Genomic DNA, 111,271 nt, shown 5'->3' with positions numbered 1-111,271 from the left:
GACGTTCCGGGTGCCCACTACGTTGGTCAGTTCCTGCGCCTCCTCGGGCGCCTCCATGTCGTAGACCGCCGCGAGATGGACGACGTGATCGATCCGCTCGGGAAGATCGCCCGGCGCGATCGCGAGGCCCGGCCGGGTGACGTCGCCCGCGACGGGCACCACCTGCGGCGCGAGATCGTGGCCGAGGTCGGCGATCAGCCGCTCGAACCGGGGGAGGGAGGAGTCACGCACCAGCAGGTAGATCGTGCCGTCCCGATCCGCCGCGGCGAGCCGCGCCACGAGGGCACGGCCGATGAAGCCCGTCCCGCCGGTGACGAAGTAGCTGGCCATACCACGAACCTACTTTCCGCTGCGTCCGCCACCAAACCCGGGCGGAGCGCTCCATCACCTTGAGTATCACGGCGCGGCGGACGGCGCCACTGTGCGCTTCATCGCAGTGCCGCCGGAACGGTCAGCCCGGGGCCGCCAGCGGGGCCACCGTCGCCGACGTCGCGGCCACCAGGTCCGACGGTGCCACCTCCACCTCCAGGCCCCGTCGGCCCGCGGAACAGAACACGGTCTCGAAGCCGAGCGCCGACTCGTCGATCGCGGTCGGCAGGCGCTTGCGCTGCCCCAGCGGGGAGACGCCGCCGAGCACGTAGCCGGTGACGCGCCGCACGTCGGCGGGGTCGGCCATCGCCGGCCGGTGCAGGCCCAGCGCCGCGCCCGCCGCCTTGAGGCTGAGCTTGCCCGAGGTCGGCACGATCGCCACGGCCAGCTGCTTCCCGTCGCTGATGACCAGCGTCTTGAAGACCCGCGCCGGATCGTGGCCCAGCGCCTGCGCGGCCTCGCCGCCGAAGGACTCGGCCCGCGGATCGTGCTCGTACTCGTGCACCGCGAACTCGATGCCCGCGCTTTGCAGCGCCGCGATCGCCGGCGTCGCCGCGGCGTTCTTCTTGCCCATGCCGTCCAGTCAACCACCGCACGGCGCAGCGTCCGCACCCGCGACCGACGTCCCCCTCCATCCGTTCCCTCCCCACCGGAACGCCGGTCGTATCGAGGGGGAGAGAACGTATCGAGGGGGAGGGATGGCGGAACGGTGGGGGTGGAACGGAACGAGGGGGAGGCCGACGGTGCGCTGCCGCCGCGAGACCGTCAGCCCTCGTCCGAATGACGGGAGCACCGGTCGTCGAGGTTCGACGGGAGTAGTACGGCGCCGCATTCAGTGCACACGCGCCAGTGCTCCGTCCAGGCCCCACTGCGGGTGCGGAACAGGTACTGAGCGGCGTACCACGCGGAGCGATCGGCCTGATCGGCTGCCTCGTCGGACGGTCCGGACTCGATGGGGGCGGCGGGCACGACACCGGCGAGCAGGCCCGCGACGAAGTAGCGCGACGCCTCCGACATCTCGGCCAGGTCGCGGAAGCTCACGTTGTACGAGCGGTACTCCGGAGCGGCGTGCGGGCACCAGGCGGAGATCCGGCCGGTGTATGTACCGGCCCGCCCCATGAGGTAGTCGCGACACCCTCGCGAACTGACGAACCAGAGCATGTCGTCGAACGGCGCGGGGCCGGTTTCGCCCTCCTCCCACCTCGGCGGGATCGCCAGCGGAGCGAGTTCGCAGTAGGCCGTGCCGTCGTCGCTGTCGAACTGCTGCACCAGGTGCGACCCGCGCTCCGCGGCGACCCGGCGTGCTTCGTCGAGGGACATCCGCTCAGCGTCGTCGCCGAGTCCGCACTGCACGACGGTCGCGGTGATGGCGTCGTCGTACTTCAGATCGCGCAAAGGATGCATGACGCCGTTCTACCCGGTGCCCGGTCGCGCCGCGACGGACTTCCCCCCGATCCGTTCTCTCCCCACCGGAACGCCGGTCGTATCGAGGGGGAGAGAACGTATCGAGGGGGAGGGATGGCGGAACGGTGGGGGTGGAACGGATCGAGGGGGAGGGGACGCATCGAGGTGGAGGCCGACGGTGCGCTGCCGCCGTGCGGGGCACAACAGCGGGAACAAGCCGTCGCGCCGCGCTGTTGCAGAGGTCGTGAGTGCAGGTAGCGGCGTAGCGGTCCTCGAGCGACCGGTAGCCTTCGACGGTATGACGGACGAGGACATCACGCCCGGAGCGGTTGCGGACTCGGCCCTCGATGAGGTGACCGAGACGCCGGAGCAGCTCACGGCCCGTTTCGAGGCCGAGGCACTGCCGCTGCTCGATCAGCTCTACGGTGCCGCGCTGCGGATGACCCGCAACCCGGCCGATGCGGAGGACCTGGTCCAGGAGACCTACGTGAAGGCCTACAGCGCCTTCCGCAGCTTCAAGAAGGGCACCAACCTCAAGGCCTGGCTGTACCGCATCCTCACCAACACCTACATCAACGGCTACCGCAAGAAGCAGCGGCAGCCGGCGCAGTACCCCACCGACGAGATCACCGATTACCAGCTCGCGGCGACGGCGGAGCACAGCTCCACCGGCCTGCGGTCCGCGGAGATCGAGGCGTTGGACGCACTGCCGGACGATGAGATCAAGGAAGCGCTCGCGAAGCTCCCGGAGGACTTCCGCATGGCGGTGTACTACGCCGACGTGGAGGGATTCCCCTACAAGGAGATCGCCGAGATCATGGGTACCCCCATCGGCACTGTCATGTCGCGGCTGCACCGCGGCCGCCGGCAGCTCCGCACCGAGCTGGAGGGCGTCGCGCGGGAGCGCGGCTTCCTGCGGGGGAAGGATTCCGACGGTGCCGAGGGCGCCGCCGATCAGGAGGTCGAACAATGACGTACTCGTCGGACGGCAACCCGGACCTGGAGCTGGACTGCTCCGCCGTGATGGCGGACATCTGGCTGCTCCTGGACGGTGAGTGCGATGACGCCGCGAAGGAGCGGCTCAAGGCGCACATCGACGGTTGCTCGCAGTGCCTGTCGCACTACGGCATCGAGCAGCAGATCAAGGCGCTGGTGGGCCGCAAGTGCGGCGGCGAGCGCGCGCCCGAGGGGCTGCGCGAGCGCCTGACCATCAGCATCCGGCACACCGAGGTGCGCTACCGCGCCGAGTAGACCGCCGTCCGCGTACCGGACACAACGAGGGCCCGTCGACGATGTCGACGGGCCCTCGTTCGCAAGATCTGTTGTCCTGATGGCTCAGGAGTTCGGACGCTTGCCGTGGTTGGCGGCGTTCTTCTTCCGCGAGCGCTTCTTACGTCCACGCTTTCCCATGGCGGTCTCCTTCCTGTCCTCAAGGCTCTTCGCAGTACCGGCTATTGTTTCACGACGGCACCGATGACGACAAAAAGGCGGTCCCATGGCCTCCCTCGCCGATCTTCTGGCGATCCACACCGACCTCCCCGGCCGCGCCGCCCGGCACCTGCAGCGGATCGCCGGCGAGTGGCAGCTGCTGTCCGATCTCTCGTTCGCCGACCTGCGGCTCTGGGTGCGCGACGACCCCGAGGGGGACACCACCGATCCCGCCTACATCTGCATCGCGCAGTGCCGCCCCAACACCACCTCCACCGTCTACGACACCGACGGCGTGGGCGTGGTCGTACCGCCGTGGGAGGCGCCCACGCTGCACGCGGCGTTCGAGGGCGGCGTCGTGGTCAAGGGGGTGACGCCGGCGTGGACGGGCCCGGCCCGCGTGCGACGCGAGGCGGTGCCGGTGCCGTCGAACGGCGAGGTGATCGCCGTGCTCACCCGCGACTTCAACGTCACCCACCCGCGCACCCCCAGCCCGCTGGAGGTCGCGTACACCGAGTGCGCCGACGACCTGTGCACCATGGTCGCGGAGGGCACCTTCCCCGAATCCGAGGAGCTCCCCACCGGTGAGGCGGCGCCCCGTGCGGGCGACGGATTCATCCGCCTCGACGGCAACGGGCGCGTGGTCTTCGCCAGCCCCAACGCGCAGTCCGCCTACCGCCGGATGGGCGCGCCCACCGATCTCGAGAGCAGCGAACTGGCCGAGGCCACGGCCGAACTCGTCGGCGACAGCTTCGAGTCCGAGGATCTGGCGGCCGCCCTCGACGGCGCGCTGCACCGCGGCGAGGGCTCGCGGATCGAGCTGACCAAAGGCGGCGTCACCGTCGTGATGCGGGTCCTGGGCCTGCATCCGCGCGGCCGGCACGACGGTGCCGTGGTGCTGCTGCGCGACGTCACCGAGCTCAAGCGCCGCGACCGCGCGCTGATCTCCAAGGACGCGACGATCCGCGAGATCCACCACCGGGTGAAGAACAACCTGCAGTCGGTCTCGGCGCTGCTGCGGCTGCAGGCCCGCCGCACCCGCAACGACGAGGCCAAGCGCGCGCTGCTCGAGTCCGTGCGCCGGGTGGCGTCGATCGCGCTGGTGCACGAGACCCTCTCGATGAGCGTCGACGAGCACGTCGACATCGACGAGGTCATCGACCGGCTCATCCCGATCATGGGCGACGTCACGCCGGCCGGCGGCTCGGCGGCGGTCACCGTCGTGCGACGGGGCGACGTGGGCCTGCTCGACGCGGACCGGGCCATGCCGCTGGTGATGGTGGTGACCGAGCTCATCCAGAACGCGATGGAGCACGCCTACGAGCCGGGGGAGACGGGGACGATCGAGCTGCTCGCGCACCGCTCCACCCGGATGCTCGAGGTGACGGTCCGCGACGACGGTGCCGGCCTGCCGCCCGGATTCAGCCTCGAGGGCTCGGACCGGTTGGGGCTGCAGATCGTGCAGACGCTGGTGAAGTCCGAGCTGGGCGGCGAGCTGACGTTGACCAGCCGCGAGGGCGGCACCGACGCGGTGCTGCACGTGCCGCTGCAGCCCGCCTGATCCGCGGCGAACGCCCCGGACACGACGAAGGCCCGGTGGAATCCACCGGGCCTTCGTCGAATGCGGCGCTGTTACACAGCGGTGCGGGTGCGCGTGCGCGCGTTGCGGCGCTTGAGCGCGCGGCGCTCGTCCTCGCTCATGCCGCCCCACACGCCGGCGTCCTGGCCCGACTCGAGGGCCCAGGACAGGCACTCGGCGGTCACGGGGCAACGGTTGCAGACCAGCTTGGCGTCCGCGATCTGCGCGATGGCCGGACCGCTGTTGCCCACGGGGAAGAACAGCTCGGGATCCTCGTCGCGACAGATGGCCTTATGGCGCCAATCCATGTCAGTACACTCCATTCAGGCGCATGAGCGCGCCACTGTTAGCAGGTGCCGATCCGACACCGAATTTCCAGGCTGTTAACGCGAAGAGAACCGTGCTGTTTCCGCGTTGTTACGTCATGAATGCTTCCACGTTCCCGGCGAGAGTCAAGAGATTCCGATTCAGAGGTGGGGGATCTCACAGCGGGGGCGGTGAGGACCCCCTTCTGAGGGGTGTACTACACTCCGGCCGGTTCGGCGGCGTGCCCGCAAGAATATCCGTACACGCTGCGGGTTTGCAACAGTTTTCTCGTGTGACGTGATGTATTGCTCAATCCGGTCATCGGATCGCTTCACGCCGAGTCGCTGGGGGACGGGCCGCACGGGCGGCCCCGCGGGTCAGCGCACGCGGGGCAGCGGCGGCAGGTCGGCCACCACGCGGATGCGCTCGGGCGAGTACCAGAACCGAACGTCGGTGCGGTCGCCGAGGTGGTCGCCGTCGACCTGCGCGGGAACGGGAACCGCGCTGCTCACGCGCAGTTCGGGCAGGTCGTCGTGCCGAACCAGGTGGCGCACCGTCGGCCCCTTGGTGCGGCGCGCGGAGAGCATCTGCCGGACCAGTACGAGGTTCGGGATCGTGCGCATCGAGCGGGAGGCGAAGACGCCCAGCCCGGTGCCGTAATCGGTCCCCGGGTTGGTGAACACCGGACGGTCGTTGAGGAAGGTCCACGGGCTCGCGTTCGAGACGAAGGCGAAGTGTGCGCCGTCGATGTCCTGCCAGGTGCCGGGCTCCTCGCCCGGCAGGTGGACGGTCAGCTGCGGCTCGCGGCGCGCGGCGGAGAAGAACGTGCGGATCGAGGTGCGCACGTACCGCGACGACGTGGCCGCCTTGCCCTTCGCGCGCAGCGCCTCCATGTTCGCGATCACCTCCGCGTCGACGCCCATGCCCGCGTTGAACAGGAAGTACCGCTCGTCGGCGCAGCCCAGGCCGATGGTGCGGAAGCTGCGGCGCGCGAGCAGGTCGGTGAGGTGGACGGTGGCCTCGTCGGGCTTGCGCGGGACGGCCAGCGATCGGGCGAAGACGTTCGCGCTGCCGCCGGGGATGACCGCGACGGCGGGCAGTTCGCTCGCCGGGACGGGGGCCGGGCCGCCGGGCAGGCCCTCGCGCCCGAGGATCCCGCACACCACCTCGTTGACCGTGCCGTCGCCGCCGTGCACGATCACCAGATCGGTGCCGTCCGCGCGGGCCGCGGCGGCGAGCTCGGACGCGTGACCGCGGTGTTCGGTCTGCGCCAGGGTGACGTCCAGCGCGGACGCCAGGGCCATGGCGACGAGGTCCCGGCCCGCTGCGGTGATGGACGTGGCGTTCGGGTTGGAGATCAACAGGGCGCGCACACCGAGCAGCCTACCCACCCGTGCCCGATACCCTGGGGTCGTGACTTCGACCAACGGACGCGGCGGCGATTCGCGCCCGGCCGCCACCCGCTCCCGCTCCGCGCGCTCCGGCGCCACCCGCACCGCGGCACCCGGCACCGTCAAGGCGGCCGGCGCCGTCGTCGCGCTCGAGGGGTTCGTGGCGCTGGCCGTCGGCGTCGTCGAACTGATCCGCGGCATCGCCGGCACCGCCGACACCACCACCGGCGCCTACGGCATCGCGTTCTGGATGATCCCGATGGGCGCCGCGGTCCTCGCGGGCGGCATCGCCCTGCTGCGCGGCAAGCGCTGGGGGCGCACGCTCGGCGTGCTTACCAACGTGCTGCTCGGCTGCGCCGGCCTCAGCGGCGCCTTCGCGCAGGGCCGGCCCGAGATCGGCCTGCCCCTGGTCGCGGTCGCCGTGCTCGTGCTCGGCCTGCTGTTCAGCCCGCCGACGGTGGCGTGGCTCGAGGGCGAGTACCGCCGGGACTGACGCCTACCGCCCCGCGTACTGCGCGGCCGCGTAGCCGACGAGCCCGAACCGGCTGATCTGCGGCACGCCGTCGCGGTCGTCGCCGAACACCGCCGCCGAGGCGGGCAGGAGCGCCGTGTGCTGCCCGAAGGCGGCGGGCTGCCCGAGGTAGCGGGCCGTGAGCACCCGGCCCAGGTGGCCGTGCGCGACGAGCACGACGTCACCGTCGGCCATGGCGGCGCGCGCCCGCGCGAGCACCCGGTCCGCGCGCGCGGCGACCTGCTCGCCGGTCTCGCCGCCGGGCGCGCCCGCGGTCCAGATCGTCCAGCCGGGGTCGTCGGCGCGGATCTCCTCGCTGGTGCGGCCCTCGTAGTCGCCGTAGTCCCACTCCGCGAGGTCCGGGTCGACGGCGGTCACCGTCAGGCCCGCGAGCTCCGCCGTCTCCGCGGCGCGGGTGCGCGGGCTGACCAGCACGGTCGGACGCGCCAGCTCGAGCTCGGCGAGGACGGGGCCCAGGGCCCGCGCCTGCGCGATCCCGGTCTCGGTGAGGGGCACGTCGGTGGCGCCGGTGTGGCGACCGATGCGCGACCATGCGGTCTCACCGTGGCGGATGTAGACGAGGCGATGTGTATGGCTCACCCGGTCATCGTCGCGCATCAATGGGTAGGGTCGCACCATGACCGGTGCCTCCCCGTTCGTCCTGGCCGTCGCCAACCAGAAGGGCGGCGTCGCCAAGACCACCACCGTCGCGAGTCTCGGTGCCGCGCTCGTCGAGCTCGGCGCCCGCGTCCTCGTCGTCGACCTCGACCCCCAGGGCTGCCTGACCTTCTCGCTCGGGCACAACCCCGACCGCCTCGAGCACAGCGTGCACGAGGTGCTGTTGGGGGACAAGGGGATCGACGAGGTGCTGCTCGAGACCGAGGACGGCGTCACGGTGCTGCCCGCGACGCTCGATCTGGCCGGCGCGGAGGCACTGCTGCTCATGCGCGCGGGCCGCGAGTACGCGCTCAAGCGGGCGCTGGCGGACGTCGCCGACCGGTTCGACGTGGTGATCATCGACTGCCCGCCGAGCCTCGGTGTGCTCACGCTCAACGGGCTGACCGCCGCGGACGCCGTCGCCATCCCGCTGCAGTGCGAGACGCTCGCGCACCGGGGCGTGGGGCAGCTGCTCAAGACGGTCCGCGACGTGCAGGCGATCACCAACCCGGAGCTGAGCATGCTCGGCGCCATCGCGACGCTCTACGACGCGCGCACCACGCACAGCCGCGACATCCTCTCGGACGTCGCCGACCGCTACGACCTCGCGGTGCTCTCCCCGCCGATCCCGCGCACCGTGCGCTTCGCCGAGGCGAACGCCGCCGGGCGCACCGTGCTCGCCGGGCGGAAGAACAAGGGCGCCAGCGCCTATCGCGAACTCGCGCAGAGCATCAAGGGGCACGTCTCCGACGGTGCGCCGCTGGTCACCTGGGCGTCGGAGTAGCGGTCGGGCTAGGCCGCGCGGTAGGCCTGGACCGTCGACCCCCACTGCGCGAGCAGGGTCTCGTCGACCTCCGCGAGCAGCACCGGCCCGCCCGTGTAGCCGGGCTTGGCGATCGGCGTGGAGCGGGCCAGCGCCCGCGTGCGCAGGTCGTAGGCGGTCAGTGAGGTGGGGCCGGGCACCACGAGCTGGCCGCCGACTACGGCGCCGGGCCCGAGGGTTCCGGGGATCACCATCTGCGCGGTGAGCGAGGCGGCGTCCACCACCACGGTCGCGGTCCCGGTGAAGAACGAGGCGAGGCCGGCCTCCGTCACCACGGGCACCTCGCGCGGGGCGCCGGCGGGCGGGGCGGGCACGTCCACCGAGCGCAGCGTGCGGCCCTGCGGGTCGACGGTGGTCACCCGGGCGGGGCGGCCGTCCTGGGCCGGGACGTAGACCACCGCGCCGCCGGAGGTGGCGGTGATCAGTCGCGCGCGGTCCGTGCCCTCGGGGGCGGCGGCGCCCAGGTCGGGCGAGACCACCGACGAGGTCTCCTGCGGCTCGGTCGCCTCCTTCGGCGACGCGCCGATCAGCGTCAGTCGGGGGGAGGGCTCGGTGGGGCACGCCTCGAGCACGGCGATCGACGCGCCCGCGGGGAGCGCCGAGCCGATGGTGCACCCGGAGCGGGGCTGGACGCCGGGGTTCACCGGCACGTCGGGCTTGCCGTACTCGACGGTGCGCACCAGGTCGGAGCGGAAGACGTCGACGCGGGTCGGGCCCTGCACGACGGCGTAATTGCCGTCGCCGGTGACGGTGATGTCGCGGTCCTCCCGGCTGGTGCGGCTCGCGCGGCGCTGGCCCGTCGTGGGATCGAGCGCCATGACCTCGCCGCAGCCGCGGACGTCGCGGTAGAACGCGAGGACCAGTCCCGCGTTGTCGCTGAGGCCGCAGAGATCGCTCTCGCGCTGGTAGCGCCACGTGCGACGGCCGGTGGCGGGATCGTGGCCGGTGACCTCGCCGCCGCGGCTGAGCACCAGCGCGCCGGTGCTCGGCAGGGTCAGGACGGGCTGGTCCGCGCGCTCGGTCCAGGCCTCCCGCAGCGCCGCCGGGAGCTCGACGAGGTTCCCGGGCACCGTCGACGGTGCGGGAACCGTCTCGCTGACGGCCTTGCTCGCCGAGCCCGTCTGCCAGGCCACGACGCCCGCGACGACCACCGCGACCAGGATCGCGGCCGCGACCGCCAGATCGACGCGGGTCCTGCGTTCGGGTTTCACCACGCGCCCGAGCCTAGCGGCGCGCCGGGCCGCGCCGCCGCCGCACGTCGCCGGGGCATGTCGTCGTGGGTCGTCCGCAGTGCGTCACCCGCGTTCGTAATGCAACTTCCAGTTGCGATAATGTGAGGGTGACCGTCGGGCCGTCCCGGGCGCATCCCTGTCCGGTGACCGAGTGCGCCGGCGTCATTCACAACCAGGAGTGCAGATATGTCGATGCCGAGCGACCATCGCCCGCCCGGGCAGGAACGGTTCCCGTACGGCGGCACCACGCCGCAGGGATACGGCCCGCCGATGCCCGCCGGTGAGCGCGTCAACGATCCGGACAACACGCTCGCGATCACCGGGGTGGTGCTGTCGTTCTTCTGCGCCCTGCCGGGGCTGATCGTCTCGATCGTGGCGCTGAACAAGTCGAAGCGCCGGGGGTACAAGAACACCGTCGCGGTCGTCGGCGTCGTCCTCGGCGGCGTGCTCACGGCCTTCGCCGTGCTCTACCTGATCTTCGCAGTGATCGTCGGCGTCAGCGCGGCCGCGAGCGATCCGTACTCCGCCGTCGCGCTGCTGCGCTGACGGCCCCGGCACCGTCCGCGGCGCCCCGAATCATTCGACCTCGACGAAAGGTATGACATGGGACTGTTCGGTTCGAAGAAGTCCGGCGATCCGACCGAGCGCGCGATGCGCCAGGCGGAGGACATCGCCGCGGGTAAGGGCCTCGGCGGTCGCCTGATGAAGGGATTCATGGGCGCAGACAACGCCGCCCGTCTCGGCGCGGCGATGGACGCGACCCGCCAGGCCCAGGCGGGTGCGGCGGCCGGAGGCGCGGGCGGCGCGGAGCTCGTCCGCGCCGCGGTGATCGGCGTCGCCGATACGGGCCAGCTGGTGAACTTCGATCCGGTCGTGCAGATCACCGTGGACCTGCCCGGCGGGCAGCGGGCGGCGATCCGCACCCTCGTCTCGAAGGTGCAGATCCCGCGCCAGGGCGACGTCGTCCTCGTCGCGCCGGATCCGCAGCGTCCGGGCGAGTACCTGTACGCGGGCCCGGCCGGCCTCTGAGCCGGCCCGCACCCCGTGGACATCAGCGGGTAGAACCGGAAGATCAGCGAGTAGAACCGGAAGGTCGGACATGAACAACGCAACGCATCGCGTCCTGGTCCTCGGGGCGACGGGCTACGTCGGTCGGCACCTCGTCGACGCCCTGCACCGGGAGGGGTACACCGTGCGCGCCGTCGTGCGCGATCGGGCCCGTGCGGAGGCCCCCGGCGCGTACGACGCCCCGGGCCTCGGCCCGCTCGTGGACGAGTGGGTGGTGAGCGCCGACGCTGCGCGGGAGCACGGAGCGGACCTGATGGACGGGGTCGATCACGTCGTCTCCGCCCTGGGCGTCACGCGTCAGCCCGCCGACCCGTGGGACGTCGATTTCCTGATGAACCTGCGCTACCTGCGGCTGGCCGAGGACGCGGCGGTGTCGTCGTTCCTGTACGTCGGGGTGATGAACGCGGCGACCGGCACGTCCGGCGTGGCCCGCGCGAAGTACGCGTTCATGGAGGCGCTGGTCCGCTCGCGGGTGACCCCGCAGATCGTCAATCCGTCGGGCTACTTCTCGGATCTCACCGAGATCTTCGACCTCGCTCGGCGGGGATGGGCGTTCGGCCTGGGGGAGGGCGGCGTGCGCCTGGCGCCGATCCACGGCGCCGACCTCGCGCAGGTCTGCCTCGATCGCCTCGCCGACGGTGCCGCGGGCACCTGGGACGTCGGCGGTCCCGACGTGCTCACCTACCGCGACGTCGTCGACCTGGCCTTCGCGGCGGCGGGCCGGCGCCCGCGCTACGTGCGCCTCCCGGCGGGGCTGGCGCCGCGGGTGGTCTGGGCGGCGGACCGGCTCGGCCCGCGCGCGGGCTCGCTGACCCGCTTCTTCCTCGAGGGCATGCAGGTCGACTCGGTGGGGACGCCGCACGGATCGCGCACGCTGCGCGACTACTTCGCGGCGCGGGCGAACGCGGCGGGTGCGCCGGGGGCCGAGCGCGACTGAACCGGCACCGGGCCCAGCGCGGCCGCCCCGGACGGTGTCCGGGGCGGCCGCGGTGAGGCGATCGCGGGGATCAGCTGGCGTTGAAACCGACCGAGCGGCTCTCGGCCGTCCCGATCTCGACGTAGGAGACGCGGGCGGTGGGCACCAGGTACTGCTTGCCCTTCTCGTCCGTGAGCTCCAGCAGCTCGGTGCGGCCGGCGAGCGCGTCGCTCACGGCCTTCTTCACGTCGTCCGCCTGATCCTTGCTCTGCACCACGAGTTCGCGGTTCGAGTCCGCGATACCGATCTTGATCTCCATGCCACGAGGTTATCGGTCCCGGGCTGCGGGGTGTGCCGTCGGAGCGCAGATTTCCGCTCAGGGCAGCGCGCGTCGCCGCCGCCGATTCCCGCCGGCGCTGCCGAAACCCGTCAACGCTGCCGAGAACCGGCAGCGTTCGCCGGTATCGGCAGCGTTCACCGCAGGCGGTGGCTCAGCCCAGGCCCAGCGTCGCCATCCGCTCGGCGTGGCGGGTCTGCAGCGACTCGAAGAACTGCGTCACGCCGGGCAGGTCCCCGGAGTGCTCGAACAGCAGCGCCGAGAGTTCGTCGCGGGTGGCCAGCACCTCCTGCGCCTGGGTGATCGCCTCCGAGAGCAGGCGCCGCCCCCACAGCGTGAGCGGGGAGCGCAGCGCCGGGTTGGCGGTGACCGCCTCCCGCACCCGCTCGACCGCGAAGTCCGACTCGCGGGTGTCGGAGAGGACCGCCGCGACGATCGTCGCGGGCTCGCCCGGCAGCGCGCGCGCCACCTCCGAGTAGAAGTCCGCCGCCAGCCCGTCGCCGATGTACGCCTTGACCAGCGCCTCGTTCCAGTTCCGCGGGGTCGTGCGCTCGTGGTAGCGGGTGATCACGGGCTCGAACGGGGCGGTCGCGGTGGCGACGTCCTGCCCGCGACGGTCCAGTTCGGTCTCGAGCAGCTCGAAGTTGCGCATCTGCGCCGCCGCCATCGACGACACGGCGATCCGGCCGCGCAGGTCCGGCGCCATCTGCGCCTCCTTGGCCAGCCGCTCGAACGCGGCCAGCTCACCGTGCGCCAGCACCGCGAACAGGGCGGCCACGCCCGGGTGTTCCGACGGGATTCCCCGATGCCGCGCCTGTTCGCTCATGACGCACATGCTAATGCGGGCGGCCCGGCCGGGTACCATGGTCCGTAGCGATCCATTTCGATCGCCGGTAGTTGTGCGCGCACTCCGCCCTCGTCACCACGACGAAGGCGTCGAGGCGACGATGACGGCCCGTTGCGGGCCGAGGATTCATTGGCCGGAAGCAGTGCGCGCGTGAGACATGAACGCGACGCATTCGCCGCCGATGAAAGGCAGAACCATTACTTCCGAGACCACCACCGCAATCACTGACATCCACACCGAGCCCGCCACCGAAGAGGGCATGCCCGACGTCCACGTGATCGGCGACGATCACGTCTCGCCCAGCTTCGCCGAGCTCGGCGTCGACCAGGGCATCGTCGACTCGCTGGCCAAGCGCGGCATCGAGCGCACCTTCGCCATCCAGGAGCTGACGCTGCCGCTCGCGCTGGCCGGCAACGACCTCATCGGTCAGGCCCGTACGGGCATGGGCAAGACCTACGGCTTCGGCGTCCCGCTGCTCAACCGCCTCGTCACCCAGGCCCGCGCCGAGGTGGGCGAGGACGGCCTGCGCGCCCTCGACGGCACGCCCCGCGCCCTCATCATCGTCCCGACGCGCGAGCTGTGCGTGCAGGTCACCGAGGATCTCGAGCGCGCCTCCGACGGCGTCCGCGTGCAGACCACCAAGGGCGAGCGCGACCTGACGATCACCTCGATCTACGGCGGCCGTCCGTACGAGGCGCAGATCGAGGCGCTGCAGAAGGGCGTCGACGTGGTCGTCGGCACGCCCGGCCGCCTCCTCGACCTGGCCAAGCAGGGCCACCTCGTGCTCGGCAAGATCCAGATCCTCGTGCTCGACGAGGCCGACGAGATGCTCGACCTGGGCTTCCTGCCCGACATCGAGCGCATCCTGACGATGGTGCCCACCGACCGGCAGACCATGCTGTTCTCGGCCACCATGCCGGGCCCGATCATCACCCTGGCCCGCACCTTCCTGCGCCAGCCCACGCACGTGCGCGCCGAGCACCACGACGACTCCGCGGTGCACGAGCGAACCACCCAGTACGTCTACCGTGCTCACGCCCTCGACAAGGTCGAGCTGGTGGCGAAGGTGCTGCAGGCCGAGGGCCGCGGCGCCACCATGATCTTCACCCGCACGAAGCGCACCGCGCAGAAGGTCGCCGACGACCTCGCCGAGCGCGGCTTCAAGGTCGGCGCGGTGCACGGCGACCTCGGCCAGGTCGCCCGCGAGAAGGCGCTCGGCAAGTTCCGCGACGGCTCGATCGACGTGCTCGTCGCGACCGACGTCGCGGCCCGCGGCATCGACATCGACGACGTCACCCACGTCATCAACTTCCAGTGCCCCGAGGACGACAAGACCTACGTCCACCGCATCGGCCGCACCGGCCGCGCCGGCAAGACCGGCACCGCGGTCACCCTCGTCGACTGGGACGAGCTGCACCGCTGGGAGCTCATCGACAAGGCCCTCGGCCTCGGCAAGCCCGAGCCGGTGGAGACCTACAGCTCCAGCGAGCACCTGTTCACCGATCTGGGCATCGATCCCAAGGTCAAGGGCAGCCTGCCCGGCGTGCGCAAGCGCGCCGAGGGCGAGGTCGTCGAGCGCAAGCCGCGTGAGAAGCGCGAGAGCACCCGCACCCGGTCGCGCACCCGCACCCGCGGCGGCCAGAAGGTCGACGGTGCGCCCGCCGAGGCCAAGCCCGCCACGGACGCCCCGGCGAAGGCCGAGGGCGGACCGTCGGGCGAGAGCGCCGAGGGCGACGCCCCCGCCCGCAAGCGCCGCCGTCGTCGCCGCTCGGGCGCCAAGAAGACCGAGGGCGCGACCGTCGAGGCCGCGTCGGAGTAGGTCCCCCGAACGACGGACCCCGCGTTCACCGATCGGTGGTCGCGGGGTCCTCGCGTTCCGGGGGAGGGTGGTCGGCATGACCTCGACTCCCGCCCCGGCCGGCACCGCCAGTACCCCGGCGCCCACGACGCGCCGCATCGCCTCGCTCGACGTGGCGCGCGGCCTCGCGATCCTCGGCACCTTCGGCACCAACGTGTGGATCTTCACCGAGCCTCGCGGCATGGTCGGCTACCTGGACACCGTCGGCGCGGAATCGCTGCCGATCCGGGTGCTGCAGACCCTCGCGCAGGGCAAGTTCCTCGGGCTGCTCAGCCTCATGTTCGGGGTGGGGCTGGCGATCCAGCAGGCCTCGGCGGCGCGGCACGAGCGCCCCTGGCCGGGCCGGTACTGGCGCCGCGCGCTGGTCCTGTTCCTCGACGGGCTCGTGCACTTCCTGCTCGTCGCCGAGTTCGACGTGCTCATGGGCTACGCCCTGGTGTCCTTCGTGGTCTCGGCGATGCTGATCCTGCGGCCGCGCGTGCGGCTGCGCTGGGCGGTCGCCTGCGCCGCACTGCACCTGTCCGTGGTGGCGCTGGTGTCCGTCGGGATGACGCTCGAGCGCTCCGGCGTCGGCGCGGGTCCGGAGCCCGCCCGCGCGAACCCGTACGCCGACGGCTCGTTCTGGGACCTGGTGCTCTTCCGTGCCGATCACGCGCTGCTCTTCCGCGCCGAGACGATGTTCATGATCCCGCTGACGATCGCGATGTTCCTCACCGGCGCGGCCCTGTTCCAGGGCGGGCTCTTCGCCCCGGAGGGCGCCGCCCTGCGCCGCCGGATGATGTGGATCGGCGGGGTCGCGGCGCCGGTCGACCTCGCGATCGGGATCGCCGGTGCGCCGCTGGGGCTCGCGGGGCCGGCCGTCTTCGTCGGACGGTACGCCGTCGCCCCGCTCGTGGCGCTGGGGCTGCTCGCGCTGATCGCGGAGTTCTACCAGCGGCGGGCGGTGGGGCGCGTGGGCGGAGCGCTGAGCAACGTGGGAAAGACCGCGCTGAGCTGCTACGTGCTGCAGAACCTGATCGCCTCGGCGCTCTGCTACGGGTGGGGGCTCGGTCTCGCCGCCCGGTTCGGGGCGGAACACCGGCTCGTCTTCACCGTCGCGGTCTACGTCGGCGTGATGGCCTGCCTGCTCGCGGTCTCGGCGCTGTGGACGCGCCGCTTCGCCCGCGGGCCGATCGAGATGCTGATGCACCGCGCGGCCTGAGCCGCGGGACCGACCGACCTACTGGGCGCGGCGCTGGGCCTGCAGCGGCACGCGGCTCAGGCCGCCCCACAGCAGCTCGACGGTGGTGGCCACCGCCTCCTCCTTGGGGATGGGGCGATCGGCGTAGAGCCAGTACCGGGCGCTGACCTGGCTGGCGCCGACGAGCCCGACGGCGAGCATGCGGGCGCGGTAGGGGTCGAGGCCCGAGTCCTCGGAGACGAGGTCGTAGACGGCGTCGATGCACGCGTCCACCGCGCCCTCGACGCGCTCCTGCACGACGGGCTCGAGGACGTCGGACTCGAAGATGAGCTTGTAGCCCATGCTGTCGCGGTCGACGAAGTCGAAGAACGAGCGGACCGCACCGATCACGCGCTCGTGGTTGTCGGTGGAGCTGCTCAGCGCCTCGCGCACGCCGGTGACCAGAGCCTCGCTGTGCGAATTGAGCACCGCGATGTACAGCTCGAGCTTGCCGGGGAAGTGCTGGTAGAGCACGGGCTTGCTGACGCCGGCGCGCACCGCGATCTCGTCCATGCCGGCCGAGTGGTAGCCCAGATCGACGAACACGCTGCTCGCGGCCTCGAGCAGCTGGATGCGACGTGCGCTGCGCGGGAGCCGGGCGGTGCGGCGCGGCGCAGGATTCGTCCCGCCGCGGGGATCGCCCGCCGCGGTCGTCGCGCCCAGGTCCGCCATGTAGTCCACCTCATCGTTTCCGGGCCGCGCCGTGCGGCCCTGACCCGTGAACAATACTCCCGCCGGGTTCGCCGCCGGCGGCTTGCTCTGGCAAGCTGCCCGGTGTGTCGGTTCTCGCACAGGTGAATCGGACCAGCGACGTCTGGCCCGGGGAGTTCCTGACCCTGCGCGGGCGACGGGTGTTCGCCCGCCACGTCGACGCGGCCGCGGCGATCACCGCGCCCCGCGATCCGCGCCCGACGGTGGTGATGGTCCACGGCCTGGGCGGCTCGTCGATCAACTGGACCGACCTGGGGCAGGTGCTCGCGCCGGTCGCGGCCTCGTACGCGCTCGACCTGCCGGGATTCGGGCTCTCCGATCCGCCCGCCGACGGCGACTACTCCATCGAGGAGTTCGCGCAGACGGTGATCGCGTACCTCGAGACGCTGGTCGCGGTCCGGGGCGACGGGATCCACCTGCTGGGCAACTCGCTCGGCGGGGCGATCGCGGTGCGCGTCGCGATGCTCCGGCCCGACCTGCTGCGCTCGCTGACGCTGATCTCGCCGGCCTTCCCGGACCTGCGCCCGCGGATCCGGCGCCTGCAGTTCCTGCCGCTGTCGCTGGTGCGGATCCCCGGCGTCGGGCCGGCGGGATTCCGCCTCATCGCCAGCGCGTACCCGGAGCGGCAGGTCGAGCAGACCTTCCGCGAGATCCTCGTCGACCCGGCCGTCATGGGGCCGGTGCGTCGGCAGCAGGCCGTCGACCAGGCGGCGGCACGCGCGTCGATGACGTGGGCCCCCGACGCGCTCGCCGCGAGCTTCAACGCGCTGGTGCGCAGCTGGCTGGTCGACCTGGGCGCGGCGCACTGGGCGGCGGCCCGGTCGGTCTCGGTGCCCACCGCGGTGGTGTGGGGCGCGCGCGACCTACTGGTCAGTGTCGGGGTGGCGCCGAAGGTCGTGCGGCACATCCGGGGGAGCACGCTGACGGTGTTCGAGGACGTGGGGCACGTCGCGCAGATGGAGCGGCCGGCGGAGACGGCGCGGATCGTCGCCGACCTCATCGCCGCCGCGCAGGCGCAGGAGCGAGCGCGGGCGTGACGGCGGCCGGGCGCGTGTCGGTTCCACTCCCGCGGCGGTGTTCGTGGAATTGTTGACGACGTGAGTAGTCCTTCGAACCCGAGGCGTCCGCGGCCGGACGGGCGTGCGCCGCTTCGGGCCGAGTGGGACCCCATCAACTCCACCGCCGCCACGTCGGGCGAGAACCGCTACCGGCAGCCGCGCGAGCGGGTCTACGCCAAGCAGGGCCGGCTCGGTCGCCTGCTGCGGACCTACGGCTGGCGCGCCTACGCGGTGCCGGTGCTGGCGATCCTCACGGTGGTCGCGCTGGTGATGACCTTCACCGACACCTTCCGGACGCAGGAGTCGACCGAATCGTCGACCGAGAGCCACCTGTCCCGCAATCCGACGCCGGAGAAGACGATCATCGGTGCGCCGACGAAGACGGTGCCGGGCCCGGTGCCGCCCGCCGGCATGCTGCCGGAGGGCGGCGCGTTCACCGAGAAGGGCCAGGGGATCTGGCACGTGGTCCCCGGTGCCACGCCCCGTGTGGGCAAGAAGGACGAGGGCAACCAGCAGGTCTTCACCTACCGGATCGCCGTCGAGGACGGCGTCGACATGAGCGCCCTCGGCGGCGATCAGGCGTTCGCGGCGATGGTCGACAAGACCCTCGCCGATCCGCGCAGCTGGATCCACGACCCCGCCGTCGCCTTCCAGCGCATCGACAAGGGCACCCCGTCGTTCACCATCTCACTGACCTCGCCCATGACGGTGCGGCAGGCCTGCGGGTACACGATCCAGCTGGAGTCGTCGTGCTACAACGGCGAGATCGGGCGCGTCGTGATCAACCTTGCCCGCTGGGTGCGCGGCGCGACCGCCTTCGAGGGCGATCTGACCGGCTACCGGCAGTACGCCATCAACCACGAGGTCGGCCACGCCATCGGCTACCCGCAGCACGTCACGTGCCCCGCGCAGGGCGCCCTCGCGCCGATCATGATGCAGCAGTCCTTCGGCGTGAAGAACCGCGACATCTTCGACCTGGACAAGTCCGACGGCTTCGACAACGACCTCACCTGCCGGCCGAACGCCTGGGTCGCGCCCGTCCTCAAGTGACCCGCGCCCCGGCCCGACGGTGCCGTGCCCGGGAATGGTGCGACGCGCACCGTCGTTGAGCAGAACGTGAGCACCCTGCCCCCGCTTGTCGAACCGGCCGCCGAACTGACCCGCGACGAGGTCGCGCGCTACTCGCGGCACCTGATCATCCCCGAGATGGGGGTCACCGGCCAGAAGCGCCTCAAGAATGCGAAGGTGCTGGTCATCGGTGCCGGCGGTCTGGGCAGCCCCGCGCTGCTCTACCTCGCCGCCGCCGGCGTCGGCACCATCGGCATCGTCGAGTTCGACGAGGTCGACGAGTCCAACCTGCAGCGCCAGGTGATCCACGGCGTCTCGGACCTGGGGCGGCCCAAGGGGGAGAGCGCGCGCGATTCCATCGCCGAGATCAACCCGCTCGTCACGGTCAACCTGCACCCGATCCGGCTCGAGCCCGAGAACGCGGTGGAGCTGTTCGAGCAGTACGACCTCATCCTCGACGGCACCGACAACTTCGCCACCCGCTACCTCGTCAACGACGCCGCGGTGCTGGCGCACAAGCCCTACGTGTGGGGGTCCATCTTCCGGTTCGAGGGCCAGGTCTCGGTGTTCTGGGAGGACGCGCCCGACGGCCCGAACGGCGAGAAGCAGGGCCTGAACTACCGCGACCTGTACCCCGTCGCGCCGCCGCCCGGCATGGTGCCCTCGTGCGCCGAGGGCGGCGTGCTCGGCATCCTCTGCGCCTCGATCGGCTCGATCATGGGCACCGAGGCGGTCAAGCTGATCACCGGCATCGGCGAGTCCCTGCTCGGCCGGCTCATGGTCTACGACGCCCTGGAGATGAGCTACCGCACCCTGTCGATCCGCAAGGACCCGGACGCCCCGCGCATCACCGGGCTCATCGACTACGACGAGTTCTGCGGCGTGGTCTCCGACGAGGCCGAGCGCGCCGCCGCCGGCAGCACCATCACGCCGAAGGAGCTCGTCGAGATGGGTTCCGCCGGCGTCGATTACGAGCTGGTGGACGTGCGCGAGCCCGTCGAGTGGGAGATCGTGCACCTCGACGGCGCGAAGCTGGTGCCCAAGGGCGCCTTCGAGACCGGCGAGGGACTCGCGCAGGTCTCCGCGGACAAGAAGCTCGTCCTGTACTGCAAGACCGGCATCCGCTCCGCCGAGGTGCTCGCCGCCGTGCAGGGCGCGGGCTACCGCGACGCCGTGCACCTGCAGGGCGGCATCACCGCGTACGCCAAGCAGGTGGACCCGTCGCTGCCCGTCTACTGATCAGACCTCGATCAGGCGTTTGACCAGCTTCCCCGTCGGCGTGCGCGGCAGCGAATCGACGAAGCGCACGGCGCGGGGAAGCTTGTAGCGGGCCAGATCCCGTCCCGCGTACTCGATCAGCTCCTGCGCCAGCTCGTCCGACGGTGCCGCCCCCGGCGCCAATTGCACGCAGGCGAGGGCGGTCTCGCCGAGCTCGTCGTGCGGTACCCCGATCACCGCCACATCGGTGACCGCCGGATGCATGATGAGGGCGTTCTCGGACTCCTGCGGGTAGATGTTCACCCCGCCCGTGATGATCATGAAGTCCTTGCGGTCGGTGAGGTAGAGGTAGCCGTCCTCGTCGAGGTAGCCGACATCGCCGGTGGTGGCCCAGTTCTCGTGATCGGGATGCTGCGCCGAGCGGGTCTTCTCGGGCGCGTTGTGGTACTCGAACGGCATCGCGTCACGCTCGAAGTAGATGGTGCCGACCTCGCCGGCGGGGAGGACGGCACCGTCGTCTCCGCAGATCCGGGCGATGCCGAGGCCCGCGCGCCCCACGGACCCGGGGCGCTCGAGGGCTTCCTGCGGGCTGATGAACGTGGCGCCGGCGGCCTCGGTGGAGGCGTAGTACTCGTGGATCACCGGACCCCACCAGGCGAGCATCGACTGCTTGACCTCGGCCGGGCAGGGGGCGGCGGCGTGGATCGCTACCTTGAGGCTGCTGGTGTCGTAGTGGTCCCGGGTCTCCTGCGGAAGCTTGAGCATTCGCACGAACATGGTGGGCACCCACTGGCTGTGCGTCACGCGGTACTTCGCGATGAGGGCGAGGGCCTCCTCCGGATCGAACCGGTGCATCATGATCACGGTGCCGCCGACCGACATGGTGACGCCGCAGAAACGCAGCGGCGCAGCGTGGTACAGCGGCGCGGGCGAGAGGTAGACGGTGTCGGCGTCCATGCCGTACATCGGGGCGAAGATCGCGGTGTAGGCGTCGGGGGTCTGGTCGACGGTGCCCTCGGGGAGCGGGATCCGGATGCCCTTGGGGCGACCGGTGGTGCCGGAGGAGTACAGCATGTCGGTGCCCCGCGGCTGCTCGGTCAGCGGAGTGGAATCGGCTTCCGCGAGAACCGTGTCGAAATCGGCGAACCCCGTGATCGGTCCTCCCCAGGCGATCGCGCGGCCCGGCTCGGCGAGGTTCGGCAGCCGCAGTGCCTCCGAGACCGCCTCCGCCACATCGGCTCCTGCGAACAGCGCTTTCGCATCGCAGTCGGCGAGGATGTAGTTGACCTCGGCCGGAGTGAGGTGGAAGTTGACGGCGGTGACGTACAGGCCGCTGCGGATCGCCGCGGCGTACGCGGAGAAGACGCGCAGATCGTTGCCGGCCACGATCGCGACGGTGTCGCCGCGGCGCAGCCCCAGCGCGCGCAGGTGGTGCGCGAGCCGGGTGGACTCCTCGTTCAGGCGGGCGTGGCTCAGGATCTCGCCGGTGGCGGAGTCGATCGCTGCGGGCTTGCCGGGGGAGAGCTCTGCGAAGGCTCCTGGGAACATGAGAACCGCCTTTAACTTCGAGGTGGTCCCACGGTAGCCGGGCGTCGACATCGGCTCGCCCGTTTTGGTGCGATTATGCGATCGTGATCCGGCGTGTCGGCGGCGCCGCGCACCGCGGACCACGGCCGGCGGTCACGACGGATGATGCGCCGAGAGCCAGGCCGCGTAATCGTCGAGCAGGGCGACGAGCGGCAGGGCGTCGACGGTGGCCACCGGCTCGCCGCGCAGCGCGGCGCGGATACCCGGCATGCGGGCCGCGATCCGGGAGCGCTCGGACAGTTCGTGGTGGCTCAGGCCCTGCTGCTCGCCGAGGACGATCCGCCGCGAGTGCGTCTGCCGCAGCAGCAGCGCGAGCGCGGTGAACTCATCCGGTTCCAGGGCCGGTAGGTGGACCGAGAAGCTCATCACCGGGCCGGGATCCGCGTCGTCGGTCTCCTCCGACTCCTCGAGCCAGTCGGCGTACTCCTGGCTCAGGTCGTCGAGGGCCTCCTCGTCGTCGAAGGAGAGCCGGCGTCCCTCCGTCGCGGCGCGCAGCGCCGAGACCAGGGCGCGCACCGTCTCCGGGTCCGATGACGCGGTGTACCAGCGGTGCGCGTGATGGCCGATCACGATGCGGCCGGGACGGCCCGTCGTGAGCCGGGCCCGCACCTCGTCGAACTCGGAGGTCGAGAGGTCGGGGAACTGGACGGAGACGGTGACCACGGGGCGGGAGGACTGCACCACCCCATTGTCCCGCTCGGCGCTCTAGGCTGGGGGCATGGCCCTCGAAGGTGATTACGCACAGGAGAAGACGAGCTGGGTCTCCGACCAGCTGGCGAAGATCGACGAGACGGGTACCACCGCCGCGGTGGACGTCGCGGGCAGCAAGGTGGTGCTGTTCACCTACCGCGGCCCCAAGTCGGGCAAGCTGCACCGCCGCCCCCTCATGCGGGTGGAGCACGACGGCGCGTACGCCGCCGTCGCCTCGCTCGCCGGCGCGCCGCAGAACCCGGTGTGGTTCACGGCGATGCTCCGCAACGACGAGGTCCAGGTGCAGGACGGCACGTCCGTCGTCACCGGCCCCGTGCGCGAGATCCACGGTGCGGAGCGCGATCAGTGGTGGGAGCGGGCCGTCGCCGCGTACCCGGCGTACGCCGAGTACCAGGAGAAGACGGACCGCCTGATCCCGATCGTCCTGGTGGAACCGGGCCGCGCCTAGCGGCGTCCCCGCTCCCGCGCGGGTAGATTTTCCAGTGTGAGCCCTGTCGAACCTCCCGCGCACGTCCTGTCCACCTTCGGCTTGGACGAGACCGAGCCGATCGCCCTCGGTGCCGAATGGGACGGCGGCTGGCGGTGCGGCGAGGTCGTGCTCTCGCTCATCGCCGATCACGCGCGCGCGGCGTGGTCGGCGAACGTGCGGGAGGACCTGTACGTCGAGGGGATGCGGCTGGCCCGCCCGTTCCGCGCCACCGACGGCCGCTACGTCGTCTCTGGCTGGCGGGCGGACACCTTCATCGCGGGCTCGGCCGAGCCGCGCTTCGACGAGATCATCTCGATGGCCAACCGCCTGCACGAGGTGACCGCCAAGCTGGAGCGCCCGCGGTTCTTGGCCTCGCCGGTGGTCGCGCCGTTCACCGACGTCGACTACTTCGGCTTCGCCGACCGCGCCGCCTGGGAGGACAAGCCGCTGGCGATGGCGCGCAAGCTCGGCGCCCTCGACGAGACGGAGCCGCACCGGCAGCGCGCCGTCGAGCTGGTCAACGAGCTCGCCGCGCTGCGCACCCCCGTCGAGGCGGCGCCGCAGCTGGTGCACGGCGATCTCGCCAGCTCCGTGCTGTTCGCGGGCGCCGCCGCGCCGGGTATCACCGACTTCACCCCGTACTGGCGTCCGCCCGCCTGGGCGGCCGCGGTGGTCGCGGTCGACGGGCTCTCCTGGGGCGGCGCCGACGACGGCCTGCTCATGCGCTGGAACGACCTGCCCGAATGGCCGCAGATGGTGCTGCGCGCCCTCATCTTCCGGCTCGCCGTGCACGCGGTGCACCCGCGCTCCGAGGCCGAGGCGCTGCCCGGCCTCGAGCACATCGTCGAGATCGGCCGGTGGCTGCTCTGAGCGGTGCTCCGGCGCCGCGGCGGATCCTCGTCGCGCACGGCACCCGCTCGGCCCCCGGCATCGCGACGGTCCGCGCGATCACCGGCGCCGTCGCCCGGCGCACCGGCCCCGTCGAGGTGGCCTTCGTCGACGTGCGCGGGCCGTCACCGTCGCAGCTGCTGCGCGAGGACGGCCGCCCGACGGTGCTCGTGCCGGCCTTCCTCGCCGCCGGTTACCACGTGCGCACCGACGTGCCCCGGCACATCGCGGAGAGCGGGCACCCGGCGGTCACGGTCGCCGCGTCGCTCGGGCCGGACCGAGCGCTGGTCGGCGCACTGCTGCGGCGGCTCGACGAGGCGGGCCGGCGGCCCGGCGACGCGATCGTGCTGGGCGCGACCGGATCGTCCGACCCGGACGCCCGGGCCGACGTGCGAACGATGGCGGCGTATCTCGCGGAGGCCGTGGGCGGGCCGGTCCCGGTGGGCTTCCTCGCCGCCGGAGCCCCGACGGTGAGCGAGGCCGTCGCGGCCGCGCGCGCCCCCGGCACACGGGTGTTCGTCGCCGCGTACCAGCTGGCGGAGGGCCTGTTCCACACCCGGCTCGCCGAGGCGGGCGCCGACGCGGTGGCGGCCCCGCTCGGGACCGCGCCCGAGGTGATCGACCTCCTCGTCGCCCGCTTCGCTCAGAGCCGGTAGTCGCGCAGCGGGATGCGGTCGCCGTCGGCGAGCACGCCCTCGGCGCGCAGGTGTTCGAGCTGTTCGCGCGCGATGTGCGCCGCAGGACGCCCGGTGGCGGGAACGACCCGGTACCAGGGCAGATCCGAGGCGTCGGTGCGCATCACCCAGCCGACGATGCGCGGCGAGCTCAGCCCCACCTCGTCCGCGATGTCGCCGTACGTCCGCACCCGGCCCGGCGGGATCGCCGCGATCAGTGCCCGGACGGCCTCGACCTGCTCCTCGGTGACCCTCGCCATCGGCCTATCCGATCAGGCGGCGCGCGTGCGTGCCGACCGTCTCCGGAATCTCCTGCGCCACCATGTGGTCCGACGGCACCGCGATCACCTCGACGCCGTCCGGCATCGCCGCGAGCTGTGCCTCGGTGACGAAGTGGGCGCGCTCGGCGCGCAGCAGCACCGTCGGGATGGACGACGGTGCGCCGACCGCCGGGCGCGCCAACTCGCCCCAGAGCGCCGCGACGGCGGCGCAACTGATGTCCCACTCCCAGCGGCCGGAGTCCCGGCGCACCAGGTGCTCGGCGATCTCGTCGTCGATGACGGGCTCGGGGACCTGCGCCCAGGCCCCGGAGCGCTTGTCTGACTTCGCCTCCTCGGGGGAGGTGAAGTCGAAGAACTCGATGGTCTGTGCGGCGATCGTGCCGCACAGCTCGGGGGCCAGCTCCTGCGCAGGATCGAGCAGCAGCAGTGCCCGCACGAGATCCGGCCGGGCCGCCGCCAGCCGGCAGGCCAGCGCGCCGCCGAGCGAGTGCCCGATCACCGTGACGGGGCCGCCGCCGTGCCGCTCGACGACGCTCACCAGATCGGCGACGTGCTGCTCCAGGTGCCACGGCGGCGCCCACGTGGACCGCGCGTGGCCGCGCAGGTCCGGCGCCAGCACGCGCACGCCCGCGAGCTCGTCGTCGGCGAAGCGCCGCCAGCGGGCGCCGTGGCCGGTCACGCCGTGGATCGCGAGCACGGTGGGGGTGCCGGGTGTCGTCGGCCCGTAGACGTGGGTGTTGAGCATGCCTCGATTGTGCCCCCTGCGGTGCCGTCGCGAACCTGTCGGTGGGCTGTGATGTGATCGACGGGACGTGGTCGTGAAGGGGGTGCGGGTGAACGCGGGAACGGGCGCTCGGGGATCGGACGGTGCGGGGCGGCACCGTCGTCCGCGGCTGCGCCTGCAGTACACACCGCCGGAGCCCCCGCCGGTGCGCGAGTGGGTCGGCCCCATCGCGGCGCTCGCGGCCCCCGCCACGGGCGAGCTGCCGCTGGACGTGGGCGGCTGGGCACCGTACCGCATCCGCGGCGGTCCCGGCACCGGCAAGACCTCGGCGCTGGTCGACATCGCCGTGGCGAAGCTGACGGACCCGTTCGTCGAGCCCGAGTCCGTGCTGATCCTCACCGGCAACAAGCGTGCGGCGGCCGCGCTGCGGCGCGAGCTCTCCGCCCGGGTGCTCGCCGGCCGCGAGGGCGTGCACGCCTCGGGGGAGCCGCTGGTGCGCACCGTGCACTCGCTGGCGTTCGCCGTGCTGCGGCTGCAGGCCGCGAGCACCGGCAGCCCGCCGCCGCGCCTGATCACGGGCTCCGAGCAGGACGCGGTGGTCCGGGAGCTGCTGCGCGGCAACCTCGAGGACGGCGGTGCGCACTGGCCGGAGCGGTTGCGGCCGGCCCTGGTGACCCACGGCTTCGCGGGCGCCCTGCGCGATCTGTTCGCGCAGGCGGCGCAGCGCGGTGCCGGGCCGGACGAGATCGAGGAACTGGCCCGGCGGTACAACCGCGGTCAGTGGCTCGCGGCGGCCGATGCGCTGCGCGAGTACCAGGAGACCACCCTGCTGCGCGGCTCCGTCGGCCTGGCCGGGCCGCAGGCGGTGGCACCCGCGGTGGACGCGGCGGAGCTGATCGACGCCGCCGTCACCGCCCTGGCCTCGGACGATGCCCTGCTCGCGCAGCAGCGCGAGCGCATCCGCTTCCTCCTGGTCGACGACGCGCAGAATCTCGATCCGTTGGCCTCGGCGCTCATCCGGCTGCTCGGCACGGGCACCGAGCTCACGGTGATCGCGGGGGATCCGGATCAGGCGGTCAACTCCTTCCGCGGTGCCAGCACCCGCTTCCTGCAGAACCTCGATGTGACGCCGGAGCGGGACGTCCTGCTCGAGCGCAGCTTCCGGTTCGGCGAGGAGGTGGCGGGCGCCGTGAACCGCATCTCCGCGCGGCTGCCGCACCGGTTCGGGGCGGTCGCCCCGGAGCGACCCCGGCCCGGTTCCGCTGCGGTCCGGCTCTTCTCCACCCCGGCCAAGGAGGCCGATGCGATCGCGGCGATGCTGCGGCGCGAGCACGTCCTGGGCGGCGTGCCCTGGGAGGAGATGGCCGTCGTCGTGCGGTCTGTCTCCGCGTCGATCGCGCCACTGCGGCGCGCGCTGGCGTACGCGGGCGTGCCGGTCACCGTCCCCGCGGACGACGTGCCGCTCGCCCGGCAGCGCGCCGTGCACGCGCTGCTGCTCGTGCTGCGCACCGCCGTCGCACCGGACGGGCTCGATCCGGCGGAGGCGGTCACCCTGCTCTCGGGCCCCGTCGGCGGCGGAGATCCGCTCACCCTGCGGCGGGTGCGGCGCGCGGTGCGTCGCGCCGATCCGGCGGAGGAGCGCGGTTCCGCGGAGATCCTCACCGCGGTACTCACCGGCGCGGCCGAATTCGCGCCCTACAAGGCGGTGCTCACCGAACTCGAGGCCGAGCCGGTGGAGCGGGTGCTCGCCGCCGTCGGGGCGGCTCGCGCCGCGGCGGAGCACGGCACGGTGGAGGAGGTCCTGTGGGCGGCCTGGGCGGCCACGGGCCTCGCCGCCCGCTGGGGCGCCCTCGCGCTGCGCGGCGGAACGCTGGGGGAGCAGGCCGACCGCGATCTCGACGCGGTGATGGGACTGTTCGACTCGGCCGCCGACTTCACCGACGCGCTGCCCACGGCCTCCGTCGGCGCCTTCGTCGAGTACCTCGAACAGCTGCAGATCCCGCGCTCGGACCGGGCGCGGGGCCGCAGCGGGCAGGCCACCGTCGCCGGTGTCACGCTGCTCTCGGCGCACAGCACCGTCGGTCGCGAGTGGGAGGTGGTCGCCGTCGCCGGCGTGCAGGAGGGGCGCTGGCCGAACCTGCGACGCCGCGGCGGCCTGCTCGGCACGGACGAATTGGTGGACGCCCTCGACGGGATGGATCCGTCGGTGCTGCCCACGGTCTCGCGGTCGCTGCCGCTGCTCGCGGAGGAGCGCCGGCTAGTGCTGGTCGCCTGCTCGCGGGCGCGCCGCACGCTGCTGATCTCGGCGGTGGACACCGCCGACGGCGACGGAGATCTGGTGCCGTCCCGGTTCCTGCAGGGGATCGCACCGTCGGGGGACGAGGACCCGGAGACCTACACACCGGCGGTGGAGAGCGCACCGTCGGCCTCGCTGGACCTGCGCACTCTGGTGGCCGTGCTGCGCACGGCCGTGTGCGATCCCGCACGCGATCCCGAGGACCGTGCCCACGCCGCACGGCAGCTGGCGCGCCTCGCCGCCGATCGGGTGCCCGGCGCCCACCCGGACAGCTGGTACGGCATGGCCGGCGCGAGTACCGACGATCCGCTCTGGACCCCCGAGGACGGTCCCGTGGCGCTCTCGCCGTCGAACGTGGAGTCGCTCTCGGCGTGCGCGCTGCGCTGGATGCTCGAGCGGTTCGGCGGCAGCGACGGCGATTCCGCCAAGCAGGCCACCGGCAACCTGGTGCACACCCTCGTGCAGGCGGTCGCGGGCCGCATCCCGAAGGACGAGGTGACCCGTTCGCTGGAGAAGGTCTGGGACCGCGTGGATCTCGAGGCCGACTGGTTCGCCCAACGGGAGCTGGCGCGCACCGAGGAGATGCTCGAATCCTTCCGCGCCTGGCTCGCCGGCAGCCGCGGCGAGCTCACCGAGGCGGGTGTCGAGATCGCCGTCGACGCGGTGATCCCAGGAGATCCCACGGCCGGTGGCGACGATCCCGATGTGCGGATCCGCGGACGGATCGACCGGCTCGAGCGGGATCCGCTGGGCCGGGCCGTCGTGGTGGACGTGAAGACGGGCCGCACCCTGCCCACCCAGGCGGAGGGGCAGGCCCAGGCGCAGCTGCGCACCTACCAGGTGGCGCTGGCGCACGGCGGGATCGACGGTGTCACCGAGACCCCGGGCGGCGGCAAGCTGGTGTACGTCGCCAAGGCGCACAACAAGACCGGTGCCACGGTGCGCGAGCAGGACGCGCTCAGCCCCGCCGACGTGGACGAATGGCTCGGCGTGGTGCGCGAGGCCGCGCGCCGCACCCGGGGGCCGGAGTTCACCGCCACGCTCAACGCCTCGTGCCAGTACTGCGCTGTGGCGTCCTGCTGCCCGGTCGTCGACAAGGGGAGGGCCGTGACCGATGACTGAGGGATTCCCGCACGCCCCGCTGATCTCGGCGGTCGATCTCGCCCACGAACTGGGCCAGGCCTTCGCGCCCACGGAGGAGCAGCGCGCGGTCATCGAGGCGCCGCTCGGCCCGTGCCTCGTCGTGGCCGGCGCGGGCGCGGGGAAGACGGAGACGATGGCCGGCCGCGTGGTGTGGCTGATCGCCAACCGCTACGTCACCCCGGATCAGGTCCTGGGGCTGACCTTCACGCGCAAGGCCGCGCAGCAGTTGATGATCCGCGTGCGCAAGCGGCTCGCCCGGCTGGCCGGTGCTCCCGTCGTGGACCGGATCGACCCGGCGGGGGAGCTGCGGGCGTCGCTGCGCACCGTCGAGCCCGAGATCAGCACGTACCACGCCTACGCGGGCCGGCTGCTGGGCGATTACGGCATGCTGCTGCCGGTCGAGCCGTCGGTGCGGCTGGTCTCCGAGACCGAGCGCTGGCAGATCGCCTACGACGTGGTCACGGGGTGGGACGAGGCACTGGAGCTCGATCGCAACCCGGCGAACCTCACCGAGTGGGTGCTCGGCCTCTCCGGGGCGCTGGCGGATCACCTCGTCACGCCGGATCAGCTCGAGGCCGACGACGACGAGCTCGAACGGCTCATCGGCCTGCTGCCGCCCGGGCCGCGGCAGCGCGCCGCGCCCAACGCCGCGCTCCTCAAGGCCGCCGAGGTGCAGGAGCAGCGGCGCCGGCTGATCCCGCTGGTGCGGGCCGTGGCCGCGGAGATGCGCGCCCGCGAGGTGCTCGACTTCGGCAGCCAGATGGGGCTCGCCGCGCAGCTCGCCCTCGCCAATCCCGATGTGGCGGGGCTGGAACGGGCCCGGTTCGGCGCGGTGCTGCTCGACGAGTACCAGGACACCGGGCACGCGCAGCGGATGCTGCTCGCCTCGTTGTTCGGCGGGCCGTCGGGCGCGGCCGCGGTCACGGCGGTGGGCGATCCGATCCAGTCGATCTACGGCTGGCGCGGCGCCTCCGCGGCGAACCTGCCCCGCTTCGCCACGGACTTCCCCCAGGCCGACGGGAGCCCCGCACCGCGCCGCGAGCTGCTCACCAGCTGGCGCAACCCGACCAGCGCACTGAGCCTCGCCAACGCCGTCTCGGAGGACCTGCGCAGCCGCGGCGTCCCCGTCTCCGAGCTCAAGGCCCGGCCGGATGCGCCGGAGGGCGATCTGCGGATCGCGCTGCACTCCACGGTGATCGACGAGCGCGACTGGGTCGCCGACGCCATCGCCGAGCAGTGGCGCGGGCGCATCGACGCGGGGGAGGAGCCGCCGACGGTCGCGGTGCTGGTGCGCCGCAACGCGGACTCCGCGGGCATCGCCGCGGCCCTGGGCGAGCGCGGCGTGCCCGTCGAGGTGGTCGGCCTCGGTGGCCTGCTGCACACGCCCGAGGTGCAGGACGTGGTGGCGCTGCTGCGGCTCGCGGTCGAGCCGCTCGCCGGTACCGCCGCGATGCGCCTGCTCACCGGCCCGCGCTGGCAGCTCGGCGCCGCCGACCTGCGGGCGCTGTGGAACCGCGCGCGCCGGATCGCACACACCACCGGGCGTGCGGCCACCGGTGCCGTCGCCACGTCCGAACAACTCGACGCCGCGCTGGATGCGACGCTGCCCTCGGAGAGCCTCGACGCCGCGGGGCTCGGCGATGCGATCGCCGATCCCGGGCCCGACGGGGACTACTCGGCGGCGGGCCTGGCGAAGATCCGTTCCCTCGACCGCGAGGTGCGCCACGTGCGCGAGCGCCTCGGGCACCCGCTGCCCGAGGTGGTGGCCGAGGCCGAGCGCGTGCTGGGCGTGAGCATCGAGACCCGGATCCGCGCGTCCCGTCAGCTCGGCGGTCGTGCGACGGGCCGCGAGCACCTCGACGCCTTCGCCGACGTGGTGGTCTCCTACGCCGAGCGGCCCACCGCCACGCTGCCCGGGCTGCTGGGCTTCCTCGCCGCTGCGGAGAAGGTGGAGGGCGGACTCACGCCCGGCGACGTGGAGGTCGCCACGGACCGGGTGCAGGTGCTCACCGTGCACTCCGCGAAGGGGCTCGAGTGGGACGTGGTGGCGGTGCCGCACCTCTCGGAGGGCATCTTCCCGTCGAACCGCGCGCTGCCCACGTGGCTCTCCACGCCCGCCGAGTTGCAACCGAATCTGCGCGGCGATCTGGCCGAGCCCGGTGAGACCGACGGCGTGCCCCGCCTGGACCTCGAGGGATGCAACAACCGCAAGGACCTCGAGGACGCGCTCGACGCGCACCGCAAGGCCCTCAAGGGCATGAACATGCACGAGGACGAGCGGCTGTTCTACGTCGCCGTCACCCGCACGCAGTCGGTGCTCCTGCTCTCGGGGCACTACTGGAGCGAGGACGTGAAGACGCCGAAGGCGCCGTCCCGGTTCCTGGTGGCGGCGCGCGATCACGCACCGGACGCCGTCGGCGAGTGGGCCGGTGAACCGCTGGAGGACGCCCCCAATCCGCTCGAGACCGAGCCGGTCCGGCTGCCGTGGCCGCGCGACTTCCTCGGCGCCCACCGCGCCGACGTGGACGCCGGCGCCGAGCTGGTGCTCGCCGAGCTCGGCCGCGGCACCGTCGACCCCGGGCCGGAGGACCCCGACCCGTACGGCTGGGCCGCGGAGGTCACCGCGCTGCTCGCCGAGCGCGCCCGGCAGGCGCAGGCGGAGCTCGAGGTGGCGGTGCCGCGCGAGGTCTCGGTGAGTCAGCTCGTCGAGCTGCGGCGCAGCCCCGCCACGTTCGCCGGCCGGCTGCGGCGGCCCGTCCCGTTCAAGCCGAACCCGTACGCGCGGCGCGGCACCGCGTTCCACGCCTGGCTCGAACGCCGGTACGGCGCGTCCCGGCTGCTCGACGTCGACGAGCTTCCCGGTGCGGCCGACGGTGACGCCGGAGCGGACGAGAACCTCGCGCTGCTGCAGCGCCGGTTCGAGGAGAGCGAGTGGGCAGGGCGGACCCCCGTCGACATCGAGATCCCGTTCGAGATCGCCGCGGCCGGCACCGTGGTGCGAGGCCGGATGGACGCGGTCTTCCGAGACCCGGGCGGCGGCTTCACCGTCGTCGATTGGAAGACGGGGATGCGGCCGAGCGAGCCCGCGGACGAGCGGGCCGCCGCCGTGCAGCTGACGGCGTACCGGCTGGCCTGGGCGCGGCTGCGTGACGTACCCGTCGATGACGTGCGCGCCGCGTTCTTCTACGTGCGCTCAGGGGAGACGGTGGCACCGTCGGACCTGCTCGACCATGCGGGGCTCGCGAACCTGATCACGAGCGCGGGCGAGGGCTAGTCGCGCTCGCCCCGGTCGCGGGCGATCTTCACGGCCGAGACCAGCATCGGGACCTGCAGGGGAAGGCGGGCGTAGGCGCCCAGCTTGAGCGGCAGGGGCTTGTCCGACCACTGCTGCGCCATGTGCACGTTGGCCGGGAAGACGGCGGCGAACAGGGCCGTCGCGGCCACGCCTCCCAGGCGGCGGGTCCGCGGCGCGGCCAGCAGCGCAGCGGTGGTGAGTTCCGCCACGCCGGAGAGGTGGGTCGCGCGTCGCGGCGCCAACCCCAGGGGCAGGTTCGGCGGCACGATCGAATCGAAGGGCTTCGGTGCGATGAAGTGGAGGACACCCATCCCGGCGAGGGATAGGGCCATGCCGCCGGCGAGCTTGTCGGTTCGGCGGGCGGGGCGGTCTGTGGACACCATTGGCAGATTGTGGCAGATTGCACGACGGCTCCGCCGGACGTGCTAGACCGGACGGGTAAGGACCAGCACTCTCGCTCCGAATCGCCCAGGTAGGTATGTCCGCACGCACCACGTTCCGCAGACGGAGCAAGTCCGAACTGACGGATCTCCCCGACCACGCGCTGGTCAGTGTCCTGCGCATTCCCGCCGGGGACTCCAATCCCTGGCGCGCGATCGGCGCACGCGTCCTCGTCGCGCTCGGCGCCCTGTTCCTCGCCGTGTTCATCGTCTACATCGAGCGGGACGGCTACCGGGACTCCGCCATCGAGGCGGGACTCGACGGCAAGCAGACGCTGACCTTCCTCGACTGCCTCTACTACGCGACCGTCTCCCTCTCGACCACGGGATACGGCGACATCACGCCCGTCACCCAATCCGCGCGCCTGATCAACGTCCTGTTGATCACCCCGCTGCGCATCCTGTTCCTCATCGTCTTGGTCGGTACCACGCTCCAGGTGCTCACGGAGCGGTCCCGCCAGGCGTTCAAGATCCAACGTTGGAGGTCTGCTGTGCACAACCACACGATCGTCGTGGGCTACGGCACCAAGGGCCGGACCGCGGTGAGCGCGATGATCAACGACGGCATGGAGCCGAGCAAGATCGTCGTCGTCGACACCGATCAGGCCGCACTCGAGGTCGCCGAGATCGACGGGCTCGTCACCGTCCGCGGCGACGCCACGAAGGCCGATGTCCTGCGGCTGGCCGGGGCGCCCCGCGCTGCGTCGATCATCATCGGCGCCAACCGCGACGACGCCGCGGTGATGGTGACGCTGACGGCGCGCGAGCTCGCGCCGCGGGCCAAGATCGTCGCCTCGATCCGTGAGTCCGAGAACACCCACCTCCTGCGCCAGTCCGGCGCCGACTCGGTGGTCGTCTCCTCCGAGACCGCGGGCCGCCTGCTCGGCATGGCGACCACCACCCCGTCGGTGGTGGAGATGATCGAGGACCTGCTCTCGCCCGGTGACGGCTTCAACATCGCCGAGCGCGAGGTGACCCGCGTCGAGGTCGGCCGCTCGCCGCGCCACCTGCCGAACATCGTGTTGGGCGTGGTCCGCAAGGGCAATCTCTACCGCGTCGACTCGCCCGCCGTCGCGGTGGTCGAGGCCGGCGACCGGCTGCTGTTCGTCCGCAATGCGGACGTGAAGGTCTCCAACTGACGAAGCGCGTCCCGAAATTCGGGTTCTGCGCGGCTCCGCGGCGATATCCGACCGCGGTGGTGCGCTGAACCCGAATTTCGGGAGCCGTTACTGCCCGGTCGCGGCGGGACGATCGGTGGCGGCGTACTGCGACCAGCTGCCCGGGTAGAGGCGGCCGCCGGGGAAACCCGCGTGCTCGGAGGTGAGCAGGTCGTGGCAGGCGGTGACGCCGGAGCCGCAGTAGGCGATGAAGTCCTCGCCGGGCCGCAGTCCCGCCTCCTCGAACCGGGCGCGGAGTTCCTCGCGGGGGAGCAGCGCGCCGTCGACGAGGTTCTCCCGGCACGGCACGCTGACGGCGCCCGGGATGTGGCCGGCCCGCGGATCGACGGTCTCGTTCTCGCCGCGGAACCGATCCGCGGGGCGGGCGTCGATCACCGGTACGTCCCCGGCGCTCGCCTCGTCGATCGAGGCCAGGCGATCCGCGGGCCAGGGGCGCGGCGTGAAGGTCGCGGCGGCGGGCGTGACGGCCGCGGTGTCGTCGAGCGCTCCGAGTGGACCGTCGAGCAGCGCGGCCGATTCGCCGAGCGCGCGCAGCAGCCACACCAGGCGGGCGGCCATGACACCGCCGGCGTCGTCGTAGGCGACCACCGTCGCCCCGTCGCCGATACCGGCGGCCGAGAGCCCGGCGGCGAAGGCCTCCGGCGTCGGCAGCGGATGCCGGCCCTCGGCGGGTGAGGCGGGCGCGGCGAGGAAGCCGTCGAGGTCGATGTAGACGGCATTGGGCAGGTGGCCGGCGTCGTAGGCCTCGCGGGTGGAGCGCCCGTCGAGGTAGCAACGGGTGTCGGCCAGGATCACGCCGGGGTTGGCCCGCACCCACGCGGCGTCCACGAACGGTTCGATCATGCGGTCAGCCTACGATGATGAGCGTGGCGAAGCTCAGTCTGACCGTGCCCCCGCTCCTGTCCCGCTATCACGTCGACCGCGCCGACGAACTGCGCGCCGATGAGACCGCACTCGATGCCGCCTGGGCGACCGCGAAGGTGCTGCGCATCGACCCGCGCGGCCGCTTCGACCTCGACGGCACCGACCTCGCCTTCGCCCGCGGGCACGAGGTCGCGCCCGCGCGCCCGGCGGACGCGGTGCTGCTGGGCCGGGTCGACGGGGCGATCGTCTTCGCGCTGCGCGTGGAGAAGTTCGACGGCGCCGATCTGCGCATGCGCGGCCACCTGCTCTCGCCGGTCGACTCCGCGCTGCTCGGCCAGGCCCTCGGCATCCTGAACTGGCACGCCACCGCGGGGTTCTCGCCCGTCGACGGTGCGCCGACCGTCCCCGGGAAGGCGGGGTGGGTGCGCGCCACCGCCGACGGGCGTGAGGAGTTCCCCCGCACCGACGGCGCGATGATCACGCTGGTCCACGACGGCGGCGACCACATCCTGCTCGGGCGTCAGCACCAGTGGCCGGAGCGGCTGTTCTCGCTGTTCGCCGGGTTCGTGGAGCCGGGGGAGTCGCTCGAGCAGTGCGTCGCGCGGGAGTTGCACGAGGAGGCGGGGATCGAGGTCGACGAGATCACCTACGTCGCGAGCCAGCCCTGGCCCTTCCCGCGTTCGCTGATGCTCGGCTTCACCGCCCGCGCCTCCCGCGACGCGGCGCTGGACTTCCGCGACGGCGAGATCGCCGAGGCGCAGTGGTTCAGCCGCCTGCAGGTCCGCGACGCCCTCGCCGCGGGCGACTGGAGCACCGACGCCCCCGACGCACCCCTGCTGCTGCCCAACTCCATCTCCATCGCCCGCGCGATCGTCGAGGCCTGGGCGGCCGGGCCCTCGTGAAATCGGCCGATTTCGGCGTGGCGATCCGTAGAGGGGATCGCCGGCCGGAAATCGGCTGATTCCCCGACGCGAGTGCCGTCTCCACCCGGATCTCCACCCGCGGGCCGAGGTCATCGCGACGTTGCGCTCCTAGCGTGTTCCCCATGAGCTACGTACGCGGATTCCTTCCCTGGATCGTCCTGGCGATCGCCTCGTCGGTCTTCGGCTGGCAGTGGGGCGCGGTGGCCGCGTTCGCGGCCGGCGTCGTGCTGCTGAACCAGGACCGCCGCGCCGGACGGCAGCCGGGCGAGCTCGAACTCGGCGGCCTCGCCTACTTCCTCGCGCTCGCTCTGCTCGCGTTCGTCGCGCCGCACTCGCCGCTCGAGGCCTACGCCGGCGCGCTCTCCTCGGCGTGGCTCGCGGTGATCGCGGGCGTCGGGCTCGCGATGGGGCGCCCGTTCACGCTGGCGATCGCTCGGCGCTCGGTCGACGAGCGGACCGCGCGGCACCCGATGTTCCTGCACATCAACACCGTCATCACCGCGGTCTGGGCGGCGTCCTTCGCGACGACAGCACTGCTCGGCGCCACCTGTGTCGTGCTGGGCGAGCCGGAGCCGATGCGGATCGCGGTGCAGGCGCTCGGCTTCGCGGTGCCGGCGATGTTCACCCGGGCGTACGTGGCGCGCATCGAAGGCCGACGGGGCGCGCTCGCGGCGGCCTGACGCCCGAACGCAGAAGTCCGGTCATCCGTTCCCACGATCGTGGAGACGGATGACCGGACTTCGGTCGATCGAAAGGTCAGACGCCGAGCTTGCGCTTGACGTCGGCGAGCGACGGGTTGGTCGCGGTGGAACCGTCGGCGTACTTGACGGTGGGCACCGTCTGGTTGCCGCCGTTCACGCCCTGCACGAACTCGGCGGCCGAGGGATCCTCCTCGATGTTGATCTCGGTCCAGGAGATCCCGTTGGCCTTCAGGCCCGTCTTGAGGCGGTTGCAGTAACCGCACCACGTGGTGGTGTACATCGTCAGCTGGCTCATACAGCTACTCAACCACGCACGGCTCGTGGTTGTTCCTGCAGGTCGCCGCGTGCGCGAGTACCGATCTCGCAGATTTGGCACACTGAAGAGCATGTGGGGAACCGCGAAGAGGTGGGTCGGCGCGATCGGGGCGTTTCTGCTTCTCTGCGTGATCGGGCCCGTGGTCCTGATGTGGATCGGGATCGCGAAGGTCGCCGGCTGGTTCGGGCTGGACGGATACTCGTTCCTCCTGTTGTTCGTCGGGACGATGGCGTCGTCGGATCTCATCGCGACGGTCTCGGCCGACGGGCTGCGCGCCGCGAGCATCGACGAGTGGATCCTCGGAGTGATCGGGACGGTCATCGCCGTGCCGCTCCTCGCGTGTGTCGTCGCGCATGGGTGGGGCGCGCTGTTCCGGCGACGGGACGCGGTGGAGGCATGACCCGCCCGCCCCGGACCTGTCGGACCCGGCTGGAATACTCGACGGTGTGATCGAAGCACTGGACCCGGAGCAGCAGGAGGCGGTTCTCGCGCCGCGCGGACCGGTGTGCGTGCTGGCGGGTGCGGGCACGGGCAAGACCCGCACCATCACGCACCGCATCGCCCACCAGGTGTCCACAGGGCACGTCGCCGCAGGTCAGGTCCTCGCCGTCACGTTCACCTCGCGCGCGGCGGGGGAGATGCGGGCGCGGCTGCGCAGCCTGGGCATCGGCGGGGGCGACGGGCAGCCGGGCGTGCAGGCCGTCACCTTCCACGCGGCCGCGATGCGGCAGCTGCGCTACTTCTGGCCCCGCGCCATCGGCGACACCCGCTGGGAGCTGCTCGACAACAAGTTCCCCATCATCGGCCGCGCCGCCCGCGACTGCGACCTGCGGCCCGAGACCGACACCATCCGCGATCTGCTCAGCGAGATCGACTGGGCGAAGGCGTCCCTGGTCACGCCGGAGACCTACGCGAAGGCGGTCGAGGACGCGGGTCGCACCGCCCCGATGGCGCCCGGCACCGTCGCCGACGTCTACGCGGCCTACGAGCGGCGCAAGACCGACCAGGACGGCAACCGCCTCCTGGACTTCGACGATCTGATCCTGGTCACGGCCGCGATCCTCGAGGACAACCACGTCGTGGCGGAGGAGTTCCGCGACCGCTACCGCAGCTTCGTCGTGGACGAGTACCAGGACGTCACGCCCCTGCAGCAGCAGCTCCTCAACGCCTGGCTGGGCGAGCGCGACGACCTCACAGTGGTGGGCGATGCGAACCAGACCATCTACTCCTTCACCGGCGCCACCCCGAACTACCTGCTCGACTTCACCCGTCGGTTCGAGGACGCCACCATCGTGCGGCTGCAGCGCGACTACCGCTCCACCCCGCAGGTGGTCTCGCTCGCCAACAAGGTGATCGGCGCGGCGCAGGGCCGCGTGGCCGGTACCCGCCTCGAGCTCATCGGCCAACGCCCCGAGGGGCCCGCGCCGATCTATGCCGAGGTCGACGACGAGCCGGCCGAGGCGAAGCTCGTCGCCAAGCGGATCCGCGAACTGCTCGCCAAGGGCGTCCCCGCGAGCGAGATCGCCATCCTCTACCGGATCAACGCCCAATCGGCCGTGCACGAAGCCGCGCTCACCGAGGCGGGGATCCCGTACCAGGTGCGCGGCGGCAGTGCCTTCTTCGAGCGGCCCGAGATCGGTCAGGCCGTGCGCGCGCTCATGGACCGCGCGGGCCAGTTCGGCGGCGTCTCCGGCACCGAACTCCTGACGCTCGTCCGCGGCGCACTCGAGCCGCTGGGGCTCACGGAGGCGCAGCCCGACGGTGCCCGTGCCCTGGAGCGGTGGCAGGCGCTCGGCGCCCTCGTCGACCTCACGGAGAACCTCGGGACGGAGCGGCCGGGGCTGAACCTCGCCGAGCTGATCGGCGAGCTTCGCGCCCGGGCCGAGGCCAAGCATCCGCCCACGATGCAGGGCGTCACGCTCTCGTCGCTGCACGCGGCGAAGGGTCTGGAGTGGGACGCGGTGTTCCTGGTCGGCCTCACCGAGGGCTCGGTGCCGATCTCGCAGGCCATCGCCAAGGGCGATCCCGAGCCGATCGAGGAGGAGCGGCGGCTGCTCTACGTGGGTGTCACCCGCGCCCGCGAGCACCTGCACCTGTCGTGGGCGCTCGCCCGCAACGAGGGCGGGCGTAAGACGCGCAAGCGCACCCGCTTCCTCGACGTGGTCGCCGGCCAGGCGGATGCGGGCAGGCCCCGGCTCGATTCGGGGCCGAGCAAGGGCAAGCGCCGCTCCTCGGACGTCTGCCGGGTGTGCGGCGGCATCCTCGACACCCGCGAGGAGAAGCTCCGCTCGCGGTGCGAGGACTGCCCTTCGGACCTCAACGACGCGCTGGTGGAGGCGCTGAAGATCTGGCGCACCGGTCAGGCCCGCGACCAGCAGGTCCCGCCGTACACGATCTTCTCCAACGCCACGCTGTTCGCGATCGCCGAGCACCTGCCGCGCACCCGAGCGCAGCTGGTGCGGATCAACGGCATCGGCTCGACGAAGATCGACAAGTACGGCGACGAGGTGCTCGCCCTCGTCGCCGAGCACGCCTGAGGCCGGTGCCGCCGGCGGGTCCGGCTCAGATGTCGAGGTCGTCGACCTCGCCGAAGGACTCGCCGCGCTCCATCAGCACGCTGAAGTGCGCGAGGCGCCGCTGGTCCACCGCCGTCGAATCGGTGGCGGCCTGCCAGTAGCCGTACGGCCGCACCTCGCCGCGGGGCAGTCCGCGCTCGCGCCGGAACAGGTCGCGGACCGCGCGCATCTCGGTGCGTTCGCCGGCCGCCCACAGCGTCATGCCCGACGGTGCCCGGCGGGCGGCGTCGAGCAGCGGACCGTCGACGCGGATCACCTCCACCCCCGTGGGTGCGTCGAGCTCGTCGATCACCTCCTGCTGCGCGGTGCGCACGTATGCGAGGCCGCGCGCACCGTCGGGCCACTGCCGGAAGACGGAGTAGAGGGCCGCGACCGCGGAGTCGTCGGCGAGCAGAAGGGCGGGACGCCCGGAGGCGTGGTCGGGCACGAAATGCGGGCGCGGCCCGACGAGGGGCACGACGTCCCCTGGCCGGACCGCCGCGATCCAGCGCATCATGGGGGAGTCGTGACCGTGCCGCAGCACGTCGAGCTCGATCGTCTCGGTCGTGGGATCGAAGGCGCGCACGGTGTAGATGCGCGAGGCGGGCTCGCCGCCGTCGAGCGCGGGGACCGCGAGCCGCACGGCGAGGTTGGGCAGCGTCCAGTCGGCGTGGACGACGGTGCCGCGCAGCGCGCCCCGGATCCGGACGAACGGGCCGGCGACCGCGGTGGCGGACAGGACGGTCAGCGTCAGTGCCTGGATCTCTCGGGTGGCATGGCCCGCGCTGGCGAGGACGGCGCGGGCGCGCTCCTCGGTCGGTGCCTCGGAGTCCGTGGGGCGGTCCGTCATCGGGGTTCCTCTCGTCGCGATCGATCGGTTGCGAGGAAGGCTACCCTAAGATATTAAGTTATGGCGCACACTATGGCGTCGGGAATCGAAAAACCGCAGGTCAAAAATAACTTGTGCGAATACTTTCGTACGCATACTGTGGAACACGACCGCACGGGATGACGCGCGAGGTACGCCCTCGCCCGCCGGAACGTGATTGACCAGCGCGCGAAAGGAGGCAAACGAAATGAACAACGCAATCATCAACGCAAGCAAGCAGTTCACCGCAGCAGAGGGTGGAGTGTTCGCAGCCGTAGCGGTTCGTATCGAGGCCTCCCACGCCCTGCCCGGCCTGTCGTCACGCCTGTGGCGCCTGCGCCAGGAGCAGGCGACGTACGCCGTCGATCACGAACCGCTCACGCGCCCCGTGTGTTCCATGCGACGAGGTTAGGTCTCACGACCCACCTCTTCTCATTCACCACGGGACCCGCCGCCGCGCGGAACCCGTGGATTCGCGGTCTCTCATCATCCCGTCAGGGGTCGAGGGCCGCCACACGGTTCGCGCACTCACCACAGAACATCCCGTGCGCCTGACCGGGCGCCGCTACCGAGGCCACCTGAACCGCAGGTGGAAAGGTGACAAGAAGTGCCGACCATCATGGAGGACCGTCCCGTGGAACGGACCGTCCGCACCATCGATTCCATCAGTATCACCCGACCGACCAGTGTCGAGAACCGTGTGCCCTGCCGTGCCGGTGATCCCGACCTCTGGTTCGCCGAGGCCCCGTCGGACCTCGAGCGGGCCAAGACCCTCTGCGAGACCTGCCCCCTCCAGCGCGCCTGCCTGGCCGCCGCCCTTGAGCGCGGCGAGCCCTGGGGCGTATGGGGCGGCCAGATCTTCGAGCAGGGCGTCGTGATCGCGCGCAAGCGCCCGCGCGGCCGGCCGCGGAAGAATGCGGCCTGAGCGCAGTGAGCCCCGATCCTCCCGAGGATCGGGGCTCACTCGTTTCCGGGACCGGTAGCGCCGCGCTGTGCCTCGTCACTCGAATACCGCGCCCCGGTTGTTCGCGATTCCATTGCCGCCCGACGTGACGCGGCGCACAGTTGATGCACCCGGAATCAGCTGACAGTGAGGACGCCCCATGACCGATCAGACCACCGAGGCGCTGGCGGAGGGCATCGCCCGCTCCCGCGACACCGACTACCTCGACATGGAGGCCCTCCTCACCGACGAGGAGAAGGAACTGCTGGTCAAAGTCCGCAAGTTCGGCGACAAGGAGTTGCTGCCGATCGTGAACGACTACTGGGAGCGCGGCGAATTCCCCTTCGAGATCCTGCCGAGGCTGCGCGACCTGCAGATCGTCGGCGACACCATGACCGGCTACGGCATCACGCCGATGAGCGCCGTCGGGCAGGGGTTGGTCTCCTACGAGCTGGGCCGCATCGACGGCAGCATCGCCACCTTCATGGGTGTCCACGTCGGCCTCGCCATGCAGTCGATCTACATCCTCGGCTCCGAGGAGCAGCGGCAGCGCTGGCTGCCGGCGATGGCGAACCTCGACAAGATCGGCGCGTTCGCGCTCACCGAACCCGACCACGGCTCCGACTCGGTCGCGCTGGAGGCGACGGCCACGCGCGACGGCGACGACTGGGTCCTCAACGGCCTCAAGCGCTGGCCCGGCAACGCGACGTGGTGCGACGTCATCGTGGTCTTCGCGCGCGACACCGGCGACGGCAAGGTCAAGGCCTTCGTCGTCGAGAAGGGCGACCCCGGCTACAGCGCCACCAAGATCGGCGGCAAGGTCTCGCTGCGCATGGTGCAGAACGCCGACATCGTGCTCGATCACGTGCGCGTCCCCGACGACCGCCGCCTTGTGCACTGCAACGGCTTCCCCGACGTCTCCAAGGTGCTCATGGGTACCCGCAACGCGGTCGCCTGGTCATCGACCGGCCACGCCGTGGCCGCCTACGAGATCGCGCTCACCTACGCGCAGCGACGCACCCAGTTCGGCAAGCCGATCGCCGCCACGCAGAGCGTGCAGAGCAAGCTCGTCGAGATGCTCGGCGACGTGACCGCGATGCAGCTCTACTGCATCCGCCTCGGCCGCCTGCTCGATCAGGGCGCCGTCACCGACACCATGGCCGCGCTCGCCAAGTACTTCTGCAGCGTCAAGGCCCGGCACGTGTGTCGCATGGCCCGCGATGTACTGGGCGGCAACGGGATCACGCTTGATTTCCACGTGATGCGGCACCTGTGCGACATGGAGGCGCTGGTCACCTACGAGGGCACGGCGGAGATCCAGTCGCTGCTCGTGGGGCGGGAGGTCACGGGCAGCAGCGCCTTCGTCTGAACCCGCTCGCGCAATCGCGCGAACCCGCCCGCGCGACGTGATATGCATCACAGTGGGATCGCACAGTGCGGTCATGGCCCCCGCCGCGCGGGGGAGAGCGAGAGGCGGAATCCGATGCCCATCGAGCCCATCCTGATGCCCACCGCGACCTCACCGATCCGCGACAAGGTGGTCACCGCCAAGGAGGCGGTGCGGCTCGTGCGCGACGGCGATCACCTCGTGCTCGAGGGCTTCGCCGGGCAGGGGTTCGCGGAGGAGCTCGTGCTGGCCCTGGAGGAGCGGTTCCTGCTCACCGGGACGCCGAAGGACCTCTCCCTGGTCTTCACCGTGGCGCAGGGCGACCGCGGCGAGCGCGGCACCGTGCACCTGTGCCACGACGGGATGCTCAAGCGCGCGATGGGCGGTCACTACGGCATGGCCCCCGCGCTGCAGAAGCTCGCGCTCTCCGGCGAGATCGAGGCGTACAACCTGCCGCAGGGCGTGATCGCCCAACTGCTGCGCGACAGTGGCGCGGGAAAGCCGGGGTTGCTCACCCACGTCGGACTCGGCACCTTCGCCGATCCCCGGCTCGGCGGCGGCAAGGTCAACGACGCCACCACCGAGGACCGGGTGCGACTGATGGAGATCGACGGCCGGGAGTACCTGTTCTACAAGGCTTTCGATCGGCTCGACGTCGCCTTCCTGCGCGGCACCACCGCCGACCCCAGCGGCAACGTCACGATGGAGAAGGAGGCGCTCACGCTCGAGGCGCTCGAGACGGCCATTGCGGTGCACAACAAGGGCGGCCTCGTGATCGTCCAGGTCGAGCGCATCGCCGAACGCGGCTCCCTCAACCCGCGCGACGTGAAGATCCCCGGCGCCCTCGTGGACTGCGTCGTCGTCGCGACCAGCCCCGAGCGGCACACCCAGTCGTGGGGCTCGCAGTACAACCCGGCGATGAGCGGCGAGATCCGGCAGCCGCTGAGCTGGATCGACCCGATGCCGCTGGACCCGCGCAAGGTCATCGCGCGGCGAGCGGCCCTCGAACTGCGGCCCAACTCCGTGGTCAACCTCGGCATCGGCGTGCCCGAGGGCGTCGCGGCCGTCGCCGCGGAGGAGGGCGTGCTCGAATACCTCACCCTCACCGCCGAGCCGGGCGTCATCGGCGGGATGCCCGCCGGCGGCACGGATTTCGGGTCCGCGATCAACGCCGACGCCATCCTCGCGCAGCCCTCGCAGTTCGACTTCTACGACGGCGGCGGCCTCGACGCCGCCTTCCTCGGCATGGCCCAGGCCGACGGTGGCGGCAACGTCAACGTCAGCCGGTTCGGGCCTCGCCTCGCCGGGGCCGGCGGGTTCATCAACATCAGCCAGAACGCGAAGGCGGTGTACTTCCTGGGCACGTTCCTCGCCCCGTCGCGCACGGAGATCGCCGACGGTGCCGTCGTCACCTCCGAGGGGCCGGCGGCGCCGAAGTTCGTGGCGTCGGTCGATCAGCGCACCTTCTCCGGGGAGTACGCGCTGCGCTCCGGTCAGCCGGTCATGTACATCACCGAGCGGTGCGTGTTCCGGCTGACCGAGCGCGGCATGGAGCTCACCGAGATCGCACCCGGCATCGACCTGCAGCGCGACGTGCTGGACCTGCTGGGGTTCGAGCCGGTCATGGACGCCCCGCCCACCGTCATGGACCCCCGGATCTTCCGCGACGATCCGATGGGGCTGCGCGAGGACCTGCTGTCGGTGCCGCTCGAGGCGCGATTCAGCTACGACGAGTCCCGGAACCTGTTCTTCATGAACTTCGAGGGCGTCGCGGTGCGGACCGCGGAGGAGGTGACGCGCGCCGCGGACGAGATCGAGCGGCGGCTCGCCGAGATCGGCCGGCCCGTCAACGTGGTGATCAACTACGACAACTTCGTGCTCGGACCCGACCTCGCGGACGAGTACGCCGCGCGGGTGCGCCGCATGGGCAAGTACTACACGTCGGTGACGCGGTACACGACCTCGGCGTTCCTGCGGCTCAAGCTGGCCGATCACCTCGTCGACCGCGGCCTCGCGCCGCACCTGTACGAGAGCCGGAGTGAGGCCGTCGCCGCGTCGAAGCCGAGCGCGGGGTAGTCGGGCGGGAGCCGGGGTGGGTCAGTCGTCGCCGTCGAGCAGCGGGATCCAGTGCTCGACGATCGCGCGGTACGGCGCCTCCGCCTCCATCTGCGAGCAGATGCCGACCATGCCGAGCAGGACGCGGAAGAGCATCACGTACTCCGGCGGCAGCGCGAGCTTGCGGCCCGTCTGGAACTGCTCGCCGCGCACGTCGGTCGCCGTGTACGCGGCCTTCATCAGCCACTTGCGGGTGAAGTGGAAGCTCTCGGAGCGCAGCGGATCGACGTAGGGCGCGAGGTAGCTGCGGATCTCCTCGGGCGTGATCTCCAGGCGGGGCGGGATGAAGCCCTGGCTGCGCAGCAGCGGGAACAGCGCCTCGTAGTCCTCGTCGCGGGCCAGCCGCAGGATCTTGCCGACGGCCGGCGGGATACCACCGGGGTACTCGGCCACGGCGCCGAAGTCGAGCGCGATGAGGCGACCGTCGGGCGCGATCATGAAGTTGCCCGGGTGCGGGTCGCCGTGCAGGAGCCCGGTGCGGGCGGGGGCGCTCACCTCGAACTCGGTGAGCTTGGACGCCGCGTCGTTCCGCTCCTCCTGCGTGCCGTTCGCGATGACGTCGCGCAGCGGCCGCCCCGCGACCCACTCGCTGATGATCACCGTCGGAGCACTCGCGAAGACCTTGGGCACCTGGATGTTCGGGTCACCGTCGAAGGCCTTGGCGAACTTGCGCTGATTGGTGGCCTCGTACCGGTAGTCCAGCTCGGCCTCCGTGCGATCGGTGAGCTCCTGGACCAGGGACTTCACATCGGCGCCGGGGGTGAGCGGCTTGAGCACGGAGCTGAGGCGGCCGAGGGCCTTGAGGTCGGCGCGCAGGGCCTCGTCGGCTCCGGGGTACTGGACCTTGACCGCCACCTCGCGGCCGTCGGACCACACGCCCCGGTGCACCTGCCCGATGGAGGCGGACGCGGCGGCATCGTCGTCGAAGGAGGTGAACCGATCGCGCCAGCCGGTACCCAGCTGCTGGTCGAGGACCTTGTGCACGGTGGCCGCCGGCATGGGCGGCGCCTCGTTCTGCAGCTTGGCGAGCGCGTCGCGGTAGGGCGCGGCGTACTCGGGCGGCACGGCGGCCTCCATCACGCTCATCGCCTGGCCGAGCTTCATCGCGCCGCCCTTGAGCTGGCCGAGGACCTCGAAGAGCTGCTCGGCGGCCTTGGCCTGCAGCTCCGCGTTCACCTCGTCCTTGTCGGCGCCGGCGAGACGCTTGCCCCAGCCCACGGCCGTGCGGCTGGCCATGCCCAGCGGCAGTCCCGCGAGCTTGGCGGTGCGCTTGGCACTGCCCCGGGTGATCTCGGACACCTGGCCCCCTGAAGTCAACCAGCAGCCTCGGATGCGGGGGCGGTGACCCCGCATCCGCACCCGGGGTGCATGAACCATCGTCGGACGGCGATCGCGCTGCCCTCGACCTCCAAAGTACAGCCGAGCACGTCCGGTGGGTCCGCCGAGCCCCACCGCCCGGCGGCGACGGCGGCCACCTGCTGCGCCGCCACCGCCGCCGTCATCCGCAGGATCTGGGGCGAGGCCCGCCCGGCCCGGCCGAACAGCTGGCACGCCAGCGTGGGCCAGCCGGGGTCGGTCTCGGACCGGTTCCGGTCCAGGCAGCGCAGGCACGGACCCGCGCCGGGGAGCACCAGCGGGCCGATCACGCCGGCACCGTCGCGCAGCACGACGGGCAGGTGCGGCACCCGTTCGCGCATCAGCCGGGCGACCAGCACGGGGTCGGGGGAGAGGAAGTCGGAGAGCACCACCAGGTCCACGCCGCGACCGGCGGGGGTCCAGCTGCGTGCGGTGCCCGCCGTCACCTGCACACCGTCGAGGGCGGCGAGCTCGCCGAGCACCGCATCGGCGACCGACCCGCGCCCGTGCAGGTGGACCTGCAGCGGCGAGCGCGGCGGCTCGGGCTCGAGCAGACCGTGCTCGCCCAGCGCTCCCAGGAGCTCCTCCACGTCGCCCGCCGTCATCCCCAGGTCGGCGGCGCGGCGCTCGAGCTCGCGCGGAGTCCGGTAGGTCTGCAGCCAGCGCAGCAGCCCGGCGACGGCATCCGGGGCGAGCCACGGCGGCGGCCGCAACACCGGGGCTCCGGTGGCCGAGGCGCCCAGCTGCACCAGCGTGGGCGGGCGCACCACGACGGTCAGGAACGGATTCAGACGGTGCCGCATGGTGCGAGCCAAGCACGCCCGTCCGTGCCCCGAGCGCGGAAAAGCCCGGTTATCCACAGGGGATGACCGGGCTTGACCAGGCAGGATGCGCGCCTGCGGGAACTACTCGTCGCCGGACTCGCGTCCCAGGCGTTCGATCGCGCCGATCGGGTCGTCGAGGTCCGACGGATCCGCGCCGGAGGCGTCGCCCAGCATGCGGTCGATGAACGCGGCGGGCGCGTCCAGATCGGAGGCGTCCGGGATCAGGTCCGGGTGGGCCCACACCCCGTCGCGCTCCTCCATCGAGGTCGCGTTGAGGATGCGCTCCCACAGGTCGGCGGCCTCGCGCACCTTGCGGGGGCGCAGTTCCAGGCCGACCAGCGTGGCGAAGGTCTGCTCCGCCGGACCGCCCGACGCGCGGCGGCGGCGCATCGTCTCGCGCAGCGCGGCGGCACTGGGCAGCCGGTCGGCGATCGCCGCGTGCACGACCGTCTCGACCCAGCCCTCGATGAGCGCGAGCAGCGTCTCGAGGCGCTCGAGCGCGGCGGTCTGCTCGGGCGTGGCCTTGGGCTGCAGGGCGGCGCCCTGCGCGGCCATCAGCTCCTCGAGCTTCGCCGGGTCCTGCAGCGCCGTCGGATCGAGGTTGCGGGAGAGCTCCTCGATGCCCGACATGTCGATCGTGATGCCGCGCGCGTACTGCTCGACGGTGTCGAGCACGCGCGAACGCAGCCACGGCACGTGCGAGAACAGGCGCTGGTGCGCGGCTTCGCGCGCGGCCAGGTAGACCAGGATCTCCTGGTCCTTGATGTCGAGGTCCTTGCTGAAGACCTCGATCGCCTCGGGCAGCAGCGCCGCCGTATCGTCCGGGCCGAGCGGCAGGCCGATGTCGGTGCTGGTGAGCACCTCCTTCGACAGCGAGCCCAGGGCCTGGCCGAGCTGCGTGCCGAAGGACACCGAGCCGAGCTGGCTGAACATGCCCATCATGGGCGCCGCCATCTCGCGAGCCTCCTCGGGCATGCTCTGCACCCACGAGCCGGAGATCTTCTCCGCCACGGGGTTCACCAGCCGCTTCCAGGTGGGCAGGGTCTTCTCCTGCCAGTCGACGGGGCTCCACGCCGCCGTCTTCTGCGGGCCGGCGGGCAGCACCGTGGCACCGTCGAGCCAGAGCTGCGCGAGGTGCATCGACTCCTCGACGGCCTGGCGCTGCCCCTCGGAGACCGGCTCGTGCTTGCCGAGGGTCTGCCGCGCGAGCTGCGCCGCCACGGTGTAGTTGACGGGCTCGCCGGTGCCGGCGCCGGGCGCGGTCATGCCCGAGCCCATGCCGGAGATCATCTGGCCGAGCTGGCTGAGCATGTCGCCGAGCTGGGACATGTCGAAGGGCTGACCGGCGCCGAAGGGCTGGTCCCGTCGGCCTTTGCCGTCGTCACCGCCGTCGTCGCCGGAGGAGAATCCGAAGGGCAGGTCATTCATGACTCCACGGTACTGCCCCCGTCCACCGACGGCCGCCCCCTGCGTCACGCTGTGGGCGAACAGGCCGCCGCTACGCTGTGCCGGTGACGGAACGCAGGATCACGACAGCTCTCGCCGCCCTGGTGCCACTGCTGGTGCTCGTGTTGTTGGGCATGTTCGTGACGGTGCCCTACGTCGCCGTCGGTCCCGGCGACACCGCCGACACCCTCACCACCTACGCCGAGCGCGGCGCCGACGGCGAGGTCACCGACCGCAAGGTCATCACCATCGACGGCCTGCCCGTGCACCAGCCGGCCGGGCAGCTGCGCTTCACCACCATCGCCGTGACCGACGGCCTCAACCTCTACGGCGCGCTCGGCAAGTGGATCTCCGGTGCGCAGATCGCGCCGCGCGACGCCTACTACCCGCCCGGCGCCACCCGCGAACAGATCGAGGAGGGCAACCGTGAGCAGTTCACCGGCTCCGAATCCTCCGCCACCGTCGCCGCGCTGCGCTACTTGAAGATCCCCACCGCCATCGGCGTCGTCGGCCTGAGCCAGGGCGGACCGTCGGAGGGCAAGCTGCGCGAGGGCGACGTCCTCGAGTCCGTCGACGGTGCGCCCGTCACCGCCACGGAGCAGGTCGCCGCCGCCCTGCAGGGCAAGAAGAAGGGCGACGTCGTCACCGTCGCGGTCCGTCGGGCCGACGGCGCCGCGCAGGTCCCAGTCACGCTCGGCGAGTCCGAGGGCAAGCCCCGCCTGGGGGTCGTGGTGGGGCAGGTCCCCGCGGACCCGAAGGTCCACATCGGCTTCGGGGTGCAGCAGGTCGGCGGGCCGTCGGCCGGCCTCATGCTCACCCTCGGCATCATCGACCTGGTCGAGCCCGGGGATCTCACGGGCGGTCGCACCGTGGCCGGTACCGGGGAGATCTCCTCGGACGGCAGGGTCGGGCCGATCGGCGGTATCGAGCACAAGCTGCAGGGCGCCAAGCGCGACGGTGCCTCCGTCTTCCTGGTGCCCGCCGCCAACTGCGATGTCGCGAAGTCCTCGCCGCCCGACGGCCTGCAGCTGGTCAAGGTCGACACGGTCGACGGCGCCGTGCAGGCGCTCGCCGACGTGCGCGAGGGGCGCCCCGCGCCGTCCTGCTGACCCGGCGAGTCCGGGGGAGCGGTCAGTCCTCGTCGAAGGTGGCGAGCAGGCCCTGGATCAGGCCGGGCGCGAGCTGATCGGCGCGCAGCAGGTCCGCGTCCGCGAACGGATCGTCGTCCTCGGGCTGCAGCGTGAGCAGCGTGATCCGGTGGCCGTCGCGCAGCACGGCCGCGACCATCCGCGCCGTGCGTCGCTCGGGGTGGCTCTCGGCGGCGGCGCGACCGGCCCGGTCCGCGGCGTCCACGTCGGCGAGGTGCGGCTCGAGCGCACCGTCGAGATCGGCCTCCGCGGCCGGGGGCAGCACGATGATCTCCTGCACCAGCGCGCACCCGACGACCTCCTCGGGCCAGGTGGTGGTGGCGAGCACATGATCGAGCTCCGCGCTGCCGCCGCGCGGGTCGCCGGGCAGCGGCTCCTGCTCGATCACCGTGAGCGAGGCCCCGTCGTCGAGGACGTCGGCCCAGTCCGGCTGGCTGGTGGCGAGCAGCGAGGTCGGGACCAGCCCGAAGAGCTGCGGCGGCTGCCCCCAGCCCTGCGGCTCCACGAATTCGATGGCCTCGCGGGCCGCGCGGCCCAGGGCCGCCTCGTCGAAGGTCTGCTCCGCCTCGTCGTAGCTCACGCGCCCATGATCGCATCCCGCGCCGGGTGGGGTCTCGCGTCGGTGAGTACGCGCGCGTCCCATCTCGGGCAATCCGTACAGTGGACGGCGTGACGACACCTCGTGCCGCGGGCATTCCCACGCTGTCCCGCCGGGCAAAGATCCTCATCGCGTTGGCGGTGGCGCTGCTGGCGTTGCTGCTCATCGGGCCGCGGGTGGTGGACGTGTTCACCGCCTTCCTCTGGTACGGCTCACTCGGCCATGCGGGCGTACTGCGCACGGTGCTGCTCTCGCGCTTCGGCCTGTTCGTGGTGACGGGTCTGGTCCTGGCGCTGTTCACGTTCGTCGGCATGTGGCTGGCGTACCGCGTGCGCCCGGCCTTCCTGCCCTCGCCCACGGACGATCCGGTGGTGCGCTACCGCGCCGTGGTGATGAGCAAGCTCAAGACCTTCGCGATCGTCCCGGCGCTGCTCATCGGCCTCATCGCCGGCATCTTCGGGCAGGCGTCGTGGCAGCAGGTGCTGCTGTTCTTCAACCGGCAGAGCTTCGGCCAGACCGACGCCGAGTTCGGCAAGGACATCGGCTTCTACGCCTTCACGCTGCCCTTCATCGAGTTCGTCCTCGGCTTCCTGTTCGCCGGGCTGATCCTGATGTTCCTGGCGAACCTGGTCACGCACTACGTCTTCGGCGGCATTCGGCTGGCGGGCCGCGAGGGCTCGCTCTCGCGCGGTGCGCGCATCCAGCTCGCGGCGATCGCGGGCGTGTTCCTGCTGACCAAGGCCGTCGCCTACTGGTTCGACCGGTACGGCCTGGTGTACTCGAACCGCTCGCCGATGTTCACCGGCGCCAGCTACACCGACATCCACGCGATGCTGCCGGCGAAGGCGATCCTGACCGGTATCGCGATCATCTGCGCGGCCGCCTTCTTCTTCGGCATCGTGCTGCGGGACCTGCGCGTCCCGGCCGTCGCGACGGTGCTCATGCTGTTCTCCTCCCTCGTGGTCGGCGTGGGCTGGCCCACCGCCGTGCAGACCTTCTCGGTCGGCCCGAACGCGGAGAAGGAGCTGCCGTACATCGCGCGCAACATCGCCGCCACCAGGGAGGCGTACGGGCTGACGGACGCCAAGTACGAGACAGCCGACTCGAAGGCGTCCCCGGAGGCACTGCAGACGCTCACGGCCAAGGACGCGCCGTCGCTGCAGAACGTGCGACTGCTGGACCCGAACGTGGTCTCGCCGGCGTTCGCCAACTTCGGCAAGCTCAAGGACTACTACAAGCTCACCGACAAGCTCTCGGTCGACCGCTACGACGTGGGCGGCAACCTCTCGAACGTGCTCCTCGCTCCGATCGAGTTGAACCCGGAGGAGACGCCCACCGACTGGACCTCGCGCCACATGGTCTACACGCACGGCAACGGCCTGCTCACCGCCCCTGCGGGCCAGGTCGACCAGGTGGTCAGCGAGAGCGGTAAGGACGCGGTCGCCAACGCCAACGCGGGTGGTCAGCCCGTGATCACCCGCAACGGCATCGCGGGCAAGGCCACCGTGTCGCAGCCGCGCATCTACTACGGCGAGGTCATCGGCTCGGACCCCGACTTCTACTCGGTCGTGGGCAGCACGGGCGATCCGCGCGAGCTCGACAGCGACACCGAGCGCTCGCGCTACGAGGGTGAGGGCGGCGTCGGCATCGGCAACTGGTTCACCCGCCTGGCCTACGCGATCAAGTTCACCGAGCGGAACATCCTGCTCAACGGCAACATCGGCCCGGACTCGAAGATCATCTACCAGCGCGATCCGCGTGATCGGGTCAAGCAGCTCGCGCCCTTCCTGACGGTCGACACCAAGACCTACCCGATGGTCGACTCGCGCACCGGCCGGATCCTGTGGGTGGTCGACGGCTACACCACGCTGCCGAAGTACCCCTACGCGCAGCAGACCTCGCTCTCGGACGCCACGGGCAGCCGCCAGCAGGCGGCGCCCGGCCAGCAGGGGCAGCGCCGCCAGGTGGACGAGAAGGTGGGCTACATCCGCAACTCGGTCAAGGCGACCGTCGACGCCTACGACGGCTCGGTGCACCTGTACCAGGTCGACGAGTCGGACCCCGTCCTCAACGCGTGGAAGAACGTCTTCCCCGGCGTGGTCGAGCCGAAGAGCGCCGTCCCCGCCGAGGTCGAGAAGCAGTTCCGCTACCCGCAGGACCTGTTCGAGGTGCAGCGCTTCCTGCTGCAGAAGTACCACACGACGGACGCGAACACCTTCCGGCAGCAGAACGACCTGTGGCAGGTCGCGGCGGCCCCCGGCGAGACGCCGGACAAGGACGGCCTGCAGTCGCCGTACTACTCGGTCGCGGCAGCTCCGGGCGGCGGCGCGGCGCGGTTCCAGTTGTCGTCGGTCCTGCAGCAGAAGGACCAGGCGTACATGGCGGCGTACGTCTCGGTGGCCTCCGAGGGCGAGGACGCCGGCCGGCTCGTGGTGCGCGACGTGCGCGGGCTGCCCGGCCGGCAGACCCCCGGCCCGGTGTGGGCGGTCGACCTGATCACGGGCTCCCAGGCGGTGGCGAACGACAAGGCGAACATCCAGGCGCTGAGCCCCAAGTACGGCAACGTGCAGGCGATCAGCCTCGCGAACGGCGGGCTGACCTACCTGTGGCCGATGTACGCCCAGGGCCAGGGCGGGAAGACGGCACCGAAGCTGATCAAGGTGCTCAGCCTCAACCCCGTCACGGGTGGCGCGGGCTACCGCACCACGGTTGCGGCGTCGCTGTCCGACGCGGGCTACAAGGGCGTCGACGCGGCGCTCGCCACGGCCGCCACGGGCGTCTCCGGCCCCACGCAGGGGCAGACGGTGCCCGGTGGCGGTGGTCAGCCCGGCCCCACGCCGCCCACGGAGGCGACGGTGCCCGGCGCCGAGACCCCGGAGGTGAAGGCCGCGGTCAAGGAGGTCTCCGACGCCTGGGGTTCGGTGCTCTCGGCGCAGCGTTCCGGCGACCAGGTCGCCGTCGGCCAGGCCATGAAGCAGCTCGGCGATGCGATCACCAAGCTGCAGGCGGCCGAGGCGAAGGCGGGCGGCGGCAACTGATCTCAGCTCTCCCGGCCGGGGTGGCGACACCCGCCCCGGCCGGGGAGACGAGCGTCACGTTCAACTGATTTGCACATCGTGAGCGCATTCCAGTAACGTGGTGTTTACCCGACGCGGGGTGGAGCAGCTCGGTAGCTCGCTGGGCTCATAACCCAGAGGTCGCAGGTTCAAATCCTGTCCCCGCTACTAGGTCGAAGGCCCCCGGAGAAATCCGGGGGCCTTTCGCATTCCCGGGGTCTCCCGTGCTGATGGGTACGGTCGGGGCGTGGCCACCGAACTCCAGCGGATGCTCGCGGGTGAGCGCTACCGCGACAGCGATTCCGAGCTCGTGGCGATGCGGCGGTCCTGCGGCCGGTTGCTCGACCGGTTCAACGCCTCCGCCGCGGACGACAATGAGAAGCGCTCTCAGATCCTCCAGGAGCTCCTCGGCGGCATCGGCGAGGGTTCCTGGGTCATGCCGCGGTTCCAGTGCGACTACGGCGCGCACATCAGCATCGGCGCCAACAGCTTCCTCAACTACGACGCGATCCTCATGGACTGCGCGCCGATCAGCATCGGCGACGACTGTTCGATCGGGCCCCGCGTGCAGTTGCTCACTGCACTGCACCCCGTCGAGGATCACGCCGCCCGTCGGGCGCGGTGGGAGACGGCCCTGCCGATCACCATCGGCGACAACGTGTGGTTCGGCGGCGGGGTCATCGTCTGCCCGGGGGTGACGATCGGCCGCAACACCGTGATCGGCGCGGGCAGCGTCGTCACGCGCGACGTGCCGGATCACGTCGCCGCCGCAGGCAACCCGTGCCGCGTGATGCGGGAGCTGCCCGCCGAATGACTACCCGCCGGCGCGCACCTCGGCGACGCGCTGCCGGACGGCGGGCGCCACCTCCTCGACGAACCGGCGGCACTGCGCGTAGTCGTCGTCCTCGGCGCCGAAGACGAACGTGTCCATGCCGGTCTCCACGACCAGGCCGGTCAGCCGCTCGGTCCACTGCTCGACGGTGCCGTGGAAGGGTTCGTCGGACCGGGCGTCGTCGATCGAGCCGAAGATGTTGTAGAGCCGCCGGATCGACGCGGGATCGCGGCCGGCGGCGCGCGCACCGTCGTCGATGGCGGCGTGCCGCTCGGGCAGGGTCTCGGGCGGGAAGAAGGAGTTCGACGGTGCCCAGCCGTCCGCGTGCCCGCCGAGGTGGCGCAGCAGCTTGGGCCCGCCCACGCCGAGCCAGATGCCGATGTCGTGGGCCGGGCGCGGGCCGGGGTGCACGCCGGCGAGACGGTAGTGCTCGCCCGAGAAGCGCACGGAGCGTTCGCCGGACCACATCAGGCGGATCACCTCGACGGCCTCCTTGAGCGCCCCGGCGGCCTCGCCCGGCGTGCGTGCGGGCCCGCCCATCGCCTCGATCGCGGGCCAGAACGCGCCGGCACCGAGGCCCAGCTCGAACCGTCCGCCGGAGAGCAGGTCCAGCGTGGCCGCGGCCTGCGCCAGCACGGCGGGCGGCCGCAGCGGGAGGTTCGCGACGTCGGGGAAGACGCGCACCTGGTCGGTCCGCTCGAGCAGGGAGCCGATCAGCGTGAACGTGTCGACGAAGGCCTGCTGATAGGGGTGGTCCTGCACGCCGAGGAACTCGACGCGACCGTCGGCGAGTTGCGCGAGCGCGAAGCAGTTCTCCAGCGCCGCGGCGGACGGGGTGACGAAGAGCCCGAATTCGACGGGGCGGCCGTAATCCATGCCGCCAGCCTAGGCTCCGCCGGCGCGCTCAGCAGCGGTACGAGTTGTCCGCCCCGACCGACTTCACGGTGGGCTTCTTCGCTCCCGTGCAGGTGATGGTGTTGTCGTGCCCGCTGACCTCGCCGCGCTTGCACGCGGAGGTGAGGACGAGCGCGTTGTCGGAGCCGACGACCTCCACGTCGTCGTCACAGGCGAGCGTGCGCACCTGGTCGTGCTTCTACACCATCCGGATCGGGGCGAATCGGACGCCAGCAGTTCCGATCAGCCTGATCGGGACGGTTCCGATCCTGTGACGTGATCGGCAGAGTGGCGTGTCATATCCGGACGAGTCCCCTCGTCCGCCTCAGCCGCAGGAGACCAGCATGCCCACCCTCGTCATCGTCGCCTTCGTCGGACTGCTCGGGCAGCTCGTCGACGGGAGCCTCGGCATGGCCTTCGGCGTGACCGCGACGACCTTCCTGGTCGCGCTCACGACGCTCTCGCCCGCCGCGATCAGCGCGACGATCCACCTCGCCGAGATCGGCACCAGCGCCGTCTCGGGCGCCTCGCACTGGCGCTTCGGCAACGTCGACTGGAAGGTCGTGCGGCGCATCGGCATCCCGGGTGCGATCGGCGCCTTCGCCGGTGCGACGGTGCTCTCGAACCTCTCGACCGAGGTCGCGAAGCCCCTGATGTCGGTGATCCTGCTGCTGCTCGGCCTGTACGTGCTGCTGCGCTTCACCTTCCGCGGCATCGACACCAAGAATCTGGGGCGGCCGCTCAAGTCCCGCTTCCTCGCACCGCTGGGCCTCTTCGGCGGCTTCGTCGACGCCACGGGCGGTGGCGGGTGGGGCCCGGTCGGCACGCCGGCGCTGCTGGCCTCGGGCCGGATGGAGCCGCGCAAGGTGGTCGGCACGATCGACACCAGCGAGTTCCTCATCGCGCTGGCCGCGTCGCTCGGCTTCCTCGCCAACCTCGGCGGCGAGGGCGTCAACTTCGCCTACGCGGGCGCCATTCTGCTGGGCGGCGTCATCGCCGCGCCCTTCGCCGCGTGGCTCGTGCGGCACTTCCCGCCCCGGCTGCTGGGCGCGTCGGTCGGTGGCCTGATCATCCTCACCAACGCCCGCACCCTCGTCGGCAAGAGCGGCCTGGCCCTCGAACCGGGCACGCAGCGCGTGGTCTACATCCTGATCGTCGCCGGCTGGATCGCGGCCTTCGCGTACTCCTTCGTCCAGTACCGGCGGGACGCCGTGCTCGAATCCGCCGACTCCATCAGCGATCTGGCCGCCCGTAACGCCGGCGCGGTCGAGGATCCGAAGGCGCCCGTCCCGGCCTGAGCCCCGGAACCCGTGCGGTGGATCGCGTTCGCTCGGCGGACACGATCCACCGCACGCGCGTGTGCGGACGTACGGTGCAGTGATGGACGTCCGGATCGCCGACCCCGCCCGCGACGCGGCGCTCGTCGCCGCCCTGCGCACCGCGTGGGCGGCCACCTCGGGGGCCGGACCGGCGGAGGAGGACGACGGCTTCGTCGACCGGATCCGCGACTGGTGGGTGCGCGAGCGCCGCACGGTCTTCCTCGCCGGTGACGCCGGACGCCCCGGTGCGACGGGGATGGTCACCCTGCACGAGTACGTCCGGATGCCCACGCCCGGCACGGATTCGAGCGCATGGGGCTACCTCGGGCACCTGTTCGTCCTCCCCGCCGTCCGCAACCGGGGCCACGGCCGCGCGCTGATCGCGGCGGTGCAGGAGGAGGCACGGGCCCGCGGGTACCGCCGGCTGGTCCTCTCGCCGAGCGCGCCGTCCGTCCCGCTGTACCGCCGCAACGGCTTCCGTGCGGCGGACGAGCTCATGGTGTGGGAACCGGGCCCCGGGTCCACGTCGTGATCGATCGCGGGCCGATACCGCGGTCCAGCGCCCGGATCAGCACGGCGCATCCGATCCCGGAGAGCACCATCCCGATGGCGAAGGTCGGCGCGTAGCCGAGTAGATCGCCCGAGACGCCGCCCGCGAACCCCGCGGCGCCCTGCGCGGCGACCACCGCGCACGCCAGCAGCGTGTAGTCCGCGCCCGCGTACTCGCGTTCACTCGCGTCCATCATCAGGGTGAACAGCGCGACGGTGGCCGCGCCGCCGAAGACGTGCTCGGTGAGGTTGGCGGCCACCACCATGGGGAAGCCGCCGATCCCGAGGGCCGCCACCACGTACAGCGCGATCGTCACCGTCTGCGCCACGCCGCCCAGCAGGAGGGCCGAGCGGCGCCCGTGCCGGAACGCCCACCAGCCGCCCAGGGCGGAGCCCAGGAGCGCGCCGGTGGAGTTGAGGGCGCCGCTGACGAGCGCGATCTCCTTGAGCGCCAACCCGGCGTCGTGCAGGAACGGACCGGCGAGGGAGGAGACCATCGCGTTGCCGAACTTGTAGGCGGCCAGGAGGGTGATCAGGGCGATCACCCCGGGTCGGCGCAGCCGGTGCCACCAGGCGGCGCGCAGGCCCCCGGCCGGCAGGGGAGGGGCGCGATGCGGTGCGTCGTCGGCGCGATCGTCGGGCGCCAGCAGCGCGACGGGGACCGTGCAGAGCAGAATCGCGCCGCCCAGGGTGAGCAGCAGCACCCGCCAGCCACCGTCGGCGTAGATCCAGAGCAGGCCTCCGCCGCCCGCGATCATGCCGAGCCGGTACGCGCCGGTCTGGATGCCGTTGCCGAGGCCGCGCTCGCGGGGCCCGAGCAGCCGCACCGCCAGGCCGTCCGTGGCGATGTCCTGCGTGGCGGAGAGGAGGTTGATCGCGGCGATGGCGACGAACAGCCACCGCAGGGAGCCGGCGAGATCGGTGGCGGCGAGGGCGAAGGCGATCCCGGCGGAACCGAGCTGGGTGGCCAGGATCCAGCGGCGGCGCGTGCCGATCCGATCGACGGCGGGCGCCCAGAGGAACTTCAGTCCCCACGGCAGGTAGAGCAGGGAGGTGAGGCTGATCGCGGTGAGCGAGAGGCCCGCATTGCGCAGGAGGACGGGCACCGCCTGGGTGAAGAAGCCGAAGGGCAGCCCCTGGGCGAAGTAGAGCCCTGTCAGCAGCAGGAGCACGCGCAGTCGCACTCAGCGATTCTGGCAGGAGGGAGCGGAGGAGGCGAGGGCGGGACGCGAAAACGCCTGTGGCGGCCGATTCACGAGGAATCGACCGCCACAGGCGTAGATCGTGGAGCGGGTGCGACGTCAGCCGCGGCCGCCGCAGCTCGGCCACGCGCCGATGCCCTGCGAAGCGAGGACGTTCTCGGCGACGCGGATCTGCTCGCCGCGCGAGGCGTTGTGCGGCATGCCCGAGCCGCCGTTGGCGCGCCAGGTCGACGGGCTGAACTGCAGGCCGCCGTAGTAGCCGTTGCCGGTGTTGGTGTTCCAGTTGCCACCCGACTCGCAGGCCGCGATGGCGTCCCAGTTCACGCTGTCGGCGTTGGCGGCACCGGTGCCGAAGGCAACGGGAGCGGCGACGATCGCGCCGGAGACGGCCATCATGCCCAGGGTCTTGCGGATGTTCTTCAAGGGGTTCCTTTCGCCGTTGCGCATGCCAGGACACAGCCCGATTGGGGCGGAGGTGTCGGGGAAAGACATGGACCGTGCCTTCTCTGTCGGGCACGGCAGTGGGCTGAGGAGGATCGCTCAACCTGCCTCGGCGACGTGGTGCGTCACACGGAGGCGGTCCGGCGCCCGAGGAAGATGTACTCGTTACGGCGGCGGGCCCACACATACGCGGTGGTTCGTGGATTCAGTTTTGTTCCCGTGACCGGGTCGAGATGAACACTAGGGGCCTCACGGCACGGTGTCACCCTCGCCGCGAGACGGTCGCGGTTTGATAACGGATCGGTCACGATAGGCTGTGAGGTCCGTAAGACCTGGTCACCCCGACGATCGCTAGCAATAGCTCGCATAGGCAATGACCTGCAGAAAGTGATGGCAATCACAGGAAAAATGTGGGCCCGGTCACGTCGCCGATGGTTACGGAACGGTGTACGCGATCGGCGCGAATGCAACGACCGTAACGCCGCAGCGGCGGCGGAGACGGCCTCTCGCCGTCACCGCCGCCGCTCGGGTGGGGTGCTTCCCCGCGCCTAGGAGGGCGTGCCGACCACGTCCTCGTCCCGCGGATCGACGACGCCCCGAGACGTCGTCGCCGCCCCGTCGCCGGCGCCGAAGCGGCGCAGCACCGCGTCGCGGTAGGCGGGGTAGCGGCCGTCGGCGATCGCGCGCCGCGCTCCCGCGGTGAGCTCCGCCAGGTACCGCAGGTTGTGCCGCGTCACCGCCTGCACGGCCGACGGGACGTCGGTGCGGTAGAGGTGGTGCAGGTACGCCCGGTTCAGCCCCGACGGTGCGCCGTCCGCGGCGAGCGGGCGCACGTCGCCCCGGCTCGACGGTGCCGAGAGGCTGAGCGGGCCGTCCGGTGTGAGCGCGATGCCGCGCGCCGCCAGCTCCTGCGGAGCGGCCGACTCGATGAGGTCGATGCCCGCGTCCACCGCGTGCAACAGGTCCTCGGGCCCGCGGACGCCGGCGACGTATCGCGGCCGCTGCGCGCCCAGTGCCTCGACGAGCGTCGCCAGCGCGGTGCGCGCCTCCGGGGCCGCGACGCCACCGAGGAACCGCACGCCGCCGAAGCCCAGGCCGCCCGAGCGCACGTCCTCCTCGTGCCGGGCGAGCAGCTCGCGCACCGCCGCCCGGTCCTGCGACAGGCGCAGCGGAACACTGGCCCACAGCGACGTCTCGCCGCGGCGCAGCGCCGTCAGCCAGTTGTGCTCCGCCAGCGCGCGTCGCGCACCGGTGCCCGACGCGGGGGCGAACACCACATCGCCTCCCAGGCGGTGTGCGGCGGTCACCGCGCTCTCGGGATCGGACGACGGCGCGGAGACGTCGACGAAGAGCGGCAGGTCCCACCCGGCGAAGGCGGCGAGGCCGCCGGCCTCCTCGATCGTCTCGGCGCCGGGGTGCACCTTCAGTCGCGTCCCGTCGACGGTGACCGCGTCGGCGCCGAGCGCGAGCGCCGAGGCGGGATCCACGCCGGGGATCGCGGCGAGCGGCGCGGAGGCGACGAACGCGGGGGTGGCGATCGTGCGGTGCGCCGTGTGCAGGGTGCCCGAGCGGGCGCCACCGTCGGTGGACCCGATCTCGAATCGCACCGGGTCGGTGACGGAGTCGGCCTGGAGCCGGGCGTGCGCGGAGAGGGAACGGTAGTCCGAACGCAGTTCCGAGAGCTCGGCGGCCAGCGCGCGGTTGCTCGCCCGCAGTTCGGCGATCTCCGCCGTGCTGCGCGGACTCGCCTGCGGTGCACCGGTTCCGGCCGCGGGCGTGAGCAGGACGGGCCCACCGGCCGCCCCGGCGTGCGGTACGCCGGCGTGCGGTGCCGCGCGGCCGCGCCGGAGCGGCGCCGGCGCCGGCCCCGCGACGGGGACAGTCGCGGCCGCCGTGATCGGGGCCGTCTTCGCCTCCGCCGACGTCGGGACGTCCTGCGGTGCAGCGGTGTCCGCCGGCGCGCAGGGTGCGGCCATCGCCGCGGACATCGCCCGCAGCCCGTCGCCCTCCACGTCGATCCGGGGGAGCACCTTGTCGAGCCAGCGCGGAATCCACCAGGCGCGCTCGCCGAGCACCGCCATCGCCGTCGGCATGATGATCATCCGCACGAGGAAGGCGTCGAAGACGATCGCCGCCGCCATGGCGAAGCCCATCAGCTTGAGGAAGGTCATGGAGGACAGCGTGAATCCGGCGAAGACCGAGATCATGATGATCGCGGCGGCGGTCACCACGCGCGCCCCGGACCGGTAGCCGATCCGGATCGCCTCCAGCGCCGGCGCGCCGTGGTGGTGTTCCTCCCGCATCCGGCTGACCAGGAACACCTGATAGTCCATCGCGAGTCCGAAGACGATGCCGATCAGGAAGATCGGCATGAAGACGAGGATCGGGCCCCGCTCCTCAGGGGCGATCCAGCCCAGCCAGCCCTCCTGGAAGAAGCCGACCGTGACGCCGAACGTGGCGGCGATGGAGAGGAGGAATCCCAGGGAGGCGATGATCGGGATGATCACCGAGCGGAAGACGATCATCAGCAGCAGGATCGCCAGCCCGACCACCACGACGAGGTACAGCGGCAGCTTCGAGGTGAGGGTCTCGGAGAAGTCCGCGTTGATCGCGGCCGCTCCGCCGATGCCGACGAAGGTCGAGGTCGCCCCGCCCACGGTCTCCGCGCGCTCGCGCAGCTCGTCGAGCAGCGTCGCGGTCTGCTTGGTCGACGGCCCGGACTCGGGAACGATGATGAACTGCGCCGCATCGCCCTTCGCGTTCGGGACGGGCCCGATGACGCCGTCGTGCGCGATTCCCGGCAACGTGCGCGCCTCGTCGGCGAACCGGGTGGTGGCGGCCGTCAGATCGCCCCGGCCCTGCGTGTCGATGACCGCGACCAGCGGGGAGGATTTGCCCGCGCCGAACGCCTCGGTCTGCATCTGGACCGCCGCCTTGTCCGACGGCGCCTCGAAATCGAGTCCCAGTTCCAGCTTTCCGATCGGGATGGCGGCGACCGCGAGGATCGCGACGGCGCCCACGAGGAAGGGGAGCGGCTTGCTGGTGAGCAACTCGCCGATCCGCTGCCCCATCGGGCGGCGCTCGGTCTGCTCCGGCGTCCACAGCAGCGGCAGCTTCGGCGTGAAGACCGCCGACTTGAACAGGCCGAGGAGGGCGGGCAGCACCGTCAGAGCCACCAGCACCGCGAGCGCGACGGTGACCGCGGCGCCCAGGCCCATCTGGGACAGGAAGGACATGCCGGTGATCGACAGGCCGCACAGCGCGATGATCACGGTGGCGCCGGCGAAGACCACGGCGCTGCCGGCGGTGCCGACCGCGAGACCCGCGGCGTGGGCGCGGTCCGACGTGGTGACCAGTTCCTGCCGGTAGCGGGAGATCACGAACAGGGAGTAGTCGATGCCCACCGCCAGGCCGATCATCATCGACAGGCCGGTGGTGGAGGTGCCGAGCGTGAGGAACGAGGTGCCGATCGCGATGATCGACGTCGAGAGCCCGATGCCGATCAGCGCCGCGCCCAGCGGCATGAGCGCCGCGAGCAGCGCCGCGAAGGTGATGATCATGACGATCACCGCGACGACGATGCCGATCAACTCCGCCGGGGGCTCGGCCTCGGTCTCGTTCGCCGAGCCCGCGCTCTCGACCTTCAGGCCCGCGTCGGTGCCGGCCTTCTTCGCCTCCTCGACCGCCTCCTTCGACTCCTCGGAGACCTCCTTGACGTCGCTGAAGGAGAACCGGATCTGGGCGGTCCGGCCGTCGCTGCTCAGGTTCTCCGCGGCCGCGGCCCCGACGGTGGGGTTGACGACGGCGGCCCTGTCCGCATCGGTGAGCTCCGGCACCTCGCGCAGCTTGGTGACCACGGCGGTGACGGCCGCGGCGTTACCGCCCTGGTCCAGGCGCTGCCCGTTGGTGGACTGCAGTACGACGGTGGCGGTGGGCGCCTGCGTCTTCGCCGTCTCGGGGAATTTCTCCTGCAGCACGTCCTGCGCCTCGACGGCGCGGCTACCGGGGAGGTTGAAATCGTCCTTGAAGGGTTTGGACACCGCCGACCCCGCGGCTCCGATCGCGACGAAGGCGACGATCCAGAGCACGAGGACGAGCCACCATTTCCGGTAGCAGAAGCGTCCGACCTTGTAGAGCAGTGATGCCATGCCGTCCAGTCTGGCGACCGCGACGGGAACACACTAGGGTCCGAAAGGCCTGGGGGACGACCGATATCCGCTTCGTAGACGATGGTCGCAGCGGATCGCTGCGCGGCCCCTACGAAAGTCGTAGGCGCGGAGCCGCCGGCCTAGCGGCGGGGGAGACCCGCGTCGTGGGCGAGGATCGCCAACTGCACCCGGTTGGCGACGTCGAGCTTGTCGAGCAGCCGCGAGACGTGCGTCTTGACGGTGGCCTCGCTCATGAACAGGTCGCGGCCGATCTGCGCGTTCGAGCCGCCCGCCGCGATGCCGAGGAACACCTCGTGCTCGCGTTCGGTGAGCACGGCGATCCGGGCGAGCGCGGCGCGGCGGCGGTCCTCGCGGGGATCGCCGGCGAACCGATCGATCAGCTTGCGGGTCACGCTGGGGGACAGCATCGCCTCGCCCGAGGCGACCACGCGGACACCGTCGAGCAGTTGCCGCGGCGGCGTGTCCTTGAGCATGAAACCGGCGGCGCCCGCCTGCAGGGCGCGCATCACGTAATCGTCGAGATCGAAGGTGGTCAGCACGATCACCTGCGGCGGCTGCGGTTCCGCGCGCACCAGCGCGGTGGCGGCGAGCCCGTCGACGGCGGGCATCCGGATGTCCATCAGCACCACGTCGGGCCGGTGCTCGCGGACCAGGTCCACGGCGTCGGCGCCGTCACCGCCCTCGGCGACGATGCTCAAGTCGTCGGCGGATTCGATGATCATGCGCAGGCCGGAGCGCACCAACGGGTCGTCGTCGATGATGACGATGCGGGTCACGGCGCCTCCTGGGGTCGTGACCATCCTGCCACGCCCGAAGCGGGTCAGGACCGCTCGGCGAGGCCCTCCGCCGCGTCGGCGCCCGCGCTCACGGCGGGCACGGGCAGCTGCGCGGACACGCGCCAACCGCCGTCCGCCGTGGCGCCGGAGGAGATCTCGCCCCCGGCGAGCTGCACCCGTTCGGCCAGTCCGATCAGTCCCGCGCCCGAGCCGGGCAGCGTGGTGGACGTGGGCGAGCGCGGCGCGTCGTTGACGACCTCGATGGTGAGGACCTGCCCGCGCAGCCGCACGGTCACGTGGGCGGCGGCCGGGCCGGCGTGCTTGCGCACGTTCGTCAGGCTCTCCTGCACGATGCGGTAGGCGGTGCGTCCCAGGGCCTCCGGCACGGCGTGCGGTGCCGAGGCCGCCTCGTCCAGCTGCAGGTCGACGGTGGCCCCGCCCACCCGGGACTCCTCCGCCAGGCGGGCCAGGTCGGCCAGGTCCGGTTGCGGGGCGAGCGGTTCCGAGTCGGCGCCGCGCAGAACGCCGAGAACGCCGCGCAGGTCCTCGAGGGTCTCGTGCGCGGTGGCGCGGATCTCCGCGGCGGCGCGTTCGACGGTGCCCTGCGCGTTCACCTCGAGCGCGCCGGCCTGTAGCGCGATGAGCGAGACCCGGTGCGCGAGTACGTCGTGCATCTCGCGAGCGATGCGCGAGCGTTCCGCGGTGCGCGCCTGCACGGCGCGCAGCTCACGCTCCTGCTCGGCGCGCACGGCCCGCTCGCGCAGGGACTCGAGCAGGTCGCGGCGCGCGCCCACGTAGGAGCCCCAGAGTGCGAAGGCCGCGGTGAGGGCGGCGCTGGTGAGGGTGTTCGACAGTGTCCACGGCGTGCTCGACCCGGGGTGCGGGACGGCCATGCAGGCGGCGACGAAGACGGTGGCGATGACCAGGACGCGATCGCGACGCCGCACCGCCAGGGTGAACAGGCCGAGCAGGGCCACGCCGGAGAAGCCGACGGCGATCGTGAGGATTCCGCCGATCGCGGTGACCTCGAGGGGCCATCGACGCCGCCACCAGAGGAGGGGGGATCCGGCCAGCCCCACCGCGAGCACGATCACGCCGTAGGCGGCGGAACCCGCCTGCCACTCCACCCCCGCGGCGGTGACGGCGAGGAGCGCGGAGAGCAGGACGCACAGGCAGTCCCGCAGCCGGGGCGCGGTCCACCACCGCTGCCACCGCGGCTCGGCCGCACTCGTGTCCATGCCGATCACGGTACCGAGACGCGCCGGCTCCGGGGGAGCGGCGAAGGTCGCGGCGCGAGCACCCGCGACTACGACTTTCGTCGCGGTGGCGTCCTCCGCGGACGCGAACGGGGCGCCGCCGCGGCAGTGCCGCGCCGACGCCCCGTCGAACCTCCCCGGGGCTACTTGAGCTGCGAGCTCGTGAGGTCGAGGTGGCGGCGCGCGATGATCAGCTGCTGGATCTGCTGCGTGCCCTCGAAGATGTCGAGGATCTTCGAATCGCGGGCCCACTTCTCGAGCAGGGTGCGCTCCGAGTAGCCCAGCGCACCCGCCAACTCCACCGCCTTGAGGGTGACGTCCGAGCCCACCCGTCCGGCCTTGGCCTTCGCCATGGACGCGTTCATCGAGTTGGGAAGCTTGTTGTCGGCCATCCAGCCCGACTTGAGCGTCAGCTGGTAGGCGGCCTCCCAGTCGGACTCGAGGCGGATGAACTCCGCCGCGGCGTGCGGCAAGGTGTTCACCGGCGCGTCGTAGTCGATGACGATCCCGGCGTCCTCGAGCACGGTGCGCAGCTCCTCGAGCGAGGCGCGCGCGACGCCGATCGCCATGGCGGCCACCAGCGGGCGGGTGTTGTCGAAGGTCTGCATGACCCCGGCGAAGCCCTTCTCGACGTTCACCTCGGGGCTGCCGAGGATGTTCTCGAAGGGGATGCGGCAGTCCTCGAACCGGATCTCCGCGGTGTCCGAGGCGCGGATGCCGAGCTTGTGCTCGAGCCGGGCCACGGTGACGCCGGGGTGCTCGCGCGGCACCACGAAGGACTTGATCGCGGCGCGGCCGGCGCTCTTGTCCACCGTCGCCCAGACCACGATGTGGTCGGCGCGCGAGCCGGAGGTCACGAAGATCTTGGTGCCGTTGAGGACCCACTCGTCGCCGTCGCGGACGGCGGTCGCGGTGACGGCGGCGGAGTCGGAGCCGAAGGAGGGCTCGGTGATCGCCATCGATGCCCAGACCTTGCCGAACCGCTCGAGCTGCTCGTCCGTGGCGACGGCGGCGATGGCGGCGTTGCCGAGACCCTGGTACGGGAAGGCGAGCATGAGACCCGCATCGCCCCAGCACATCTCGATCGCGTTGATGATCGACTCCATGGTGCCGCCGTTGCGGCTGCCCGCGGTGACGTCCGCCGGCTTGGGCTTGGGCTTGTCCTCACCCTCGCCCTTCTTGCGGTCGCCCGACGCGGCCGACGGTGCCTGGCCCGCGTCGGCCAGCCCGTCGTAGAGCGCCGCGATGGTGTCGAGCTCCTTGGGGTACTCGTGCTCGGCGAGGTCGTACTTGCGCGAGATGGGGCGGAAGATCTCGGCCGCACCCTGGTGCGACATCTCGGCCGACGCCTTCAGCTTCTTGGGGAGTTCCAGATTGATTGCCATGATGGTTCTTTCGTCTGTCAGAAGGAGAAGGGCCTAGAGGACGACGACGCCCTCGGCGATGCCGACGGCACGCAGATCGCGGTACCAGCGCTCCACCGGGTGCTCCTTGGTGAAGCCGTGGCCGCCGAGCAGCTGGACACCGTCCAGGCCGATCCGCATGCCCTTGTCGGTGGCGAACTTGCGCGCGAGTGCGGCCTCGCGGCCGAAGGACAGACCCTGCTCGGCGCGGGAGGCGCCGCGCCAGACCAGCAGCTCCAGGCCGTCGACCTCGGTGGCCATGTCGGCCACGGCGAAGGCCACGGCCTGACGGTGCGCGATCGGCTCGCCGAAGGCCTCGCGCTCCTTGACGTACGGGGTGACGTAGTCGAGCACGGCGCGGGCGGTGCCGAGCGCCAGCGCCGACCAGCCCAGGCGCGCGAGGCGCACCACGTCGGTGTAGTTCTGGGCGGCGGTGTCGAGGTCGACCTCACCGAGCAGCGCGGTCGCGGGGACCTTCACGTTGTTCAGATTCAGGCGGCCGAGCGAGGCGGCGCGAAGGCCCATGCTGGGGTCGCCCTCGACGATCACGCCGTCGGTGCCGGACTCGACGATGAACAGGGCGGGCTTGCCGTCCAGCTCTGCGCCGACGACGAACAGCTCGGCCGAACCGGCCTGGGGCACCATCGACTTCACGCCGCTGAGCACGTAGCCGCCCGAGGTGCGCGTGGCCTTGGTGGCGAGCGCGAACGGGTTGAACAGGGCGCCGGGCTCGGCGATCACCACGGAGGACTGCGGCACGGACTCGCCCGCGAACTCCTTGAGGTAGGTCTGCTGCTGGCCGTCGGAGCCGAACTGCGAGAGCGTCACAGCCACGCCGCTGGGCGCGAGGATCGGCAGCGCGAGGCCCATGTCGCCGTGGGCGAGGGCCGAGGCCACGAGCGCGTTGGTGACCGCGCCGCGGTCGCTGCCGGCGCCGTCGAGCTCCTCCGGCACGTTGATCATGGTGATGCCGAGTTCGGTGGCGCGGCCGAGCAGCGAGGCGGGCGCCTCGGTCGCGGCGTCGGCGTCGAAGGCCGCGGGCCGGACGATCTCGGCGGCGAAGTCCTTGACCGTGTCGACGATCATCTGCTGCTCGTCGTCCGGGGTCAGGTCGTAGTTGGACTTCGTGCTCGAGCTCAGCCGCTTGGGCTTACCCGTGCCGGAGACCACCTTGAACGTCCGGTTCGCCGCGCCGAGCGCCTTGAACCCGGTCCGCGTGCCCTCGTAGGCGACGCGGTTGACCAGGTCCTGCAGGCCGCGGTTCTGCACGAAGGGCGTCTGCACCACGGCCATCAGCGCGCGGATCAGCTGCCCGGTGGGGTTGCGCCGGATCGGGTTCTTCCCGATGGCACTGGTGTCCCGGGGATCGGTTGACGTGCTCATCTCCACCATCTCGTCGTCGTGGCGGCGCAGGTCGGGAGGCTGTTCCCTCGGCCCGGGCCGCAACTTACTCATCAGTCAGGTATGACCTTACTCCTCGGTAAGTTCGGTGCCAAGAGGTGGGACGAAAGACGTGTCGGCGTGTCAGGGAGCGAGACGACGCAGGACCTCCGGGTGCAGGACGGGGTTCGCCGCCACGGCCGAGCCGGCGTGCGGGCCGGGCGTGCCGTCGGTGCCGGTGAACAGGCCCCCGGCCTCCCGGACGACGATCTCGACCGCGGCCAGGTCCCACAACGAGACCTCCGGCTCCACCGCGACGTCGACGGCGCCCTCGGCCACCAGGCAGTAGCTCCAGAAGTCCCCGTAGCCGCGCAGGCGCCAGGCCTCGGCGGCCAGGGACAGGAAGCGTTCGCGCGATCCGGCGTCGGGGAAGTAGGACAGATCCGAGAAGGAGATCGACGCGTCCGCGATCTCTCGGACCCCCGAGACGGAGATCCGGCGGGGCGCGCCACCGTCGAACTGCGTGAACGTGCCCGCCCCGGCGGAGGCGAACCAGCGGCGGCGCAACGCGGGCGCCGAGACGACGCCGACCGTCGGGACGCCGTCCTCGAGGAGGGCGATGAGGGTGGACCAGACAGGGACCGCGCGGACGTAGTTCTTGGTCCCGTCGATCGGGTCGAGCACCCACTGCCGCCCGGAGAAGACGGGCTCGCCGCCGAACTCCTCGCCGAGGACCGCATCGCCGGGGCGCTCCGCGGCGAGCCGCTCCCGGATCAGCGTCTCCGTCGCGAGGTCCGCGTCCGAGACGGGCGTGAGGTCCGGCTTCGCGTCGACCTCGAGGTCCAGCGCGCCGAACCGCGCCATGGTCAGCTCGTCCGCGGCGTCCGCGAGGGTCAGCGCCAGGGCCAGATCGGGGGTGACGGGGTTCGACGGTGCACTCGACATGCGAGAACGGTATCGGAGCGCTACTGCGGGCGCCCGGCGGTCCCCGTCGGTAATCTGGACATATGGAATGGATCTGGGTGCTCCTGCTCGCGGCGATGCTGGGTGCGCTGGTGGTGATGTGGCAGCGCAACAAGCGCGGCACGCTCGGCACCGCGCCGGCCGGCCCGGGCATGGAGGACGGCATGCTCACGCTCAGCGGCGTGAGTCCGCGCCCCGTCGAGCCCGATCAGAAGGGGCAGGCGTTCGTCACCGTCTCCGGCACCGTCGAGGGGCCGAGCACGCCGCCCACGCACGTCTACCGGCGGCTGGTGCTGGACTTCGCCGAGCGCTGGCCGGAGGTCGGGGACCGGCTGCCCGTCTACTACAAGGTGGGCAAGGTCGACAGCTCGTGGCAGTTGGGCAGCCTTACCCCGCCACCGGACTCCTACGGCGGCCCGGGCCAGTATCCTGGGTGACTGTGCAACCTGACGTAGCCGCAGACATCGAGAGCCTCGAGACCACCCTCCAGACGGTGGAGAAGGTGATCGACCTCGACGAGCTGCGCCGGCGCGTCGACGAGCTCGAACACAAGGCGTCCGACCCGGAGCTCTGGAACGACCAGGCCAACGCGCAGCAGGTCACCAGTGAGCTCTCGCACGCCCAGGCCGAACTGCGCCGCGTCACCGACCTGCGCCAGCGCCTCGACGACCTGCCCGTGCTGTACGAGCTGGCCGAGGCGGAGGAGGGCGACGACAGGGCCGCCGCCCTCGAGGACGCCGACGGCGACCGCGCCCAGCTGCGCACCGAGATCGAGGCCATGGAGGTCAAGACCATGCTCTCGGGCGAGTACGACGCCCGCGACGCGCTGGTCAACATCCGCGCAGGTGCCGGCGGCGTCGACGCCGCGGACTGGGCCGAGATGCTCATGCGCATGTACATCCGCTGGGCCGAGAAGCACGGCTACGGGGTCGAGGTCTACGACACGAGCTACGCCGAGGAGGCGGGCCTGAAGTCCGCCACGTTCGCGGTGAAGACCGATTACGCGTACGGCACCCTCTCCGTCGAGATGGGCACGCACCGCCTCGTGCGGATCAGCCCGTTCGACAACCAGGGCCGCCGCCAGACGTCCTTCGCCGAGGTCGAGGTGCTGCCCGTGGTGGAGACCACCGACCACATCGACGTCGACGAGAACGAGGTGCGCGTGGACGTGTACCGCTCGTCGGGCCCGGGCGGCCAGTCGGTCAACACCACCGACTCCGCGGTGCGGCTCACGCACATCCCCACCGGCATCGTCGTCACCTGCCAGAACGAGAAGAGCCAGCTGCAGAACAAGGTCTCGGCCATGAAGGTGCTGCAGGCCAAGCTGCTCGAGCGCAAGCGCCAGGAGGAGCGGGCCCAGATGGACGCCCTCAAGACCAACGAGGGCGCCTCGTGGGGCAACCAGATGCGCTCCTACGTGCTGCACCCGTACCAGATGGTCAAGGACCTGCGCACCGAGTACGAGGTGAACAATCCGTCGGCCGTGCTCGACGGTGACCTGGACGGCTTCATCGAGGCCGGCATCCGCTGGCGGATGCGCGGCGATGACGAGTAGCACCCAGCTCGCGGCGTCGATCCTTCCCGACCTCACGGGGTGGCGGCTCCTCATGTTCCAGCGGGTGCTGCCGATCGCGCTGTGGACGATCGCCGCGGTGCTGGCGAACCGGTTCGTCAACTGGTCCTCGGCCCGCGTCACCATGCGGATCGACGCGCAGTTCAAGAACAGCGACTCGCTGGTCCGGTCGGAGTCGGCCAAGCACCAGCACGCGCTGATCCAGGTGATCAGCTGGGTCGCGATCGCCGTGATCTACCTGTTCGCGACGTACCAGATCGTCAAGGCGCTCGGCGTCCCGATCAACGCACTCGTCGCGCCCGCCACGGTCATCGGCGCCGCGCTGGGCTTCGGCGCCCAGCGCGTCGTGCAGGACCTGCTCGCCGGCTTCTTCCTCATCACCGAGCGGCAGTACGGCTTCGGCGACGTCGTGGAACTCGCCCTGACCGGCGGCTCGACCGCCGAGGGCACCGTCTCCGACGTGACGCTGCGGGTGACCAAGCTGCGCAACACCGACGGCGAGGTCATCACCGTGCCGAACGGCCAGATCGTCAAGGCCACCAACCTGTCCAAGGACTGGGCGCGCGCGGTCGTCGACATCCCGCTGCCCAAGACGGTGGACATGGGCAAGGTCAACGCGCTGCTGCACAGCGTGGGGGAGCGGGCCTACCGCGACCCGAAGATGTCCACCCTGCTGCTCGACGAGCCCACCCTCATGGGCATCGAGTCCATCGACCTGGACCAGGTGAACCTGCGGATGGTCGCGCGCACGCTGCCCGGCAAGCAGTTCGAGGTCGGCCGCAACCTGCGCGAGCGCATCGTCCGCAGCCTCGCGACGGCCGGTATCGACGTCGCGCCCGTCACCGACAGCGTCGAGGACGAGTCGGAGGTGACGCCGTCGTGAGCGATCTGTCGAAGCCGCCCGAGGGCGGCGACGAGCCGGCCGGCGCCGCCTCGGAGCCCACCCGCCCGCTCCCCGCGGCGTGGGAGCGCATCCCCAAGACGATCCCGCACACCCGGGCCCGCACGAGCACCGTCGTCCTGGTGCTGCTGTTCGTCGGGCTGCTGTGGTGGTACCTCGACCTGTACGCGCAGTTCGTTCCGGAGGAGCAGCGCCGCACGGGACAGCCGCCCGCCGCGACCTCCACCGCGCCACCCCCGGTCGCGCCCACCTCCGAGCTGCCGGTGAGCACCACGCCGTCGCGGGCACCGTCGAGCACGGGCCGCCCCAGTGGCGATCCGAGTCGGTCGGGCGCACCGTCGTCGACGGTGCCGGGAACCTCCGGCGAGCCGGGGGCGTCCGGCTCCAGCGACGCGACGACGACGTCCGGGCAGGGCGGGATCGTCCTGCCCGGCGGGGTGACGGTGCCGGTCCCGAGCGGCGCGGTCGGCGCCCCGCCGAGCACGGGCGGCGCACCGACGACCACGGTTCCGCCGGGGTAGTCCGGGACGTCAGTAGACTGGGCGCTCGTGATCACGCTCCAGAACGTCACGATGATGTACAAGGCGTCGGCCCGGCCGGCGCTCCACGACCTGTCGCTCGAGATCGGCAAGGGGGAGTTCGCCTTCCTGATCGGGCCCTCGGGTTCCGGGAAGTCGACGTTCTTCCGGCTCCTGCTCAAGGAGGACAAGCCGACGAGCGGTGACGTCTACGTGGGCGACTACCACGTCAACAAGCTCTCCGGCCGTCGCGTGCCGCAGCTGCGGCAGTCGCTGGGCTGCGTCTTCCAGGACTTCCGCCTGCTGCAACAGAAGACGGTGGCCGAGAACGTGGCCTTCGCGCTCGAGGTCATCGGCAAGCCGCGCAACGTCATCGACCGCACGGTGCCGCAGGTGCTCGACTACGTGGGCCTGGGGGGCAAGGCGAACCGTATGCCGAGCGAGCTGTCCGGCGGTGAGAAGCAGCGCGTGGCCATCGCCCGCGCCATCGCCAACCGGCCGCTGCTGCTGCTCGCCGACGAGCCCACCGGCAACCTCGACCCCGACACCTCCGCCGAGATCGTGGACGTGCTCGACCGCATCAACCGGGCCGGCACCACCGTGGTGATGGCCACGCACGACCGCCACATCGTCGACTCGATGCGCCGCCGCGTCATCGAGTTCCGCATGGGCGAGATGGTGCGCGACGACGCCACCGGCGTGTACGGGCTGGGCCGCTGACGGTGCCCGCCGCCCCCGCCGCCGACGACGAACCGAAGGACTGAATTCCCAGTGCGAGCCAGTTTCATCACCAGCGAGGTCCTCACCGGCCTGCGCCGGAACGTGAGCATGACGATCGCCATGATCCTCACCACCGCGATCTCTCTCGGCCTGTTCGGCGGTGGTCTGCTCGTGGTGCGGATGGCGGACAAGAGCCAGGACATCTTCCTGCAGCGCGTCGAGATCCAGGTGTTCGTCGACGACAAGGTCGCCGCTGACGACCCCGACTGCCAGAAGTCGGTGTGCCAGGCCATCGAGTCGAAGATCAAGGCGCAGCCGGGCGTCGATTCGATCGATTACATCTCGCAGGACAAGGCGCTCGAGACCGCCAAGACCAAGACCTTCGCCGGGCAGCCCGAGCTGGCGGAGCTGGTGCGCCCCGGTGTGCTGCCCGCGTCGTTCAAGGTGCGTGTCGGCGACGAGCAGAAGTTCTCCGCGGTCATCGACGCCGTGCAGGGGCAGCCCGGCGTGGCCGGGGTGCAGGATCAGCGTGAGCTGGTCGAACGGGTGTTCTCCGTGCTGGGCGGTGCACGCAACGCCGCCTTCTTCGTGGCCCTGATCCAGGCCGTCGCCGCCGTTCTACTGATCGCGAACATGGTGCAGGTGGCCGCGTACACGCGGCGCACCGAGGTCTCGATCATGCGACTCGTGGGTGCGTCGCGCTGGTACACGCAGCTCCCCTTCCTGCTGGAGGCCGTGATCGGTGCCGTGATCGGTGCGGTGCTCGCGATCGCCGGGCTGTTCGCAGGTAAGAGCCTGTTCTTCGATCGGGCCCTGCGCGAGCTCTACGGCGTGAACATCCTGGCGCGGATCACCAACACCGACGTCCTGCTGGTCTCCCCGTGGCTCGTCCTCGTCGGCGCGGGCTTCGCCGCGATCACCGCGTACGTGACGCTGCGCTTCTACGTGCGCGAGTGACCCCGCGGCGATAAGTCGCTTTCCGCGCACCGTCGCATCCCCGTACGATGGAGTGGTTGTCCAGCGTGACCGGCACTCGGTCACGACGTACGGAAGGGATGGGGACGATGGCGAAGGAGAAGGGGCGCTCGGTGATCGCGAGCAACCGCAAGGCGCGCCACAACTACGCCATCCTCGATACCTTCGAGGCCGGTGTGGTGCTGGTCGGCACCGAGGTGAAGGCGCTGCGCGAGGGCAAGGCGTCGCTGGTGGACGCGTACGCGACCATCGACGACGGCGAAGTCTGGCTGCGCGGCCTGCACATCCCCGAGTACGGCAACGGCTCGTGGACCAACCACACGCCGCGCCGCACCCGCAAGCTGCTCATGCACCGCCGCGAGATCGATTCGCTCACCGGCAAGATCCGCGAGGGCAACCAGACGCTGGTGCCCCTGTCGATGTACTTCAACGAGGGCCGCGTGAAGGTCGAGCTCGCCCTCGCCAAGGGCAAGCAGGACTACGACAAGCGCCAGGACATCGCCCGGCGCACCGCCGAGCGCGAGCTGGTCCGTGAGCTGGGCCGGCGGGTCAAGGGCATGCGCGGCTGACGCCTTTCCGACGGTGCCCGGCGTGGCGCGTTGAGAACGGTCCCCGCTGGGCGTTCACTAGAGGTACGAGTTACTGATGTGACTCGTGGGACTCAAGTGAGGAGCGGATCCATGAGCGTCGAGAACAAGGCCAAGGTCGTTTCGCTGGTGCATCGTGTGGGCGCGGTGCTGCTCACCGTGCTGTTGAACATGAACGCCTCCGCCGCCGGCGTGCGCGTGCGCACCGTCTGATAATCGACTGGACAGTCGCCGATGTCGGTGCGGTAGTATGGAACTTCCACTCCGCAAGGGGTGGGCTTCCGCTGAGGCGGACGATGAGGGGCCGATCGGTTTCGACTTCGTTTGTTGACGCGGGGGAAGCGTGCCGGTGCAGGCTGGAGACCACCGTAAGCGTCGCAGCAACCCTATAAGCGCCGATTCCAATCAGCGCGACTTCGCTCTCGCTGCCTAAGCAGCCAGGCGAGTCTGTCAGTCCGGGTTCGCCCTCGGCCCGGGTACTGGCATCAGCTAGAGGGATTCACCCCGCGGTGCGGTCGCGGTATCGCGGGGGACATCAAACAGCGACTGGGATCGTCATCCCGGCTCGTCCGTGAGACCGGGAGATCCGAGTAGAGGCACAGCGGACTGCGCACGGAGAAGCCCCGTAGAAATGACGGAGGACCCGGGTTCAATTCCCGGCGGCTCCACAGAAGCCTCCCACCTGCTCGCGCAGGTGGGAGGCTCTTTGTTTGCGTCGGATCGGCGGAATCAGGCTTCGTGGGCACGTCGTGACACGACGCTCAGGTGCAGCGATGCCCGCACTCTCGGGCCGGAGGTGCACCCATCGTCATCCGTGGGGGTGTGCCCGACTGTCTCCCGTGTCACCCCGGGGCATTCGCTGCCCGTTCATCGCCGCCGTCGTGGCATGCCGAAGGCCGCGATGATCGCGCCGACTCCTGCAGCCACTACGCAGGTCCACCAGGCGTGGCGGAAGTTGATCGTCGGGTCGCTCGTCGTCCCCAGACCGGTGAGGGCTGCGATGACCAGGCTGACACCGATGACGGCCCCGATCTGGCGTGCCGTGTTGACGATTGCGGAACCGGTGGTGCTGCGTTCGGGAGGGAGATCAGCGGTGGCGCCGGCAAGGAGTTCTGGCAGTGCCAGGCCGGTTCCGGCTCCGATGATCGCTAAGCCGGGGAGGAGCTCGGCCGCGTAGGCGCCGTCGACGCTGAGGGAAACGATGAGAAGGACGCAACCCAGTGCGAACGCGAGGCATCCGACGATGACCGTCACCGCTGCGGGGATTCGCGTGGCCAACCGCGATGCGATGCCCGCGAAGAGGGGGACCATGAGCGGCCCGGGTGCGACGGCGAGGCCGGTCTGGATCGGCGTGTAGTCCCAGACCGTCTGTGCCCAGAGGACTCCGGTGAGGAGGGCTCCGGCGAACGCGGATCCGAACCCGATCACGGCGAGGGTGTTCCACCGGAAGCTCGGAACCGCCAGCATGCCGGGTTCGAACAGCGGCCGCGTGCTCCGGGTGATGTGCTGGGCGGTGAGGGCGGGCCTGCCGCGGCCACCGCGAACACCGTGATCGTCGTGATGCTCGTCCACCCCCAGGTGTTGCCTCGGACAAGTGCGTAGGCGAGAGCGCCGATGGCGATCGTCAGCCATACCGCGCCCACGGGATGCGGTGTGCGGGCGTCGTTCGGGTCTTTGCCATCAGGGATTGCGAGAACGGCGAGGACGAGCACGATTGCGCCGACCGGAATGTTGATGAGGAACACCCATCGCCACGAGGATGCGACCAGGAATCCGCCGACTACCGGCCCCGCGGCGGCAGCGATTCCGCCCGCGGCGGCCCAGATGCGGACCGCTTTCGCTCGGTCCTCACCGTCGAAGATCTGAACGATCAAACCGAGGCTCGTGGGGGTGAGCGCGGCGGCGCCGACGGCCTGCACGACGCGGGCTGCGATGAGGAACCCCAGCGACGGGGCAACAGCGCACGCGGCGCTGGCGAGAGTGAATATCGCCAGTCCCACGATGAATCCGAATTTGCGACTTCGCTGATCGGCCCATCGTCCGAGCGGGACCAGGAGCGCCGCGTAGATGATCGTGTAGGCGTTGAGGACCCACGACAGGTCGTCCAGAGAGCTGTCCGGGAAGCTCTGCTCGATGTCGTGGAAAGCGACGTTGACGATGAACAGGTCGAGTGCGGCGAGGAATGCCGCGGCGGACAGCAGGGTCAGGGCGAGTCCTCGCCGCGGCGGCGCCGTACCGGCAACCGATGCCGCCGTCGCCGGAGTCAGGTCACGAGCCACGGTCATTTCCTTGTCATGAGGGCGCACGAGTGCGATGGCCTGCCGCCCGTCATGTGAGCGGCTTCTTCGAGACGTGCATGGTGATGGCGGCGGTGACGAACACGATGCCGTCGCCGTCCATGACGTCGACGGGAACGGTGAGCGCCGTGGGCTCATCCGTGAACTCCGGCAGCGGATCCAACCTGGCGACCGCCGTCACCGCCGTGGTGGCCTTCGCGTGGTATTCGACGGTCATTCCGACGGGGATCCATCGGTGTGTCCCGGGAATCGTCGCATCGGTCATCATGCCGCCGGCGAGTTCGGCCATGTTGCAGGAAGCGATGGCGTGGAAGGTCCCCAGGTGGTTGTGCACGCTGCGGCGGTTCGGGGCTGTGACGCGGCACAGACCCGGGCGCAGCTCGACAATGTGTGGGTGCACGCTGCCGAAGTAGGGGGCCTTGAAGCAGACGGCCCGACTGAATACCCAGCTGCCGAACGGGATCCTCTGGAGTGCGTTCCAGATCTTCAGGTTGGTGCCCATGTCAACGGCATTGGCGGTTGAACTCAACGTGATCATGCTCCTTCGTCGCGTCGGTACGAGCCGGTATCGCGCTAGGTCAGCTCGGCGATGACAGCGGCGTACATCGTGTTCTTGATCGCGCCCAGCGTCGCGGGGTTCTTCCCCGTGAGCGGCGTCAAGCGGTCCACGGTCGTCGCGACGACCTCGGAATCGGGCGCGGTGGCGTCGGCGATACCGGCCGCCACGGCATCCGGGCCGCCGTAACGCCGTCCGGTCGTCATCGAGGTCACCGCGGCCTGAGGTCCGAGCTTGGACTGGATGAGCGCCGCCATGCCGGGGGTGAACGGGATGTTGATATCGACTTCGGGGAAACAGAAGTAGCCGCGGTCGTCGCGCATGATGCGGTAGTCGTGCGCGATCGCCAGCATCGCTCCCGCGCCGAAGGTGTGGCCGTTGATCGCAGCTGCGGTGGGGAGGGGGAAGGTGAGGATGCGGGCGAAGAGCGCGTGAACGCGAGCGACGTAGGCCTCCGCCTGATCACCGTTGGCGACGAGCCAATCGAGATCGAGACCGTTGGAGTAGAACTTGCCGGTGCCCGTGGTGACGAGGGCCTTGGCGTTGTGTTCGATGGTGTCGAGTTCGGCGTTGATCGAATCGAGCCACGTGGGTGAGAAGCGATTCTCGTCGGTGCCTAGGTCGACGACGGCGATGTCGTTGCGGGTTTCGACGGTGATGCTCACGGTTGTCTCATTTCAGTACGGGGGTGTGGCTGCGGGACGTGCGTTGCCGCTCCGGCTAGGCGGCCGAAGGGCGCAGGATCAGGCAGGTGGTCGTGGCGTGCGCGATGAGGCGGTCGTTCTCGTCGACGACGCGTCCCTCGGCCGTGGCCGTACTCCGGCCGGTGTGCACCACGTGCCCCTGCGCAGTCAGTCGCCGGCCGTCGGTCGATGCCGAGCGGATGTAATTCACCTTCAGTTCGAGCGTCGTGTATCCGACGCCGGGCGGGAGAGTGCTGTGCACGGCGCAGCTCATCGCGGAATCGAGCATCGTCGCGGCGATTCCACCGTGAACGGTGCCGAGCGGATTCGCGAAGTCCGCGCGAGTCGACAGCGTGAAGGTCACCGAGCCCTCGTGGACGTTGACGATGTCCATTCCGAGGAGCCCGCCGATGGAGGGGAAGTCACTCGACCGGCTCGTACGAATCCACTCGAGCAACTCATAGCCCGACATGTCCCCAGGATCTTTCGTTGTCACCATCGCACCTCTCAAATACTCGGTCTTCGTCGCGAGATCACCCGCCGGAACGCACGGATTCCATTGGTGTGGTGAGGATTCCTCGACAAGACATGTGCTCGAACCATTACAGAGCGAGTGATCTGAAACTAACAGAGCGGGCGCTCCGAAACAATCGCCTCCACTGATCGTGATCGAGGTAACAGAGCGGTGTCTCTGTTACTGTCGTGGGCATGGCCCGTCCCCGTGTTCACGACCCTGAGCAGCTGATGGATGCCGCGCAGAAGCTCGCTGCCGAGGAGGGGGCAGCGGTCGTGACAGTGCGTGCGTTGTCCGAAATCACAGGGGTTTCCAACGGGGCGATCTACCATTCCTTCGGTTCGCGAAGTGGTCTCATGGCGCAGGTGTGGCTGCGGGCGGCGACCGGGTTCTTGCAGCAGCAGCGGCATGACGTCGACGCAGCGCTCCATCGCGGAGGCGTCGACAGCGCCGTTGAAGCTGTTGTTGCGGCGGCCGATGCGCCCGCGGCGTTCCTTCTTGCAGCGCCTGAGGCGGGGCGGTTCCTGCTGTCCGTGCGCAGGAGTGACCTGCTCGGGTCGGGTGAGATCGGTGACGACATCTCGGCCGCGCTCCAAAATCTCGATCGGCAGCTCGTTGAACTCTTCGTCGACCTCGCAACCGCCCTATGGGGTCGCCGCGACCGATACGCCGTCGAAGTCGTACGGGACTGCGTGGTCGAACTTCCGACGGCCCTACTGCTGCGCGGGCGGCGCGCGCCCACGGATGAACTCCGGCGCAGACTGGAAGCCGCCGTGCGCGGGGTACTGACGATCGAGCCCGCGCCGGCCGCAGCGTCGTCCGCGCGGGCCTGTTCGTCGTGATCTCGTCGGAGTTCGTGGTCGATGCGATGACCGCTCGACCTGCGCGTCAGCGTGTTCGGGTGCTGCGTCGGGCGGTGCTCGGCGGTCCGGCCTGAATTCCGAACGAACTTCGTGATCGCGCGGCCTGGCCCGGCGTCGGGGCGACGACGGTGAACGTGACGGCCGCGGCGCGGAGGCGGGAGGCGGCCGACGGGAGGCTGTCGACCCTGCGACCGAACAGAAGATGGAACAAGTTCTAGAAACTGTCTCCGGAGGCATCGCTGATCGGCTACTTTCGGTCAGCATGAACCTGCGTTCCGTATGGCGACGCGCCGTCGTCGCCACCGCCGCCGTGGCGCTGCTGGTGTCCGCGCCCGCCCACGGTGCACCGCTGCCCGAGAACTTCAACTTCTTCGGCGGCATACCGTCGGAGCTGACGAACCCGAACGGCTCGCTGCCCGGGACCAACGACTACTCCTGCAGGCCGACGTCCCGTCATCCCAACCCTGTCGTGCTCGTGCACGGCACCGGCGGCGGCTCCCAGACCAACTGGGGTGCGTACGCCCCGCTGCTCAAGAACAACGGTTACTGCGTGTTCTCCTTCACCTACGGAGCCCTGCCCGGCGCGCCGTGGCCGGTGAATCAGATCGGGGGCACGCGGCCGCTCGCGGCGAGCGCGCAGCAGCTCGACGATGTGGTGGAACGCGTTCTTGCGGCGACCGGGGCGGGGAAGGTCGATCTCATCGGCCACTCGCAGGGCACGCTCATGCCGGCCTATTTCGTGAAGTACCTCGGCGGCGCCGAGAAGGTCGGCAAGTACATCTCCCTCGCGCCGCTGTGGCGGGGCACCGGAGGGGATCTCGGCCGGGCCGTCTCGGCGTTCGTGCGCGGTCTCAACGCGCCCGACCCGTACTTCCCGGTCTTCGAGTCGATGGGCGACATGCTGCCGGGGTCGCGCTTCCTGGAGAAGGTCTGGGCCGGAGGTACGCCGTACGCGCGCGGCGTCGAGTACACCAACATCTCGACCCGGTTCGACGAGCTCGTCCTGCCGTACACGAGCGGCCAGCTCGCCGGGCCGCCCGGCACGAAGGTCACGAACATCGTCGTCCAGGACACGTGCGGCCAGGACTTCTCGGATCACCTCGCGATCGCCGGCTCGCGGCGTGCGGCGTACTTCGCGCTCAACGCACTCGATCCGCAGCATCCGCGGCCCGTGCCCTGCTACGTGATCCCGCCCTTCTTCGGCGCCTGACCGCGGACGGTGCCGGTATCGCGGGACAACGCCCGCGTCAGTCGCAGCGGTACGACTCGCCGTGCGGATCGCCGCAGTAGGTCTCCTCGCCCGCGTGATCGACCTGCAGCGTCGCGTGCTCGATGCCGTACGTGTCGTGCAGCATCGCGCTGACCCGCCCGCGGACGGCGTGGCAATCGGCGTCGGGATCGACGATGACGTGCGCCGAGAGCGCCGGCTGACCCGAGGTGATCTCCCAGATGTGCAGGTCGTGCACCTCGGCCACCGACGGCACGGCGGCGACGTCGCGGCCCACCTGAGCCGGGTCGATGCCCTCCGGGGCGGCCTCGAGGAAGACTCGTCCCGACGCCTTCACCAGGCTCCAGCCCGCCTTGAGCATGAGCGCCGCCACGACGAGCGCGGCGATCGCGTCCGCCCGCCCCCAGCCGGTCGCCCAGATGATCGCGCCCGCGATCGCCGTGGCGATGAAGGCGTAGAGATCGTTGAGGATGTGCTGGTAGGCGCCTTCGACGTTGAGGCTGCTGCGATTCGCGCGGCTGATCGCCCATGTCGCGGCGACGTTCACCGCGCATCCGGCGAGGGCGGTGAAGAAGACCAGCCTGCCGTCCACGTCGGGCGGCGTGATCAGCCGAGAGATCCCTTCGTAGACGAAGAACGCTGCCAGTAGTAGCAGGGTGATCCCGTTGGCCTGGGCGGAGAGGATCTCCACCCGCTTGAGGCCCCAGGTGTAGCCGCCGCGCGCCGGCTTGGCCGCGATCCGGATCGCGGCCAGCGCCAGCACGATCGCGGCGGCGTCGGTGAGCATGTGCGCGGCGTCGGTGATCAGCGCGAGCGAACTCGCGATGATGCCGATGGTCACCTCGATCGCCATGAAGGCGACGATGAGCCCGAGCGCCAGGCTCAGCCACCGCTTGTCGGCGTTGGCCGAGACGCCGTGATCGTGCCCCGCGTGTCCGCTCATCTCAGTTCCGCCCCTCGTTCGGTGAGATCACCGAATGAACATACATGGCGGTATGCGCATATATCAACGGAGGTGGCGGTGATCTCAGTCCAGGACGGCGAGCGCGTCGATCTCGACCAGCATCACCTCGTGCGGCAGGTCGACGAACACCGTCGTGCGGCAGGGGAGCGCCGCACCCTCGGGGACGTTCTCGGCGATGAACGCGCCGTACACCTCGTTCATGGCGGCGAAGTCGTCGCGGGTGGTGAGGTAGACGCGGAACATCAGCACGTCCGCCACGGACGCGCCGCCGGCCTCCAGGATCGCCTTGACGTTCTCCAGCGTGCGCCGCGTCTGCTCCTTCACGTCGCCCGCGGCGATGTACTGGTTCGTCGCCGGGTCCATCGGGCCCTGCCCCGAGACCTGCAGCAGGTTGCCGCGGCGCACGCCCTGGCTGAAGAAGTGGGCGGGGGCGGGCGCGTCGGTGGTGGAGACGGCGGTCGCGGTCATGGTTCTCTCCTGTTCATCATGGGCCCCGGGGTGTCCGGGAGGTCAGCGCGGGCGGTACCCGCAGTCGCCGGAGATCGCGGCGCAGGTGGCGCGCAGCGGTTCCAGCAGGTCCATTAGCTCGTCGAAGGGCAGCACCACGTCGGGCACCGAAACCGAGACGGCGGCCACGACCGAGCCCGAAGCGTCGCGGACCGGCGCGGCGATGCAGTTGATCGACGGCTCGTTCTCCTCGCGGTCGACGGCCCAGTCCTGCTCGCGGACCTTCTCGATCTCGTGCAGGTAGGCCTCCGGCGCGACGATCGTGTTCGGGGTGCGCAGCGTGAAGTCGATGCCCTGGACGAAGGGGCGGAGCTCGGCATCGGGGAGATCGGCGAGCATCACCTTCCCGACGGCGCTCGAATTGAGGTTGGCCTCCATGCCCACGCGCGAGTACATCCGGATCAGGTCCCGCGATTCGAGCTTGTCGATGTAGACCACCGCGTCGCCCTCGCGCGCGGCGAGATGCGTCGTGCGGCCGTACTCGCGGTTGAATGCGATGAGGTGCGGAGCCGCGATCTCCTTGATGCTGCGCTGTTCCGAGGCGCGCGCCGCGAGGTCGAAGACGCGCGAGCCGAGGTGGTAGCGGTGCGCGGCGTCGTGATAGGCGAAGCGCGCGTCGGTCAGCGGCCGCAGGAGGCGCAGGACGGTGGTCTTGTGCACGCCGAGCTCGTCGGCGAGCTCGTCCAGGGAGGCGGGCCCCTCGCCGAGGAGGCGCAGGATCTCCAGTGCGCGGGTCAGGCTCTGGCTCATGGCGTTCGGCTCTCCACGGGAGGAGGCAGGTGCGCCCCGTCGACCCGCACCGCCGCCGGGCCGACGTGCGCGGCCGCCCACGCCGCGTCGTCACAGGTCAGCAGGGCGGTGAGGGACGCCGCCGGCAGGGTGGCGAAGTCCGCGCGCACCGTCAGCGTGGCGGCCGCGCCGGCGTGCCCGCGGCGCAGGCAGGTGCGCAGATCCTCGCCCCGCGCCAGTCCGTGCAGGAAGCCGGCGGCGAACGAGTCGCCGGCGCCGACCGGCTCGACCACGTCCACCGCCAGCGCCGGGACGGCGATCTCGGCGCCCGCCCGGTCGATCGCGACTGCGCGCAGCGCACCGTCCTTGACGACGACGGTGCGGGGCTCGGGGAGGAGAGCGCGCACGGCCGCGGGGGAGCCGGTGCCGAGGACGCGCTCGGCCTCGTCCGCGCCGACGAGGACGACATCCGCGCTGCGGGCCAGCTCGATGACGAGCGACGGGTCACCGTCCGGCCACAGCTGTTCGCGCCAGTTGACGTCGAAGGTGACCGTGCCGCTGACGCCCGTCCGGTCCCGGAGCAGGGTCCGGGTCAGGGCGGCGCACCCGGGGGAGAGGGCCGCGGTGATGCCGCTGGTGTGCACGATCCGTGCGCCGGCCAGCGCGGCGGCGACGGCGGGACGAGCGAGGAAGCCCGGTTCCATCGCGGCCGCGGCGCTGCCAGCACGCCGGTAGGTGCTGGTGGTGACGGGTTCGCCCGCCTCGTTGACGCCCTCGGTCTTGGCGTAGCGGCCCGTGAACGCGGTCGCGTCCACCTCGAGGGCCTCGGTGGCGACACCGTGGGCGCGCAGGTGCTCGACGATCCGCCGCCCCTCGGCGTCCCCGCCGACGCGGCCGAGGAACGCGGTGGGCGTACCCAGCGCCGCGGTGCCCGCGGCGACGTTCGCCTCGGCACCGCCGGCGTGCATGGCGGGCTCCGGTGCATCGAGGTCGGCTGCGGCCACCAGTGCCAACGGCTCACCGAGGCACGCGATCCAAGCTGTGGTCACCCTCGCGCCTTTCGAGATCTCGTGGTTGTGCAGGTCCTGCGGCAATGCTAGCGTCTGTGACACGCATCACGCAACGATGATTGCAATATACGCAACATAGCAGATTGGGAAGCATGATGGTCAACGGGAACGGCGCCCGGCCGGTGGAGCTGAGTGTGCTCGACAAGGCGGTGCCCGCGTGGGCGAACGCCATGAGCACCGCGGACTTCCTCGCCCGCTCACCGCGCCTGGCCGAGCTGTCCACGCCCGTGCTCGTGCTCGACGACGCGGCGATGGTGGACAACGTCGCCGAATTCGCGCGGTGGACCGCCGCGCACGGCTTCGATCTGGAGCCGCACGGCAAGACCACGATGGCCCCCGCGCTCTGGCAGCGGCAGCTCGATGCCGGCTCCACCGCCATCACCGTCGCGAACCTGCCGCAGCTGCAGTCGGCCGTCGCCACCGGCTTCCGGAACCTGCACGTGGCGAACGCGATCGCCGACCCGGCCGGCATCCGCTGGCTGGGCGAGGCGCTCGACGCCGCTCCGGAGCTCGAGGTCACGCTGTGGGCCGACGGGCTCGCCACTGTCGACGCCCTCGACCGCGGCCTGGCCGCCGCGACCCGGCAGCCCACGATCCTGGTCGAGTTGGGCGGCCCCGGCGGCCGGACCGGTGCCCGCACCGTCGACGAGGCCGTCGCGATCGGCGAGCGCATCGCCGCGTCACCGCGCCTGCGTCTCGGCGGCGTCACCGGCTACGAGGGTGCCTTCGCGCACGACACCTCGGCCGCAGCGCTCGGCACCGTCGACGACTACCTGCGCACGCTGGTCGAGCTGCACGCCCGGCTGCGCCCGCTGTACCCGGAGGGGCGCATCGTCGTCTCCGCCGGCGGCAGTGCGTACTTCGACCGGGTCGCCGCGATCCTGGGCGACATCGACGACGCCCGGATCGTGGTCCGCTCGGGGGCGTACATCATCCACGACGACGGCTTCTACCGCGGCATCACGCCGTCGGGCCGCGCGGCCGATGCCCCGCGCCTGCGCTCCGCCATGCACGTCTGGGCCCGCGTCATCTCGCGGCCCGAGCCCGGCCTCGCCCTCCTCGACGTGGGCCGCCGCGACGTCTCCTTCGACGAGGGACTGCCGGAGCCGCAGCGCGTCGCGCCCGCTCTCGGCGCACCCTCGCGCCCGCTCGACGCGGAGATCTCCGCGGTCAACGACCAGCACGCCTTCCTGCGCCTGCCCGCCGGCGACCCGCTCGCGGTCGGCGACGTCGTGCGGCTGGGCCTGAGCCACCCGTGCACCGTCTTCGACAAGTGGCGCGTCATCCCCGTGGTGGCGGACGACACCGAGAATCCCCAGGTCGTCGACATGATCTCCACCTACTTCTGAGGCGTCGCCATGCACGAGACACTCATTCGCGCCGCGACCGTTGTCGACGGGACCGAGGCGCCGGGATACACCGCCGACGTCGCGATCGCGGGCGGCGTCATCACCGCGATCGGTGCCGACCTGGGACCGGCGCACCGCGTCATCGACGCCGACGGGCTCGTCCTCAGTCCCGGGTTCATCGACATGCACGCCCACTCCGACCTGCAGGTGCTGCTCAATCCGGCGCACCCGTCGCGGATCACCCAGGGCGTCACCTGCGAGGTGATCGGGCAGGACGGCCTGAGCTACGCGCCCGTCTCCGACGAGACCCTCGCCGTGGTGCGCCGCCAGATCGCCGGGTGGAACACCGATCCGGCGGACTTCGACTTCTCGTGGCGCACCGTGGGCGAGTACCTCGACCGCCTGGACGCGGCGGGCACCGCCACCAACCTCGCGTACCTCGTGCCGCACGGCCTGCTGCGCGCCCTCACGATCGGCTTCGGCGACGGTGTCGCGTCCCCGGCGGAGGTGGCCCGGATGCAGGAGATCCTCACGCAGGGCCTGCGCGAGGGCGCTGTCGGCCTCTCGACCGGCCTCACGTACACCCCGGCCATGTACGCCGACGACGCGGAGCTGGCCGCGCTCATGCGCACCACCGGCGAGCTGGGCGGCTACTTCTCCCCACACCATCGCAGCTACGGCGCGGGCGCGATGGAGGCCTACGCCGAGATGATCGACCTGTCCCGGCGCACCGGCTGCCCCCTGCACCTCGCGCACGCCACCCTCAACTTCGGGCCCAACAAGGGGCGCGCGCCCGAGCTCCTGGCCCTGCTCGACGATGCCGTCGCCGCGGGCGCGGACGTCTCGCTCGACACCTACCCCTACCTGCCGGGCGCCACCACGCTCGCCGCGATCCTCCCGAGCTGGGCCGCGGCCGGCGGCGCCGACGCCACACTCGCGCGCCTGCGCGACCCGCAGGAGCTCATCCGCATCCGGGAGCACCTGGAGCACACCGGATCCGACGGCTGCCACGGCGTGATCGCCGAGTGGGAGACGATCGAGATCAGCGGCGTCGGTACCGACGCGCTGGCCGGCTACGTCGGCCGCACGATCGCGCAGATCGCCGCCGACGAGGGCCGCGATCCGTTCGACGTGTGCGTCGGGATCCTGCTCGACGACCGCCTCGCGACCGGCATCCTGCAGCACGTCGGGCACGAGGAGAACGTGCGCGCCATCATGCGTCACCCCACGCACACCGGCGGGAGCGACGGGCTCCTCGTCGGCGGGAAGCCGCACCCTCGGGCGTGGGGCACGTTCGCCCGCTACCTCGGTCACTACAGCCGGGACCTGGGTCTGATGAGCCTCGAGGAGTGCGTGGGCCACCTCACCGGTCGGGCCGCCCGTCGCCTCCGCCTGGTCCGACGGGGCCTCGTCCGCGAGGGTTACGCGGCCGACCTCGCGCTCTTCGACCCCGACGCGGTGATCGACCGCGCCACCTACGACGCCCCGCGCACGCCCGCGGCGGGGTTCACGCACGTCTTCGTCCGCGGCACGGCCGCTCTCGACGACGGCGAACCCACCGGCGCGCTCGCGGGCGGCGCGCTGCGACTGACCGACGAAGGGGTCCTGTGACCGTGAACGAACACTCCGGCCTGCTCGAGGCGCTGGCCGCCGACCGGGCCCTCACCGTCGTGCGGGCCCCCGAACTGCCCGACGCCGCGGCGCTGTGCCGCGCGCTCGCCGCGGGCGGAATCCGCACCGTCGAGCTGACCTTCACCACGCCCGGCGTGCTCGGCCACCTCGAGCGGGCCGCCGGCGTCGAGGACACGAACCTCGGCGTGGGCACGGTGCGCACCGCGACGCAGGCCCGCGACGCGGTGAACGCCGGGGCTCGGTTCCTGGTGACGCCGGACGTCAACGAGGAGGTCGCGGATGCGGCCCGCGACCTCGGTGTCCCCGTGTTCCTCGGCGCCCTGACCCCGAGCGAGGTCGCCCGCGCGGCCGCCCTGGGCTCGGTGGCGGTGAAGATCTTCCCCGCCCGCGCGTTCGGGCCGGGCTATCTCAAGGACCTGCACGGCCCGTTCCCCGGCCTGCCGCTGCTGCCGTCGGGCGGCGTCAGCGAGGCCAACGCCCGCGAGTTCCTGGGCGCCGGCGCCGTCGCCGTCTGCGCAGGCACGTCCGTCGTGCCCCCCGACACCGTCGCCGCCGGCGACTGGGCAGACATCACCACCCGCGCCGCCCGTTTCGTCGCCGCGCTGTAGTCCCTTCCAGAAACGGAGAACTCCCCATGTCCTCGGTCATCGACTGGCTGCAGCACGACACCGGCGGTCTACTGACCCTCGCCGCGCTGTCGATCGCGGTCCTGCTCTTCCTCATCATCAAGGTCAAGCTCGAGCCCTTCATCGCGCTGATCATCGTCTCCGTCGGCCTCGCGCTCGTGGCGGGCGTCTCGGTCGAAAAGCTCGTCGGCTCACCGCAGAAGGGCGCCGCCCAATCGATCCTGGAGACGGGATTCGGCGGCATCCTCGGGCACATCGCCCCGATCATCGGCCTCGGCACCGTCCTCGGCGCCATCCTGGAACGCTCCGGTGGCGCGGACGTGCTCACCAGCTGGCTGTTGAAACTGTTCGGTCCCAAGGGCGCCCCGCTCGCCATGGGTGTCACCGGCCTGATCCTCGGCATCCCGGTGTTCTTCGACATCGGCATCTTCATCCTGGCGCCGCTGGTCTACGTGGCCGCCAAGCGCGGCGGCAAGTCGCTGGTGATGTACGCGCTGCCGATGCTCGCGGGCCTGTCGATGACGCACGCCTTCCTGCCCCCGCACCCCGGCCCCGTCGCCGCGGCCGGCCTGCTGCACACCTCGCTCGGCTGGATCATCGTGATGGGCCTGATCTGCGGCATCCCCGCCTGGTTCGCCTCCGGTGTGGTCTGGGGAACCTGGATCGGCAAGCGCGTCATCGTCGAGGTGCCCGAGGAGTTCGTCCCCGAGGAGGCGCACGCCAGCAAGGACAAGCCGCCGCTGTCGCTGATCGCCTTCATCATCGCGGTGCCGATGCTGCTGATCCTGGGCGGCACCTTCGGTTCGGTCTGGCTCGCCGCGGGCACCAAGCCCTTCTCGATCCTCGTCTTCCTCGGAACGCCCGCGATCGCCCTCACCATCGCCGTGGTGCTCGCCTTCTACCTCCTCGGCATCCGGCGGGGCATCAACGCGACGCAGCTCGCCGAGCTGACGGGCGCCGCGCTCAAGCCGATCGGCATGATCCTGCTCGTCGTCGGCGCGGGCGCCCTGTTCGGCGCCGTCCTGCGCGCCACCGGCGTCGGCACGGCGCTCACCGAGTCGATGTCGAACCTGGGCCTGCCGCTGATCGTCACCGCCTACCTCGTCAGCTGTGCGCTGCGCATCGCTCAGGGCTCGGCGACGGTGGCCATCACCGCCACCGCCGGCATCATCGGTGAGACGGTCGCGGCCGGGAACTACTCCCAGGCGCAGATCGCGCTCATCGTCATCGCGATCTCGGCGGGCTCGATCATCCTGAGCCACGTCAACGACGGCGGTTTCTGGATCGTCGCGAAGTACTTCAACATGACGGTCAAGCAGACGTTGCAGACCTGGTCGGTGCTCGAGACGATCCTGTCGGTGGTCGGCTTCGCGATGGTGCTGCTGGTCTGGGCCATCGTCTGATTCCTGCGCGGCGCGCCGTCGTGACGGCCCGGATCGTCACGACGGCGTCAAGAAACCGTCCACTCGGACGGTTCATCCCGCGCGGTGCCCGATCCGGCGATACGTTGGACGCCCGGGCCGTGCGATCCGCGGCCGCGATCCGTCAGAGACGAGGTGACTGAAGATGGCTCATGCGCGCGCCGGCCAACCGGCCCTTCCCCAGGACCTGATCGATGTCGATGCCGTTCTGGCGGCCTACCATTCGATCGCCCCGGATCCGGGGGATCCCGATCAGCGGGTCGCCTTCGGCACCTCCGGCCACCGGGGGACGTCGCTGAACGGCAGCTTCAACGACGGGCACATCGCCGCGACCACGCAGGCGATCGTCGAGTACCGCGCCGCGCAGGGCATCCGCGGGCCCCTGTTCCTCGCCAAGGACACGCACCTGCTCTCCGCTCCGGCGTGGGAGACCGCGGTCGAGGTGCTCGCCGCGAACGGCGTCGAGACCCTCGTCGACCACGACGACCGCTACACACCCACCCCGGCGCTGAGCCACGCGATCCTCACCTTCAACCGGACCCACCCCGGCGTGCAGGCCGACGGGATCGTGGTCACCCCGTCGCACAACCCGCCCGCGGACGGCGGCTTCAAGTACAACCCGCCCTCGGGCGGTCCGGCGGACACCGATGCGACCGGCGCGATCGCCGACCGGGCGAACGAGATCCTGGCGGGCGGCCTGCGCGAGGTGCGCCGCATTCCGCTCGCGCAGGCGCTGGCGTCGGCGGCGGTGCAGCGGTTCGACTTCCTCGACGCGTACGTGGGCGATCTACCCTCGGTGCTGCACCTGGACCGGATCCGTGACGCCGGCGTGCGGATCGGTGCCGACCCGCTCGGCGGCGCCGCCGTCGGGTACTGGGGCGCCATCGGCGACCGGTACAACCTCGACCTCACGGTGGTCAACCCCACGGTCGATCCGCAGTTCGCGTTCATGACGCTCGACACCGACGGCAAGATCCGGATGGACTGCAGTTCCCCGAACGCGATGGCCTCGCTCATCGCCAACAAGGACCAGTACGACATCGCGACGGGCAACGACGCCGACTCCGACCGGCACGGCATCGTCACCCCCGACGGCGGGCTGATGAACCCGAACCACTACCTGGCCGTCGCCATCGACTACCTGTTCGCCTCGCGCGGCGGGTGGCGCGATGACGCCGCGGTCGGCAAGACGCTCGTCAGCTCGTCGATGATCGACCGCGTGGTCGCTGAGCAGCGCCGCACCCTCCTCGAGGTGCCCGTCGGCTTCAAGTGGTTCGTCCCCGGCCTGCTCGACGGCAGCGTCGGCTTCGGCGGCGAGGAGTCCGCCGGGGCCTCCTTCCTGCGGCACGACGGCTCGGTGTGGACCACCGACAAGGACGGCATCATCCTGGCGCTGCTCGCCTCGGAGATCCTCGCCGTCACGGGTAAGAGCCCGTCGCAGCACTTCGCGGTGCTGGGGGAGCAGTACGGGGTGCCCGCCTACGCCCGCACCGACGCGCCCGCGGGTCGCGAACAGAAGGCGGTGCTGGCCAAGCTCTCCCCGGAGCAGGTGTCGGCCGGCGAGCTCGCGGGGGAGCCGATCACCGCCAAGCTGACGCGCGCGCCCGGCAACGGCGCGCCCATCGGCGGCCTCAAGGTCACCACCGAGAACGCGTGGTTCGCCGCCCGCCCGTCGGGCACCGAGGACGTCTACAAGATCTACGCCGAGTCCTTCCGCGGAGCCGATCACCTCGCGCAGGTCCAGGCCGAGGCGAAGGCCCTTGTCGACGGTGTGCTCGGGGGATAGCGCCTGACCTGGGAACTCAGCGACAGCCGCTATTGTGGTCCGCGTGAGCAAGGGTAAGAACGCGAAGTACGTTCCCGCGAAGCAGTCCAACACCATGACCTACGTGCTGGGCGGCATCGCCGTCCTGGTGGTCATCGTGGTCGTCATCGGTGGTGTGCTGCTCATCAGCAAGAAGGAGGGCACGCCCGCCGATCAGGCGCAGGCCTCCATCGACAAGGCCACGCCGGCGTTCGTGCTCGGCAAGGCCGATGCCCCGACGAAACTGACCTTCTTCGAGGATCCGTACTGCCCTGCCTGCGGCAACCTGGAGCGGCAGTACGGCGAGCAGCTCACCAAGGCCGTCGAGGACGGGAAGCTGCAGATCAAGTTCTTCCTGGTCTCCTTCCTCAACCGCCAGAGCCCGTCGGGCGACTACTCCGACCGCGCGGCGGGCGGCCTGCTGGCCATCGCGAAGTCCTCGCTGCCCGAGGAGCAGAAGCAGAAGGCGTGGATGGGCGCGCACACCGCCATGTACGCCAACCAGCCGGCCGAGGGGCAGGGCGACAAGACGAACGCCGAGATCGCGACGACCCTCGGTGACGGCGCCAAGGCCAAGGGCGTCGAGCTGCCCGCCGACGTCACCGCGGCGATCAGCGAGGGCAAGTACACGGTCGAGTCGGCGCAGAACGCCGGCGCCGCCAGCCAGCTGATGCAGGACCTCAACGCCACCGGCACGCCCACTGTCGTGAACAACGGTGAGAAGCTCACCCTCTCCGGCGACTGGCTGACGCCGCTCCTCCAGTAAAACCGGTTCTGACCAGCCGATTTGGTGCACGCCAACTGGCTCCTGTAATGTTCTCCGGGCGGGAAACCGCAGGTGAACAACCGAATACGGGGCTATGGCGCAGCTGGTAGCGCACCACACTGGCAGTGTGGGGGTCAGGGGTTCGAGTCCCCTTAGCTCCACAGAAGAGAACCCCTCCGGCGGATGCCGGAGGGGTTCTTCTGTATCCGCGATCGGCAGCGGATGCGCCCTGCCCCGGCGGCCGTGCCGCCCCGATCGCTGCGAGGCGCCGCGAATCTCCGCTCGACGCCGATAAGAGCGGTGACCAGCATGAACTCTCCTCGGAGGAGGTGTGAGCATGTCAACCGGTGCGGCTCGTGATGAGAATCACCTTCATGTGATTGCGGAGCGACAACCCTCCTGCCTGCAGTGATAGGCAAGTCTGATCATTGCCTCAGGGGGAATCGATTTGTCCAATAAATCCCTCCGACCTAACCTCGATAGCGAACCGAACAGGTATCCGAACGAAACGAGGAGCGCACGTGTCGCTGATCAACAAGCAGATCAAGCCCTTCACCGCCGAGGCATTCAAGGACGGCAACTTCGTCACCGTCTCCGACCAGGACATCGCCGGCAAGTGGGCCGTCTTCTACTTCTACCCGGCCGACTTCACCTTCGTGTGCCCCACCGAGCTGGGCGACCTCGCCGATCACTACGAGGAGCTGCAGGCGCTGGGCGTCGAGGTGTTCTCGGTCTCGACCGACACCCACTTCACCCACAAGGCCTGGCACGCCTCCTCGGACACCATCAACAAGATCAAGTACGCGATGATCGGTGACCCGAGCCTGCAGATCAGCACCGACTTCGAGGTGCTCCGCGACGGCCAGGGCCTGGCCGACCGCGGCACCTTCCTGGTCGACCCCGACGGCGTCGTCCAGTTCACCGAGGTCACCGCCGAGGGCATCGGCCGCAACGCCGCCGAGCTCGTCCGCAAGGTCAAGGCCGCGCAGTACGTGCGCTCGCACCCGGGCGAGGTCTGCCCCGCGAAGTGGGAAGAGGGCGCCGACACCCTCGCTCCGTCGCTGGAGCTCGTCGGCAAGATCTAGTTCGACCACACGGCAGCGGGGCGGGACTCACCTCCCGCCCCGCGGTCGTTCCACTCACCTGTACTCGCTTCTGCCCGAAGGGGATCGGATCACCATGCTCGAAGCCGCACTCGCCACTCAACTCAAGGGCCTGCTCACCAACGTCACGATGCCGGTCGAGCTCGTCTCGACGCTCGACGACGGTGCCAAGTCGGCCGAACTCGCGGAGCTGCTCGACGAGATCGCGGGCATGTCCGATCACATCCAGCACGACCGGACCGGCGACGACGCCCGCACCCCGTCGTTCCTGATCCGCCGCGCCGGCACCGACATCGCCGTGCAGTTCGCCGGAATCCCGCTGGGGCACGAGTTCTCGTCCCTGGTGCTGGCGCTGCTGCAGGTCGGCGGCCACCCCTCGAAGGAGGCGGCGGAGCTGCTCGAGCAGGTCCGCGAGCTCGACGGTGACTACCACTTCGAGACCTACTTCTCGCTCTCGTGCCAGAACTGCCCCGACGTGGTGCAGGCCCTGAACCTGATGTCGGTGCTCAACCCGCGCATCACCCACACCGCGATCGACGGCTCGCTCTTCCAGGACGAGGTCGACAGCCGCCAGGTCATGGCCGTGCCGACCGTCTTCGTCAACGGCGAGCTCTTCGACTCGGGCCGCATGAACCTCGAGCAGATCGTCGGCAAGCTCGACGACGGTGCCGCCGAGCGCACCGCCGCCACCCTCGCCGAGAAGGACCCGTTCGACGTGCTCGTCGTCGGCGGCGGTCCCTCGGGCGCGACGGCCTCGGTCTACGCCGCCCGCAAGGGGATCCGCACCGGCATCGTCGCCGAGCGCTTCGGCGGCCAGGTGCTCGACACCATGGCCATCGAGAACTTCACCTCCGTCTCCTACACCGAGGGCCCGAAGTTCGCCGCCGAGCTCGAGAACCAGGTGCGGCAGTACGACGTCGACATCATGAACACCCAGCGCGGAGCGAAGCTCACCCGCGACGAGGAGTCCGGGATGATCTCGGTCGATCTCGTCAGCGGCGCGCAGCTGAGCTCGCGCACCGTCGTGATCTCCACCGGCGCCCGCTGGCGCTCGATGGACGTGCCGGGCGAGGCCGAGTACCGCAACAAGGGCGTCACCTACTGCCCGCACTGCGACGGTCCGCTGTTCAAGGGCAAGCGCGTCGCCGTCATCGGCGGCGGCAACTCGGGCGTCGAGGCCGCGATCGACCTCGCGGGCATCGTCTCGCACGTCACGCTCATCGAGTTCGACTCGCAGCTGCGCGCCGACCAGGTGCTGCAGCGCAAGCTGCGCAGCCTGCCCAACGTCGACGTGCTGGTCAGCTCCATGACCACCGAGGTCGTCGGCGACGGCGGCAAGGTCACCGGCCTGAACTACAAGAGCCGCACCACCGATGAGGAGCACACGCTCGAGCTGGACGGCGTCTTCGTCCAGATCGGCCTGCTGCCGAACACCGAGTGGCTCGAGGGCACGCTGGAGCTGAGCCCGCGCGGCGAGATCGTCGTCGACGAGGCCGGCCGCACCTCGCTGCCCGGCGTCTTCGCCGCGGGCGACTGCACGACGGTGCCGTTCAAGCAGATCGTTGTCGCCGCCGGCTCCGGCGCGACCGCGGCGCTGAGCGCCTTCGACCACATCATCCGCACGGAGCTGCCGACCGAGGCCGCGACCGTCGCCGGCTGACGTACGACGACACCACGGACCGAACGGGCCGGGCGTGATGGCCGGCCCGTTCGCCGTCCACGCCCCGGTCGGGCCCCGGTGCGACGGTGACCGCAGCACGAGTGCGACCGAACCGGCGGCCACGCGACCCACGCCGCCCGCGGATCGGTGGCAGGATCGGGATCATGACTGACGACGCTGTGCACACCCGGATCGACGCCCTCATCGCCGAGGAGCACGCACTGCGCGACCGACTCGGTGCGGGCGGTACCGGGGAGGGAGAGCGCAGCCGGTTGCGGGAGCTCGAGACCCAGCTCGACCAGGCGTGGGACCTGCTGCGGCAGCGGCGCGCTCGGCGCGAGTTCGGCGAGGACCCCGACGGTGCCGAGGCGCGTTCGGCGAACACCGTGGAGAACTACCGCAACTGACAGTTCGGGCGTCTCCCCGGGGCGCTCACGACCCGGTCAGGTGCTCCCGCAGCCGGTCCAGGAACGGAGCCTGCGCCTTCACCAGCTTCTCCGCAGCGGTCTCGAGGTCGAACCAGCCCGCCCGATCGATCTCCGGGAAGCTCTGCATCCGTCCGGAGCCGCGTGGCCACTCGATCTCGAACTCGTTGGAGCTGATCGACGTCGCGTCGAAGTCGCCCTCGCGCGCGAAGACGGTCACCGTCTTGCCGCCGGACTGCCGTACGGAACCCAGCGGCACCGTCGGGCCGGACGGTGCCGGAGAACCGAGCTCCTCGGCGAATTCGCGCTCGGCCGCGGCGAGCGGTTCCTCATCGGCGGTGTGCAGTCCCTTGGGCACCGACCAGGCGTGCGCGTCCTTCCGTGCCCAGAACGGCCCGCCCATGTGCCCGAGCAGGACCTCGATCGAACCGCCGGAGAGACGGTGGAGCAGCAGTCCGGCGCTGGTGGTGCTCATGCCCCGTCGCTCGCGGGCGCGGGCGCCCCGGCGTTCCCGGCGTTCTTGACGGCGCGGGTCAGCACCTCCGGCCCGGTGACCATCGCGCGGCGCCACGGCGCCACACCGTCGATCTCGACCTGCAGGGAGAAGCTCAGGACGGTGCGGATGAGCACGATGAGGCCGAGGACGGCCGCGTCGGTCAGCGTCGGATCGGAGGTGACGGTCTGCACCAGGTCGGCCGCGACCAGGATCTCCAGGCCGAGCAGGATGACGCCACCGAAGGTCTCGCGCAGGGTCTTGAAGCCGGTGGTCCAGTCTCCGGACTGCCGCCACGCCCGGACGGCGAGGACGACGGTCACGACGAAGCCCACGGACAGTGCGCCGACGCCGATGATCTCGAAGCCGACGCCGACGATCTCGAAAAAGTGCTTCGCATCCACGCGCTCATGGTGCCACAGGACCCGCCCTGTGGCGATGCAAACGATCGAGCGTCGCACCGGCTCCGACCAGGCTCAGGAGGCCTCGAGTCGCGGCGCGATGCGGCGGCCTACCGGCGGCGTGACAGCGCGGCGTTGGCGATGCCCGCGCCGAGCACGACCAGGGCCGCGACCAGCGGCGCGCACTGGGCGACCGCGGTGCCGAGGTTCTCGGCGAGCGCGCCGTTGATCGCCGACGCGAGCGACTGGCCGAGGATCAGGCCACTGCCGAGGATGGTCATCACGGTGGCGGAGCGGCCCAGCGGGCTGCGCTCGGCACCCAGGCTGAACTCGGTCACGAGCGTGGGGCCGACACCGATGCCGGCGATCGCCAGGCCCGCCACGAGCATCGGCAGCGACGGGGCCACGGCGATCAGCGCGGCGCCGAGGACGAGCACCGTCGCGAAGCTCACCCAGCGGGCGGCGATGCTGAACCGCTCGGGGAGCAGCGCGGACCCGAGGGCCAGCGCGGCGGAACCCACGCCCATGACGCCGTAGTACAGGCCCGCGGCCTCCGCGTTACCCGCGTCCCGCATGAAGGCGGTGAGCCCGGTCAAGGTGGAGCCGAAGAACAGTCCCATGCCGAAGACGCCGACGACCACGGTGAGCAACAGGGGAGTGAAGAGCTCCCGCGCGGGCGCCTGCACGACGGCGCCGTCGCCGTGGTGCTCGGGCGCACGCCCGCTGGGGTGCAGCGCGAACGCCGACACGAACAGCACGGTGAGCACCGCGGCACCGATCATCGGCGCGGCGGGCGAGAGGGTGGTCGCCAGCAGACCCACGATGACGGGGCCGAAGACGAAGATGATCTCGTCGGCGGCCGATTCGTAGGCCATGACCGAGAGCAGGGTGCGCACGCGGCGCCCCTCCGGGAGCTTCGTGGTGATCATGGTGACCAGGCGGCTGCGCGACATGGGGCCGACCTGCGGGGCGGTGGCGCCCACGAGCGCCGCCGAGGCCAGCACGGCCGCGCCCGGCAGCGGGCTGAACACGACCCAGGTCATCAGGAGCAGCGCGAGGCTGTTCGCGATTCCGGCCGCGAGCACGGTGCGCCGCTGCCCGAACCGGTCGGCGGCCGCACCGACGAGCGGGCCCACCAGGGCGGAACCGATACCGACCATGGCCGAGCTCAGCCCGCCGAAGGCCAGCGAGTCGCGGCCCGCCACGACCAGGGTGAGGACGCCGACCACCATCATCGCGAAGGGGAGGCGGGCGACGAAGGCGATGGGGAAGTAGCTGCGGCCGGCCACCTCGATGATCGTCGGCCCGGTGGTACCGGGCGTCGAAGGGGAGGTGTCGTGGGGCATGGTGGCGGTCACCGTCAGGGGCCTTTCCGCGGCGATCGCCGCATCGATCGACGTGCCGCCTTGGGAGCCCGGAGGCCGTGCCAGGTAGATACACGGTACTTCGGCCGCGGTGTGCGCCGCAGCCGAAACATCCTATCAATTATTCGCGCTCCGCGCCGCGGGCTCCGGTGTCAGATACCGCGCTCAGCCGATGAAGCCGCAGGTGGGCGGCGGTGCTGTCCGCTCGGTCACACCGGGAGGTCGGTGCTCACCGCTCGGGGCCGACGCGCACCACCTCGAGGGGGACGGTGCTCGTCAGTGAGAATCCCATCGCGTCGTAGAGCCGGCGCGCGGGGTTGTCGTCCGAGGTGTGCAGGAACGGGATCTCGCCGCGGGCGCGGATGCCGTGCGCCACAGCGCGGATCAGTCGTGAGGCCAGGCCTCGGCCGCGTGCCTCGGGTGCGGTGCACACGGCGCTGATCTCGGTCCATCCGACGGGGTGCATGCGCTCGCCGGCCATGGCGATGAGCGCGCCGTCGCCGTCGCGGATGCCGAGATAGGTGCCCAGTTCGATCGTTCGCGGCAGGAACGGGCCGGGCTTGGTGCGCTCGACGAGGGCCGTCATCTCCGGGACGTCCGCCGCCGTCAGTCGGACCGCCTCCGGCTCGGCGGCGGTCTCGACCGCGCTGCCGTCGTACTGCACCAGGCCGATCCGCTCGATCACCGTCCACCCGTCGGGGAGCGGCGTCGCGCGGTCGCGCAGCAGGACGGTCCCGTTCGTTTCGGCGAGATCCGCCACGTCGGCGTAGTCCTGCGGCGTCAGTTCGCGCGGGTGGCCGAAGAACACCGAGACGTCGGGGTGGTAGCGCTGGATCCGGCCGCGGGCGTCGCGGAAGCGCGCGTGCGGCCCGGCCAGTGAGGCGTTCACGGGATCGCGGAGGACGCTGTTCTCGGTCACCCGTCGATCATTCCAGACGGGCGCGGTCACACCTCGGCGGCGACCTGCGCCAGCCGCGGCAGCACCTGATCGCGCCAGCCGGGGCCCATGCGCTCGAAGGCCGCGGCCATCCGCTTGTCGTCCAGGTCGAATCCGCTGTGCTCGAGGAGCACCCTGGTGCCGCGCCCCTCGGGGGCCAGCGTCCAGGTCAGCGTCCACGCGGGAGTGAAGGTGTAGACGAAGCGTTCGGGCGCCACCGACTCCAGCACTCGGCACGGCTGCGCGCCGAAACCCGGCATGTCCAAGGTGAACTCGTGCCCCACCTCGGCGGAGATGTCGCCCGCGGCCCACCATCGGGCCACGAGCTCGGGCTCCGTCAGCGCGCGCCACACCGTGGCGGGCGGTGCCGCCACGTACTGGTCCAGGGTGATTGTGCTCATTGCAACTCCTCGGCGACGTCGGCCAGCGCGGACAGTCGTGCGCGCCAGAACTTCTCGAACGGGTGCAACCAGTCGCCGAGCTCCGCCAGCGGCTCCGCAGTGAGCCGGTAGATCCGGCGGCGTCCGTCGGGGGAGTCCGCGACGAGCCCGGCGTCACGCAACACCTTCAGGTGCTCCGCGACAGCCGGGCGGCTCAGCGTGAACCGCTCGCTGAGTTCTCCCGCGGCGAGTGGCCCGTCGGCGAGGATCCGGAGGAGTTCGCGGCGGACCGGATTGGCGAGCGCGAGGAAGACGCGATCGGTGCTCTCCGTCTCGGTGGTCACGCCGTCGAGGATATGTCGGAGATCTCCGACGCGTCAACTTCTTCCGACGCTTCCGCGCTTCGCGAGTGGGGGACGGTGTCGAGGCCGTCGCGCCGCATGCGCTCGCGGCCCCAGTCGCCGAGCGGGGCGAGGGCGGTGTTGAGCGTGCGGCCCGATGCGGTGAGCGAGTACTCGACCTTGGGCGGCACCTGCGGGTACACCTTCCGCGTGAGCAGCCCGTCCTGCTCCATCTCACGTAGGTGCTGGGTGAGCATCTTCTCGCTCACGCCCGGTAGGCCGCGGCGCAACTCCGCGAACCGCCGCACGCTGTACGCCTCGAGCTCCCACAGGATGAGGACCTTCCATTTGCCGCTGACCACGTCGAGTGCGGCGTCGAGCCCGCAGATGTACGGGCCGCACCTCGGTGTGTCCGCCATGATGACCTCCATACTCACCTTTTGGTAAGTACCGCAGTATTTAGTCGGTACTTACGCAATCGGATGCTACCGCCCACGATGAGGGCATGACCACGAACACGTCGAATCCCACCGCTCCCGGACTCACCCTGCTCGGCCTCGGGCAGATGGGTGCCGCGCTCGCCGGCCGCATGCTGGACCAGGGCCGGGCGGTCACCGTCTGGAATCGCACTCCCGAACGCGCCGCTCCGCTCGTCGCCCGCGGCGCCGCCTCCGCGGAGACGCCCGCCGAGGCGATCGCACGCAACGGGCTGGTGGTCACCTGCCTGTTGCGGTACGCGTCGGTCCGGGAGACGCTCGACCCCGTCGCGGCATCGCTCCGCGGCCGAACGCTGATCGACCTCACGACCACGACGCCCGACGAGGCTCGAGAGCTCGGCCGGTGGGCGGCCGAGCACGACGTCGAATATCTCAACGGCGCCATCATGGCCACGCCCTACCAGATCGGAACCCCCGTGGCGCGGATCCTCTACAGCGGTGCGCCGGACGTGTTCGCGCGGCACCGCGACCTGCTCGCGCCGTGGGCCGAAGGCGTCTACGACGGCCCGGACGCCGGGGCCGCCTCATTGATCGACCTGGCCATGCTGTCCGGCATGTACCACATGTTCGCGGGCCTCTTCCACGGCGCGGCGATGGCGGCCACGGTGGGAATGTCCGCTCAGGACTTCGCCTCTCGCACGATCCCGCTGATCGAGTCGCTCGTCGCGCACTTCGCCGCCGACGCCGCGATCATCGACGGCGGCGACTACAGCGTGCCGGGACAGCAGAGCCTGGACTTCTCCGACCTGTCGGACATCCTGCGCACCAGCGAGGAGGCGGGGGTCGACTCGACGACGATCGCGGCGATCCAGGCTCTGATCCATCGCCAGCGCGAGGCCGGGCACGGTGCGGAGGGATTCGCCAGGATCTACGAGACTCTCCGGCATCCGGAGAGCGGCCGCGACGAGGCGACGGAGGCCGTCCGCGGGTCGGCGTAGGTGCTCGGTCGAACGAGGTGCCCCCGAAGTCCTCCGAGCGGTACTCCGCCCTCGCTCATTGAGTGAATTCACCGCTGATCCTCTCACCGCGCCCCCTACGATGGGCGGCTATGGACCTCAAGGGCATCGTGACCACACCGCTGCGCGTCGTCTTCTCGACCGCCGACGCCGCGATGTCGGCCGTCGAGGGCGGCGTCGCCGTCACCCGCTTCGCCGTGCAGAACGTCGAGTCGGAGGTGAGCAACGCGCTGCACGTCGACGCGGAGATCAGCTCCGTCACCCCGATGCAGCTGCTGCAGCGCCTGGCGCAGTTGCTCGAACCCGACCGCCCGGTCGGCATCATCCTCTCCCGCGGCGGGCCGCTCGACCGCGTGCTCAAGCCCGGCGGCGTCGTCGACCGGCTCACCGAGCCCGGCGGCATGCTCGAGAAGCTGACCGCCCCCGGTGGCCTGCTCGACCAGGCCACCAAGGAGGACAGTCCCGTCACCCGACTGACCACCGAGGGCGGCCCCCTGGACCGGCTCACTCGCCCCGGCGGCGTCGTCGACCAGATCACCGAGTCCGAGGGCGTGCTCGAGCGCCTGACGTCCGAGGGCGGCGTCATCGACAAGCTCACCGCGCCCGACGGCGTGCTCGAGAAGCTCATGTCCAAGGACGGCGTGCTGGACAAGCTCACCGAGAAGGGCGGCGTCCTCGACAAGCTGGCCGCCAAGGACGGCGTGCTCGACAAGATCACCGGCCAGGACGGGCTCATCGACAAGCTCACCGAGCCGAACGGCGTGATCGACCGCGCGATCGCCGACGGCGGCATCGTCGATCAGTTGCTCGGTCAGGAGGGCGCGATCGAGCGCGCCATCGCCCCCGGCGGCACGCTGGACGCCGTCTCCCAGCTCCCCGACGTCGTGGCAGAGCTCAACGAGGCCGTCGCGCTCATGACCGCCGCGGTCAACCCGATGAGCGATCTGGTCAACCGCCTGCCCAAGCGCATCCTCAAGGGGCGTGAGGGCCGCGAGCCCCGCCGCGGGGCCGCCCCGTCCGACGGTGCGCCCCCGGCCCCGTCGGCCCCGTCGGGCCCGTCGGCCCCGAGCACTCCCGCATCCCGTCCCGCGGCGCCCGAAGCGGACGATCCCGCCGCGCCGCCCCAGTAACGCCGAGGCGAACCCGAGGCCACCCCGAGGCGAACGCGCGGGATCGCGTCGGGCGCGGGTGTGAATCCCCGCGTAACCCTTGCCCAACTCCGGCGCGCGGCCCTTCCGTGTCGCGCTGTCGCGGACCTACTTTCGGCACATGAAGATCACAGTGCTGGGTACGGGGTACCTGGGAGCCACGCACGCGGCGTGCATGGCGGAGCTGGGCCACGAGGTGCTCGGAGTCGACGTCAACCTCAGCAAGATCGCCGCGTTGTCGGAGGGCAAGGTGCCCTTCCACGAGCCCGGGCTCCCCGCGGTACTCAAGCGGAACATCGAGGCCGGCCGGCTGCGCTTCACGGACTCCTACGAGGAGGCGGGCGAGTTCGGCGACGTGCACTTCATCGCCGTCGGCACGCCGCAGCGCAAGGGTGAGTTCGCCGCCGACATGACGTACGTGAACTCCGTGATCGACTCGCTCGTGCCGCACCTGCGTCGCGATGCGGTGATCCTCGGCAAGTCGACCGTCCCCGTCGGCACCACCGACCTGCTGCGCGCCCGCGCCGCCGAACTGGTGCCGGCCGGGGTGAACGTCGAGTTCGCCTGGAACCCCGAGTTCCTGCGCGAGGGCCACGCCGTCAAGGACACCCTCGAGCCCGACCGTCTCGTGCTCGGCGTCGAGCCCGGCGGCCGCGCCGAGGAGGTCGCCCGCGAGGTCTACGCCGGGATCCTCGCCCGCGACACCCCGTTCTTCGTCACCGACACCGCCACGGCCGAACTGGTGAAGATCTCCGCGAACGCCTTCCTGGCGACCAAGATCTCGTTCATCAACGCCGTCGCCGAGGTCTGCGAGGCCGCGGGCGCCGACGTGGTCGCGCTCGCCGATGCGATCGGCGTCGACACCCGCATCGGCCGCAAGTTCCTCGGCGCCGGTATCGGCTTCGGCGGCGGCTGCCTGCCCAAGGACATCCGCGCCTTCATGGCCCGCTCGGGCGAGCTCGGTGCCGGCCACATGCACGGCCTGCTCCGCGAGGTCGACGCGATCAACATGAGCCGCCGCACCCGCATGGTGGACCTGGCGCGGGAGGCCTGCGGCGGCTCGCTGCTCGGCGCCAAGGTGGCCGTGCTCGGTGCCGCCTTCAAGCCGGATTCCGACGACGTGCGCGACTCGCCGGCGCTCAACATCGCGGGCCAGATCCAGCTGCAGGGCGCGGCGGTCTCGGTGTACGACCCCGAGGCCATGGACAACTCGCGCCGCGTCTTCCCGACCCTGGACTACGCCACCACGGCGCTGGAGGCCTGCGAGGGCGCCGACGTGGTGCTCGTGCTCACCGAGTGGACGCAGTTCCGCGAGCTCGACCCGGCCGTGGTCGGCGCGGTCGTGCGCAACCCCGTGCTGCTCGACGGCCGCAACTGCATGCCGTCCGCCGATTGGGTCGCCGCCGGCTGGGAGTGCCGCGCCTGACGCTGCTGGACAGTGAGAGTGCACACTCGTACACTCAATTCCCATGAACGCTGTCCGGGATCGTCGGCGCGCCGAGGTGCGTGCTCTCGCTGAGCTGGGCTGCAGCGAGATCGCCGGCACCGCGGACGGGGTGCACGGCGTACACCGGGCGATCTCCGATCGGGTGTTCCGATACGTCCGGCGCGGTGTCGGCCCGGCCGTCGCCCCCGTGCGGGCGCTGCACGACGGCATCACCGACGGCGTCTACGCGACCATCGGCACCGTCGCGCGCACCGTCGGGCGGGTCGCTTCGGTCGGTGCGGACTGGCCGGGGGAGCGGCCCCCGTCGGAGACGGCGCGCGGGGCGGCGCTGATCGGCGCCGTGCTTGGGCTCATCGGAGACGACCTCGAGTCGCAGGGCTCACCGCTGGCCGCGGACCCCGTGACGGTTCGCGTCGACGGCGCCGTCGTGCATCTGGGCGACGGGCCGGTACCGCCCGGCAGGCTGGATCCGACGGAGGTCTTCGACGGTGCCACCGGTCGCGTCGTGGTGCTGCTGCACGGGCTCACCGAGACCGAACACGCCTGGGGCGTCGGCGGTCTCGAGGCCGACGACTACGGGGTGCGACTCGCGGTCGACCTCGGGTACACGCCGGTCTACGTGCGCTACAACAGTGGCCGACACATCAGCGACAACGGCCGCGACGTCGCCGAGCTGATCGAGCGGCTCGTCGAAGCATGGCCCGTTCCCGTCGAGGACATCGTGCTCCTCGGTCACTCCATGGGCGGCCTCGTCGCCCGCAGTGCGGCGCATTCGGCCGACGGGGCCGTCATGGCCTGGCCTGCAGCGGTGTCGGCCACCGTCAGCCTGGGGACGCCGCACCTGGGCGCCCCGCTCGAGCAGGCCGCCCACTACGGCAGCGCGGCCCTGATGGCCGTGCCCGAGACCGCGCCCTTCGGCCGGCTGCTGCGGCGCCGCAGCGCGGGGATCCGCGACCTGCGCGGCGGGTCGATCGTCGACGAGGACTGGCGCGATCGGGACGCGGACGCGCTGGGCCGGGCCGTCGCCGCAGAGGTGCCCCTCCTGGACGGCGCCGATCACTACTTCGTCGCCGCGACCGTGACCCGCAGCGGCGCGAATCCCGTGGGCCGCCTCATCGGCGACGGCCTCGTGCTCGCGCCGAGCGCGGCGGGCCGTGGGAAGGCCCGCCGCATCGGCTTCACCGCCGAGGCGGGGATGCACCTCGGCGGAGCCCATCACTTCACTCTGTTGCGCTCGGACGCCGTCTATCAGCAGGTCCTGCGCTGGCTGGATCAGCCTCGGGCGCGGGCGGGCGTGACCGGCGCGTAGTCCGACGCGTCGCCCTTGAGCGCCACGCCCTCCCGGCCGTCCACGCCGACGGGCAGATCGCCCGCGAGCGTCACGCGGCGCAGCAGTCGCTGGTGGTCGCCGTAGTCGTTGATACCGAAGTGCTGCGTCGAGCGGTTGTCCCAGATCGCCACGTCACCCGGCTGCCACGCCCAGCGGACGGTGTTGTCGGGGTTCTCGATCCGCCGCTGCAGCAGTGCGAGGATCGGCGCCGAGTCCTGCGTGCTCAGGCCCGCGAAGGACTTCACGAAGTGGCCCAGCAGCAGCGACCGTCGGCCGGTCTCCGGGTGCACGCGCACCACGGGGTGATCCGCCTCGAAGATGTTCCGGATGAACTCGCGGTGGTACTCGGCGCGCTGGTAGGTGGCGTTGTGGCCGGCGTAGTCGTAGTCGTTGGTGTGGATGGCGCGGAGGTTGTCCGCGAGCGCCTTGAGCGGCGCCGGCAGCCGGTCGTACGCGCGGGTGGTGGACGCCCACGTCGTGTTCCCGCCGTGCGGCGGCAGGACGACGGGGCGCAGGATCGACGCCTTGGGCACGCGGTCGACGAAGGAGACGTCGGTGTGCCAGCTGTTCGCCGCGCCTTCGATCGGCAGCAGATCGGAGTCCGAGCGGACCGTCGGGTGCGGGGTGGTCGGCACCCCCAGGCGGCGCGCGAGCGCGTGCTGGCCGGCGTCGTCGAGGTGGTGCTGGTCGCGGAAGAAGATCACCTCGTGCTCGGCCAGGAGGTCCAAGACCGTCTCGGCGGTGGCGTCGTCGATGTCGCCGCCGAGCCGCACCCCGTGCACGATCGCGCCGATGTGTTCGCCCAGCTTGGTCACGGTGATCTCGGGCGAGACGGTGGTGGGATCGAGCGTTGCGGTCATGGCTGCCTCCGGGGTCCGTTACGTGCGTCGTAGTGCATCCAGCTCACCCGATCCGGGCCGACGGGGCCAGGGTTGCGTTCAGCGCGGGCGCAATCCGCTCAGTCCGCCTCCTCCTCGGCCTCCTGCTGCAGGCGGTCGATGTCGTTCGACGGGACGCCGACGGCACCCGGCGTGTACGTGACCGCGTGCAGCGCACCGGAGTACGGGAAGGTGCCGCGGCGCCCGCGCAGCTCCCAGGCGACGGGACCACGGGCGTCGAGGCCGACGGAGATGCCGGTCCACGGCGCCATGCCGATGAGCTGGACGCGGTCCGGGAGCAGGGCGGCCTCGGCGCCGTCGACCGCGAGCGCGAGGTCCCACCGCAGGTTCGGGCGCACCGTCGCGGTGAGGGTGACGGTCCGCCGTCCCGGTGCGACGGGGCCCGAGCGGGTCTCCGCGTACCGGCCGTAGGCGTTGTAGCCGAGCACCGCCGCGCCGTCCTCGACGTAGACGAGGTAGCCGCCCAGGGCGTCGCCGTGTGCGACGAGGACGCCCTCGGCACCGGCAGCGATCTCGACGTCGATGTCGACGCGGAAGTCCCGGTACTGCACCAGTTTGGCCGAACGGTACCGCTCGAGCACGGGTGTGCCGGGCAGTAGCCGCACGGGCGCGGCGAGGCGCTGCTCCGCGGGATCGCGGGTGGAACCGTCGGTCACGATCGGGAAGACCGTGTTGCGCCAGGCCTCGTGCTCCCACTCGGCGGCCAGCTCCGCGACCAGGTCGGGGTGCTGCGCGGCGAGGTCGGTGGTCTCCGCCGGGTCGGCCCGGTTGTCGAAGAGCTGCCAGCGCGGGGCGAGCGGATCGTCGCCCCGGTCGTGCAGGCTCAACAGTTTCCAGCCGTCGCGGTAGTAGCCGCGGTGCCCGCGGAACTCCGAGTACTGCCGGGTGCGGGCCGACGGCGCGCCGGCGTCGACCCAGGCGACGCGCTGCGAGAGACCGTCACGCTCCTGCGCGGGAAGCCCGTGCCGATGCGTGGGCGTGGGCACGCCCGCCAGATCCAGCAGCGTGGGAGCCACGTCGGTGACGAAGGAGAACTGCTCGCGCACGCCGCGCGCATCCGGCAGGCCCGCGGGCCAGGACAGGACGAACGGCACGCGGACGCCGCCCGCGAAGGTCTGCCCCTTGTAGAACCGGAAGGGCGTGTTGGACACCTGCCCCCAGCCGCGCGGGTAGTGCACGCCGAGTCGCGCGGTGCCGATGAGCTCCTCCGGGTGGTCGACGTCGCCCTCCCAGCCCTCCGGGCCGACACCGTCGGCGAACTTCACGAACTCCGCGAAGTAGCTGCGGGTGCCCTCCGGGCCGCCCTCGGCGGTCCCGCCGTTGTCGGAGGTGAAGACGACGATCGTGTTCTCCAGCTCGCCCAGTTGCTCGACGGTGTCCAACAGCCGGCCCAGGCTGTCGTCGACGGTGCGCACCATCGCCGCGTACACCTGCATGTACTTCGCGAACCGCCGCTGTCGCTCGGGATCGAGCTCGTCCCACGGAGGCACGTCGTAGCCGGGCTCGTTGTTGCGGCGCGCCGGCCGGACGTCGGGGCCGAACAGTCCGAGCTCCTGCTGCCGGGCGAACCGCTGCTCGCGCACGACGTCCCAGCCGCGGGCGTAGTCGAGCTCCCCGCGGGGCAGGTCCTCGCCCTTGACCTGCAGCGAGCCGTGCATCGCGATGTGCGCGAAGTACAGGAAGAAGGGCTTGTCCGCGTCGTGCGCCCGCAGGTCCTTGATCCACGAGACCGCGGTGTCGGTGAGCGCGTCGGTGACGTAGAAGCCCTCGGGGTACTCGGTCACCGGGTCGACGGTGTTGTCGCGCACCAGCTGGTTCGGGTGGAAGAAGGAGTTCAGCCCCTCCAGGGAGCCGTAGTAGTGGTCGAAGCCGCGCTGCACGGGCCACGACGAGCGGTCGGCGTCCGGTCCGAGCCGCGAGTCCTTCGCCAGATGCCACTTGCCCACGGCGTAGGTCGCGTAGCCCGAGGTGCGCAGGATCTCCGGCAGGGTGAGCACGTCCTCGGCGAGGCTCAGGCGCAGGTTGGGGAAGCCGGGATCGGAGTTCGCGACGGAGCCGTATCCGGCGCGGTGCGGGTTGAGGCCGGTCAGCAGCGCCGCGCGGGCGGGGGAGCAGACGGGCGTCGTGTGGTGGTTGGTCGAGACGATGCCGCGGGCGGCGAGGGCGTCGAGGTGGGGCGTCGGGATCTCCGAACCGTACGGTCCGATGTCGGAGAAGCCCATGTCGTCGACGAGCACCACGATGATGTTGGGCGCGTCGGGCCGGGCGCGCACGTGCGGCGGCCAGGCCGGCTCCGATTCGGCCTCGGAGCGGGCGATGCGCCCCGGGAAGTCCTCGTATCCGCGGGCGTGGTCGGGGATGTTCATGCGGTCGCGGCGACCGCCGGCTCCTGCTCGACGCCGAGGGCGTCCAGCAGCCGTTCGCGGAGCTCGGCGAAACCGGGTTCACCGGGGCGACGGCCGTCACCGTCGCGGACGACGACGTCCACGGACAGGATTCCGTGGTCCAGCACGAGGATGCGGTCGGCGAGCGCGATCGCCTCGTCGACGTCGTGGGTGATCAGCAGGGCCCCGGGCCGGTGCCGCGCCACCAGGCCGCGCAGCAGGTCGTGCATCTTGAGCTTGGTCAGCGCGTCGAGCGCGCCGAAGGGCTCGTCGGCCAGGAGCACGGCGGGCTCGCGGACCAGGCTGCGGGCCAGGGCGACCCGCTGCTGCTGGCCCCCGGAGAGCTCGCGCGGCCACGCCTTCTCCCGGCCGTCGAGGCCCACCTCGCGCAGTAGTGCGCGGCCGATCTCGGCGGCGTCGGCGCCGGGGAGGCCGAGGATCACGGTGTCGAGCACCCGCGACCACGGCAACAGGCGCGAATCCTGGAAGACCACGGCCCGCCGCGGATCGACCTCCAGCACACCGGATCCCGGGACACCGTCGTCGAGTCCTGCGATGGCGCGCAGCAGCGTGGACTTGCCCGAGCCGGAGCGACCGAGCAATGCCACGAACTCGCCGCGCCGGATGGTCAGGTCGACCCCGCGCAGGACCGCACGACCGTCGAAGCCGCGCACCAGGTTCCGCGCCTCGATCACCGGACGGTCGTCGTCGGAGGTGGTGCTCAGTGGGCCAGGGTGCTCTGCCATGAGAGGGCCTTTCGTGCGGAGAAGCGGACGAGGAGATCGGTGCTGAAGCCGAGGAGCGCGTACACGGCGAGGCCGACGACGATGACGTCGGTGAGGCCGTACAGGCGCGCCTTGTACATGAGGTAGCCGATGCCGTCGGAGGCGCCGACCTGCTCCACCACCACGAGCGCGAGCCACGCGACCGTCGCGCCCAGGCGCAGGCCCGTGAAGAACCCGGGCAGCGCACCCGGGATCGCGATGTGGCGCACGAACTTCGCTCGGCTCAGCCCCACCGTCTCCGCGAGTTCGACGTACTTGCGGTCGATCCCGCGCAGGCCGGCGTGGGTGTTGAGGTAGACGGGGGTGGCGACCGCGAGCGTGATGAGGACGATCTTCATCTCCTCGCCGATGCCGAACCAGACGATGAACAGCGGGAGCAGCGCGAGGGCGGGGATCGCCCGGTAGATGGTGACCGTGCCGTCGATGAGGGCCTCGCCGGGACGGGTGAGGCCGGAGAACAGGGCCAGCACTACGGCCAGGCTCACGCCGAGGACGCCGCCGACGATCGCGCGTTGCGCGGACGCCCAGACGTTGGACCACAGCGAGCCGTCGAGCGCGAGGTTCCACGCCGTGTGCGCCACCGTCCACGGCGCGGAGAGCACGGTGTCGGGGATGGTCCCGGTCGCGGAGCCCGCGGCCCACAGGGCGACGACCAGCGCGGGGCCCGCGAGGATCCAGGCGCCGATCGGGCGCGAGTCGACGAGCGCGCGGCGGGTCGAGGCGCGGGGGAGCAGCTCGTGGTCCGGATCGAACGCGCCGGGGCGCTGCTCCGGGGGGACGTCGGCGGCGAGGCCGCTACCGAGGCGGCCGAGGGGAGGTGAGGTCACGGGAGGCCTTAGGTCGTGGGGTCGGTGGCGAATCGGAAGTCGACGGAACCGTCGGCCGAGATGCGGCCGCCCGGGATCTCGCCGAACGCGGCGAGGGTGTCGATGGTGTCCTGTTGCCGCGCGACGAGCGCGCGGTCGAGGGGGAGGGCGCGCCAGGTGCCCTGGCCCTCGTACGCGATGCGGCCGACGGCGGCGGGGATCTTGAGCGCCCCCGCGTAATAGGTGTCGATCCAGCGGTTCTTGTCCGCGTCCGCCCACGCGCGGGCCCGGTCGATGGCGGCGGAGAGCCGCTTGAGGGCGGCGGCGCGGGCGGGGTTCGCCAGCGCGGACTGCGGCGAGTACAGGAACATCAGGCCGGACTGGGCGGCCTGCGAGAGCGCGTCGGGCAGCACCTGTGCGTCCGGGTGGGCGAGGCGGTACTTGGTGCTGATCGGCTCCATCAACGGCGCGACGTCGATCTGGCCGGCGCCGAGGGCCTCACCCACCTCGGTGAGCTGCAGCGGGACCAGCTGGACGTCGTGCTTGGACAGGCCCGCCGAGCGCAGCAGGCGCAGCACCATGGCCTGGTGGGCGGTGCCCTCCGCATAGCCGATCTTGCGCCCGCGCAGGTCCGCGGCGGTGTGCAGCGGGACGCCCGGGCGGGCGACCGTCGAGACGCCGCCGCGGTCGAGCTGCCAGGCCTTGATGATCGGGCTGGGGAACCGAGCGATCTGCGCGTGGATCGGCGGTACGTCGGCGACGATAGCGACCTGCGCCGCATCGGCGCGGAACGACTCGAGGATCGCGGGGCCGCCGGCGAAGTCGGCGAACTTCACCCGGAAGCCCAGCGAGTCCGCCTCCCCGGAGGCGGTGAGCAGCGTCTTGATCAGGGACTGTTGATCGGCGACGGTGATGACGGTCTCCGCCGGAACCCGGTCCGGGATGGGCGCGGCCGGGTCGTACGCGGGCCCCGTCGACGGCGAGCACGCGGCCGCGGCGAGGGCCGCGACCAGCGCGGTGCCGAGCGTCGCGGTGCGGCGGGGGAGGCGAAAAGGCATGCGACACAGTGAACGGATCGCGGCGACGCGCGGGAACCCTTGCGCGCACGCTGAGTGCAAGAGACGCCCGGGCGCGTGCCGATAGGATGAACGGCGTCATGGGCAAGATCGTGCTGTTCTACGTGTTCGCCCCGCTGGCCGATCCGGAGGCGATCCGGCTCTGGCAGCGGGCGCTGTGTGAGGCGAACGGTCTCCGCGGCCGGATCATCGTCTCCCGGCACGGGATCAACGTCACCGTCGGCGGAGAGATCCGTGCGGTCAAGCGGTACGTGCGCGCGACCCGCGAGTACCCGCCCTTCAAGACCGCCGACGTGAAGTGGTCCGACGGTTCCGCCGAGGACTTCCCGAAGCTCTCGGTGAAGGTGCGCGAGGAGATCGTCACCTTCGGTGTCCCCGGGGAGCTGGAGATCGACGAGTCCGGCGTCGTCGGCGGCGGGGTGCACCTGTCGCCCGACGAGGTGCACGCGCTGCTGGAGGAGAAGCCCGACGCCGTCTTCTTCGACGGCCGCAACGCCATCGAGGCCGAGATCGGCCGTTTCTCCGGCGCCGTCGTGACCCCGGCGACGACCACCCGAGACTTCGTGACGCTCCTCGACGCGGGGGAGTACGACCATCTCAAGGACCGGCCGGTGATCACCTACTGCACCGGCGGCGTGCGGTGCGAGGTGCTCAGTGCCGTGATGCGCCGCCGCGGCTTCTCCGAGGTGTACCAACTCGAGGGCGGCATCGCCCGCTACGGCGAACGGTTCGGCGACCGCGGGCTGTGGGAGGGCTCGATGTACGTCTTCGACCGGCGGATGCGCGTCGACTTCTCCGACGACACCCGGCGGATCGGCCGGTGCGTGCAGTGCGGGACGCCCACCTCGAACGTCGCCAACCTCGCGCCTCCGCAGGACCGCGAGCTGGCGGTGCTGTGCGAGGACTGCGCGCCATGAGTGCGCGGCCGGTCCCCGTCGTGGTGGTCGCCGGGTACTTGGGGGCGGGAAAATCCACGCTGCTCAACCACCTGCTCTCCGGGGCGGGTGACGCGAGGATCGGCGTGGTGGTCAACGACTTCGGGGCCGTCAACATCGACGCGATGCTGGTCTCGAGCGCCGCGGGCGGCGGCTCCGTGCGCACCGTCTCGCTGAGCAACGGGTGCGTCTGCTGCACCGTCGACGACGACGAGCTCGAGGACGTCCTCGGGACGCTCGCCGCGCGCGATCTCGACCTGATCGTGGTCGAGGCGTCCGGCCTCGCCGAGCCCGCGGCGATGGTGCGTCGCGTGGTGCTCGCGACCGACCCGCGGATCGACTACGGCGGACTGGTCTACGTCGCGGACGCGGCGCACCTCGCCGGCACGATGGAGCGGCACCCGTCGCTGCGCCACCACCTGGCGCTCGCCGACCTCGTGGTGCTCAACAAGATCGACCTGGCCACGGACCCCGACGCGGCGCGGGAGCTGGTGCGTCGGCACGCGCCGTCCGCCCCGGTGATCGGCACCGTCGACGCGGTGGTGCCGGTGGAACTGCTCATCGACGGGGAGGTGCTCGCGCGCCGCGCCGCCGACCGGAAGGACTCGCCGCGCCAGCTCACGCTCGACGAGGCGTTGCGCGAGATGGAGCACGAACACGCGCACGACGCTCATCACGGGCACGGGCACCTGCACGACGACTACACGGCGGTCACCGTCGAGACCGGGGTGCTCGACGCTCGCGCGACCGCGGCGTTGCTCACCGATCCGCCGGCGGGTGCGTTCCGGGCGAAGGGCTTCGTCACCGTCGCCGACGGGACCAGGTTGGAGGTGCACGCCGTCGGCCGCCACGTCCGCACGGCGCTCGAGCGCGGACGGCGCAGCGGTCCGCCGTCGGTCCTGGTTTTCCTGGGGATCGGGCTCGACGAGGGGGCCGTCCGCCGCCGGGTCGAGGGGTGCGTGGCGGGGCCGGACGCGCCCGCCGACCCGCAGGCGGTGCTCTCCCTGCTGCGGTACTCCGCTGCGGCGCAGTCGGATTCGTCGATCCTCGAAGACTGACCACCCCTCGAATCGGATAACGTTTCGGTAACGATCGCAGGTGGGATTTTCCTAAAGTCTCAATTGATGGTTGACTGTTTCTCGTGTGACTGATGTGACGAAAGTTGCACAAGAGACTTGGAAGGAGAGCGGCGCCACTTCCCCGGCGCCCAGCTGCCCATGAAGAAGACCCGTGTCCTCGCAGGCTCGCTTGCGACCGCGGCCGTCGCGCTGTTCGGTGCGCCCGGCCTCGCGTCCGCCGACCCCGCCCCCGCCGCCCCGGCTCAGCCGCTGTCCGGCAAGACCGTGTTCCTCGACGCCGGCTCCTCCGTCGCGTCCGCCGTCGACCAGGCCAAGAAGGTGGCCGACGGCCGCGGTGGCCAGGTGCCGTGCGTCAACCCCGTGGCCATCGCCTCCAACGGCACGCCCGATCACTCCGTGAACTTCGCCGTGGCCAAGATGGTCGAGGCAGCGCTCAAGACCCAGGGCGCCAAGGTCGTCATGTCCCGCGCCGACGACGCCGGCTTCGGCGGCTGCGTCGACCAGCGCGCGGAGGCCGCCAACAAGTCGGGCGCCGACCTGGCCGTGAGCATCAACAGCGCCGTCCAGGAAGC

At 71.2% G+C, this 111,271-nt stretch carries 111 protein-coding genes, 2 tRNA genes and 1 other RNA gene (2 of these 114 running past the window's edge); 60 read left to right on the top strand and 54 right to left on the bottom strand.

Translation table 11 applies throughout. The features are described 5' to 3' along the window. From BLQ62_RS17450 to BLQ62_RS17440, 3 genes are all read right to left on the bottom strand, one after another. On the bottom strand, positions 1-330 hold the start of the coding sequence (locus BLQ62_RS17450; protein WP_068568239.1) for an SDR family oxidoreductase. 1,782 nt of this gene lie to the left of the window's left edge; 330 of the gene's 2,112 nt are visible here — the first part of the coding sequence; its start codon is at positions 328-330; its stop codon lies beyond the left edge, outside the window. A 121-nt stretch (positions 331-451) separates the two neighbouring features. Next, on the bottom strand, positions 452-943 hold the full coding sequence (gene ybaK / locus BLQ62_RS17445; protein WP_068529123.1) for a Cys-tRNA(Pro) deacylase: 492 nt from the start codon (positions 941-943) through the stop codon (positions 452-454). A gap of 191 nt (positions 944-1,134) precedes the next feature. After that, the gene (locus BLQ62_RS17440) at positions 1,135-1,773 is read right to left on the bottom strand and encodes a hypothetical protein (protein ID WP_139184236.1); all 639 of its coding nucleotides are present in this window, start codon (positions 1,771-1,773) and stop codon (positions 1,135-1,137) included. A gap of 298 nt (positions 1,774-2,071) precedes the next feature. On the opposite strand from BLQ62_RS17440, the gene BLQ62_RS17435 reads away from it, so the two are divergent. Together BLQ62_RS17435 and rsrA are read left to right on the top strand one after the other, a co-directional pair. After that, a complete protein-coding gene (locus BLQ62_RS17435) occupies positions 2,072-2,746 on the top strand; it encodes a sigma-70 family RNA polymerase sigma factor (protein ID WP_082756841.1) in 675 nt (224 codons plus the stop codon). Next, positions 2,743-3,024 carry a mycothiol system anti-sigma-R factor gene (rsrA, locus tag BLQ62_RS17430; RefSeq protein ID WP_068529127.1) on the top strand — a complete coding sequence of 94 codons (282 nt, stop codon included), beginning with the start codon at positions 2,743-2,745 and terminating at the stop codon, positions 3,022-3,024. The genes BLQ62_RS17435 and rsrA overlap by 4 nt, the downstream gene beginning before the upstream one ends. 84 nt (positions 3,025-3,108) lie before the next feature. On the opposite strand, the gene BLQ62_RS24500 is transcribed toward rsrA, so the two are convergent. Continuing rightward, on the bottom strand, positions 3,109-3,183 hold the full coding sequence (locus BLQ62_RS24500) for a 50S ribosomal protein bL37 (protein WP_372456759.1): 75 nt from the start codon (positions 3,181-3,183) through the stop codon (positions 3,109-3,111). An 85-nt stretch (positions 3,184-3,268) separates the two neighbouring features. On the opposite strand from BLQ62_RS24500, the gene BLQ62_RS17425 reads away from it, so the two are divergent. Beyond that, positions 3,269-4,762 (top strand): sensor histidine kinase, encoded by a 1,494-nt coding sequence (locus BLQ62_RS17425; protein WP_068568242.1) that lies wholly within the window; start codon positions 3,269-3,271, stop codon positions 4,760-4,762. Positions 4,763-4,833: 71 nt separating this feature from the next. Here BLQ62_RS17425 and BLQ62_RS17420 read toward each other — a convergent pair whose 3' ends face one another. Both BLQ62_RS17420 and BLQ62_RS17415 read right to left on the bottom strand, forming a co-directional pair. After that, positions 4,834-5,088 carry a WhiB family transcriptional regulator gene (locus BLQ62_RS17420; RefSeq protein WP_013125780.1) on the bottom strand — a complete coding sequence of 85 codons (255 nt, stop codon included), beginning with the start codon at positions 5,086-5,088 and terminating at the stop codon, positions 4,834-4,836. A 375-nt stretch (positions 5,089-5,463) separates the two neighbouring features. Then, complete coding sequence (locus tag BLQ62_RS17415) at positions 5,464-6,459, bottom strand: diacylglycerol/lipid kinase family protein (RefSeq protein ID WP_068530412.1); 996 nt, start codon at positions 6,457-6,459, stop codon at positions 5,464-5,466. 40 nt (positions 6,460-6,499) lie between these two features. On the opposite strand from BLQ62_RS17415, the gene BLQ62_RS17410 reads away from it, so the two are divergent. Next, on the top strand, positions 6,500-6,970 hold the full coding sequence (locus BLQ62_RS17410; protein WP_068568243.1) for a hypothetical protein: 471 nt from the start codon (positions 6,500-6,502) through the stop codon (positions 6,968-6,970). Between the two features lie 3 nt (positions 6,971-6,973). Here BLQ62_RS17410 and BLQ62_RS17405 read toward each other — a convergent pair whose 3' ends face one another. Next, a complete protein-coding gene (locus BLQ62_RS17405) occupies positions 6,974-7,588 on the bottom strand; it encodes an acid phosphatase (RefSeq protein WP_231857715.1) in 615 nt (204 codons plus the stop codon). A gap of 37 nt (positions 7,589-7,625) precedes the next feature. On the opposite strand from BLQ62_RS17405, the gene BLQ62_RS17400 reads away from it, so the two are divergent. Then, positions 7,626-8,429, top strand: a complete 804-nt coding sequence (locus BLQ62_RS17400) for a ParA family protein (protein WP_068529132.1) — start codon at positions 7,626-7,628, stop codon at positions 8,427-8,429. An 8-nt stretch (positions 8,430-8,437) separates the two neighbouring features. Here BLQ62_RS17400 and BLQ62_RS17395 read toward each other — a convergent pair whose 3' ends face one another. Beyond that, positions 8,438-9,682, bottom strand: coding sequence for an Rv3212 family protein (locus BLQ62_RS17395; protein WP_068568245.1), 1,245 nt, complete (start codon positions 9,680-9,682; stop codon positions 8,438-8,440). Positions 9,683-9,886: 204 nt separating this feature from the next. On the opposite strand from BLQ62_RS17395, the gene BLQ62_RS17390 reads away from it, so the two are divergent. The 3 genes from BLQ62_RS17390 to BLQ62_RS17380 all read left to right on the top strand — a co-directional run bounded on the left by BLQ62_RS17390 (position 9,887) and on the right by BLQ62_RS17380 (position 11,705). Beyond that, entirely contained in the window at positions 9,887-10,246 is a 360-nt protein-coding gene (locus BLQ62_RS17390; protein ID WP_068568246.1) for a DUF4190 domain-containing protein, read from the top strand. A gap of 57 nt (positions 10,247-10,303) precedes the next feature. After that, the gene (locus BLQ62_RS17385; RefSeq protein WP_068568247.1) at positions 10,304-10,729 is read left to right on the top strand and encodes a hypothetical protein; all 426 of its coding nucleotides are present in this window, start codon (positions 10,304-10,306) and stop codon (positions 10,727-10,729) included. A 70-nt stretch (positions 10,730-10,799) separates the two neighbouring features. Beyond that, positions 10,800-11,705, top strand: a complete 906-nt coding sequence (locus tag BLQ62_RS17380) for an SDR family oxidoreductase (RefSeq protein ID WP_068568248.1) — start codon at positions 10,800-10,802, stop codon at positions 11,703-11,705. A 70-nt stretch (positions 11,706-11,775) separates the two neighbouring features. Here BLQ62_RS17380 and BLQ62_RS17375 read toward each other — a convergent pair whose 3' ends face one another. After that, complete coding sequence (locus BLQ62_RS17375; protein WP_068529144.1) at positions 11,776-12,003, bottom strand: DUF3107 domain-containing protein; 228 nt, start codon at positions 12,001-12,003, stop codon at positions 11,776-11,778. Positions 12,004-12,175: 172 nt separating this feature from the next. Next, the gene (locus BLQ62_RS17370) at positions 12,176-12,847 is read right to left on the bottom strand and encodes a ferritin-like fold-containing protein (RefSeq protein ID WP_068529147.1); all 672 of its coding nucleotides are present in this window, start codon (positions 12,845-12,847) and stop codon (positions 12,176-12,178) included. A 202-nt stretch (positions 12,848-13,049) separates the two neighbouring features. Between BLQ62_RS17370 and BLQ62_RS17365 the strand changes: the two genes are divergently transcribed. Continuing rightward, positions 13,050-14,687: a DEAD/DEAH box helicase gene (locus BLQ62_RS17365; RefSeq protein WP_082756871.1), complete on the top strand. Its 1,638-nt coding sequence runs from the start codon at positions 13,050-13,052 to the stop codon at positions 14,685-14,687. A gap of 76 nt (positions 14,688-14,763) precedes the next feature. Further along, complete coding sequence (locus tag BLQ62_RS17360; protein ID WP_068568365.1) at positions 14,764-15,927, top strand: DUF418 domain-containing protein; 1,164 nt, start codon at positions 14,764-14,766, stop codon at positions 15,925-15,927. Between the two features lie 18 nt (positions 15,928-15,945). On the opposite strand, the gene fasR is transcribed toward BLQ62_RS17360, so the two are convergent. Then, the gene (gene fasR / locus BLQ62_RS17355; RefSeq protein ID WP_068530420.1) at positions 15,946-16,617 is read right to left on the bottom strand and encodes an HTH-type transcriptional activator FasR; all 672 of its coding nucleotides are present in this window, start codon (positions 16,615-16,617) and stop codon (positions 15,946-15,948) included. A 104-nt stretch (positions 16,618-16,721) separates the two neighbouring features. On the opposite strand from fasR, the gene BLQ62_RS17350 reads away from it, so the two are divergent. The 3 genes from BLQ62_RS17350 to moeZ all read left to right on the top strand — a co-directional run bounded on the left by BLQ62_RS17350 (position 16,722) and on the right by moeZ (position 20,021). Further along, complete coding sequence (locus BLQ62_RS17350) at positions 16,722-17,693, top strand: alpha/beta fold hydrolase (protein ID WP_068529151.1); 972 nt, start codon at positions 16,722-16,724, stop codon at positions 17,691-17,693. A gap of 60 nt (positions 17,694-17,753) precedes the next feature. Beyond that, positions 17,754-18,764, top strand: a complete 1,011-nt coding sequence (locus BLQ62_RS17345) for a DUF3152 domain-containing protein (RefSeq protein ID WP_068529154.1) — start codon at positions 17,754-17,756, stop codon at positions 18,762-18,764. A 75-nt stretch (positions 18,765-18,839) separates the two neighbouring features. After that, entirely contained in the window at positions 18,840-20,021 is a 1,182-nt protein-coding gene (gene moeZ / locus BLQ62_RS17340; RefSeq protein WP_170842957.1) for an adenylyltransferase/sulfurtransferase MoeZ, read from the top strand. Here moeZ and BLQ62_RS17335 read toward each other — a convergent pair whose 3' ends face one another. Both BLQ62_RS17335 and BLQ62_RS17330 read right to left on the bottom strand, forming a co-directional pair. Continuing rightward, a complete protein-coding gene (locus BLQ62_RS17335) occupies positions 20,022-21,548 on the bottom strand; it encodes an acyl-CoA synthetase (protein WP_068568250.1) in 1,527 nt (508 codons plus the stop codon). Positions 21,549-21,680: 132 nt separating this feature from the next. Next, the gene (locus BLQ62_RS17330) at positions 21,681-22,268 is read right to left on the bottom strand and encodes a hypothetical protein (protein ID WP_133298834.1); all 588 of its coding nucleotides are present in this window, start codon (positions 22,266-22,268) and stop codon (positions 21,681-21,683) included. A 37-nt stretch (positions 22,269-22,305) separates the two neighbouring features. Here BLQ62_RS17330 and BLQ62_RS17325 point away from each other — a divergent pair, with 37 nt between their 5' ends. The 3 genes from BLQ62_RS17325 to BLQ62_RS17315 are packed head-to-tail and all read left to right on the top strand — an operon-like array spanning position 22,306 to position 24,311. Then, complete coding sequence (locus BLQ62_RS17325; RefSeq protein WP_068568251.1) at positions 22,306-22,746, top strand: nitroreductase/quinone reductase family protein; 441 nt, start codon at positions 22,306-22,308, stop codon at positions 22,744-22,746. 36 nt (positions 22,747-22,782) lie between these two features. Then, complete coding sequence (locus BLQ62_RS17320) at positions 22,783-23,637, top strand: TIGR02569 family protein (protein WP_068529182.1); 855 nt, start codon at positions 22,783-22,785, stop codon at positions 23,635-23,637. Next, positions 23,625-24,311, top strand: coding sequence for a sirohydrochlorin chelatase (locus BLQ62_RS17315; protein WP_082756842.1), 687 nt, complete (start codon positions 23,625-23,627; stop codon positions 24,309-24,311). The genes BLQ62_RS17320 and BLQ62_RS17315 overlap by 13 nt, the downstream gene beginning before the upstream one ends. Here the strand turns inward: BLQ62_RS17315 and BLQ62_RS17310 are convergent. Continuing rightward, entirely contained in the window at positions 24,299-24,589 is a 291-nt protein-coding gene (locus tag BLQ62_RS17310) for an MGMT family protein (RefSeq protein ID WP_068529185.1), read from the bottom strand. The genes BLQ62_RS17315 and BLQ62_RS17310 overlap by 13 nt on opposite strands. Before the next feature lie 4 nt (positions 24,590-24,593). Beyond that, entirely contained in the window at positions 24,594-25,355 is a 762-nt protein-coding gene (locus BLQ62_RS17305; RefSeq protein ID WP_068529187.1) for an alpha/beta hydrolase, read from the bottom strand. 88 nt (positions 25,356-25,443) lie between these two features. Here BLQ62_RS17305 and BLQ62_RS17300 point away from each other — a divergent pair, with 88 nt between their 5' ends. After that, on the top strand, positions 25,444-28,752 hold the full coding sequence (locus BLQ62_RS17300) for an ATP-dependent helicase (protein WP_068568371.1): 3,309 nt from the start codon (positions 25,444-25,446) through the stop codon (positions 28,750-28,752). Further along, a complete protein-coding gene (locus BLQ62_RS17295; RefSeq protein ID WP_068568252.1) occupies positions 28,745-32,047 on the top strand; it encodes an ATP-dependent helicase in 3,303 nt (1,100 codons plus the stop codon). The genes BLQ62_RS17300 and BLQ62_RS17295 overlap by 8 nt, the downstream gene beginning before the upstream one ends. Here BLQ62_RS17295 and BLQ62_RS17290 read toward each other — a convergent pair. Continuing rightward, positions 32,044-32,451, bottom strand: a complete 408-nt coding sequence (locus BLQ62_RS17290; RefSeq protein WP_115391328.1) for a DoxX family protein — start codon at positions 32,449-32,451, stop codon at positions 32,044-32,046. The two genes, BLQ62_RS17295 and BLQ62_RS17290, sit on opposite strands and share 4 nt — an antisense overlap. A gap of 95 nt (positions 32,452-32,546) precedes the next feature. Here BLQ62_RS17290 and BLQ62_RS17285 point away from each other — a divergent pair, with 95 nt between their 5' ends. Continuing rightward, on the top strand, positions 32,547-33,647 hold the full coding sequence (locus BLQ62_RS17285) for a potassium channel family protein (protein WP_068529193.1): 1,101 nt from the start codon (positions 32,547-32,549) through the stop codon (positions 33,645-33,647). Positions 33,648-33,734: 87 nt separating this feature from the next. On the opposite strand, the gene BLQ62_RS17280 is transcribed toward BLQ62_RS17285, so the two are convergent. Next, complete coding sequence (locus BLQ62_RS17280; RefSeq protein WP_068568253.1) at positions 33,735-34,529, bottom strand: sulfurtransferase; 795 nt, start codon at positions 34,527-34,529, stop codon at positions 33,735-33,737. 14 nt (positions 34,530-34,543) lie between these two features. On the opposite strand from BLQ62_RS17280, the gene nudC reads away from it, so the two are divergent. Beyond that, on the top strand, positions 34,544-35,452 hold the full coding sequence (gene nudC, locus BLQ62_RS17275) for an NAD(+) diphosphatase (RefSeq protein ID WP_068568254.1): 909 nt from the start codon (positions 34,544-34,546) through the stop codon (positions 35,450-35,452). Between the two features lie 143 nt (positions 35,453-35,595). Then, a complete protein-coding gene (locus tag BLQ62_RS17270) occupies positions 35,596-36,153 on the top strand; it encodes a hypothetical protein (RefSeq protein ID WP_068568255.1) in 558 nt (185 codons plus the stop codon). 76 nt (positions 36,154-36,229) lie between these two features. Here BLQ62_RS17270 and BLQ62_RS17265 read toward each other — a convergent pair whose 3' ends face one another. After that, the gene (locus tag BLQ62_RS17265) at positions 36,230-36,469 is read right to left on the bottom strand and encodes a mycoredoxin (RefSeq protein WP_068568256.1); all 240 of its coding nucleotides are present in this window, start codon (positions 36,467-36,469) and stop codon (positions 36,230-36,232) included. Positions 36,470-36,617: 148 nt separating this feature from the next. Here BLQ62_RS17265 and BLQ62_RS17260 point away from each other — a divergent pair, with 148 nt between their 5' ends. Then, a complete protein-coding gene (locus tag BLQ62_RS17260; protein ID WP_139184235.1) occupies positions 36,618-36,890 on the top strand; it encodes a hypothetical protein in 273 nt (90 codons plus the stop codon). 46 nt (positions 36,891-36,936) lie between these two features. Further along, positions 36,937-39,027: an ATP-dependent DNA helicase UvrD2 gene (locus BLQ62_RS17255; protein WP_068568258.1), complete on the top strand. Its 2,091-nt coding sequence runs from the start codon at positions 36,937-36,939 to the stop codon at positions 39,025-39,027. Between the two features lie 25 nt (positions 39,028-39,052). Here BLQ62_RS17255 and BLQ62_RS17250 read toward each other — a convergent pair whose 3' ends face one another. Then, on the bottom strand, positions 39,053-39,895 hold the full coding sequence (locus tag BLQ62_RS17250; RefSeq protein ID WP_068529215.1) for a siderophore-interacting protein: 843 nt from the start codon (positions 39,893-39,895) through the stop codon (positions 39,053-39,055). 226 nt (positions 39,896-40,121) lie between these two features. Here BLQ62_RS17250 and BLQ62_RS23435 point away from each other — a divergent pair, with 226 nt between their 5' ends. The 4 genes from BLQ62_RS23435 (at position 40,122) to BLQ62_RS17235 (ending at position 44,319) form a co-directional block, all read left to right on the top strand. After that, entirely contained in the window at positions 40,122-40,325 is a 204-nt protein-coding gene (locus BLQ62_RS23435) for a hypothetical protein (RefSeq protein ID WP_139184234.1), read from the top strand. A gap of 207 nt (positions 40,326-40,532) precedes the next feature. After that, positions 40,533-40,838, top strand: coding sequence for a WhiB family transcriptional regulator (locus BLQ62_RS17245; RefSeq protein WP_068530432.1), 306 nt, complete (start codon positions 40,533-40,535; stop codon positions 40,836-40,838). Between the two features lie 178 nt (positions 40,839-41,016). Further along, positions 41,017-42,225, top strand: coding sequence for an acyl-CoA dehydrogenase family protein (locus BLQ62_RS17240; RefSeq protein WP_082756844.1), 1,209 nt, complete (start codon positions 41,017-41,019; stop codon positions 42,223-42,225). Positions 42,226-42,339: 114 nt separating this feature from the next. Next, entirely contained in the window at positions 42,340-44,319 is a 1,980-nt protein-coding gene (locus BLQ62_RS17235; protein WP_068529217.1) for an acyl CoA:acetate/3-ketoacid CoA transferase, read from the top strand. 21 nt (positions 44,320-44,340) lie between these two features. Here BLQ62_RS17235 and BLQ62_RS17230 read toward each other — a convergent pair whose 3' ends face one another. The 3 genes from BLQ62_RS17230 to BLQ62_RS17220 all read right to left on the bottom strand — a co-directional run bounded on the left by BLQ62_RS17230 (position 44,341) and on the right by BLQ62_RS17220 (position 47,966). Beyond that, positions 44,341-45,657: an ABC1 kinase family protein gene (locus BLQ62_RS17230; RefSeq protein ID WP_068529220.1), complete on the bottom strand. Its 1,317-nt coding sequence runs from the start codon at positions 45,655-45,657 to the stop codon at positions 44,341-44,343. Between the two features lie 14 nt (positions 45,658-45,671). Then, positions 45,672-46,517, bottom strand: a complete 846-nt coding sequence (locus BLQ62_RS17225) for a hypothetical protein (RefSeq protein ID WP_068568259.1) — start codon at positions 46,515-46,517, stop codon at positions 45,672-45,674. 102 nt (positions 46,518-46,619) lie between these two features. Then, on the bottom strand, positions 46,620-47,966 hold the full coding sequence (locus tag BLQ62_RS17220) for a zinc-dependent metalloprotease (protein WP_068568260.1): 1,347 nt from the start codon (positions 47,964-47,966) through the stop codon (positions 46,620-46,622). 83 nt (positions 47,967-48,049) lie between these two features. Between BLQ62_RS17220 and BLQ62_RS17215 the strand changes: the two genes are divergently transcribed. Further along, complete coding sequence (locus tag BLQ62_RS17215) at positions 48,050-49,093, top strand: YlbL family protein (RefSeq protein WP_231857717.1); 1,044 nt, start codon at positions 48,050-48,052, stop codon at positions 49,091-49,093. A gap of 22 nt (positions 49,094-49,115) precedes the next feature. Here the strand turns inward: BLQ62_RS17215 and BLQ62_RS17210 are convergent, their stop codons facing one another. Further along, positions 49,116-49,775, bottom strand: a complete 660-nt coding sequence (locus BLQ62_RS17210; RefSeq protein ID WP_414929933.1) for a PPA1309 family protein — start codon at positions 49,773-49,775, stop codon at positions 49,116-49,118. Between the two features lie 26 nt (positions 49,776-49,801). On the opposite strand from BLQ62_RS17210, the gene BLQ62_RS17205 reads away from it, so the two are divergent. From BLQ62_RS17205 to BLQ62_RS17195, 3 genes are all read left to right on the top strand, one after another. Then, on the top strand, positions 49,802-52,768 hold the full coding sequence (locus BLQ62_RS17205; RefSeq protein ID WP_160126301.1) for a UPF0182 family membrane protein: 2,967 nt from the start codon (positions 49,802-49,804) through the stop codon (positions 52,766-52,768). Between the two features lie 112 nt (positions 52,769-52,880). Beyond that, a tRNA-Met gene (locus BLQ62_RS17200) sits at positions 52,881-52,954 on the top strand. 100 nt (positions 52,955-53,054) lie between these two features. After that, on the top strand, positions 53,055-53,600 hold the full coding sequence (locus tag BLQ62_RS17195; protein WP_068568377.1) for a sugar O-acetyltransferase: 546 nt from the start codon (positions 53,055-53,057) through the stop codon (positions 53,598-53,600). Here the strand turns inward: BLQ62_RS17195 and BLQ62_RS17190 are convergent, their stop codons facing one another. Beyond that, entirely contained in the window at positions 53,601-54,494 is an 894-nt protein-coding gene (locus tag BLQ62_RS17190; protein ID WP_068568264.1) for an LLM class flavin-dependent oxidoreductase, read from the bottom strand. It abuts the gene before it with no gap. A 28-nt stretch (positions 54,495-54,522) separates the two neighbouring features. Continuing rightward, the gene (locus tag BLQ62_RS17185) at positions 54,523-54,699 is read right to left on the bottom strand and encodes a DUF3060 domain-containing protein (protein ID WP_082756847.1); all 177 of its coding nucleotides are present in this window, start codon (positions 54,697-54,699) and stop codon (positions 54,523-54,525) included. Between the two features lie 157 nt (positions 54,700-54,856). Here BLQ62_RS17185 and BLQ62_RS17180 point away from each other — a divergent pair, with 157 nt between their 5' ends. Beyond that, positions 54,857-55,810: a sulfite exporter TauE/SafE family protein gene (locus BLQ62_RS17180; protein WP_068529237.1), complete on the top strand. Its 954-nt coding sequence runs from the start codon at positions 54,857-54,859 to the stop codon at positions 55,808-55,810. 82 nt (positions 55,811-55,892) lie between these two features. Then, positions 55,893-56,363, top strand: a complete 471-nt coding sequence (locus tag BLQ62_RS17175) for a GNAT family N-acetyltransferase (RefSeq protein ID WP_068530443.1) — start codon at positions 55,893-55,895, stop codon at positions 56,361-56,363. On the opposite strand, the gene BLQ62_RS17170 is transcribed toward BLQ62_RS17175, so the two are convergent. The 8 genes from BLQ62_RS17170 to hisN form a co-directional block, all read right to left on the bottom strand. Further along, the gene (locus BLQ62_RS17170) at positions 56,326-57,564 is read right to left on the bottom strand and encodes an MFS transporter (RefSeq protein WP_068568268.1); all 1,239 of its coding nucleotides are present in this window, start codon (positions 57,562-57,564) and stop codon (positions 56,326-56,328) included. The genes BLQ62_RS17175 and BLQ62_RS17170 overlap by 38 nt on opposite strands. A gap of 117 nt (positions 57,565-57,681) precedes the next feature. Continuing rightward, positions 57,682-58,005, bottom strand: coding sequence for a transglycosylase family protein (locus BLQ62_RS17165; protein ID WP_068529242.1), 324 nt, complete (start codon positions 58,003-58,005; stop codon positions 57,682-57,684). A 566-nt stretch (positions 58,006-58,571) separates the two neighbouring features. Continuing rightward, positions 58,572-62,171, bottom strand: a complete 3,600-nt coding sequence (locus BLQ62_RS17160) for a tRNA-guanine transglycosylase (protein WP_068568270.1) — start codon at positions 62,169-62,171, stop codon at positions 58,572-58,574. A 140-nt stretch (positions 62,172-62,311) separates the two neighbouring features. Then, positions 62,312-62,968, bottom strand: coding sequence for a response regulator (locus BLQ62_RS17155; protein ID WP_068529248.1), 657 nt, complete (start codon positions 62,966-62,968; stop codon positions 62,312-62,314). A gap of 44 nt (positions 62,969-63,012) precedes the next feature. Further along, positions 63,013-64,206 carry a sensor histidine kinase gene (locus tag BLQ62_RS17150; RefSeq protein ID WP_068530445.1) on the bottom strand — a complete coding sequence of 398 codons (1,194 nt, stop codon included), beginning with the start codon at positions 64,204-64,206 and terminating at the stop codon, positions 63,013-63,015. A gap of 161 nt (positions 64,207-64,367) precedes the next feature. Beyond that, entirely contained in the window at positions 64,368-65,609 is a 1,242-nt protein-coding gene (locus BLQ62_RS17145) for an acyl-CoA dehydrogenase family protein (RefSeq protein WP_068529252.1), read from the bottom strand. 33 nt (positions 65,610-65,642) lie between these two features. Then, positions 65,643-67,019, bottom strand: coding sequence for an acyl-CoA dehydrogenase family protein (locus tag BLQ62_RS17140; RefSeq protein ID WP_082756848.1), 1,377 nt, complete (start codon positions 67,017-67,019; stop codon positions 65,643-65,645). A gap of 132 nt (positions 67,020-67,151) precedes the next feature. Beyond that, entirely contained in the window at positions 67,152-67,952 is an 801-nt protein-coding gene (hisN, locus tag BLQ62_RS17135) for a histidinol-phosphatase (protein ID WP_068568274.1), read from the bottom strand. Positions 67,953-68,014: 62 nt separating this feature from the next. On the opposite strand from hisN, the gene BLQ62_RS17130 reads away from it, so the two are divergent. From BLQ62_RS17130 to ssrA, 8 genes are all read left to right on the top strand, one after another. Then, positions 68,015-68,407: a hypothetical protein gene (locus tag BLQ62_RS17130; protein WP_068529258.1), complete on the top strand. Its 393-nt coding sequence runs from the start codon at positions 68,015-68,017 to the stop codon at positions 68,405-68,407. A 2-nt stretch (positions 68,408-68,409) separates the two neighbouring features. Beyond that, positions 68,410-69,525: a peptide chain release factor 2 gene (gene prfB, locus BLQ62_RS17125; protein WP_068568276.1), complete on the top strand. Its 1,116-nt coding sequence runs from the start codon at positions 68,410-68,412 to the stop codon at positions 69,523-69,525. Further along, on the top strand, positions 69,515-70,426 hold the full coding sequence (locus tag BLQ62_RS17120) for a mechanosensitive ion channel family protein (protein ID WP_068529265.1): 912 nt from the start codon (positions 69,515-69,517) through the stop codon (positions 70,424-70,426). Before prfB ends, BLQ62_RS17120 begins: the two co-directional genes overlap by 11 nt. Next, on the top strand, positions 70,423-70,965 hold the full coding sequence (locus tag BLQ62_RS17115) for an Rv3103c transmembrane domain-containing protein (protein ID WP_068568278.1): 543 nt from the start codon (positions 70,423-70,425) through the stop codon (positions 70,963-70,965). Before BLQ62_RS17120 ends, BLQ62_RS17115 begins: the two co-directional genes overlap by 4 nt. Positions 70,966-70,992: 27 nt before the next feature. Next, positions 70,993-71,682 (top strand): cell division ATP-binding protein FtsE, encoded by a 690-nt coding sequence (ftsE, locus tag BLQ62_RS17110; RefSeq protein WP_068521966.1) that lies wholly within the window; start codon positions 70,993-70,995, stop codon positions 71,680-71,682. 51 nt (positions 71,683-71,733) lie between these two features. Continuing rightward, positions 71,734-72,639, top strand: coding sequence for a permease-like cell division protein FtsX (gene ftsX, locus BLQ62_RS17105; protein ID WP_068529272.1), 906 nt, complete (start codon positions 71,734-71,736; stop codon positions 72,637-72,639). A 107-nt stretch (positions 72,640-72,746) separates the two neighbouring features. Next, positions 72,747-73,226 (top strand): SsrA-binding protein SmpB, encoded by a 480-nt coding sequence (gene smpB / locus BLQ62_RS17100; protein WP_068530451.1) that lies wholly within the window; start codon positions 72,747-72,749, stop codon positions 73,224-73,226. A 318-nt stretch (positions 73,227-73,544) separates the two neighbouring features. Then, positions 73,545-73,915, top strand: a transfer-messenger RNA (tmRNA) gene (gene ssrA / locus BLQ62_RS17095). A 196-nt stretch (positions 73,916-74,111) separates the two neighbouring features. Here ssrA and BLQ62_RS24380 read toward each other — a convergent pair. The 5 genes from BLQ62_RS24380 to BLQ62_RS17075 all read right to left on the bottom strand — a co-directional run bounded on the left by BLQ62_RS24380 (position 74,112) and on the right by BLQ62_RS17075 (position 77,252). Continuing rightward, positions 74,112-74,711 carry an MFS transporter gene (locus BLQ62_RS24380; protein ID WP_231857719.1) on the bottom strand — a complete coding sequence of 200 codons (600 nt, stop codon included), beginning with the start codon at positions 74,709-74,711 and terminating at the stop codon, positions 74,112-74,114. Continuing rightward, complete coding sequence (locus BLQ62_RS24375) at positions 74,669-75,523, bottom strand: MFS transporter (protein WP_231857720.1); 855 nt, start codon at positions 75,521-75,523, stop codon at positions 74,669-74,671. Before BLQ62_RS24375 ends, BLQ62_RS24380 begins: the two co-directional genes overlap by 43 nt. 49 nt (positions 75,524-75,572) lie before the next feature. Continuing rightward, positions 75,573-76,043 carry a hotdog fold domain-containing protein gene (locus BLQ62_RS17085; RefSeq protein ID WP_068529279.1) on the bottom strand — a complete coding sequence of 157 codons (471 nt, stop codon included), beginning with the start codon at positions 76,041-76,043 and terminating at the stop codon, positions 75,573-75,575. A gap of 71 nt (positions 76,044-76,114) precedes the next feature. After that, positions 76,115-76,762 (bottom strand): enoyl-CoA hydratase/isomerase family protein, encoded by a 648-nt coding sequence (locus tag BLQ62_RS17080; RefSeq protein WP_068568280.1) that lies wholly within the window; start codon positions 76,760-76,762, stop codon positions 76,115-76,117. A 55-nt stretch (positions 76,763-76,817) separates the two neighbouring features. After that, positions 76,818-77,252 (bottom strand): PaaI family thioesterase, encoded by a 435-nt coding sequence (locus tag BLQ62_RS17075; RefSeq protein ID WP_115391329.1) that lies wholly within the window; start codon positions 77,250-77,252, stop codon positions 76,818-76,820. 236 nt (positions 77,253-77,488) lie between these two features. Here BLQ62_RS17075 and BLQ62_RS17070 point away from each other — a divergent pair, with 236 nt between their 5' ends. Both BLQ62_RS17070 and BLQ62_RS17065 read left to right on the top strand, forming a co-directional pair. Beyond that, a complete protein-coding gene (locus BLQ62_RS17070) occupies positions 77,489-78,136 on the top strand; it encodes a TetR/AcrR family transcriptional regulator (RefSeq protein ID WP_068568284.1) in 648 nt (215 codons plus the stop codon). A gap of 283 nt (positions 78,137-78,419) precedes the next feature. Further along, the gene (locus BLQ62_RS17065) at positions 78,420-79,367 is read left to right on the top strand and encodes an esterase/lipase family protein (RefSeq protein ID WP_068529291.1); all 948 of its coding nucleotides are present in this window, start codon (positions 78,420-78,422) and stop codon (positions 79,365-79,367) included. A 37-nt stretch (positions 79,368-79,404) separates the two neighbouring features. On the opposite strand, the gene BLQ62_RS17060 is transcribed toward BLQ62_RS17065, so the two are convergent. The 4 genes from BLQ62_RS17060 to BLQ62_RS17045 form a co-directional block, all read right to left on the bottom strand. Next, on the bottom strand, positions 79,405-80,328 hold the full coding sequence (locus tag BLQ62_RS17060; RefSeq protein ID WP_068568285.1) for a cation diffusion facilitator family transporter: 924 nt from the start codon (positions 80,326-80,328) through the stop codon (positions 79,405-79,407). 84 nt (positions 80,329-80,412) lie between these two features. Then, complete coding sequence (locus BLQ62_RS17055) at positions 80,413-80,817, bottom strand: RidA family protein (RefSeq protein ID WP_068529297.1); 405 nt, start codon at positions 80,815-80,817, stop codon at positions 80,413-80,415. Positions 80,818-80,859: 42 nt separating this feature from the next. After that, entirely contained in the window at positions 80,860-81,606 is a 747-nt protein-coding gene (locus BLQ62_RS17050; RefSeq protein WP_068568287.1) for an IclR family transcriptional regulator, read from the bottom strand. Further along, complete coding sequence (locus BLQ62_RS17045; protein WP_068568379.1) at positions 81,603-82,634, bottom strand: sugar kinase; 1,032 nt, start codon at positions 82,632-82,634, stop codon at positions 81,603-81,605. Before BLQ62_RS17045 ends, BLQ62_RS17050 begins: the two co-directional genes overlap by 4 nt. A gap of 113 nt (positions 82,635-82,747) precedes the next feature. Between BLQ62_RS17045 and BLQ62_RS17040 the strand changes: the two genes are divergently transcribed. The 10 genes from BLQ62_RS17040 (at position 82,748) to BLQ62_RS16995 (ending at position 93,423) form a co-directional block, all read left to right on the top strand. After that, on the top strand, positions 82,748-84,004 hold the full coding sequence (locus BLQ62_RS17040; RefSeq protein ID WP_068568288.1) for a type III PLP-dependent enzyme domain-containing protein: 1,257 nt from the start codon (positions 82,748-82,750) through the stop codon (positions 84,002-84,004). A gap of 9 nt (positions 84,005-84,013) precedes the next feature. After that, complete coding sequence (locus BLQ62_RS17035) at positions 84,014-85,615, top strand: N-acyl-D-amino-acid deacylase family protein (RefSeq protein WP_068568290.1); 1,602 nt, start codon at positions 84,014-84,016, stop codon at positions 85,613-85,615. A 2-nt stretch (positions 85,616-85,617) separates the two neighbouring features. Continuing rightward, on the top strand, positions 85,618-86,244 hold the full coding sequence (locus tag BLQ62_RS17030) for a bifunctional 4-hydroxy-2-oxoglutarate aldolase/2-dehydro-3-deoxy-phosphogluconate aldolase (RefSeq protein WP_414929935.1): 627 nt from the start codon (positions 85,618-85,620) through the stop codon (positions 86,242-86,244). Positions 86,245-86,270: 26 nt separating this feature from the next. Beyond that, the gene (locus BLQ62_RS17025) at positions 86,271-87,665 is read left to right on the top strand and encodes a GntP family permease (RefSeq protein ID WP_068529312.1); all 1,395 of its coding nucleotides are present in this window, start codon (positions 86,271-86,273) and stop codon (positions 87,663-87,665) included. A gap of 163 nt (positions 87,666-87,828) precedes the next feature. Next, on the top strand, positions 87,829-89,469 hold the full coding sequence (gene pgm, locus BLQ62_RS17020; protein ID WP_068529315.1) for a phosphoglucomutase (alpha-D-glucose-1,6-bisphosphate-dependent): 1,641 nt from the start codon (positions 87,829-87,831) through the stop codon (positions 89,467-89,469). A 43-nt stretch (positions 89,470-89,512) separates the two neighbouring features. Further along, the gene (locus BLQ62_RS17015; protein WP_114653062.1) at positions 89,513-90,253 is read left to right on the top strand and encodes a DsbA family protein; all 741 of its coding nucleotides are present in this window, start codon (positions 89,513-89,515) and stop codon (positions 90,251-90,253) included. A gap of 88 nt (positions 90,254-90,341) precedes the next feature. Next, a tRNA-Ala gene (locus BLQ62_RS17010) sits at positions 90,342-90,414 on the top strand. Positions 90,415-90,774: 360 nt separating this feature from the next. Further along, positions 90,775-91,338 carry an alkyl hydroperoxide reductase subunit C gene (gene ahpC, locus BLQ62_RS17005; protein ID WP_068529322.1) on the top strand — a complete coding sequence of 188 codons (564 nt, stop codon included), beginning with the start codon at positions 90,775-90,777 and terminating at the stop codon, positions 91,336-91,338. A 94-nt stretch (positions 91,339-91,432) separates the two neighbouring features. After that, a complete protein-coding gene (gene ahpF, locus BLQ62_RS17000) occupies positions 91,433-93,016 on the top strand; it encodes an alkyl hydroperoxide reductase subunit F (protein WP_068568292.1) in 1,584 nt (527 codons plus the stop codon). A 164-nt stretch (positions 93,017-93,180) separates the two neighbouring features. Beyond that, the gene (locus BLQ62_RS16995; RefSeq protein WP_068568293.1) at positions 93,181-93,423 is read left to right on the top strand and encodes a DUF2630 family protein; all 243 of its coding nucleotides are present in this window, start codon (positions 93,181-93,183) and stop codon (positions 93,421-93,423) included. A gap of 25 nt (positions 93,424-93,448) precedes the next feature. On the opposite strand, the gene BLQ62_RS16990 is transcribed toward BLQ62_RS16995, so the two are convergent. The 7 genes from BLQ62_RS16990 to BLQ62_RS16960 form a co-directional block, all read right to left on the bottom strand. Then, on the bottom strand, positions 93,449-93,916 hold the full coding sequence (locus BLQ62_RS16990; RefSeq protein WP_068568295.1) for an NUDIX hydrolase: 468 nt from the start codon (positions 93,914-93,916) through the stop codon (positions 93,449-93,451). Continuing rightward, positions 93,913-94,338, bottom strand: coding sequence for a DUF1622 domain-containing protein (locus BLQ62_RS16985; RefSeq protein ID WP_068568297.1), 426 nt, complete (start codon positions 94,336-94,338; stop codon positions 93,913-93,915). The genes BLQ62_RS16990 and BLQ62_RS16985 overlap by 4 nt, the downstream gene beginning before the upstream one ends. Positions 94,339-94,445: 107 nt before the next feature. Further along, positions 94,446-95,693, bottom strand: a complete 1,248-nt coding sequence (locus tag BLQ62_RS16980) for an MFS transporter (protein WP_082756850.1) — start codon at positions 95,691-95,693, stop codon at positions 94,446-94,448. 235 nt (positions 95,694-95,928) lie between these two features. Beyond that, complete coding sequence (locus BLQ62_RS16975) at positions 95,929-96,618, bottom strand: GNAT family N-acetyltransferase (RefSeq protein WP_068568298.1); 690 nt, start codon at positions 96,616-96,618, stop codon at positions 95,929-95,931. Positions 96,619-96,644: 26 nt separating this feature from the next. Continuing rightward, the gene (locus tag BLQ62_RS16970; protein WP_068568300.1) at positions 96,645-97,037 is read right to left on the bottom strand and encodes an SRPBCC family protein; all 393 of its coding nucleotides are present in this window, start codon (positions 97,035-97,037) and stop codon (positions 96,645-96,647) included. Next, a complete protein-coding gene (locus BLQ62_RS16965) occupies positions 97,034-97,360 on the bottom strand; it encodes an ArsR/SmtB family transcription factor (protein WP_068568302.1) in 327 nt (108 codons plus the stop codon). The genes BLQ62_RS16970 and BLQ62_RS16965 overlap by 4 nt, the downstream gene beginning before the upstream one ends. Continuing rightward, positions 97,357-97,776, bottom strand: coding sequence for a winged helix-turn-helix transcriptional regulator (locus tag BLQ62_RS16960; protein WP_068568385.1), 420 nt, complete (start codon positions 97,774-97,776; stop codon positions 97,357-97,359). The genes BLQ62_RS16965 and BLQ62_RS16960 overlap by 4 nt, the downstream gene beginning before the upstream one ends. A gap of 86 nt (positions 97,777-97,862) precedes the next feature. On the opposite strand from BLQ62_RS16960, the gene BLQ62_RS16955 reads away from it, so the two are divergent. From BLQ62_RS16955 to BLQ62_RS16940, 4 genes are all read left to right on the top strand, one after another. Next, the gene (locus BLQ62_RS16955) at positions 97,863-98,792 is read left to right on the top strand and encodes an NAD(P)-dependent oxidoreductase (RefSeq protein ID WP_068568304.1); all 930 of its coding nucleotides are present in this window, start codon (positions 97,863-97,865) and stop codon (positions 98,790-98,792) included. A gap of 110 nt (positions 98,793-98,902) precedes the next feature. Further along, positions 98,903-99,940 carry a hypothetical protein gene (locus BLQ62_RS16950; protein ID WP_068568305.1) on the top strand — a complete coding sequence of 346 codons (1,038 nt, stop codon included), beginning with the start codon at positions 98,903-98,905 and terminating at the stop codon, positions 99,938-99,940. Between the two features lie 139 nt (positions 99,941-100,079). After that, positions 100,080-101,384 (top strand): UDP-glucose dehydrogenase family protein, encoded by a 1,305-nt coding sequence (locus tag BLQ62_RS16945; RefSeq protein ID WP_068568307.1) that lies wholly within the window; start codon positions 100,080-100,082, stop codon positions 101,382-101,384. A gap of 43 nt (positions 101,385-101,427) precedes the next feature. Next, on the top strand, positions 101,428-102,714 hold the full coding sequence (locus BLQ62_RS16940; protein ID WP_068568310.1) for an esterase/lipase family protein: 1,287 nt from the start codon (positions 101,428-101,430) through the stop codon (positions 102,712-102,714). Here the strand turns inward: BLQ62_RS16940 and BLQ62_RS16935 are convergent. From BLQ62_RS16935 to BLQ62_RS16915, 5 genes are all read right to left on the bottom strand, one after another. Then, the gene (locus BLQ62_RS16935) at positions 102,678-103,595 is read right to left on the bottom strand and encodes a TauD/TfdA dioxygenase family protein (RefSeq protein WP_068568311.1); all 918 of its coding nucleotides are present in this window, start codon (positions 103,593-103,595) and stop codon (positions 102,678-102,680) included. The genes BLQ62_RS16940 and BLQ62_RS16935 overlap by 37 nt on opposite strands. A gap of 98 nt (positions 103,596-103,693) precedes the next feature. Next, positions 103,694-106,000 (bottom strand): arylsulfatase, encoded by a 2,307-nt coding sequence (locus BLQ62_RS16930; RefSeq protein ID WP_068568313.1) that lies wholly within the window; start codon positions 105,998-106,000, stop codon positions 103,694-103,696. After that, a complete protein-coding gene (locus BLQ62_RS16925) occupies positions 105,997-106,764 on the bottom strand; it encodes an ABC transporter ATP-binding protein (protein ID WP_068568315.1) in 768 nt (255 codons plus the stop codon). The genes BLQ62_RS16930 and BLQ62_RS16925 overlap by 4 nt, the downstream gene beginning before the upstream one ends. Beyond that, entirely contained in the window at positions 106,740-107,630 is an 891-nt protein-coding gene (locus tag BLQ62_RS16920) for an ABC transporter permease (protein WP_068529360.1), read from the bottom strand. Before BLQ62_RS16920 ends, BLQ62_RS16925 begins: the two co-directional genes overlap by 25 nt. Before the next feature lie 8 nt (positions 107,631-107,638). Next, positions 107,639-108,667: an ABC transporter substrate-binding protein gene (locus tag BLQ62_RS16915; RefSeq protein WP_068568317.1), complete on the bottom strand. Its 1,029-nt coding sequence runs from the start codon at positions 108,665-108,667 to the stop codon at positions 107,639-107,641. A gap of 98 nt (positions 108,668-108,765) precedes the next feature. On the opposite strand from BLQ62_RS16915, the gene trhO reads away from it, so the two are divergent. The 3 genes from trhO to BLQ62_RS24370 form a co-directional block, all read left to right on the top strand. Next, positions 108,766-109,602: an oxygen-dependent tRNA uridine(34) hydroxylase TrhO gene (gene trhO, locus BLQ62_RS16910; protein WP_068530467.1), complete on the top strand. Its 837-nt coding sequence runs from the start codon at positions 108,766-108,768 to the stop codon at positions 109,600-109,602. Continuing rightward, positions 109,599-110,678: a CobW family GTP-binding protein gene (locus tag BLQ62_RS16905; RefSeq protein WP_068568319.1), complete on the top strand. Its 1,080-nt coding sequence runs from the start codon at positions 109,599-109,601 to the stop codon at positions 110,676-110,678. Before trhO ends, BLQ62_RS16905 begins: the two co-directional genes overlap by 4 nt. A gap of 159 nt (positions 110,679-110,837) precedes the next feature. After that, positions 110,838-111,271, top strand: partial view of an N-acetylmuramoyl-L-alanine amidase family protein gene (locus BLQ62_RS24370; RefSeq protein ID WP_083350814.1) — the beginning only. 991 nt of this gene lie beyond the right edge of the window; 434 of the gene's 1,425 nt are visible here — the first part of the coding sequence; its start codon is at positions 110,838-110,840; its stop codon lies off the right edge, out of view.

This window comes from Tsukamurella pulmonis, assembly GCF_900103175.1.
GTDB lineage: Bacteria > Actinomycetota > Actinomycetes > Mycobacteriales > Mycobacteriaceae > Tsukamurella > Tsukamurella pulmonis.
This window is presented reverse-complemented; position numbering and strand designations above follow the sequence as displayed.

What these genes read in the sequence shown, in the direction of transcription:
- ybaK (WP_068529123.1), bottom strand. Translation starts at nt 943, where the DNA reads ATGGGCAAGAAGAACGCCGCGGCGACGCCGGCGATCGCGGCGCTGCAA.
- BLQ62_RS17440 (WP_139184236.1), bottom strand. Translation starts at nt 1,773, where the DNA reads ATGCATCCTTTGCGCGATCTGAAGTACGACGACGCCATCACCGCGACC.
- BLQ62_RS17435 (WP_082756841.1), top strand. Translation starts at nt 2,072, where the DNA reads ATGACGGACGAGGACATCACGCCCGGAGCGGTTGCGGACTCGGCCCTC.
- rsrA (WP_068529127.1), top strand. Translation starts at nt 2,743, where the DNA reads ATGACGTACTCGTCGGACGGCAACCCGGACCTGGAGCTGGACTGCTCC.
- BLQ62_RS17425 (WP_068568242.1), top strand. Translation starts at nt 3,269, where the DNA reads ATGGCCTCCCTCGCCGATCTTCTGGCGATCCACACCGACCTCCCCGGC.
- BLQ62_RS17420 (WP_013125780.1), bottom strand. Translation starts at nt 5,088, where the DNA reads ATGGATTGGCGCCATAAGGCCATCTGTCGCGACGAGGATCCCGAGCTG.
- BLQ62_RS17400 (WP_068529132.1), top strand. Translation starts at nt 7,626, where the DNA reads ATGACCGGTGCCTCCCCGTTCGTCCTGGCCGTCGCCAACCAGAAGGGC.
- BLQ62_RS17390 (WP_068568246.1), top strand. Translation starts at nt 9,887, where the DNA reads ATGTCGATGCCGAGCGACCATCGCCCGCCCGGGCAGGAACGGTTCCCG.
- BLQ62_RS17385 (WP_068568247.1), top strand. Translation starts at nt 10,304, where the DNA reads ATGGGACTGTTCGGTTCGAAGAAGTCCGGCGATCCGACCGAGCGCGCG.
- BLQ62_RS17380 (WP_068568248.1), top strand. Translation starts at nt 10,800, where the DNA reads ATGAACAACGCAACGCATCGCGTCCTGGTCCTCGGGGCGACGGGCTAC.
- BLQ62_RS17375 (WP_068529144.1), bottom strand. Translation starts at nt 12,003, where the DNA reads ATGGAGATCAAGATCGGTATCGCGGACTCGAACCGCGAACTCGTGGTG.
- BLQ62_RS17370 (WP_068529147.1), bottom strand. Translation starts at nt 12,847, where the DNA reads ATGAGCGAACAGGCGCGGCATCGGGGAATCCCGTCGGAACACCCGGGC.
- BLQ62_RS17365 (WP_082756871.1), top strand. Translation starts at nt 13,050, where the DNA reads ATGAAAGGCAGAACCATTACTTCCGAGACCACCACCGCAATCACTGAC.
- BLQ62_RS17360 (WP_068568365.1), top strand. Translation starts at nt 14,764, where the DNA reads ATGACCTCGACTCCCGCCCCGGCCGGCACCGCCAGTACCCCGGCGCCC.
- fasR (WP_068530420.1), bottom strand. Translation starts at nt 16,617, where the DNA reads ATGGCGGACCTGGGCGCGACGACCGCGGCGGGCGATCCCCGCGGCGGG.
- BLQ62_RS17335 (WP_068568250.1), bottom strand. Translation starts at nt 21,548, where the DNA reads ATGTTCCCAGGAGCCTTCGCAGAGCTCTCCCCCGGCAAGCCCGCAGCG.
- BLQ62_RS17325 (WP_068568251.1), top strand. Translation starts at nt 22,306, where the DNA reads ATGGCCCTCGAAGGTGATTACGCACAGGAGAAGACGAGCTGGGTCTCC.
- BLQ62_RS17310 (WP_068529185.1), bottom strand. Translation starts at nt 24,589, where the DNA reads ATGGCGAGGGTCACCGAGGAGCAGGTCGAGGCCGTCCGGGCACTGATC.
- BLQ62_RS17305 (WP_068529187.1), bottom strand. Translation starts at nt 25,355, where the DNA reads ATGCTCAACACCCACGTCTACGGGCCGACGACACCCGGCACCCCCACC.
- BLQ62_RS17295 (WP_068568252.1), top strand. Translation starts at nt 28,745, where the DNA reads ATGACTGAGGGATTCCCGCACGCCCCGCTGATCTCGGCGGTCGATCTC.
- BLQ62_RS17290 (WP_115391328.1), bottom strand. Translation starts at nt 32,451, where the DNA reads ATGGTGTCCACAGACCGCCCCGCCCGCCGAACCGACAAGCTCGCCGGC.
- BLQ62_RS17285 (WP_068529193.1), top strand. Translation starts at nt 32,547, where the DNA reads ATGTCCGCACGCACCACGTTCCGCAGACGGAGCAAGTCCGAACTGACG.
- BLQ62_RS17280 (WP_068568253.1), bottom strand. Translation starts at nt 34,529, where the DNA reads ATGATCGAACCGTTCGTGGACGCCGCGTGGGTGCGGGCCAACCCCGGC.
- nudC (WP_068568254.1), top strand. Translation starts at nt 34,544, where the DNA reads ATGATGAGCGTGGCGAAGCTCAGTCTGACCGTGCCCCCGCTCCTGTCC.
- BLQ62_RS17270 (WP_068568255.1), top strand. Translation starts at nt 35,596, where the DNA reads ATGAGCTACGTACGCGGATTCCTTCCCTGGATCGTCCTGGCGATCGCC.
- BLQ62_RS17265 (WP_068568256.1), bottom strand. Translation starts at nt 36,469, where the DNA reads ATGAGCCAGCTGACGATGTACACCACCACGTGGTGCGGTTACTGCAAC.
- BLQ62_RS17250 (WP_068529215.1), bottom strand. Translation starts at nt 39,895, where the DNA reads ATGACGGACCGCCCCACGGACTCCGAGGCACCGACCGAGGAGCGCGCC.
- BLQ62_RS23435 (WP_139184234.1), top strand. Translation starts at nt 40,122, where the DNA reads ATGAACAACGCAATCATCAACGCAAGCAAGCAGTTCACCGCAGCAGAG.
- BLQ62_RS17245 (WP_068530432.1), top strand. Translation starts at nt 40,533, where the DNA reads ATGGAGGACCGTCCCGTGGAACGGACCGTCCGCACCATCGATTCCATC.
- BLQ62_RS17240 (WP_082756844.1), top strand. Translation starts at nt 41,017, where the DNA reads ATGACCGATCAGACCACCGAGGCGCTGGCGGAGGGCATCGCCCGCTCC.
- BLQ62_RS17235 (WP_068529217.1), top strand. Translation starts at nt 42,340, where the DNA reads ATGCCCATCGAGCCCATCCTGATGCCCACCGCGACCTCACCGATCCGC.
- BLQ62_RS17225 (WP_068568259.1), bottom strand. Translation starts at nt 46,517, where the DNA reads ATGCGGCACCGTCTGAATCCGTTCCTGACCGTCGTGGTGCGCCCGCCC.
- BLQ62_RS17220 (WP_068568260.1), bottom strand. Translation starts at nt 47,966, where the DNA reads ATGAATGACCTGCCCTTCGGATTCTCCTCCGGCGACGACGGCGGTGAC.
- BLQ62_RS17210 (WP_414929933.1), bottom strand. Translation starts at nt 49,775, where the DNA reads ATGGGACGCGCGCGTACTCACCGACGCGAGACCCCACCCGGCGCGGGA.
- BLQ62_RS17195 (WP_068568377.1), top strand. Translation starts at nt 53,055, where the DNA reads ATGCTCGCGGGTGAGCGCTACCGCGACAGCGATTCCGAGCTCGTGGCG.
- BLQ62_RS17190 (WP_068568264.1), bottom strand. Translation starts at nt 54,494, where the DNA reads ATGGATTACGGCCGCCCCGTCGAATTCGGGCTCTTCGTCACCCCGTCC.
- BLQ62_RS17180 (WP_068529237.1), top strand. Translation starts at nt 54,857, where the DNA reads ATGCCCACCCTCGTCATCGTCGCCTTCGTCGGACTGCTCGGGCAGCTC.
- BLQ62_RS17175 (WP_068530443.1), top strand. Translation starts at nt 55,893, where the DNA reads ATGGACGTCCGGATCGCCGACCCCGCCCGCGACGCGGCGCTCGTCGCC.
- BLQ62_RS17160 (WP_068568270.1), bottom strand. Translation starts at nt 62,171, where the DNA reads ATGGCATCACTGCTCTACAAGGTCGGACGCTTCTGCTACCGGAAATGG.
- BLQ62_RS17150 (WP_068530445.1), bottom strand. Translation starts at nt 64,206, where the DNA reads ATGGACACGAGTGCGGCCGAGCCGCGGTGGCAGCGGTGGTGGACCGCG.
- BLQ62_RS17145 (WP_068529252.1), bottom strand. Translation starts at nt 65,609, where the DNA reads ATGGCAATCAATCTGGAACTCCCCAAGAAGCTGAAGGCGTCGGCCGAG.
- BLQ62_RS17140 (WP_082756848.1), bottom strand. Translation starts at nt 67,019, where the DNA reads ATGGTGGAGATGAGCACGTCAACCGATCCCCGGGACACCAGTGCCATC.
- hisN (WP_068568274.1), bottom strand. Translation starts at nt 67,952, where the DNA reads ATGTCGAGTGCACCGTCGAACCCCGTCACCCCCGATCTGGCCCTGGCG.
- BLQ62_RS17130 (WP_068529258.1), top strand. Translation starts at nt 68,015, where the DNA reads ATGGAATGGATCTGGGTGCTCCTGCTCGCGGCGATGCTGGGTGCGCTG.
- BLQ62_RS17120 (WP_068529265.1), top strand. Translation starts at nt 69,515, where the DNA reads ATGACGAGTAGCACCCAGCTCGCGGCGTCGATCCTTCCCGACCTCACG.
- smpB (WP_068530451.1), top strand. Translation starts at nt 72,747, where the DNA reads ATGGCGAAGGAGAAGGGGCGCTCGGTGATCGCGAGCAACCGCAAGGCG.
- BLQ62_RS24380 (WP_231857719.1), bottom strand. Translation starts at nt 74,711, where the DNA reads ATGCTGGCGGTTCCGAGCTTCCGGTGGAACACCCTCGCCGTGATCGGG.
- BLQ62_RS17085 (WP_068529279.1), bottom strand. Translation starts at nt 76,043, where the DNA reads ATGGGCACCAACCTGAAGATCTGGAACGCACTCCAGAGGATCCCGTTC.
- BLQ62_RS17075 (WP_115391329.1), bottom strand. Translation starts at nt 77,252, where the DNA reads ATGTCGGGCTATGAGTTGCTCGAGTGGATTCGTACGAGCCGGTCGAGT.
- BLQ62_RS17070 (WP_068568284.1), top strand. Translation starts at nt 77,489, where the DNA reads ATGGCCCGTCCCCGTGTTCACGACCCTGAGCAGCTGATGGATGCCGCG.
- BLQ62_RS17065 (WP_068529291.1), top strand. Translation starts at nt 78,420, where the DNA reads ATGAACCTGCGTTCCGTATGGCGACGCGCCGTCGTCGCCACCGCCGCC.
- BLQ62_RS17060 (WP_068568285.1), bottom strand. Translation starts at nt 80,328, where the DNA reads ATGAGCGGACACGCGGGGCACGATCACGGCGTCTCGGCCAACGCCGAC.
- BLQ62_RS17055 (WP_068529297.1), bottom strand. Translation starts at nt 80,817, where the DNA reads ATGACCGCGACCGCCGTCTCCACCACCGACGCGCCCGCCCCCGCCCAC.
- BLQ62_RS17050 (WP_068568287.1), bottom strand. Translation starts at nt 81,606, where the DNA reads ATGAGCCAGAGCCTGACCCGCGCACTGGAGATCCTGCGCCTCCTCGGC.
- BLQ62_RS17040 (WP_068568288.1), top strand. Translation starts at nt 82,748, where the DNA reads ATGATGGTCAACGGGAACGGCGCCCGGCCGGTGGAGCTGAGTGTGCTC.
- BLQ62_RS17035 (WP_068568290.1), top strand. Translation starts at nt 84,014, where the DNA reads ATGCACGAGACACTCATTCGCGCCGCGACCGTTGTCGACGGGACCGAG.
- BLQ62_RS17025 (WP_068529312.1), top strand. Translation starts at nt 86,271, where the DNA reads ATGTCCTCGGTCATCGACTGGCTGCAGCACGACACCGGCGGTCTACTG.
- pgm (WP_068529315.1), top strand. Translation starts at nt 87,829, where the DNA reads ATGGCTCATGCGCGCGCCGGCCAACCGGCCCTTCCCCAGGACCTGATC.
- ahpF (WP_068568292.1), top strand. Translation starts at nt 91,433, where the DNA reads ATGCTCGAAGCCGCACTCGCCACTCAACTCAAGGGCCTGCTCACCAAC.
- BLQ62_RS16995 (WP_068568293.1), top strand. Translation starts at nt 93,181, where the DNA reads ATGACTGACGACGCTGTGCACACCCGGATCGACGCCCTCATCGCCGAG.
- BLQ62_RS16990 (WP_068568295.1), bottom strand. Translation starts at nt 93,916, where the DNA reads ATGAGCACCACCAGCGCCGGACTGCTGCTCCACCGTCTCTCCGGCGGT.
- BLQ62_RS16970 (WP_068568300.1), bottom strand. Translation starts at nt 97,037, where the DNA reads ATGAGCACAATCACCCTGGACCAGTACGTGGCGGCACCGCCCGCCACG.
- BLQ62_RS16960 (WP_068568385.1), bottom strand. Translation starts at nt 97,776, where the DNA reads ATGGCGGACACACCGAGGTGCGGCCCGTACATCTGCGGGCTCGACGCC.
- BLQ62_RS16955 (WP_068568304.1), top strand. Translation starts at nt 97,863, where the DNA reads ATGACCACGAACACGTCGAATCCCACCGCTCCCGGACTCACCCTGCTC.
- BLQ62_RS16950 (WP_068568305.1), top strand. Translation starts at nt 98,903, where the DNA reads ATGGACCTCAAGGGCATCGTGACCACACCGCTGCGCGTCGTCTTCTCG.
- BLQ62_RS16945 (WP_068568307.1), top strand. Translation starts at nt 100,080, where the DNA reads ATGAAGATCACAGTGCTGGGTACGGGGTACCTGGGAGCCACGCACGCG.
- BLQ62_RS16940 (WP_068568310.1), top strand. Translation starts at nt 101,428, where the DNA reads ATGAACGCTGTCCGGGATCGTCGGCGCGCCGAGGTGCGTGCTCTCGCT.
- BLQ62_RS16935 (WP_068568311.1), bottom strand. Translation starts at nt 103,595, where the DNA reads ATGACCGCAACGCTCGATCCCACCACCGTCTCGCCCGAGATCACCGTG.
- BLQ62_RS16930 (WP_068568313.1), bottom strand. Translation starts at nt 106,000, where the DNA reads ATGAACATCCCCGACCACGCCCGCGGATACGAGGACTTCCCGGGGCGC.
- BLQ62_RS16925 (WP_068568315.1), bottom strand. Translation starts at nt 106,764, where the DNA reads ATGGCAGAGCACCCTGGCCCACTGAGCACCACCTCCGACGACGACCGT.
- BLQ62_RS16915 (WP_068568317.1), bottom strand. Translation starts at nt 108,667, where the DNA reads ATGCCTTTTCGCCTCCCCCGCCGCACCGCGACGCTCGGCACCGCGCTG.
- trhO (WP_068530467.1), top strand. Translation starts at nt 108,766, where the DNA reads ATGGGCAAGATCGTGCTGTTCTACGTGTTCGCCCCGCTGGCCGATCCG.
- BLQ62_RS16905 (WP_068568319.1), top strand. Translation starts at nt 109,599, where the DNA reads ATGAGTGCGCGGCCGGTCCCCGTCGTGGTGGTCGCCGGGTACTTGGGG.